The organism is Novosphingobium sp., from assembly GCF_036820275.1.
In the GTDB taxonomy this organism is placed as follows: domain Bacteria; phylum Pseudomonadota; class Alphaproteobacteria; order Sphingomonadales; family Sphingomonadaceae; genus Novosphingobium.
Genome location: NZ_DAISLT010000012.1, coordinates 56,119 through 143,682 on the forward strand (window position 1 = coordinate 56,119; position 87,564 = coordinate 143,682).

Consider the following 87,564-nt stretch of genomic DNA (forward strand, 5'->3'; position numbering starts at 1 on the left):
GCGCTGAAATTATCCCAATTACCGGGAAAGCTGGCTCCAATGGCTGAGCCTAAATATGAAATCACTAATGATTGGCCTATTCCGATTAGCGAACGTGAAAAGCGGCTAGGTCTAGCTCAATCAATTTATGATAACTTTAAGGTTGGCAAGCGGACGGCTGCACGCATGGCAATTAAGCAGCTAGGTAACTGGCGCAATGTTGACGACGACACGACAGCTATTGACTATTTACGCCAACGAATTGTTGACAAAACAATACATTCCACGCCCGATTAATCGGACGTAACACCGCCTCAACAACAGTAGTTGGAGGCAATACCGTGGAAACCCGAGAATACTTGCGCCGCGCCGATGCGGCTCGCTACCTTCAGGAACGCTTTGGCGCGTATAGCGTCCAGACGCTGGCCAAGCTCGCCTGCGTTGGCGGTGGCCCTGTCTACCGCAAGATGGGCGCATATCCCGTCTACCGGCCCGCCGATCTCGACGCATGGGCCGAAGCGCGCATGTCCGCGCCTGTGGCGTCGTCCGCTGAGCTTCCGAGCCGCCGCAAGAACGCTGCCTAGCCGAAGAAAAGCCGGAGCGGCGCGAACGCTACCCCGGCCCTTCCATGGCTTACGATCCGCAGCGATCCAAACCGCGAACGCGACAACAATACTCCACGAACCGGGCATGTACGTCAACCGGAGTATTGAACATCGGGCGCTATGATGAAGAAGACTTGTTATGCCCGGCTATCCAGTAGCTTTGATGCCGTCTGATTGCGGCGACTTAATGGGAAGTCTTTATTATGACTTCTACTCAATGCCCACATTGTCCAACGAAGTTTATGCCGCCGCTGGCGTGGTAGGTATTTTTTCTGGAATTACTGGACGTGCTTTTAACATCAATGGCGCTGGTACTAATCAATATATCTTTGTTGTTGGCGAGACTGGCACCGGCAAGGATACGATGGCCTATGTCACGGCGAAGCTGTTCAACGCCATCGGCAATATGTCCCCGCTCGCTGGCGCGGCATCTATGCCGACTTTCAACGACTTTCGCGGCCCCGGTGAACTCGTCTCGTCGGCTGGCCTAATCAAGTGGCTTGAGAAAAAACCCTGCACCTATTCGATACTTGGCGAAATCGGGCTTCTTATGCAGCAAATGTGCAAGCCCAATGCGCCGCCCAACCTCGCGAGCCTCATGCGGGTCTTGCTTCAGATTTATAGCAAGAGCGGCAACGGCAACACATTCGATCCTAGCGCCTACTCTGACACCGCCAAAAACACGGCTTCCATTCGCAACCTGAGCTATACGCTTTGCGGCGAAACCACGGGCTCCACTTTCTATCCCACATTGACCGAGGGCATGGTTTCGAGCGGCTTTCTACCCCGGTGTTTGCTTTTCGAGAGCACCGCACCCCGGCCACAGGAAAACGATCGCCCGCCGCAGACGCCTAGCGATTTGACCGTGCGGGAGTTGGCTAATCTGGCGGCTCAGGCGCTCAATCTCGGGCATCAAGGAATTGCGCAGAACGTGCGGCTTGAAGGTCCGGCAAAGGATTTGCTGGCTGACTTCGGCAGGCACGCCACCGATTGCATCAACAGCGGCGGTGAGGTTGCCCGCCAGCTATGGAACCGTGCCCGGCTCAAAGCCCTGAAGCTGGCCGCACTTCCGGCAATCTCCCGGAACATGCACGATCCCGGCTTGATCCTGAGTGACGCGGAATGGGCCTGCAATCTGGTCAATCATCAAACTGAGCACTTAATCGGCAAGTTTGATCGTAATGAGACCGGCGCAGTGGATGGCGACGAAGCTAAACAACGATCATCGATTATTCGCATAGTAGCTGAATATATGAGCCGGGATTATACCAGCTTAGCAAAATATGAAGTTGCTGAAGAAATGCATCGGCGCGGCATCATCACCCACAGTTACCTTTCACGACGGCTTTTCACACTACCGGCTTTTAAAGATCGGCTTGGCCCAACGGCGGCTATCAAGCGGGTAATTGGCCGAATGCTTGAAGATGATGAACTTAGAGAAGTTCCTCCCAAGCAAATGCTTGAGCAATTCGGCTCTAAGCCCAAGGCTTACGTCATGTCTGACACCAAGCCGTTTCTGAGCGTCTATAAATCCTGACCGCTTATAGACTCTAAACCATTGGCAAAACACCATATTTTGATTTCAGATTTATAGACGAGATAGGCCAAATAAATGGCCGAATTAAATCATCTGCTCTTATCTGTATATTCTATATCTATATATTTTTTAAAATAACTAAGGAGAACAGCCACTTATGGCGCGAAATTGGGTGTAGAACCAATCTGAATATTTTAAAACCGTATCAGCCCGCATAATGTGGGCATTAAAGGAACTTTTATCGTGGCTAAATTTGCTGAAAGTGCCGAAGGACTTCCTGCGGTAGATCACCCTTACCACCTCAACTATTTAATTGGCATTGACGACCATATCGCAACTACCAACCCGGCTTTGGCGGCGGCCAAAACTTGGGGGCAAGATATGCGGAAGGTTGCCGAAGGCGTGAATGTTCGACGGGCTACCGTTGATGAGGAAATCACGGCGGCGAAGAACTATTCTGACATTGCGAAAATAGCGGATGCGGCCTCCGAGAAGGTAAGCCTTACCTATACCAAACAGGTCGCCGACATTGCTGCGGGCAAGGCTCAAGCTCAAGCGGCTGTTGACGCCAAGGTTGCCCTGACACCTTCGCCTCACGCTGCTGAAATTCGCGGCGTATTCCTGTCTATGTCGCCGGAAGATCGCGCCGCTGCAATGGCTGCTGCTTTCAAGGATAACGACAAGGAAGTGCTGGCGGCGCTGGTCAATGCTCCCTCCCTTACTCACGGTTGCGACCGCGATCAGCTTGCCGCCCACTATGAGGCGTACAAGCGCAACGTGGCGTTTGGCGAGTATCGCGTGCTTGAGGAATATGAAAAGGCAGCGAGCATTCTTGATAAATGCCAGCCTGACTTGCTCCGGTGGAAGTCTGACATTTATCAGGGCACTAAAGAGCACGTCGCCAAGCAGGCTCAAATGGCTGCTATCATGAAGAGCTATGGCTTTGACGTTGAAGAATATTGATTGGTCTCATTGCCGCCAGCTTCAACGGGGGGCTGGCGGCATCCTCTAATGTGGGAATGCTGATATGCCACCAAAGGACTTGCTCAACATCGAGAAGGTTTTGGAGCTTAAGGAAAACCTGATTGACTATTTTGCCAACAATTCTTTTGGCGAAGGAATGTTTGACGATACGGCTCTCAGCCGAGAGGTTTCTGACGCAATTTGCGGTATAGCTGGCAACCAACTTCAAACAGCGGCTAATATTGCGCTAGATGATCTTGGCATTAATCCTGACGATCTTGCCGATCTGTATTGCTTGGCGGAAACAGCTGCCGCCGCTCAGGGTGCTCTATCTATAGCCATCATGAAGGCATCGCCCCTGTTCCCTATCGTTTAGTTATTCTATCGGGAAGAAACTTCGTGTATCGCAGTGTGACAGCGACTGAATGCACTGGATTTCGACGTGACAGCTTGGCCTAGCCTATCTTCAGCAACCCCGAATGGCGCAGCCGATCCCGCCAAGGCCCCGGATAACGCGGGCGCGGCGGCTGCACCCTCTCCCACCCCTGCAAAGCCAATGGCGCGGCTACGGCTGAATACCGTCAGCGATATCGCCAAGGAATATCGTAAGCTTTATCGTGAGGCTCGGGCTGGCACGCTGGCTACGTCTGAAGCTAGCAAGCTTGGCTATTTGCTTTCTGCCTTGGCTGGCGTTCTCGCCACTAGCGACCTTGAGGAACGCCTTGCCGCCCTCGAAGGTGAGAAGCCGAGGCGGTGAGGGGCAGCGCCGCCCTTGCGGCCCGGATCAAGCGGCTAGAGGCTGAGCGCCGCCGCGTAAAACGCCGCCCCCCCCGGCTCACGTTCTTCATTCACCGCGACGACGCCGCAGAGGCGACCGTGGACGGCTTCGCGAACGCTGACGGCCTCATGGTGCCCCGCGAACCCGGCGAAGCGCTCCCTGACGTGCTCAGGCGGGCATGGCGGCACCCTGACGCGGGCACGGCCCTGTTTGCCGTCTACCCGCCTGACGACACCCCGGAGCAAGTGCCAGGACAATCCGTGCCTGAGCCTGAGCCTGAGCCTGACCCCGAACCTGCCCTTTTCACCGGCCATTGGAGCGAATGGCGAGCAAGCCAAGAGGAAACACCAGATGAAAGACCTTAGCCAGCGTCAGCTTGATCGCGTTACCCGCAAAGCCGAGAACGCGCTTGCCGAAGATATACCGTTCGACACGACCCGCACCGGGATTGGAAAAGTCGGCAAGTCTTGCCCCAAGGATGAGCGCGAATCCATCGACGCTGCCACGAACGAAAAGATAGCGCGCACCGCTGCCGCGCTTGGCGTGACCGAAACAAAGCAGCCCGCGCCCCTGCCTACTCATGTGAGCAAGCGAGCTTTCAAAATCCAACTCTGAGCCGACTTCTAGCGTGGCGTTATTGCTGGCTATCAAGCTGGCTCCCTTGTGGTTTGCTGACTGCTCGGGCGCCTCAGTTTTTGATATCCGCCTCTTTCCCGTCAGTTGGCTTCGTCATAGGCTGCTCGGATGGATATCATGACCGAACAATTTGACGACGCCGAAACGACGCGACGTAAGATGGAAGAAGCGCAATCGGCCGCTGCCGATTCGATCAATTCGGTCCTGAACATGACGGCGGCGGCAAACGGCGCAGGTTTAGTCGCCATGGTTGGCTACTTCCCCACACAAGAGCTTAGTTCCAACCTGTTGTCTGTGCTCACCTTCGCTGGACTGATGTTCGCCGTTGGCCTGATCTGCTCCGGCTATGCTAAGCTCAATGCTCACTATCGGCTCACGGTAGTGGAGCTTGCATATCGTCAAAAGTTGCAAGCTCACCAGTTCAAAAAGCATTTCGAACCCCATCTTAGTGATGACGATCGAAAGGTATTTTTCGACAACATTTTAGCCAATGGAAACGCGGCACTCTCGCTGGAAGTCTTCGCCCGCCAAAAGCGAGATCGTTGGGCCAGCTGGTCCCTCTGCCTCTTCCTCTTCGGTTTTGTAGTGCTCACTCTAGCCGTATTGGGACAAAAAAGTGCCAGCTTGCCCACTCCCGTAGCGCAACAGCGCTGTATCGCTTTGGAGACTGATATGCTCCGCGCCAAGCCGACGCGGCAGGATTCTAGGGCGCTGTTCCAAGCGTTAGGCTGCAAGCCACAAACCGATGCGCCTTTACAAATCTCGAAACCCTCTAGGACAAATGTTTCCTAGGCTGATTTGTTGACATTGGATGTGGCTTTCGGGGTGACCGCTGCCGTCAAAGGGCAACGGTTGGCGCAGGTGGCCACCTAATTCATCAATGTCTTTGAGGGACTTATTGCTCGAGGCACTGTTAGGCTTGCTGATGGGTAGCACCGGGGTAGCACTCGCTCAAATGCGCACCATCACCACGGTGCTATCATCTTTCACCCCCGTCTGTAAAAGAAGCTCCCGGAAGCGTTCACCGGCTTCATCCAGTGACATAGATGAACCCAATTCCTCAACTATGCTCGATTTTTTGAGAATATCATACGCACCGTCAGTCAGAAGAATAATGCAATCCCACGGATTTACCTCGAACTTCGTTTCAAAAATGTTGTAAGTTTTTCCCGAACTCAGAAACGAATTTATTACATTGCGTCGAGGATAAACCTTAGCTTGCGACTTAGATAAAACTCCGTCTCGAAGTAGCATAGCAACTTCAGTTTGATCTTCAGTCCGAGATACGATCCCGGCCCCTCTGACATGATAGATACGGGTATCACCGACGTGCGCGACGTAAGCGTTCTTTCCCTCGACACGGACGAGCGACATTGTTGTTGCCATTTGCGCCGAGCCGCTCTCTTCGGCTTCCCGGATAAGCTGAGATGCTCGTTGAAAGATCGCCTCGCTATCCCAAGTGAGATTCTTTGCGCTTTCCCGAGCCGCCTCTATGGCCGCTGCCGCCGCTACTTCGCCTCCCGGCTTACCTCCCACGCCATCAGCCACCGCCGCTACCCAGCCGTTGAAGCATTCAACGGGCTCTAGGTAGCGATCTTGGTTGTTGCGCTTTGGGCCATCAATCGAGAAAGCGTATGAGTTCATTTATTAATTATCGCCCATTCCAGCGATTTCGCTATGCAACGCATCGTCTGCGACCGTGATGGAGCGCTTCAGATGCCGCAGCTTATTTTTGATGTCGAATTTCCGAACGTCAATCTCAGTAGCAATCCGCTGGGCTAGCTCGTCGCTAATAGATGGAGACGCCATCGCAAGGAATTTGCGCTCAACGAACCATCGATTGTGGCTAGTCCCCAGTTCCAGCATAGCCAACGCAATGTTGGCCTGAAGATCAATTTCACCATCGTTATAAAATAACTGAGCAACAGTAGCGATGACATCGCAAAAATCGAAGTCAAAGCTGTGAATTAGAGCGAACTCAGCATACTCCATACCAAGGGCATGAAACAGTTCCGGAGCGGATTGAAGAAGGTTTTCTACATGTGGCCGCCTAATAGCCGACATGATCGCTTTAACAGATTTCCCTTTTTCACTTTCCCGGTCAATGTGGGCAAATAATTGATCCCACTGCTCATCCGTTAGCGACTCATTTTCTTTGAGCAGATTCCCGAAATAGGTATCCTCGTCAGTCTCAAACTTTAGATCATCGGAATGCAAAACGTCGTACAGAGCTTCGCGGAGTTCCTGAACGTTCTTGTACCGCCTTCGCGGGTTCGTCTTGGTGCATTTCGATATGACATCACCGACAGGCCCGTTAGCTCGTAACTCGGCGTGGGGAACGCGTGCGCCTGTGCCAAAGATATCGTGAAGAATCGCGCCAACCGAGTAGATATCGGCCTGCTCGGTCGCCCGCCTAAAGCTAGTCGAACATTCAGGCGCCCGATATGGGACCGTGCCACCAGCCACATTCGTATCGGTCAGCGTAGTTGTCACCCCCGCCTGTGGAGACATCAGGCCAAAATCAGAGATGGCGTAGTAGACTGAACCCTCTTCATCGCGGAAGCGCAGAACGTTTCCCGGACTCAGGTCGCGATGCTTATAACCGAGGCGGTGAATTTCCTCCAGACCGGCCAAAAGATCGAATATCGCTTTGCGCGGCTTTCCACCTAACGTCCGGTCATCGCGTATCTCTTTTTGCAAAGAGCCCTCAGCAAGCGGCATGACAAACCAAGGCGGATCGTCCTTCAGATTTCTGCCGAGAATCGGGACGACGTGGCGATGGGCAATCGCTCGCTGATATTTTACCTCACGTTCGAATCGCGCGCGCAAAGCCGCCTTGTCATCTTCGGTAGCGCCATGCGAGTAAACCAGCGTTTTCGTCGCAAACCTCTCACCATCCTCGTCTTCGACCTCTTCGACAACGCCGAAGCCGCCGCGCCCAATTTCCCTGATTGTGGTGTAGGTAGCCATTTAATCCCCCGCCTTGATTCGATCCCTTGGCGTCCTGCGCCAACGATCTGGCTCGATGCGCAAAACAGCGCATAGCCATCGGTCGCGATAGTATGGGGATTGAGGCTTGTGCTACCCCGGTGCTGCCCCGACCGCGCCGATCTCAAAGGCGAAGTTACCAAGCAATTGAAATAATTGGTGCACCCGACAGGATTCGAACCTGTGGCCTCTGCCTTCGGAGGGCAGCGCTCTATCCAGCTGAGCTACGGGTGCAGTGCTGGGGCGACTAGCAGAGCATGAGCGGCGTTGCCAGCGCCAAATCCATCCATAGCATCATAGGCTTGGGAAAAACTTCGCCGAAGTATCGTCCAGACGGCGAGCCCTGCACCATCGGCGGCTTGAAAGTTCCTGCTATGTTCCTATGATGCCGCCATGGCCGAAGCTGATTCCCCCCTCTCATCGCCGCTCACTTCCTTCGTCGCCGCCGACGTCGCGCGGGGAATCGGGCGGCTCTTTGCCCGCAACGACATCTGGTGCCTGCCGGAAATGCCGCTGCGCTGCGGGCGGCGCGCGGACCTCATGGGCATCGATGCCAAAGGGCACGTCATCATCGTCGAGATCAAGGTTTCACGCGCGGACCTGCTCGGGGACGGCAAGTGGCCGGACTATCTCGACTATTGCGACCGTTTCTACTGGGGCCTGCCGCCCTCGCTGGACCGCGCGCCGCTGGAAACCGAGCCGTTCCTGCCCGAGCAGTGCGGCGTAATCGTCGCAGACGGCTACGACGCGGAAATCCTGCGCCCTGCCCCGCTGCGTCAGCTCGCGGCCGCGCGCCGCAAGGTCGAGACCGAGCGCCTCGCCCGCGCCTCGCTCAGGCGGCTTGTCACTCTGGGCGATCCGCAGACCCAGCAATGGGGTAGCGAAAGCTGAGGGGCGATCCGGAGCCGAAACTCCGGACCGCGTTACAAGTCAAGCAACTTCCTTCTCTATCCATTCCGGATAGAAGCTCGGTTCCCGCTCCGACCAACCCGAGGCCGTGGCTGCCGCTTCGCTGATCGAGTGGAGCAGGATCTTGCGCCGTTCCGGCCGGATCTGAGGCAGCGCCGAGGCTCCGCAGAAAGCGCCGGGCAGCCAGGGCCTAGCCCAGCCCCCCAGCAGGCGTTCGTAGAGGAAGCGGAAGGCCGAGAACGATTCGATGCGGTCCTGCGCCAGATCGAAGGCGGCGACATGGATGAGCTTGCCCATGAACACGGTGATATCGTCGAAGCCGAATTCGTCGGGCCGCATGTCGCGCAGAGCCGCAAGATCGGCATAGGCCTCGTACTGCTTTCGGATCGAGGTGGCCTCGGCGCCGTCACGTGCCCAGAGACCGAGCGCATCCTGTCGGCCCAGCCCCACGTCGAGGCTGCGGCGGATGTAGCGCTGCTCGCAGGGCGTGAAGCTGGCGAACTCCCGCAGTTCGCTGATGGTGATGGTGGCCTTTCCCGTGTGAGTCATGGTCCTGATCCTCGTGACACGGAAGGACTATCCTCCCTGTCACTAAAACCAATTTCTGCCACATGGGTTGCTACAGCCTTAACTGCGCAAAGGTTTGTCCCCCATATTTCCGGCAAGATTCGTGCAGGATTTCAATTCGAGACAGTTTGAAAGATACCGATTCCCGCACTTTTCCAAGGAAATCGGCCCTCTCCCGGCAAGGAGAAGGCCGCCTGCGGAAAAATCGCAGTTTGCAAAAATTCAGATGAGACCGGCAAGCGGGCTGGACGGATCGGCGTAACGGCGCTGCGCCATACGTCCGGCGAGGTAGGCGTCGCGCCCGGCCTCGACCGCCAGCTTCATCGCGCGGGCCATGCGGATCGGGGCGCGCGCTTCGGCGATGGCGGTGTTCATCAGCACGCCGTCGCAGCCCAGTTCCATCGCCACGGCCGCTTCCGAGGCCGTGCCCACGCCCGCATCGACGAGCACCGGGACCTTCGCCCCTTCCACGATCAGGCGAACCGTGACCTTGTTCTGGATGCCCAGGCCCGAGCCGATCGGCGCCCCCAGCGGCATGACCGCCACGGCACCGGCTTCCTCAAGCTGCTTGGCGGCAATCGGATCGTCGACGCAGTAGACCATCGGCAGGAAGCCCTCGTTCGCGAGGATTTCCGTGGCCTTCAGGGTTTCACGCATGTCAGGATAGAGCGTGCGCGCTTCGCCCAGCACTTCCAGCTTCACCAGATCCCAGCCGCCCGCCTCGCGCGCCAGGCGCAGGGTGCGGATGGCGTCGTCGGCCGTGAAGCAACCGGCGGTATTGGGCAGGTAAGTGATCTTCTTCGGATCGATGTAGTCTGTCAGCATCGGCGCCTTGGGGTCCGAGACATTGACCCGGCGCACCGCGACAGTGACGATTTCCGCGCCCGAAGCCGCCACCGCCGCCGCATTCTGCTCGAAATCCTTGTACTTGCCGGTACCCACGATCAGGCGCGAGCGGAAGGTTCGGCCAGCAACGGTCCAGGTATCAGCAGCGGTATCGGTCAAGGTTCGCATCCTTTCGGGGAACGGGTATGTCAGGAAGGTGGGCGCGGGCGAACTCAGCCGCCGCCGACGAAGTGGACGATCTCCAGCACGTCGCCATCGGACAACGGGACATCGGCCAGGGTCGAGCGCGGGGCGATCTCGCCGTTATGCTCGACGGCAACCTTCTTCGGATCGAGGCCGATGCCGGAAACGAGGTCGGCAATCGACGAGCCGGGCGCCACGCGGCGCGGTTCGCCGTTCACGGTGAGGGAGAGTTCAGCAGCCATAGGGCCGCAGATAGCGCCCCGAATCGATTTGGAAAGCGCCAAAACGGCACTTTCAGTGCGCGCGGTGCAAGTTCCGGATGTGGGCGAAAGCCACAAGCGCGACGCCGATAATCGTCAGGATCGATTCCGCAAGGCCATGCCCCACCGCGATCGCCATGGCCATGAGCGCCAGGCCGACAGCCCCGATCACCAGCGGCGCGATGCGGCCATGACGCATGACACCGAAGCCCAGCGAGACCACGCCGACCACCAGAGCCAGCGCCAAGCCGACGCGATGGACTTCCGGCGACAGCAGAACTTCACCGCCAAGGCCCAGGAATCCGACGAAAAACACGCCGAGCACGCAATGGATCGCACAAAGACCGCTGAGGACGATGCCTGCCCGGTCCAGCCGGTTTCGAATCGCGATGATGGCGGTACGCATGAACGCTCATGTATGTGACGTTGTAACATTCATCAAGCCCCGACTGCGTGACGAAACATTCGATCGACGTGCCCCTTGCGCATTTCGTCGCAAGATCGCAGGGATTTGCGCCATGAGAGTTTCTGACGGTCGTCCCATCCTCGGCACAGCCGACGATATCGCCCCCATGGTTCGCTGGCTGCTGTTCGTGGCCGCGCTGGTCGTCCTCATCGTCGCGGTCGGGGGCATCACCCGGCTGACCGAGTCGGGGCTGTCGATCACCCAGTGGAAGCCGCTGACCGGCGCCATCCCGCCGCTGACCGATGCGCAGTGGCAGGCTGAGTTCACTCGCTACAAGCAGATTCCCCAGTACATCGACGTCAACGGCCCGGCGGGCATGACCCTGGCGCAGTACAAGTTCATCTACTTCTGGGAATGGGTCCACCGCCTGCTTGCGCGCGTGATCGGCCTGGCCTTCGCGCTGCCGCTGGCGTGGTTCTGGTACAAGCGCACGATCCCGCTGGGCTACAAGCCGCGCCTGATCGCGCTGCTGGCGCTCGGCGGGCTTCAGGGCGTGGTCGGCTGGTGGATGGTTTCCTCGGGCCTCACCCCCGAGGCCGCTGACCGGGTGAATCACTTCCGCCTCGCCGCGCACCTGCTGGTGGCGCTGACGACGCTGGGCGGACTCGTCTGGACTGCGCTCGATCTTCGCGAACTGCGCCGCGGGCAGGCTCCGGCCCGCCTGAGCCGGTTCAGCGCCGTGGTGCTTGGGATGCTGTTCTTCCAGCTGTTCATGGGCGCGATGGTCGCGGGTCTGCGGGCAGGTTACGTTGCGGGCATGGGCTGGTTCAGCATGGACGCCTGGCCCTTGATGCAAGGCACGTTCTTCCCCGAGGGCGTGGAGTGGGCGGGCGGCGCGCTTCACGCGCTCGTCAACGATCCGTTCCTCACGCACTTCGTCCACCGCTGGTGGGCCTGGGCCGTAGTCGCAGTGCTGGTGGTCATGGGCCGCCGCCTCAAGGCCCGCCACGCCCGCCTCGCCTCGATCGCGGTGCATTCGGCCTTCGGGACCCAGGTGCTGCTCGGAATCTTCACCGTGTGGTCGGGCGTGGCGCTCTGGCTGGCGGTGGCGCACCAGCTCTGCGGCGCGCTGCTCGTCGCCGCAACGGTCTGGGGCGCCCATTGCCTCGGCCGCCGCGATCAGGTCGGACTCGGTATGTGAACGGGCAGGCCGAGACCCCTGCCCTCATCTGGTGCCCCTTCCCGGACGAGGAAAGCGCCCTCTCGGCCGTAAACACCTTGCTGGACGAAGACCTCGCCGCCTGCGGCAACCTGCTGCCCGGCATGACCTCCGTCTTCGTCTGGCAGGGAGAGAAGGACACCGCGCGCGAATTCGGCCTGCTGGTCAAGACCAATGCCGCCCTGCTCGATGCTGCCGTGCGGAGGCTGGCCGAACTCCATCCCTACGAAACGCCCGCCGTGCTCGGCTGGCGCTGCGACGCGGCACCGCCGGAGACCCTGGCCTGGCTGGCCGGAATCGGCACGCCCAAGATTTGACGGTATTATTTTACCTCCCTGGAAACCCGCAGTCTGCTTGACTTGAAGGCCCGTTTCGACGATTTGGCCGCCTTCCCGCGCTGCCGGAGATTCGTGAAAGCGAACGATTCGGCCTCGCGAACTGAACATTAGGGATAGACCAGCCATGAAGGCGCTTACGAAGGTCACCCGGTCGATCAAGCCGGCCGAGGTGGAAAAGAAGTGGCATCTGATCGATGCCGAAGGTCTGGTGGTTGGCCGTCTCGCGGTCGTCATCGCCGACCTCCTGCGCGGCAAGCACAAGCCGAGCTTCACCCCGCACGTCGATTGCGGCGACCACGTCGTCGTGATCAACGCCGAGAAGGTGAAGTTCACCGGCAAGAAGCTTGGCGACAAGACCTACTACAAGCACACCGGCTACGCCGGCGGCATCAAGGAAGTGACTGCGGACAAGGTCCTCGGCGGTCGTTTCCCCGAGCGCGTGCTTGAAAAGGCTGTCGAGCGCATGATCCCCCGTGGTCCGCTCGGCCGTGACCAGATGCGCGCCCTGCACCTCTATGCAGGCACCGAGCACCCGCACGGTGGCACCCAGCCCGAAGCACTCGACGTCGCTTCCATGAACCGCAAGAACAAGGTTGGCGCGTAATGTCCGATACCGAAACCGTACAGAGCCTGTCCGACCTTAAGGACCTGGGCGAAGTCGCCGCCGTTGAAACCGCGGAAGAGACCTTCACGCCCGTCGTTTCGAACGCGCCCCTGCGCGAGCAGCAGCTCGACGCCTATGGCCGCGCCTACGCCACCGGTCGCCGCAAGGACGCCGTGGCCCGCGTGTGGGTGAAGCCCGGCACCGGCAAGGTCATCATCAACGGTCGCGATCAGGAAGTGTACTTTGCACGTCCGACCCTGCGCCTCGTCATCAACCAGACCTTCCAGGTTGCTGGTCGTGACGGCCAGTACGACGTGATCGCCACCGTCAAGGGCGGCGGTCTCTCGGGCCAGGCTGGCGCCGTGAAGCACGGTATCGCCCAGGCGCTCTCGAAGTACGAGCCCGCCCTGCGCGCCGCCGTCAAGGCTGCCGGCTTCCTTACCCGCGACCCGCGCGTCGTCGAGCGTAAGAAGTACGGCCGTGCCAAGGCACGTCGTAGCTTCCAGTTCTCGAAGCGTTAATTCGCTTACCGAGAGCTTCGGCTTTACGAAAAGGGGTCGCGGGAAACCGCGGCCCTTTTTTGTTGCGCCGGATCCGCGTCCCCCTGCTGTTTCGGCCTTCGGCCGCAGAACGGTGCCAGATACCTCTCCATTGCAAGGTATCTTTCCATGCGCTGTACCAATCTTAGCAAGGTATCTTGCATCACACAGTAGCTTGCTATATACACTCCTCATCCGCAGGAGATGATTCGATGTCCGAAATCGAAGTACAGCTGAAGAAGGGGGTGCTCGGTCTTTGCGTGCTCGCCCTGCTGTCGCGGGGGGACAGTTACGCCTACGAGATCGCCAGCCGCATGGCCGCCGCGGTCGATATGGGCGAAGGCACGATCTACCCGCTCATGCGCCGCATGCAGTCCGACGGCCTCGTCGCGACTTACCTAGAGGAATCGCCCTCCGGCCCGCCGCGCAAGTACTACCGCATTACCGAGACCGGCCGCAGCCGCCTGGCCGAACAGGTCGAGGAATGGCGCGGCTTCACCGCCGCCGTCGACGGCCTGCTCGACGGTGCCCACCCCGCCGCCCCGGAAGCATCCGCAGACGCGACCAACGAAGATCGGGAGCCGAGCCATGACGCGTAACGAGTTCATCAGGCGCCTGAAGGCCGGCCTCAAGGGCATGCCGCAGGACGTCGTCGCCGAGATCGTCGCCGACTACGAGGAACACTTCGAAGCCGGTATGGCCGAAGGCCGCAGCGAACAGGAAGTGGCCGCCGCCCTCGGCGATCCCGGTCGCCTCGCCCGCGAACTGCGCTTCGAGGCAGGCTTCCGCAACTGGGAGAGCGGCCGCTCGCCGTCCTCGGCCTGGAGCGCGATCCTCGCCTTCATGGGCCTGGCCACCATAGACATCCTGATCCTGCTGCCGATCGTGCTGCCGGTGCTGGGCGTGCTGTTCGGCCTCTACGTCGCCACGCTGATCGCCTTCCTGGCGGGCGGCTTCATCCTGATCGCCGGACCGTTCAGCGGCTTTCCGGGCGGGGTACTGGTCGCCATCCTGGGCGGTCTGGGGACGATGAGCGCCGCCGTGGCCATCGCCGCGCTGCTGACTCTGGTCAGCATCTGGATCATCAATGCCATCATGTGGTTCGGCCGCCTGCACTATCGCGTGCTCGAACCCGCCATGCATTCGCAAGATTGAAAAGCACGAGAGAAAGGAACCAAGTGATGTTCAGGAAACTGCTCATCGTATTCGCCAGCGGCGTGATCCTGACGATCGTCGCCTTCAGCGCAGCCTGGGTCATCGGCGGGGACAAGTTCCGCCGCGACGTGAACGAAGGCGACATCAACTGGACCATCAGCGGCGACGACGACACCACCGACAGCCCGCAGATCACCCGCAACTTCGCGATCCAGCCCGGCACCCGCCTGGCGATGGATATCCCCGTGCAACTCGTCTTCACCAAGGGCGACAAGGCCGAGATGGTCGTCAGCGGCCCGCAGAAGCTGGTGGACCGCCTGACCTGGGAAGACGGTCGCCTGGCCGTGAAGGGCAGCTGGCACGGCCGCAAGGGCCTGAAGGTCCGGATCACGGCGCCCGAAATCGAAGGTTTCGACTTCGATGCCCCCGGCGATGTCACCCTGACCGGCCTCGATCAGGATAGCCTGACCGTGAACGGCAATGGTGCGCTCAGCCTGGCCGCCACCGGCAAGGTCCGCAAGCTGGCCGTCACCACCGACGGCGCCGGCAGCCTCGACTTCGGCAAGGTCGATGTCCAGGATGCCACTGTCGAAGTGAACGGCGCAGGCGACCTGACGCTCGGCGCGAGCGGCAATGTCCGTGTCCAGATCAACGGCATCGGCAATGTCACGCTCGTCCGCAAGCCGGCGAACCTCAAGACCGAGATCAACGGCATCGGCAACGTCAGCCACGACTACAAGTAAGCCGCAGCAACAAGCGCCTCGCTCGCGATCCCTTCGCGAGCGATTGACATGAAAAGGGCCGCACCGTTCGACGGTGCGGCCCTTTCTGCTTTGGAATGTCGATCAATGCACCGGTGGATCGACCGGCGGCACCGCGCCCACCGGCGCCACCGGCTCGTCCGGTTCGCGCGGGGGCAGGGCATTCTCGGGGACCTGGTCGATCTGCATCGCCGCGGTCGGCACATGTTCGAGATTGCGGGCGACCACCCGGACGGCATCGCCGTCGATGGTGATCTCGTTGAAGCTGGGCGGGGTCGAGCGGATCCGCTTGGACAGCGTGCCCGCGCCGATCATGCGCAGCGGCCCGGTAAGCGTCTGGGCTGTGAGATCGAACGCGTCATGAATATGCCCCGACAGCACGGCCATGACCTTGCGCCCGGCCAACACTTCCATCGTACGCGTACCGTTGATCGTCAGCAGCTTGCCGTCCTTGGCGCGCCGCTCGATCAGCGGATGGTGCGCGGCGACGAGCACCCGGGTGCCGGCGGGCAGGGCATCGATAGCGGCGAGCGTCTCGGCCAGCGCCTTTTCCGTCACCCAGCCGTTCGACCAGGGAAAGCGCTGCCACTGCGCGCGGGTCGTGGTCTTGAGCGGCACTATCGCGACGCCGGGCAGGTGGAGTTCGGCCTCAACCAGATTCTCGATCGCGTGGAATCGCTTGTAGGGCGCGAAAAAGCGCTCGTAGAGATTGAAGTAGGGAATGTCGTGGTTGCCGACTTCAACCGTGACCGGGATGTCCAACCCCTTGATCCAGCTCGCCGCCGCATCGAATTCGGGATGGCGCGCCCGCATCGTCAAATCGCCGGTGATCGCCACCGCGTGGGGCTTCTCCCGCTCGATGCAGGCTTTCGCCCAGTCCAGCGCGCGCTGATCCTCCAGTCCGAAATGGATGTCGCTCAAGTGGAACAGGCGGATCGGCCCGCCCGCAGAAAAGGAATTTTCAGGAACCATCACGCGTCGTTACCAGATCGACTTCGCAAGTCGCGAGGTAAAACACCTCTTCGGCCGCTCCGTCGAACGGTTCGCCGTCTATCAGGAGGCCCATCGGCTCGCCGGAGGGGCAGACCAGCCTGATCTGGCGATGATTTCCAAGCGAATCATGCGGTCCGTCGCGAAAGTCGCGGTTGAGCAGGGCGATCCCCTGGCCTGCATAGTCGGCCAGCGATTCCGCGTAATAGCCGTTCGCCTCCAGTCCGTCCTCGCCCGGCGTCACGGTAATCGCCGCATAGCCTTCCTCCCGGCCGCAATCGGCCTCGGCGCAGACGACCTTGGGGCCGTTCGCCGACCAGGAAATCGCCTGGGCCGCGGTATTGACGAACTCGACGATGTTCAGCGCGCGCATCGCCTCGCGCACTTCGTTCCAGACCGTGCCGGGACCGGCAAGAATGCCGGTCAGGCCCACGCCGTGGCGACTGGAAATCACCGTCGGCCGGATCGTTTCCAGCGGTCCTGCGCCGAGCCGGGCGATGATATCCGCAGCCGGGACATCGCCGTGCAACCGCTTTGGCAGCATGTTCATCGTGCCGCCCGGCAATACCAGCACCGATCCGCTCCAGCCCGCCACCCCGGCAACCACCGAATGCGTGGTGCCGTCGCCGCCGAAGACCGCCAGCATGTCCACTTGCGCGGCATCGAGCACGGCAGGGGTGGGGGCTTCCTCGTCCGGAAAGCGCAGGGTCCGGCCGACCGGAAAGCCGGCTTCGGCCAGAGCCTGCTCGACGGCCGCGACGGAAGCATCGTCGTTGCTGCCGCTGGATGCATTGCACACGAGCCAGACTTGCGGACTCGGCGTGTCGTCCTTGGGGAAGGGGGGCGTTTCCGTTTGCGTCATCCCGCCAGAAACCGGCCCCGCTCCATCCGGTTCCCGGATTACAGCCTTCCGTTGGAAATCAGCCAAGCGGAAAGACCGTTGAGGATCGAGTACAGAACATAGACCCAGGCCCATCCCGCCGATCCGCCGGCAACCGCGATCATCGCCCCCAGCAACATCGCGAATTCCACCACCAGGCTGAAGCGGCCGCCCAGCGGCTTGAAGAACCAGGGGACCTGGGAAAGCATCCGATGGCCGCTTTCCAGCACCGCCTTGTGAGCGGCGAAGTTGAAGATCCCAAGGAAGAAGACGATCGCAAGTCCCATAAGTCCAGACAAATGGTACTGCTAAATCGGAAATTGCGCCAGCGTTCGTAACGGCTGCGAATTGCCCCGTCCTGATTCGTGACGTTTTCTTTGCAAAGCCGGTAACGCCAAGACGTCGTTCGTCGACGCGGAATGTCGTTCGTCTCCGCGCCCCGGCCTTCGTCGAACTTGGACGGGTCATGGTCGACCCTCGCGTGAAGCGGCCGTGATTCGGAGGCAAACAGGATTCACCGAGCCGGACGCGACACACTCTCGACCAACGGCTCACCCCGAGGAGGAAGAGACGATGTTCAAGACCAACCTGTTCGCCGCTGTCGCCGCCGCCGGATTTGCCTTCGGCGCCATTGCCGCCGCAACCGCCCCGGCTCCCGCTTTCGCCAAGGAAGTCGAAGTGCGCTATTCCGACCTGAACCTCTCTACGCCGGAAGGTCAGAAGAAGCTGGACCGCCGCATCGACACCGCCGCCCGCTCGGCCTGCGGCCTGAACTCTTCAACCACCGGATCGCGCCTACGCAGCGCCGATGCCACCGATTGCTACGCCAAGGCCCGCGAAAACGTCCGCAGTCAGGTAGCCGGTGCCGTCGACAAGGCCGACAACGGCCAGCACCTCGCTGTCGGCCAGTAAACCCCCATCAAGGCTGGTGCGGGAAGCTCTCAAGAGGTCCCATAAAAATAACCCGGATACAAGACTGGCGGGCCTTAACGGCCCGCCATTTTCTTTACCATCGGCAGATAGGTCCGGCCGATCCGCAAGGCCTCGCCGCTGCCGGTCTCGACCGACCAGACGCCCAGTCCCTCGTGCCGCAGACCCGTCACATGGTCGCGGCGCAGGATGCAGCTGCGATGGATGCGGATGAAACGCTCGGGATCGAGGCGCTCTTCCAGACTGGTGATGGTCTGGAGCAGCAGGTAACTCTGCCCTCGCACATGAAGCCGCACATAGTCGCGCTCGGCATCGATGCGCTCGACGTCGGCCGCCGGCACCCGCACGAGTTCGGAGCGGTGCGGCACCCAGAATTCCTCCAGCCACTCGCTGGTCGGCGCAGTGCGCTGGTCTCCACGCCGCGACATCACGCGGCCCACGGCGCGTTCCAGCCGGTCGGGCGCGACGGGCTTGAGCACGTAGTCGATGGCGTCGAGATCGAAGGCCTCGACCGCGAATTCATCGTGCGCGGTCACGAAGATCACCGCCGGGGCATCGGGCTTGCCCGAGAGTCGCCGCGCGACGGTGAGACCATCGGTTTCCGGCATCGTCAGGTCGAGCAGGACGAGATCGGGGGTGAGGGCATCGATCAGGCGCAGTGCGGCCTGTCCGTCGCTGGCAGTGCCGATCACCGATACGCCGTCGATCCGCGAGCAGATCACCTGCATGCGCTCTACCGCCAGCGGCTCGTCATCGACGATCAGCGCGCGCAGCGGCGCGGCCCCGCTCGATTCAGGGGTCATTTCAGGCAAGTCCGGACTCCAGGGGCATTCTCAGGACCGTGGCGAAGCCGCCTTCGGGGCGCTTGCCGAATTCGATGGTGGCCGCTGCGCCATAGCGCGCCCGCAACCGGTCCCGCACATTGCTGAGACCAATCCCGAAACCGCCGGAGTTTTCCGGGCATCCCGGTCCATCGTCGGTAACGCTCATTTCCAGCAAGTCGCCGTCACGCCCTTCCACACGTCTTGCATGCACGGCGATCGTCACCGGCTTCTGTGTGGCCGCGACGGCATATTTCACCGAGTTCTCGACGAGCGGTTGCAGGATCATGCCCGGCACCATTGCACCAAGAACGGAATCGTCAACATCAATCGTCGTCAACAAGCGATTCGGAAAGCGCACGGCTTCTATGGCGAAATAGAGTTTCTGAAGTTCGATCTCATCTACCAGCGCAAGATCATTGGTAGGATCTCCGGAAAGTGTTCGGCGATAGAAGGTCGAGAGGTTCTGGATCATCTTCTCCGCATCGTCCTGCCTGCCGATCATCACCAGCGCGGAAAGCGAGTTGAGTGTGTTGAACAGGAAGTGCGGATTGACCTGATAGCGCAGCGAGCGCAGCTCCGCCGCCGCCGCCGCCCGGCGATATTCACCCTCGCGCCATTCCGCCGCGCGGGCTTCCTCGGCCTTGACGAGCGCGAAGTAGAGCGCCGCCCAGGCCAGGACCAGAAAGTAGCGGCCGAAGGCGGTATCGGTCATGCTCGCCCAATCGCCTACACTCTTGCCGAACAGCTTCTCGGTGCTGATCGTGATCGACGAACTGGTCTCTTCGGTCGAGGTTGTCGTGCCGGTTGCCGAATCGGTCGGCTCGTCGGAAGGGACCGCCTCACTGGGATCGGCCCGCCGCGTCGCAGAGGGAGGCAGGTCCAGAAGGATATTACCGGCTTCGTCCCGGCTGATCCGCACGTTCCCGGCTTTTACGGCTGCCGCCTCTTCCTCGGTGCCATAAGCCTTGGTCGTTTCCATATCGGCGAAAATCGCGCCGTTGATCAGCGTCAGCGCAATCGACAGCGGCAGTGCGCCGACCAGCACGACCACGAAGCGCGCACTGGCCGAGCGCCGGTCCAGCAATTGCAGCAGCGGCCAGACCGCGGCCATCAGCAGCATCGAGAGAATGCAGATCGTCAGCCGCCGGGACACGATCGCCCAGCTCATTTCGTAGTCCAGCACGACACCGCGCAAGGTGGCGACGATGAAATAGCAGGTCCAAAGCGCGGCCAGGGACATCAGGACGAGCCGCGCGGGCACGCGTGGCCGATTGGTGTCGATGGTTTCGGAGGTCGTCATCCTCAGGGGATAGCGCGAAAAAACCCCGCAGCGCCAGTTCCCTGATCGGGCCGGGACCGACATTCGTCGAACCGGCCCGCAGGAGAGTGCCGATCCGGCGGAAACACCCGCCGGATCGGCAATATCTTACGCCGGGAGCAGGTGCTCCTTGGCGATCTTTTCCTTCCACACGAGCGGCGCGAGCTGGTGGACGTTCTTGCCTTCGGAATCGACGGCCACGGTCACCGGCATGTCCTTGACGGTGAATTCGTAGATCGCTTCCATGCCCAGGTCCGCAAAGCCGACGACCTTGGCTTCCTTGATCGCGCGGGCGACGAGGTAGGCCGCACCGCCGACAGCCATCAGATAGGCCGACTTGTGCTTGGCAATGGACTCGGTGGCGGCGGGGCCGCGTTCCGACTTGCCGATGCTGGCGAGCAGGCCGAGATCGAGCATCGTGTCCGAGAACTTGTCCATGCGGGTCGCGGTGGTCGGACCGGCAGGGCCGACGACTTCCTCGCGCACCGGATCGACGGGCCCGACGTAGTAGATCACGCGGCCCTTGAAATCGACCGGCAGTTCCTCACCCTTGGCGAGCATGTCGGCAATGCGCTTGTGCGCTGCATCGCGGCCGGTGAGCATCTTGCCGTTGAGCAGCAGGCGGTCACCCTGCTTCCAGCTCTGCACGATCTCGGGAGTGAGGGTGTCGAGGTCGACGCGGATGGCGCCTGCATCGGGAGCCCACTCCACCTGCGGCCACTCGTCGAGGTTCGGGGTTTCGAGGAAGCTCGGACCGGAACCGTCCAGCGTGAAGTGCGCGTGGCGGGTAGCGGCGCAGTTCGGGATCATCGCGACGGGCTTGCCTGCGGCGTGGCACGGCCAGTCCATGATCTTGACGTCGAGGATGGTGGCAAGGCCGCCGAGGCCCTGCGCGCCAATACCGAGCGCGTTCACCTTGTCGAAGATCTCGATGCGCAGCGCCTCGATATCGTTCTGCGGGCCGCGCTGCTTGAGCTGGGCCATGTCGATCGGCTCCATCAGGCTCTGCTTGGCAAGCTTGACGCAGTGCTCGGCGGTGCCGCCGATGCCGATGCCGAGCATACCCGGCGGGCACCAGCCGGCGCCCATCTGCGGCAGCATCTCGATCACCCAGTCGACGATGGAATCGCTGGGATTCATCATCTTGAACTTCGACTTGTTCTCCGAGCCACCGCCCTTGGCCGCGACGTCCACCGAGACCTTCGATCCCGGAACCATGCTGACCGAGAGCACCGAAGGCGTATTGTCCTTGGTGTTGCGGCGGGTGAAGGCCGGGTCCGCCAGCACCGAGGCGCGCAGCTTGTTCTCGGCATTGTTGTAGGCGCGGCGCACGCCTTCATCGACCACTTCCTGCAGCGACTTCTCGGATTCGAGGCGGCAATTCTGGCCCCATTCGATGAAGACGTTGACGATGCCGGTGTCCTGGCAGATCGGGCGATGCCCTTCGGCGCACATGCGGCTGTTGGTCAGGATCTGGGCGATCGCGTCCTTGGCTGCCGGGCCTTGCTCCGCCTCGTAGGCATCGCCGAGAGCACGGATATAGTCCATCGGGTGGAAGTAGCTGATATACTGGAGGGCGTCGGCGACACTCTCGATGAGGTCGTCTTCGCGGATCGTAACCATCTGCGTCATGGAAATGTGCTCCCGTTTTTCGGATCGCGTGATTTTGCGCGCTCCTTAGACCCGGTTTGGATTTTGCGCAAAAGCGCATTTCACGCGGCGATTCTTGTGTTCCACGCGCTGACGGTTGCATGTTCGGGAACAGCATCGTCAAAGCGTCACGATTGATCGACCAAGAACTTTCAAACCGCTTGGCCTGAAACGTCGCTTCGCCTAGAAGGCACCCCATAAAGTCCGTATTTTGCGGGGGTACAGGCGTCCAGCCGTCCTTTCCCGCGCCAGCATGAGGAATAGGCCGCAATGACCCTGACCGAGGATCGGTCCGCCACCGAAGCACGCCCCGAAGCGCGTACCGCCATGATCGTCAGCCAGCTGCGCACCAGCGGCGTCAACGAGCATTGGGTTCTGAATGCCATGGCCGCCGTCGCCCGCGAGGATTTCGTTCCCGCCGCGATGCGCGATGCCGCCTATATCGACCGTGCGATCCCGCTCGAAAACGGCCGCTTCCTGGCTGCGCCGCTCTTCCACGGCAAGCTGCTGGCCGAAGCCGCCCCGACCCAGGACGACAAGGTCCTGCTCGTGGGCGAGGCCAACGGCTACCTGGCCACTCTGCTGCGTCCGCTGGCCGGTTCGCTGACGGTGGTCGATCCCGCAGAGGTTGCCGGTCTGGCAGGTGAGGGCGGCTATTCGCTCGCCGTGATCGACGGCGCCGTCGAGGAACTGCCCGCCGCCGTTTCGGCCCAGCTGGCCGATGGCGGCCGCGTGGTAACCGGTGTCGTCGCGCGCGGCGTTACCCGCCTCGCTTCGGGCCTGAAGGCGTCCGGCACGGTTTCGCTGCTGCCGCTGATCGAAATGGGGATTCCGGCTCTGCCCGAATTCGCCGCTCCCAAAAACTGGAGCTTCTGAGCATGGCCCGGTTCGCATTGCGTGCCGGGCTGCTCGCGGGGGGATGTCTGACACTGGCACTGGCCGGCGCTTCGGCGCGGGCCGATACCCTGCGCGATGCGCTCATAGCCGCCTACCAGACAAACCCCACCCTTGAATCGGCGCGCGCCCAACAGCGCGCGACCGACGAGGGCGTGCCGATCGCTCGGGCAGCGGGCCTGCCCAGCCTCAGCACGACGGAAACCTTCGTCAGGAACGTGAAGCAGAGCGAAAACTCGCTGACTGCACCGTCGAAGACATTCACTGCGGATGGGCAACTGGGCGTGCCGATCTATTCGGGCGGTGCGGTGAAGAACCGCATCAAAGCCGCGAAGATCCGCGTGGAAGCCGGACAGGCGGACTTGCGCGCGACCGAAGCCTCGATCTTTTCGCAAGTCGTCGCCGCCTACATGGACGTGATCCGCACCGAGGCAATCGTCGGCCTCAACCGCAAGAACGTCAGCGTGCTGGAGACCAACCTCCAGGCCACCAGCGATCGTTTCCAGATCGGCGATCTTACCCGCACCGACGTCGCCCAGTCGCAATCGCGCCTGGCCGTCGCCCAGAGCGACTTGCGCACCGCCGAAGCGAACCTCGCCTCCGCGCGGGAGACTTACATCCGCTTCGTCGGCAGGGCGCCCGAAACGCTGGAAGCGCCGCCGCCGCTGCCCAACCTGCCCGCCACGGCCGACGATGCCGCCGCGATCGCACTCGATTCCAATCCCGACCTGATCGGCGCGCGCGAGCGCACCAAGGCGGCGGACAAGGACATCGACGTGGCAGGAGCCGGGCGCCTGCCCACCCTGCGTCTGTTTGGCCAAGGCAGCTACAACAATTACTTCAACACGCTGGCGCGTGGCGTTGTTGCCGCAAACGTTTCACAGAGCGATTCATCCGCGCAGGCGGGCGCGCAGCTGTCGATCCCGATCTTCCAGGGCGGACTTCCCGCCGCCCAGCGCCGTCAGGCCCAGGCCACCGCCTCGGCCACGCTGGAGCAGGAAATCGCCACCGAGCGCGACGTGATCGCGCAAGTGCGTTCGGCCTATACCTCGTGGAACGCCTCGAACGATCTGATCCGCTCCTCGCAAGTGGCGGTCGATGCAGCGGCGCTCAGCCTGGAAGGCGTTCGGGCCGAGAACTCGGTGGGCAATCGCACCATTCTCGACATTCTGAATGCCGAGCAGGAGCTTCTCAACGCCCAGGTCACGCTGGTGACGGCACGGCGCAACGCCTATGTCGCTGGTTTCACGCTGCTGGCGGCGATGGGCAGGGCCGAGGCCCGCGATCTCAATCTGGACGGCGGAATCCTCTACGATCCGCAGCTCAATTACGACCGCGTGAAGGGCAAGTTCATGGACTGGGGCAACGATCCCGCGCCCGTGGCCAAGTCCACCCGTACCGTTGACACGCCGGTGCAGGACGGGAACATTCCGCAGCAGTGATTGACTGCTCCAATTCGGAGCGATTATCTCGTCGTGTCCGGCGCGCTACAGCATCAACGCCGGACAGCGAGCAGGGGCAAAGTGACATGCGTCAGAGCGGTGAACCTTCGGTGGAGGAGATTCTCCAGTCGATCAAGCAGGTGATCGCGCGCGACAGCCGCGTGGATTCCCGCAGCCAGCGCCGTCCGGCCGAAGATGCGCGGACCACGGTTTTCGACGAGGAAGACGACGTGCTCGACCTCGCCGAGACGACCCAGCTCGCGCCCGAGGGCAGTGACGAACCGGCGCTGCTGCATGACGAAGCCCGTAATTCCATGCGGGAATCGCTGGCCGCCCTGGCGATGCTGTCCGAACCCGGCGCCCCGCCGCAGATCGTTCGCTCGGGCGAGACCTCGCTCGAAGGCCTGACCCGCGAACTCCTCCGCCCGGCACTGGCCGAATGGCTGGACAAGAACCTGCCGCCGATGGTCGAACGCCTTGTCGCGGCGGAAATCGCGCGGATCGTCGGCAAGAAGGGCTGAATTTCCACGGGGCTGGACCTGAGCGCTCCGGGTTCCTAACTCAAGGGCATGGCAAGACCCGACCCTGCGCTGCTCGATCCCGCGCGCTATCCGTTTTCCTGTGAGATCGAGCCGCGCTTCAGCGATCTCGATCTCAATCGTCACATCAACAACGTCGCCATGGCCGGCATGCTCGAAGACGGGCGCGTGCGCTTCTATCGCGCCGCTGCCGGGGAGGATGAGTTCCAGGGGCTGGCGACGATGGTGGCGAGCATCTCGATCGAGTACTTCGGCGAAACGCACTATCCCGAAACCCTGACGGTCCACGGCGCCATCGAGCAGCTCGGACGGACCAGCCAGCAAGTCGTGCAGATCGTGACTCAGGGCGGCAAGCCGGTGGTCTTCGCCCGCACCGTCATCGTCATGGTCGGCCCGGAAGGTCCTGCACCTTTGCCAGAGGATTACCGCGCCCGCGCCGACGAATGGTCGCTGCGAGCATGACCACCTCGCACCACGAGATCGCGAAGGCCGAGGAAGCCCTGGCCAAGGCCGGAGGCGACGCGATCCAGCGCCACATCTTCATCTGCGCCGAACCGCAGAAAGGCGAGTGCTGCTCGCCCGAAAAGGGGGCTGCGGCGTGGAAGTACCTGAAGAAGCGCCTCAAGCAGCTCGGCCTCGACGGAAAAGGCGGGGTCGCCCGCACAAAGGCCGATTGCCTGCGCATCTGCTTCGCCGGGCCGGTCGCGGTCGTCTGGCCCGATGGCGTCTGGTATCACTCCTGCACCGAGGACGTGCTGGAACGGATCATCCAGCAGCACCTGATCGGCGGCGAGCCGGTCGAAGAATTCCGCCTGCACCCTGCGGAGAGCTGAAGCGCTTCAGCTCTCCTGATCCTCGTTCAGCGGGTCCGCCACCGACTCGTCGTGCCCGGTACCGCTGGACAGGAACACCAGCCCCATCAGCGCCGAGGCGAGCAGCATCGTGAAGCCGATGCCCAGCGCCGCGGCGATGTAGAAGTGCACCGAGACCATCCCGTTCGAACGATAGAGCAGGATCACCGAAGCGATCACCAGCGCCACCGTCACGGTCATCATATAGCGCATGATCCGGCGATAGCGCGCCCAGGCGTGGGCTGCCTTTTCGGGATCTTCCAAGGGCGAACGGGGTATCATCGCGCCCATTTGCGCCTTCGCGCGTGCGCCCGCAAGGGACTCGTGCAGTCACCCCGCAGCTATGATAGTCTCCCTGAAACGAGTCCCGAAAGAGGGCCGGAAAAAGGATCAGCGAGGAGCGGGTCGCGGACCCGAAAAGGGAGACTGAACATGACGATCGAGCGGATCATCGCCGGCCGAGAGGCCGTTATCACCTGCCAGGCAGACTGCACCGTCAGCGAAGCCGCATCGCTTCTGGCCGAACGCCGGATCGGTGCCCTGCCGATCTTCGAAGGCGACAGGCTGGTCGGGATATTTTCCGAGCGCGACCTGATCTACCGCCTGCGCGAATTCGGCCCGAGCGTGCTGGGCATGCAGGTCAGCGAAGTCATGACCGCACCGCCGCTCACCGTGGAACCATCAGCCACCGCGCTGGCGGCTCTGGCGCTGATGACCCGGCGCCGCGTCCGCCATTTGCCGGTAGTGGTGGACGGCCGCATGGTCGCCTTCGTATCGATCGGCGACATCGTGAAGTACCGGCTGGATAAGGTGGAATCGGAAGCGGCGGCCATGCGCGACTATATCCAGATGGCGTAATCGGGACTTACATTCCGGTTCAATCACATCGCAGCACTCTTCCTTCGTCATTGCGAGCGCAGCGAAGCAATCCAGGGCAGTCCAACGCCGCTCTGGATTGCTTCGTCGGCTTCGCCTCCTCGCAATGACGGAACCTTAGCGCACGAACCGCCTTGCAACCTTGCCGCAGGGGGCGGGGAAGCCTACATCGCGGGTATGGACCAGCAAACCGTCACACTCAGCCCTTCGGCTGCCTCGCGCGTGGCCGCGATCGCCGAAAAGCAAGGAAAGCCGGCGATTCTTCGCCTTTCGGTCGAAGGCGGCGGCTGTTCGGGCTTTCAGTACAAGTTCGGCCTCGCCGAAGCTCCGGAAGCCGACGACACCGTGACGGAAACCGACGGTGTGCGCCTGGTGGTGGATTCGGTCAGCCTCGACCTCGTGAGCGGCTGCGTGGTGGACTACGTGGAATCGCTTGGCGGCGCCGCCTTCCGGGTGGAGAATCCCCAGGCCGCCGCCGGCTGTGGATGCGGATCGAGCTTCTCCATATGAAGAAGATCGCCACGTTCAACATCAACGGCATCAAGGCCCGCCTGCCCCGTCTGCTCGAATGGCTGGAGGAGACCCGCCCGGCGGTCGCCTGCCTTCAGGAAATCAAGACTCAGGACGAGGGCTTCCCGATCGCCGAGTTCGAGAAGATCGGCTACAAGGGCATCTGGCACGGCCAGAAGGGCTTCAACGGCGTGGCCATCCTTGCCGACGGCGAAATGCCGGTAGAGGTCCAGCGCGGACTGGACGGCGAACCCGAGGACGAACACTCGCGCTATCTGGAAGCCGACGTCTTCGGTCTGCGCGTAGTCTGCATCTACCTGCCCAACGGCAATCCGCTGCCCGGCCCCAAATTCGACTACAAGCTGCGCTGGATGGAGCGCCTGCGCCGCCGCATGGACGCGATCAAGGCCGAGGAAGTCCCGGCGATCGTCACCGGCGACTTCAACGTGATCCCGACCGACCAGGACGTCTGGTCGCCGCCCGCCATGGCCGCCGACGCACTGATGCAACCGGAATCGCGCGACGCCTACTTCCGCCTGCTGGGCGATGGCTGGACCGACGCGATCGCCACCCATAACCCGCGCGGCGGCATCTGGACGTTCTGGGACTATCAGGCCGGCGCCTGGCAACGCGACCACGGCTTCCGCATCGACCACGCGCTGCTCTCGCCGGAACTGGCAGACCGCCTCGTTTCCTGCGGCGTCGACAAGAGCTATCGCGGGCGCGAGAAGTCCAGCGATCATACGCCCGTCTGGGTCCAGCTGCGGGACTGATCCCGTACCGATACGAAAAAGGGGCGCGAAACGGTCTGTTTCGCGCCCCTTTTTCGTGCCTGTCGCCGAGACCTTAATCTCAGCGATAGAAGATGTGATTGTCCACGCGGGCAAGGCGGGTCAGGCGCCAGTTCGGCGAAACGCGCGTGGCGTGGAAGAAGAGGGCGCCCTTCACCGGGCTCTTCCAGCTCTTCTCGACAGCGATCTTGGCCACGGCAACGGCCTCGCGCCAGGCGCTCGACTGCTCTTGAGCCTTCGGCATCTTCTTGCCCTGAATGAACGAGAACTGCGAGGGCTGATAGACCACGCCGCAGTAGCTGGCGGGGAAGCGGCCGGATTCGGCGCGATTGATGATCACGCGGCCAACAGCCAGCTGGCCTTCGAGCGTCTCACCGCGGGATTCGAAGTAGATCGCGCTGGCCAGGCAGCGCATTTCGCTGCTGAGACGGCCGGGGATCGACTGCTGCGCAACGAGCTGCGCGAGCGTGTCGGCGTCGACCTGGCTGTCCTCTTCGTCGGCAGCGCCGGTATCGGCACCCGTGTCAGCTGCTGCGTCCGCCGCATCTTCCCCGTCTTCCGAGGGGAGGGACTGGACGACCGGCTGCGATACGAAGATCGGGTCGAGGGTCGATTTAGCCTGCACCAGAACCGGTGCCAAAGCCGCGGCGCCCGAACCCTGTGCGCCGAATAGGGTGGTCAAAACCGTAGCGGCCAGCGCCACCGCGCTAGCCCACTGAAACTTGGTTCGCATCAAATCTTGATCAAAGGCGGTGAACCAGTCCGACGCAGGCGGGAACGGAATGCCTTCCAGAGGCGTTCACACTCCAAACGATCCTGCCGACGATTCCCCGTCTGCGTGCTAGCCGGGTTGGCCGAAGTGCTACCCGAGCCGCATTCGCGTCTGTGCAGTGGCCATTAACTTGCATCGCGTGCAAGTCAACACCGTTATTAACCAAGCCCGATGAAGCGTTCGGGCTTCGCGACGTCCAGTTCGACGATCCACAAGTCGGGATCCTGCCGTCCGCGCCGCTCCAGATATTCCGAAAAAGCGAGTCGCTCTTCCGGATCTCCGCTGGAATCCTGACTTTTCGTGCAAGTCCAGGCGCGGGTGCCGTCGAGTTGCGGCATACGCTCGTAGAGGCGCGGATTACCTCCATTCTCGATCAGGACGAGCATGATCGTCCCGGCGTCGCGTTCACCTTTGCTGAGAACCGCGCCGAAGCCGCCCTCCATCTCCACCGCGCGGAGGAGGCCGGAAACTTCGAGATGGGCAGGAAGGCGCGCGTCCACGATCAGGAACCGGCGTAGCCCGGCAAGCCGGAAAGGGCGATCCGCGAGCGCATGAAGGTGCCGGTGCCGCGGCCGACTTCGTCGCCGTCCTCATCCACCAGCCGGGATTCCGCAACCAGCACGCGGCGGCGGCCGCTGACCCAGCGGCCTTCCGCCACGATCGTGCCGCCCTTGATCGGCTTGCTCAGCAGCAGGTTGAACGAGGTCGTCAGCAGGAAGCGGTCGGTGACGAGGGTGTTCGCGGCATAAAAGGCCGCGTCGTCCAGCATCTTGAAATAGATCGTGCCGTGCGCGGCCCCGGCGGCATGGAAGCAGTCCGGCTCGACATCGAAAGTGATGCGCGACAGGCCCTCGCCGGGAATCTCCAGGCGAGAGCGGAACATCCCGTTGATCGGTGCCGAGGCGTAAAGGCCTTCCAGCGCCCGCCAGTGCAGTCCGGCGCCGGACACGTCCGGAGCACCGGAATCCGATGCTTCAGGCGGCATCGCGATCGATGACGTTGCTGAGCAGGCTGTAGAGCGCTTCCGGACCGGGCGCATCGATCAGCGCCCCGTGCATGCGCTCATCGCGCATCATGCGCGAGATCGCCGCCAGTGCGTGAAGGTGCGTGGCCCCGGCGTTTTCGGGAGACAGCAGGCCGAAGACGAGATCGATCGGCACGCCGTCGGCGGAATCGAAATCGACCGGGGTATCCAGCCGCATGACGACCGCCACGGGCCGTCCCAGGCCTGCCATGCGGGCGTGCGGAATCGCGATACGGCGACCGAAACCGGTGCTGCCCATTTCCTCGCGTTCGACAATGCGCGCCAGAACCTGCTCGCGATCGAGGTGGTACACCTCAGCGAAAAGGTCGGCGAGACGGCCGAGAATCACATGCTTGCTGTCTGCGCTGGTAGTCACGACGGCGTCAGGCAACAGGGTAAAAAGACTGCTCATCTGCGTTTCTGGTTCTGGCCCAAACGGAATGTCTGGGGTTTAAACGTTCATAACCCCCGGAAAACCGGGGGTTATGCTTTCTTCTCCGAAAAGAAGAAGGGGCTTCTCCGAAAAGAAGTTCAGACGCCCGATCGGCGCCTGGGTCTGCGTCAGTGCGGTTCGACCCAGCCAATCGAACCGTCGCCGCGGCGGTAAACCATATTATGGCGTCCCGTTCCAGCGTTTTTGAACAGCAGCGCCGTGGTGTTGCGCAAGTCCAGCATCATCACCGCATCCGAAACCGTGGCCTCGGGAACGTCCACGCGGGTTTCCGCGATCACCACCGGCGCATCGACTTCGAGTTCTTCCTCGTGCTCGGTCTCCGGTTCTTCGAAGATCGTATAGGCGGCTTCTTCCACCGCAACGGCATAGGCGGTCTGTTCGTGCCGATCCTTGATCCGGCGCTTGTAGCGGCGAAGCTGCTTGTCGATCTTCTCGGCAGCCTGGTCGCAGGCGATGTGCGCATCCTGCGCCATGCCGGTGCCCTTGAGCACGAGGTTCTGCATCACGTGCACCACGATATCGCAGCGGAACGCTGCGGCCGGGGCGCGGCCGAAGGTGACTTGGGACGACAGCGCGCGGCTGAAGTACTTGTCTACGATCGCCGTCAACCGCTCGTTGGCGTGGGTCTGGAGGGCTTCACCGGTGTCGACCTGGTGGCCGGAAACGCGGATGTCCATGAGCGATTACTCCTCTGCTGTGATTCAGGCGCCCCAGAGCGGGGCATCGACCGACTTGAGAAACTCCGCATGAATGAGGAGTTCCTCCTCGGTTGCCGCGTGGGGACGCGGCTGACGAAACGGGCGGTCCTTGCGAATGAGGATTCGCGCTCCCGTCGTGACCTCGGCGGTTTCGGCGAGAAGCTCCAGACCGATCTGACGACCGCCCCGAAGCTCCACGTAGACCTGCGCGAGCAGCTCGGCGTCTAGCAAGGCGCCGTGCTTGGTACGATGACTTCGATCAATTCCGTAGCGCGAGCAGAGCGCATCCAGCGTCAGCTTGGCGCCGGGGTGGCGCACTTTCGCCAGTTCCATCGTATCGACCATGCGAACGAGGTCGACATGCGGATGGCCGCAGCGCTCCAGCTCGAAATTGATGAAGTTGAAGTCGAATTTGGCATTGTGGGCGATCATCGGCGCGTCGCCGATGAAGTCCAGGAAGTCCTGCGCGCTCTGGGCGAACAGCGGCTTGTCGGCCAGGAAGGCATCGGACAGGCCGTGCACGGCTTCCGCTTCGGCGGGCATCGTGCGTTCGGGGTTGAAATAGGCGTGGTAGGCCTTGCCGGTCAGCACCCGGTTGACCATCTCGATGCAGCCGATCTCCACCATCCGGTCCCCGTTCCTGGGGTCGAAACCTGTGGTTTCGGTATCGAAGATGATCTCTCTCATCCCTCTCCATATCTGCCTGCCAGACCCACTTCGCAAGGGCCTGACGGCGATTATTCTGACTCGGTCAACGCAGCCACGATACGGCCCACCTGCGCGCGGGTTGCTGCCAGCGACGTACCGGTATCGATGACGAAATCAGCCCGCGCCCGCTTTTCCGCGTCGGGCACCTGGAGGTCCAGAATCTGCTCGAATTTTTCGGGCGTCATGCCCGGCCGGGCCAACACCCGGGCACGCTGGGCCTCGGCCGGAGCGGAAACCACCGCCACCCCGTCCAGCCCCCGATCACCGGTCTTCTCGTAGAGTAGCGGAATGTCGAAAACGACCAGCGGCGCGGATTCGTGCTCACTCAAAAACCGGCGCCGCGACTCCGCAACGGCGGGGTGGACGATTCCCTCCAGCCGCGCGAGCGCCTCCCGGTCGCCGAAAACCGCTGCGCCGAGCTTCGGGCGAATCACGCCCTCCGGTCCGGTGGTGCCGGGGAAAGCCGCCTCGATCGCCGGAACCAGCACGCCGTCCGGTCCTTGAAGTTCATGGACCACGGCGTCGGCATCGAAGACCGGCACGCCGCGTTCGCGGAACATCCCGGCCACCGTCGACTTGCCCATGCCGATGGAGCCGGTGAGGCCGAGAATGCGAGTCATGCGAACAGGCGCTCGCGCAGCTCCGCATCGAATGTACGCGGCGGCTTGACGCCGAAGAAGCGCTCGAAGGCGACGTCGGCCTGTCCGATCAGCATCGACAGCCCGTCCAACGTCTCGAATCCGGCCCGGCGTGCTTCCTGAAGGAAGGGCGTGTCGAGCGGGCTGGTGACGATATCGTAGACCACGCTGCGCGGCGGCGCGTGGGTGAAGTCGAAGGGGAGGGGGGGCTGCCCGGTCATGCCCAGCGGACTCGCATTGACGATCACGTCGAGGCACTGCTCGCGGTCGTCGAAGGCGAAGTCGGTCGGCTCGGCGAAGTGGGCCAGGTCGATCGCGTGATGGTCCTGCTGCGTGGTCAGTTCGTCCAGCATGGTCCGCGCCTTGGCAGGATCGCGCCCGGCGAGGACCACGACGAATCCGCGCTCCGCCAGCGCCGCGACGATCGCGCGCGACGCGCCGCCGGTGCCGAGTACGCGGGCCATGCGGAACAGGTGAGTCTGATCGAGCAGCGGCTGCAACGGCTCCAGGAAGCCCGGCGCATCGGTGTTGTAGCCGGTCAGCGTGCCGTCCGCCTCGCGCACCACCGTGTTGACCGCGCCGATCTTCTCGGCGAGCGGATCGAGGCGATCGAGCAGCGGGACGATCGCCAGCTTGTGCGGCATCGTGACGTTGCAGCCGCGCCAGTCCGGATCGGTGCGGCGCTCGGTCAGATAGGCGGCGAGTCCCTCGACCGAAACCCGGTGGCGGTCGTAGCGACCGGGAAGGCCCAGCTTCTCCAGCCAGAATCCGTGAATCACCGGCGACTTGGACTGTTCGATCGGATCGCCGATGACTTCGGCGTAAGGCTGATTCATCACGCGATCGCTCCCAGACGGCGCAGGGCCGCCTGCACTTTCAGCAGCGGCATGCCGAGAATGGTGAAATAGTCGCCCTCGATCTTCTCGAAAAGCTGCACGCCGCGCGCTTCGATGCGAAACACACCGACGCAGCCCGCCACTTCGGGCCATTCCGCATCCAGATATTCGGCGATGAAGGCTTCCGAAAGCGTGGTGACATGGAGCGCCGCCACCGCATCCTCGGCCCAGCGCACCTCACCGTCGCGCACAAGCGCGGCGGCGCTGTGGAGATGCATCACCTTGCCGGAGAAGAACCGCAGATGCTCGGCGGCGGCCGCTCGGTCCGCAGGCTTGTCGAAACGGCGACCGCCGCATTCGACGAGGGAATCGCTGCCGAGCACCAGTTCGCCCGGCGCCTGCGCGGAAACCGCGAGCGCCTTGGCCCGCGCCAGTTCGAGCGCGATCTCGGCCGGCGGGCTGCCGGAGAGACTCGCTTCGATGGCGCGCTCATCGACGTGGGCGGGCTGGGCGCGAAACGGAATCGCGGCGGCTTCGAGCATGGCGCGCCGCGAGGCGCTCTGTGAGGCGAGAACGATCATGGTGCTTTTCCGAGTGAGTCAGATCGGCTTGGGACCGACCGGACCCTGAGTCCCCTCGGCCTTGCGCTCGTTGTAGAGATTGATGATCGCCGCCGCGGTTTCCTCGATCGAACGACGCGTCACATCAATCACCGGCCAGGAATTGTCCGCGAACATGCGGCGCGCGTATTTCAGCTCGTCCTCGACCCGGTCGCTCTTCACATAATCGGTGTCGGGCGACTGACTCAGCGAGAGCAGGCGGTTGCGGCGGATCTGAATCAGGCGCTCCGGCGCGGTAGTCAGGCCAACGACCAGCGGCCGCTTCAGGCCGAACAGCAGGTTCGGCGGCGGACTCTCCACCACGATCGGGATGTTCGCGACCTTGTAGCCGCGATTGGCGAGATAGATCGAGGTCGGCGTCTTGCTGGTGCGCGAGACTCCCGCAAGCACGATGTCCGCTTCCTCCCAGTCCTCCCAGGCGATGCCGTCATCATGGGCGATGGTGAACTGAATCGCATCGACGCGGGCGAAATAGGCATCGTCCAGGCGGTGCTGGCGGCCGGGACGGCCCTTGGCTTCCTGCCCGAGCAGGGCTTCCAGGGCATCGGTGACTCCGTCGAGCACCGCGATCGCCGGCAGGCCGAGCTGCTGGCAGCGCTCTTCCAGGCGCCCGCGCGTCTCTTCGTTCACCAGCGTGAAAAAGACGAGTCCGGGATTGGCGGCGATTTCCCCCATGATCCTGTCGAGGTGCTGCTGCGAGCGCACCATCGGCCAGAAATGCCGCAGAACGTCGGAATCGTCGAACTGGGCGAGGGCGGCCTTGGCGATCATTTCCAGCGTTTCGCCGGTGGAATCCGAGAGCAGGTGAAGGTGAAAACGCGCCATTCGAGGCTTTTCCGGAGTCTTTCGCGTGAAGAACCCCCGAGACAACCCGGCGGCCTGTGGATATGTGGCGGCATAAACCACGGGATAGTGCTGGTGACAACTCGCTTCCCGGTTTTGCTCCACATTGAACCGATTTCGTCGCGAGAGTCGTAAACATGATTCAAATCCGCCGCACACCCTGTGGGTAACAGGGATAAAGAGTCTTTGACTCAGACTCTCCGGAGAGTCGTTGCGCGAATTTGAACCTGTTCGTGGTGGAATGAATCGGGCAAGATTCAAAAGTCCCCGATATCCACAGGACCAACAGACTCCATCATCCTTCTAAGAATCTTTAATTTTTTTGATCGGACCTGAATCTCGATGCCTGGCCTTCTTCTCGAAAACCTGCTCGGAACGAACACGAGCAAGCGTCCAGTCTGGCTGATGCGCCAAGCCGGAAGATACCTTCCCGAATATCGCGCCCTGCGCGCCGAAAAGGGCGGATTCCTCGCGCTCGTCTATGACACCGACGCGGCTGCGGAGATCACCTTGCAGCCGATCCGCCGGTTCGGATTCGACGGCGCCATCCTGTTTTCCGACATTCTGATCGTGCCCTATGCGATGGGACAGAATCTCGAATTCCTCGCCGGTGAAGGGCCGAAACTGACTCCGCGCCTGGTCGAGTCCGCGCTGGAGAATCTCAGCGCGGTGCCGGAGCGTCTCACCCCGATCTACGAAACCGTTCGCAAGGTTCGCGCCGGACTCGATTCCGACAAGACGATGCTGGGTTTCGCAGGGAGTCCCTGGACGGTCGCCACCTACATGTGTGCAGGAGAGGGCAGCCGGGATCAGCATGAGACTCGGGCAATGGCCTATCGCGACCCTTCGGCTTTCGCGGAAATCATCCAGGCTATCGTGGGGGTGACTGTCGAATATCTCAGTGGCCAGATCCAAGCCGGAGCTGAGGCTGTACAGTTGTTTGATTCATGGGCGGGGTCGCTCTCTCCGGCCCAGTTCGAGCGCTGGGTCATCGCACCCAATGCCGCCATCGTAGCCGAAGTGAAGGCGCGCCATCCCGAGACTCCGATCATCGGATTCCCCAAGGGGGCCGGCGAAAAACTTCCCGCCTATGCCCGAGAAACCGGCGTGGACGCGGTCGGCATCGATGAGACGATCGATCCCATCTGGGCCGCGCGCGAACTCCCGTCAGGTCTTCCCGTGCAAGGGAATCTCGATCCGCTGCTGCTGCTTTCGGGCGGCGATGACCTGGAGAGTCAGACCCACCGCGTGCTCGATGCCTTTGCCGACCGTCCGCATGTCTTCAATCTCGGCCACGGAATCGGTCAGTTCACGCCGATCGAGAACGTGGAGCGCCTGCTCGGAATCGTCCGCAACTGGTCGCGCTGATCCTTCTGCAGGGTGGTGGAGGGGCACAGGCAAATGACCGGCGCCGAATCCCTCCAACACCACCACCCCACTGATTCAGACCCGGAATCGTCTTGCCCCGTGCCGACCAAGGGTGCAGGAGGGCGGCCTTGGACCTATTCGACCAACTACCGACAGCCCAACCATCGAGACTCGTGGGACCCATGCAGGAAGTGCTTTCCATGCTCTATCTCTGGCTCAAGGCCGGACATATCATCTTCGTGATCTTCTGGATGGCCGGGCTGTTCATGCTCCCGCGCTATTTCGTCTATCACCAGGAAGCGGAAGCCGGCTCGGCAGAGGAAGCGCGCTGGATCGACCGTGAGGCGAAGCTGCGCAAGATCATCCTGACGCCCTCGCTGATCCTTACCTGGGTCCTCGGCATCGCCACCGCGACTGCGATGGGTGCGTGGAGCGAAGGCTGGCTCCATACCAAGCTGCTCTTCGTGCTGGCGCTCTCCGGTTACCACGGCTGGCTGGTCGGCTACGGCAAGAAGCTGGCGCGCGGCGAACGCCCGCTGACCGGCAAGAAACTGCGTCTGCTGAACGAGATTCCGGGCCTTGCCGCCGTGGTGATCGTGATCCTGGTGGTCGTGAAGCCGTTCTGAATCCCGCCCGATTCATCGCTTCGGTTCGATCCGGAGCGATGAATCCCGTTTCCGTTCAACCCGCAAGTCTGCCGCCTCGCGGATTGACTCGTTGACCGAAACCCGCGGAACGCTTATCTGAGCCTTGTTCCGGCACAGGGCGGCGAGCCCATTCTCCTGCCCGGATCCGCTTTCCCCAAGCCCTTAGATCCCGCCGGTCGACACTCAATTTCCATCCGGAATCCAGACAGATGCATCTCAAAGAACTCAAGAAGAAAACGTCGGCCGAACTGGTCGAAATGGCAGAGGAACTGGGCGTAGAAGGCGCATCGACGCTCCGCCGACAGGACCTGATGTTCGCCATCCTCAAGGAAGTGGCCGAAGACGGCGAGGAAATCATAGGGCAGGGCACCATCGAAGTGCTCACCGACGGTTTCGGCTTCCTGCGCAGCCCCGAGGCGAACTACCTCGCCGGTCCCGACGACATCTACGTCTCGCCGAACCAGGTCCGCAAATGGGGCCTGCGCACCGGCGATACCGTCGAAGGCGAGATCCGCGCCCCGCGCGACGGCGAGCGCTACTTCGCCATCACCAAGCTCATCAGCGTCAACTTCGACGATCCCGACGTGGTCCGCCACCGCGTCAACTTCGACAACCTGACGCCGCTCTATCCCGATCAGCGCCTGAAGCTCGATTGCCTCGACCCCACGGTCAAGGACAAGTCGGCCCGCGTGATCGATCTCATCTCGCCGCAGGGCAAGGGCCAGCGCGCCCTGATCGTGGCGCCGCCGCGCACCGGTAAGACCGTGCTGCTGCAGAACATGGCCAAGGCCATCACCGACAACCATCCGGAAGTCTTCCTTCTCGTGCTGCTCGTCGACGAGCGTCCGGAAGAAGTCACCGACATGCAGCGCTCGGTGAAGGGCGAGGTTATCTCCTCCACCTTCGACGAACCCGCCCAGCGCCACGTCCAGGTCGCCGAAATGGTGATCGAGAAGGCCAAGCGCCTGGTCGAGCACAAGCGCGACGTCGTGATCCTGCTGGACTCGATCACCCGCCTCGGCCGCGCTTACAACACCGTCGTTCCCTCGTCGGGCAAGGTGCTGACCGGCGGTGTCGACGCCAACGCCCTGCAGCGCCCCAAGCGCTTCTTCGGCGCCGCGCGCAACATCGAGGAGGGCGGCTCGCTTTCGATCATCGCCACGGCCCTGATCGACACCGGCAGCCGCATGGACGAAGTCATCTTCGAAGAGTTCAAGGGCACCGGTAACTCGGAAATCGTCCTCGACCGCAAGGTGGCGGACAAGCGCATCTTCCCGGCCCTGGACGTCGGCAAGTCGGGCACCCGCAAGGAAGAGCTGCTGGTTCCCAAGGACCAGCTCACCAAGATGTGGGTCCTGCGCCGTATCCTCATGCAGATGGGCACCGTCGATGCGATGGAGTTCCTGCTCGACAAGATGAAGGACTCGAAGACCAACGAGGACTTCTTCTCGACCATGAATCAGTAAGCGGAGATCGGGGGCTTGAGCATTCTTCAGACTCTGGTGGCCACATCCTCCTTGGGTGGCCCCGCCGAGATCTGGCAGCACATCGTCACCGATTTTTCGAACCTTGGGACGCCGGCAGCAATGTCGGCGTTCTTGCAGGTGCTGATGATCGACGTGGTGCTGGCAGGCGACAACGCCATCGTCGTCGGTGCTCTCGCCGCCGGACTCCCGGCCGACCAGCGCAAGAAGGTCATCGCCATCGGCGTGATCGCGGCGCTGGTCCTTCGCATCGGCTTCGCGCTGATGGTGACATGGCTGCTGGGAATCGTCGGCCTGATCTTCGCGGGCGGCCTGCTGCTGCTGTGGGTGGCATGGAAGATGTACCGTGAGCTTCATGCGGGCGTCCACTCTCCGGGCTCGCCCGAGATCGAAGGCGACGAGCACTCCGGCGTGAAGCCCGCCAAGAGCTTCCTCGGGGCGGCGATCTCGGTGGCGGTGGCGGATATCTCGATGTCGATCGACAACGTGCTCGGCGTGGCCGGTGCGGCGCGCGAGCATCCGGGAATCCTGATCGTCGGGCTGGTCTTTGCCGTGGCCCTCATGGGCGTGGCCGCGAATTTCATCGCCAAGTACATCGAGCGCTATCGCTGGATCGCCTGGGTCGGTCTCGCGGTGATCCTCTACGTGGCGGCGAAGATGATCTACGAAGGGTGGGTCGATCCGCAGCTAGGGATCGTCACTCTGATCTGATGGAAGAGGGCTCGGGTTTCCGGGCCCTTTTTCTTTTCAGCTAAGAAGTCCTGGGGCCCTTCGACAAGCTCAGGAGATCCCCCAGACCCTCGGAATGTCGTCGTTGCGCCCGACCTATCCGTATCGCGCTCCCTGCGGCGCAGCCAATCGACTCCCGACGCAGCCATGGGCGCTGAACGGATAGGTGGCGCGCCACGCAGACGGTAACGGGGTGCAGGGGTAATAACCCCTGCTCTTCCCCCTTAATCTCTTCAGGGAATCAATACCGTAGACCCGGTGGTAGCCCGAGACTCCAGCGCCCGGTGCGCCTCTGCGGCCTGTTCCAGCCTGAAGGTCTGCCCGATGTGCGGCTTGAGAATCCCCGCGGCGATCCGCTCGAACAGCTTCTTCGCGTTGGTCGCGAGTTGGTCCGGCGTCGCGATGTAGTCCGCAAGAGTCGGACGGGTAAGATAGATCGACCCTGCCTTCATCAGGTCGAGCGGCGGCAGCGGCGGTACGGGGCCGGAGGCATTGCCGTAAGTCACCATCAATCCGCGCCTGCGCAGCGAGGCAAGCGAGACGGACCACGAGGCTGCGCCGACGCCGTCGTAGACGACATGGCACATTTCGCCGCCGGTGATTTCTCGCACGGCTTCGGGAAGGTCGTTGAAGTCGCAGTGGAGCGAATGCTCGCCGGGGACCTGCGCGGCTTTCTCCGCGCTGCCGGAATGGGCGATGACGGTCACGCCGCGGTCGAGCAGCCAGGGGACCAGCAGCGAGCCGACGCCGCCCGCTGCCGAGTGTACCAGCGCGACGTGGCCCTTCTCGGCAGGGAAGGTGTCTTCGGCGAGGTAGCAGGCGGTCAGGCCCTTGAGCATCACGGCAGCGGCGATCTCCGGCGCGATGGCTTCGGGAATCCGCATGGCCTTGGTGGCTGCGATCAGGCGGTGGGTGGCGTAGGCGCCTCCGGCATGGGTGGTCCCCACAAGCTCGCCGATCGAGAATCCGCTCACGCCTTCACCCAGAGCGACGATCCGGCCGACGCTTTCAGATCCGAGGCTGATCGGCAGGGGATCGGCGTAGAGTCCCTTGCGGTAGTAGGTATCGATGAAGTTGAGTCCGACCGCTTCGGTTTCGATCAGCACTTCGCCGGGACCGGGGGAGGGGACCTCGAAGTCCTCGCGTTCGATCACCTCGGGCCCGCCGTGGGTCCGGGCGATCATTCGGTATCCGGTGGTCATTGTCTGAACGTCCTTGAATGTGCGGTCGTACGAATGGCCCGGCCGCGTCCGGAAGGCGCCGGCCGGGCTGCCTTGAATCAGCCGATGTGTTCCGCGAAGAATTGGGCGGTGCGCTGGTCGGCCAGTTCGGCACCGGCTTCGTCGCGGCGGGCGCCGATCTCGGCGGCGAAGCCGTGGTCGAGGCCTTCGTAGTCCCAGAGCGTGACGCGGGGATGGTCGTCGAGGCCATCGTGAATCGCCTTCTGTGCGGCGGCATCCACGAAGTGGTCGGCGGTGGGGATGTGCAGCATCAGGGGGCGGGCGATCGCGTGCTTTTCGCCCAGCATCTGATCGATCATCACGCCGTAGTAGCCGACCGAAGCGTCGATATCGGTGCGTGCGGCGACCATGTAGGCGATCTTGCCGCCCATGCAGAATCCGACGAGGCCGACCTTCGGCACGCCTTCCTCGCGGCGAATCCAGTGAATCACGGCTTCGAGATCGCGCATGCCGAGATCGAAGTCATGGGCCATCATGTGATCGAGGGCCTGCTGCATTTCCGCTTCGACATAGGGGCTGAGTTCGATGCCGGGCTTCTGGCGCCAGAACGAGTCGGGCGCAACCGCAAGGTAACCCTTGGCCGCCCAGCTGTCCGCCTTGCGGCGGATACCGGGATCGACGCCGAAGATTTCCTGCTGGACGATGATCGCGCCGCGCGGGGTGCCTTCGGGACGGGCGACATAGGCAGGGATCAGGCCGTCGCCGTCAAGCGTCGGGATTTCGGTATTGGTCATGGAAGTCTCCTGCGGGAATAGACCTGGAGCCTTCCGGCCCTGTCAGGCGTTGATTCAAGGTTAGGCACGGGCGATGGACTTTGCCACCGCCATGTGTAAGGCAGGACACAGAATTCCAGATGGGAGACCGGTGATGAAGGTCAATGTCGAGGTCGAATGCTCGCCTGAAGAAGCACGGCGGTTCCTCGGTCTGCCTGACGTCACCAAGGCGAACGACGTCTACGTCGATGCGCTGGCCAAGGCGATGCAGGGCGTGGGCAATTTCGACCAGCTTCAGGAACTCAGCAAGCAGGTCGCGCCGATGGGCCAGTTCGGGCTAAAGCTGTTCCAGCAGTTCCTCGAAAGCGGCGCCGCGATGGCGATGAGCGGGGCGATGAGTCCCAAGAAGGACTCCTGAATCCGGGCCGATAGGGGTTCACCTTAGGGCGGCTCTGGAGTAGCGCCCGGTCATGTCCGACACGATCTTCGCGCTTTCCAGCGGTTCTCCTCCTGCGGCCATCGGCGTCGTCCGCGTTAGCGGGCCTGCTGCCGGTGCCGCGCTCACAGCGCTTTCGGGAACGCTGCCGCAGCCGCGTCGGGCAAGCTATCGCGCGTTGCGGGCTACAGACGGTGCGGTGCTCGACCAGGCGCTCGTGCTCTGGTTCCCTGGACCAAATACCGCGACCGGAGAAGATCTTGCCGAGCTTCACCTCCATGGGGGCAGGGCAGTAGTTGCTGCTGTCGAGGCCGCGCTGCTCGATCTCGACGGCTTGCGCCGAGCGGAACCGGGCGAGTTCACCCGGCGGGCCTTCGCTCATGGCCGGATCGATCTCGCCGAGGCAGAGGGCCTGGCCGACTTGCTTTCCGCCGAAACCGAGCTTCAGCGTCGCAGCGCGCTTGCCATGGCGGGCGGCGCTTTCTCTCGGCAGGTCGAGCAGTGGCGGGACCGGGTACTTGTCGCTTCGGCGGCGGTCGAGGCCGTGCTCGATTTCGGTGACGAGGATGACGTTTCCGACTTGCCCTCGGATTTCCTGTCGCGGCTGACAGATCTTCGCGGCGAGCTTCAGGCATGGCTGTCTCGCCCTCGTGCCGAAGCGCTTCGCGAAGGTTTCCGCGTGGTGCTCGCCGGGCCGCCGAATGCGGGGAAGAGCACCTTGTTCAATGCCCTGGTCGAGGACGAGGCGGCGATCACCTCTCCTCTCGCAGGGACAACTCGCGACGTTCTCACGCGGGCGGTGTCGATCGGCGGAGTGCCTTTCCTGTTCGGCGATACGGCGGGACTGCGGGACGAGACGGGCGACGAGATCGAGGCCATCGGCATCTCCCGCGCCTTGGCGGAATTGAGCAAGGCCGATTTGGTGCTCTGGCTGGGACCGGAGGGTGAGGGGCCGGACGATGCCTGGGAAGTCGCGCCGCAGGCCGACGTGTTTCACGTGGAACACAAGGCGTCGCCCCGCCACCGGATATCGGCGGTTACCGGCGAAGGTCTCGACGCCTTGCGGAAGGACCTTATCGAGACGGCCTCTGTCGCCATGCCGAAGCCCGGGGAGGCCGCTCTCAACCGCAGGCAATATGCACTGATGGCAGAGGCAGAGCGGGCACTCGGCCATGCGACGCTGGAGCGCGACCCGCTTCTGGTTGCTGAAGCGCTGCGTCTGGCAAGGGTCGCTTTCGACGCCCTGATCGGAAGGGCCACGACGGAGGACATGCTCGACGCTCTGTTCGGCCGGTTTTGTATCGGCAAATAAGCACTGTTCCACGTGAAACATTTCGGACGACTTTGACGTGACTCGCTGCTTCGGGTAAGCGCGTCGTCCATGCATTCCTTTGACGTGATCGTGATCGGCGGCGGCCATGCCGGCTGCGAGGCGGCGGCGGTTGCCGCGCGCATGGGCGCGCGTGTCGGCCTCGTGAGTTTCGACCTCGACGCCGTTGGCGCCATGAGCTGTAATCCGGCCATCGGTGGTCTCGGCAAGGGCCATCTCGTGCGCGAGGTCGACGCTTTCGACGGTCTCATTGCCCGCGCGGCAGATGCTGCGGCGATTCATTATCGCATGCTCAATCGCTCGAAAGGCAGCGCCGTGCAGGGGCCGCGCGTCCAGGCGGACCGCAAGCTGTTCAAGGCGGCGATTCATCGTCTGCTCCAGCAGCAGGGCGATCTGACTCTGATCGCGGGCGAAGCGGCGGCTCTGGTGATCGAGCAGGGCAGGGTGGTCGGCATCGATCTGGCTGACGGAACCCGCCTCGATGCCCGCGCCGTGGTTCTCTGTACCGGTACCTTCCTGGGGGGGACTCTGTTTCGCGGCGAGGAGCGCCTGACCGGTGGCCGGATCGGCGAATCTTCCGCGCAGAAGCTGGCGAGTCAGATGCGCGAGGCGGCTCTGCCGATGGCCCGCCTCAAGACGGGTACACCGCCGCGCCTCGACGGCCGCACCATCGATTGGGGGCGGCTCGACGAGCAACCTTCCGACGGTGAGGACTGGACGATGTCGGCGATGGCGGAAGGTCGCGATGGCCGCCGCCGCGCGGTGCCGCAGGTGTTCTGCGCGATCACTCGCACCAATCCGCACACCCATGAGGTGATCCGCGAGAACCTCCATCGCTCGCCCCTGTTCACGGGCGCGATCGGAGCGTCGGGTCCGCGCTACTGTCCTTCGATCGAGGACAAGATTCACCGCTTCGCCGATCGCGACGGGCACCAGATCTTTCTCGAACCCGAAGGTCTCGACAACCCTCTGGTCTATCCGAACGGCGTGAGCACCTCGCTGCCCGCCGATGTGCAGCTTGCGATGCTGCGCACGATGGACGGGCTGGAGCGGGTGGAGATGGTCGTTCCCGGCTATGCCGTCGAATACGACCATATCGATCCCCGCGCGCTGCGCACCAGCCTGGAACTGCGCGACATGCCCGGCCTCTATTGCGCGGGGCAGATCAACGGCACGACCGGATACGAGGAAGCGGCGGCCCAGGGACTCGTCGCCGGCATGCATGCGGCGGCGGAGGTTCTCGGCCGTGCGGCACCGGGGCTGGATCGGGCCAACAGCTACATGGCGGTGATGATCGACGATCTCACCCTGCACGGCGTGAGTGAGCCCTATCGCATGCTGACGGCCCGCGCGGAATATCGCCTGCGCCTTCGTGCCAACAACGCCTCGACGCGTCTCACTCCGCTTGCCATCGAGATCGGCGCGGCGGGGGTAGAGCGCCGTGCCTGGTTCGAACGGCGACTTGGCGAACGGGCGGCGATCGATGCCGCTTTCGATACCTCGCTTTCGGGGCACGAACTGGCCCAGGCCGGTTTGCCGGTCCGCGCTGATGTCGGGCGTCTGCCTGTTCGCGAGTGGCTGCGTTTCGGCGGAGTCGACCTCGCCGGGCTATCCCCCTGGATCGACGCCGCCTTGCTCGACGATGCCGCGCTGGTCGAGGAGATGGTCGAGGACGCCGCCTATGCGCCCTATCTGGAGCGGCAGGAGCGCGAGTTGCGCGACTTGCGGGCCAGCAAGGGGCTGCCGCTGCCTGATGACTTTCCTTATGCCGAAATTCCCGGCCTCTCGCGCGAGATGGTCGAGCGGCTGAGCAAGGCCCGCCCCGCGAATCTCGCGGCGGCGGGACGGATTCCCGGAATTACTCCGGCAGCGCTGGCGGCGCTGCTGGTCCATGCCCGCAGGGAGGCGGCGTGATCACCACCGAAGACGAAACACGCGAATGGTTGCGGGCACTGCCCGAATGCGATGAAGCCGCCTGGGTTCGGCTAGAGACGCTGATCGCGATGCTGGTCGAGGAAAACCGGCAGCAGAACCTGGTCTCGGCGGCAAGCCTGGAACAGGTCTGGCTGCGGCACATCGTCGATAGCGCGCAGCTCCTGCCCTATGTTCCACGTGAAACATCGAGTCCTTGGCTGGACCTCGGGACGGGTGCCGGGTTCCCCGGACTCGTCATCGCGGCGCTGCGGCCCGAGTGCGAAGTGGTCATGGTGGAATCGCGTAACCGGCGGATCGAATGGCTCGATCGCGCCCGCATCGCCATGGGCCTCGACAATGCGCGCGTTGCCGGCCAGCGTCTCGAACTGGTCGAGAGCTTCCCGGTCAGCGTGATTTCCGCGCGCGCTTTTGCGCCGCTGGAAAAACTTCTGACAATTTCCGCACGTTTTTCCACAAGCGACACGGTTTGGCTGTTGCCCAAAGGGCGTTCGGCAAAGCAAGAACTGGAAGACCTTCGCAAGTGGCGGCACATGTTCCACGTGGAACAGTCCCTGACGGACCCGCAGGCAGGCATCATTGTCGGCAAGCTGGCCGACAGGAAGGGTATGACCAAGTGATCCGTATCGCTATCGCCAACCAGAAGGGCGGAGTAGGGAAGACCACGAGCGCGATCAACATCGCGACGGCGCTTGCTGCCACGGGCTGGAAAACCCTGCTGATCGACATCGACCCGCAGGGCAATGCCTCGACGGGCATCGGCATCTCGGCTTCCGAACGCGATAACACGTCCTATGACGTGCTCGTGGACCGGGCGCGTGTCGCGGACTGCGTGATGCCGACCCGCATTCCCAACCTCGACCTGCTGGCCGCGACCGTCGATCTCTCCGGCGCGGAAGTGGAACTGGTCAATGCCGACGATCGCGCCAACCGCCTGCGCACCGCGCTGCGGAGCGATCTCGGCTACGACGTCTGCCTGATCGATTGCCCTCCCTCGCTTGGCCTCCTGACTCTCAATGCGCTGGCTGCGGCGGATACCCTGCTGGTGCCGCTCCAGTGCGAGTTCTTTGCGCTGGAAGGCCTTAGCCAGCTGCTCCAGACGGTGGAGCGGGTGCAGCAGCGGTTCAATCCCGACCTCGGGATCATCGGCATTGCTCTCACCATGTTCGACCGCCGCAACCGCCTGACCGACCAGGTCTCCGAGGATGTGCGGTCGGTTCTTGGACAGCTGGTCTTCGAAACCACCATTCCGCGCAACGTGCGCCTTTCCGAGGCGCCCAGCCATGGCGTGCCCGCCCTGATCTACGATCATGCCTGCGCGGGCAGCCGGGCTTATATGGCCTTGGCGCGCGAACTTATCACCCGATTGCCCGAAAAGAGGAAAGCGGCATGAACGACGAATCGATCGTCCGCATCAGCGTACCCCCCGCACTCGCTGCCGCCGCGGCTACCGGAACAGACAAAGCCACGCCTGCGTCTAAGCTCAAGTCGAAAGGCCTCGGTCGTGGGCTGGGCGCCTTGCTGGGCGAGACCCGCCGCGAAGAGCCGCTGGGTGCTCCCGGAAGTTCCGAGGGCCGGGGTCCGGCCTCGCGGGCCGGGGGACTTGCCGTTCTCGCCATTGCCGACATCACGCCGCACCCGGATCAGCCGCGCCGCATCTTCGACGAGGAAGCGCTGGAGGAACTGGCGGCCTCGATTGCCCATCGCGGCGTGATTCAGCCGATCATCGTGCGGCCGATGGACAACGGCCGCTATCAGCTCGTCGCCGGTGAACGCCGCTGGCGCGCCGCGCAGAAGGCGCAGCTCCACGAGATTCCGGCGCTCGTCCGTGAACTCACCGAGCGTGAGGTCATGGCACTGGCCCTGATCGAGAACCTCCAGCGCGAGGATCTCAATCCGATCGAGGAAGCACGAGCCTACAACCGCCTCGCGGAGTTCGAGGGCATGACCCAGGCTGAGATCGCCCGCATGGTCGACAAGAGCCGCAGCCATGTCGCCAACTTCCAGCGCTTGCTTGCGCTTCCGGACGGCGTGATCTCGATGGTGGAGAAGGGCAGCCTGTCCATGGGCCATGCCCGTGCGCTGATCGGCTGCGACGATGCCGAGGAGATCGCCGACGCTGCGATCAACAAGCAGATGTCGGTTCGCGAGGTCGAGAAGCTGGTGCGCAAGAAGGCACGCGGCGATGTCGCGCCGCGCCGCGCCCGCACGGCCCGCAGTGCCCATGAGGATGCCGATATCGTCGCCGTGCAGAGTCATCTCGAGGAGTTCCTCGGACTGCCGGTGAAGATCAACGCCGATGCCGATCCCAAGTCCGGCACGGTAACGATCCGCTACGGCACGCTCGATCAGCTCGACCTGATCTGCCAGCGCCTGACCGGTGGGGCGATCTAAATCGTTTCGAATTTCAGGAATTCATGCGGCGCTCGAATCTCGGTTCGGGCGCCGTTTTTCGTTGCTGCTACTGCGCGCTCTCGGAATCGACCGAGATATCCGCAGGTGCCGTCTGGCGGCGGGGGATCGAGCGGCGGGCAGGGCGAACGCCTGAGTCTTCGGCATAGGCGATAGGCTCGCCAGCGCTGTCGATGGCCTGGATGACGGGAATCGAGACCATGCGCTGGGTCGCTGCGTTATGATATTGCGCCGGATAGACGTAGGCATAACCTGGTGCGGCATAGCCTTGTACCGGCACCGCGACTTGGCCTTGCCGATAGCGGGTGAGGTAATCGTCCAGATAGGTTTCGCACTCGCCGTGGTTGCCTTGGCCTTCACGAACGGTTCCTGATCGCGGCCGGCTCGCAGCGACCGTCCGGTGACAGTCCGCCAGCCAGGCATCGCGTTGGGCGGGGTCGAATTCGTAGCGGATAGAGGGGGCGGCGGGGGGCGCTGAATATCCCTGCACATAATCCGCTCCCGCATCGTCAGCTGCGGCAGAAGCGGTCGATGCGCTTGCGCAGAAAGCCAGGGCGAGACTCGCGGTGCAGAGGTTGAAACGCATTCGCAGGGCCTTTTCACGGATTATGGGCATTAGCCGCGTCTGTTAACAAGACGTTTAGCACCATAACCCGCGAAAGGCCAAGGTTCCGGGACCGATCGGCGGTCCCGGAGAGAGACGGTCAGATCGATGCCGCGAGGATGGCGGCAAGAGCCTCGATACCGGCGGCATCCTCGGCATCGAAACGGTCGGCGACCGGGCTGTCGAGATCGATGACCGCCACGACCTTGCCGTCACGCAGCACTGGCACCACCAGCTCCGAACGGCTGTCGGCATCGCAGGCGATGTGGCCCGGGAAGGCGTGGACGTCCGGCACGACCTGAGTCTCGCCGCTCGCTGCCGCCGTGCCGCAGACGCCGCGGCCCATCGGAATGCGGATGCAGGCGGGCTTGCCGACGAAGGGACCGAGCACCAGCTCGTCCGCGACGTTGCGGTAGAATCCCGCCCAGTTGAGATTCGGCAGGAACTGCCAGATCAGCGCGGCCACGTTGGCCATGTTGGCCACGCCGTCGGGTTCTCCCTCGACGAGCGCCTTGGCGGCTGTGACGAGGTCTGCGTAGAGTTCGGGCTTGGGCTGGTCGCCCCGGGGAGCAAAGTCGTACATAGATGCTCCGATACTCCAAGTCCTTGTTGCCGCCTAGGCGGTAGCGTCTTATCTCAGGCGCATGCGCTCCATTCTCATCAAATCTGCCCTGGCTCTCGGTGCCGTCGTTCTCGTCGGTGCCGGTACGATCGCCTGGTCCCAGTATTCCAACACCTCCGATCTGCCGTTCGACGATACGGTGGGCAAGGATCCCAAGCTGGTCGAGCCGGACCCGCAGTGGCTCCCCAGCGTCAAGCTGGTCGAGACCGTGGGCTGGGCTGCCAACGAGGCGCCGAAGGCAGGGGAGGGGCTGGCTGTCGCCCGCTTCGCCGAAGGCCTCGATCATCCCCGCACGATGCTCACCCTGCCCAATGGCGACGTGCTGGTGGCGGAAACCAATGCCCCGGCCGGCAACAAGCCCAAGGGCCTGACCGGCATGGTGATGGGCTGGATGTTCAATAAAGTCGGTGCCGGAGAACCTTCGCCCGACAAGATCGTGCTGCTGCGCGACGCCGACGGAGACGGCAAGGCGGAGCAGCGCTTCGATTTCCGCACCGCCGACATGCATTCGCCCTCCGGCATGGCCTACCGCGACGGTAAGCTCTACATCGCCAACCACGACAAGGTTCTCGAATTCGCCTTCCAGCCCGGTGCGACCAAGCTGGACGGCAAGCCGCTGCGTACGATGATGGATCTGCCGCCCGCCGGTAATCACTGGATGCGTAACCTCCTGCTGAGCGAGGACGGCAAGCAGCTCTATGTGGCGGTCGGATCGGCCACCAATATCGCCGACGACGGCATGGAAGCCGAGACCGGCCGCGCCGCGATCTGGGAAATCGATGTCGACACCGCGCGCCGCCGCCAGTTCGCTGCGGGCATGCGCAATCCCAATGGCCTTGGCTGGAATCCTTCGACCGGCGAAATGTGGGCGACGGTGCAGGAGCGCGACATGCTCGGCCCCGATCTCGTGCCGGACTACCTGACCAACGTTCCGGTCGGCGCGCAGTACGGTTGGCCCTGGATCTACTGGAAGACGACGTTCGACGAGCGCGTCCAGTGGCCGATGCAGACCTACATGCTCGAATATACCCGTAAGCCCGAATACGCGATGGGCGCCCACGCCAGCACGCTGGGCATGGTCTTCGCGAACGGCGGCAACCGTATGGGCGCCAAGTTCGCGAACGGTGCTTTCGTGGCCCGCCACGGTTCCTGGAATCGTCGCCCGGCAGTTGGCTACGACGTGGTTTTCGTACCCTTCGACAAGAACGGTAATCCGCAGAACGGCAAGCCGATTCCGGTGCTCTCGGGCTTCCTGAAGGACGGCTCGCATACCCATGGCCGCCCGACCTGGCTCGCCTGGGACAAGAGCGGAAGCCTGCTCGTAAGCGACGATACCGCAGGCGTGGTCTGGCGCGTGCAGGCGCCGGGCGCTGTGCCCTCCGTCGCGATCAAGCCGGTGGTGACGGAGCACATGAAGCCGCTGGAGGAGATCAAGGATCCGACGATTCCGGGAGCCACCGGCAATCTGGAGGCCGGGTTCACCAAGGGGCCGGACAAGCTGCTGCCTACCGGGCACTGAGCGGAAGAGGGGACCTTCGGGTCCCCTTTTTTGTAGAACAAGGGAATGATTCTGGGGCCATCGCCCCAGACCCCGTTATTGTCGATGTTGCGCGCGCAGAGGCGTTGTGCGCTTCTTGCGGCGCAGCCACCATGTCTCCCGACGCAGCCATGGGCGCGGGGCGGCATTGGTCCGCGTGACCTAGACGGTAATGGGGGTGCAGGGGGGCTTTGCTCCCCTGCATGTTCTTTCCTTAGATTATCTTCCCCGCACGCCCCGCAACTTCGGTGACGTATTGCCACGCCACGCGGCCCGAGCGTGCCCCACGGCGGCGAGACCATTCCAGTGCGTCGTGCTCGTCGAAGGTCAGGCCGAACTGCTGCGTATAGCCCTCAATGATCGCGAGGTAGGAGGGCTGGTCGCAGTTGTGGAAGCCGATCGAGAGGCCGAAGCGGTCGGCCAGCGCGAGTCGGTCGTCCACCACGTCGCGGGCGTTGATGGGATCGTCCTGTTCCGACATCGAGCGCGAGACGATCGCCCGGCGGTTGGCGGTGACGGCGAGGCGGACGTTGTTCGGGCGGGCTTCGACGCCGCCTTCCAGCCAGGAGCGCAGCAGGCGCGGACCGGCGCCATCGTTTTCCTCGAAGCCCAGGTCGTCGATGAAGACCAGGAACTGGCGATCCACCTTGCCGAGCAGGGCGAAGAGGGCGGTGACGCCGTGCAGGGCTTCCTGTGCCACCTGCACGAGGGCGATGCGGCCGGGGTGAGCGGCCTGGGCGGCACGGATGGATGCGCGCATCACCGCGGACTTGCCCATGCCGCGCGACCCCCAGAGCAGCATGTCGTGCGCGGCATAGCCGGCGGCGAGGCGCTCGACATTGGCGACCACGCGCTCCTTCTGGGATTCGATGCCGCGTAGCAGGTCGAGCGGCGGGGCGAGCAGTTCGGGCACGCCGCGCGCCTCGCTGCCGGTCCAGACGTAGGCGGGGTGAGCCAGCCAATCGACTTGCGGCGCGGGGGCAGGCGCAAGGCGTTCGAGGGCTTCGGCAATGCGGCTGAGGACTTCGGTCTGGTCGGTCATGCTCTGGGTTCTTCGCTCGTTTGTGGAAGAAGGCTCGCACCTTTCCGGGGCCCTTGGGCGGGTAGCCCAAGGCTTCGCGCACCAGATGCTCGATAAACCGCCGCGCGGCCATCTTTTTTCGCCTGTGGCTGGGTATTGTTCCACGTGGAACGTTGGGGGCTGGGGGAGACCCGCATCCGGAAGCCCGGTGCGCGGTTTTTCTTGGCTTTCGGGTCTCTGGGCTATAGCGGCGAACTATGGAGCGCAACCTTGGACCCGAACTGCTGGCACCCGATCAGGACGGCGTGGCACGCGCTGCTGCGCTGCTGGGCCAGGGCAGGCTGGTCGCGGTGCCAACGGAAACCGTCTATGGCCTGATGGCACGTGCCGACCGCGATGAATCGGTCGCGGCGATCTATCGTGCCAAGGGGCGGCCCAGCTTCAATCCACTGATCGTCCATGTTGCCGATCTGGCGGCCGCACAGGAACTGGCGGTGCTGGACGAGCGCGCATTGTGTCTGGCGACAGCATTCTGGCCCGGCGCCCTGACCATGGTGCTGCCTTTGCGCGAAGGCGCTGCGGTGGCTCCGGCGGTGACGGCAGGGCTACCTACCGTGGCATTACGCTGCCCCGCTCATCCGCTGATGCGGGCCGTGATCGCAGACTCCGGACTGGCCCTAGCAGGGCCCTCCGCCAACCGCAGCGGGGGCGTGAGTCCGACGCAGGCCGAGCACGTCGTCGCTTCACTCGGGGCGAATGTCGATGCAGTCGTGGACGGTGGTGCTTGCGAAGCCGGTCTCGAGTCCACCATCGTCGCCTTGCGTGAGGACGGGCGCTGGCAGATTCTGCGACCCGGACCGATTTCGCGTGAGGCGATCCGGCAGGTACTCGGCACGGAGAACGACGCTGTAACGTCGCAGGCTATCGAGGCGCCGGGGCAGCTCGCCAGCCACTATGCACCGGGCAAGCCGGTCAGGCTGAACGCGGCGAGCGCGGATGCGGACGAATTCCACATCGGCTTCGGTGCAATTGCCGGGGATGCGAATCTGTCCGCTTCAGGCGATCTCGTCGAAGCGGCTTCGCGGCTCTACGCGTTGCTGCACGAAGGCGCGGCGGCGAGTCAGCTGCGCATTGCGGTTGCGCCGATTCCGATCGAGGGCGTCGGTGCGGCAATCAATGACAGGTTGAACCGGGCAGCAGCCTGAGTTCGAGCCTGCTGTTCAACGCCGCTGCGGAGCCGCTCCCGGCATCAGGTACTGCATCTGGGCGTAATCGTCGCGGGCCTTGTTGCAGGCCTCACGGTCGCCCCGGTCGCACTGGCGCAAGTGCTTCTGGTACTGGCGCTGCATCTTGCCCAGCTTCTCTTCCTGCTTGCGCATTTGACGACCGCGCTTTTCGTCGGCTTCGGACTGGCTGGTGGTCACAGCATCCACGGCCGACCCGGCAACGCGCACCGGGGCGGTCACGATCTTGCCGGCAGTGCTGAGGCAGCCGGAGAGCAGCAGAGCCGCTGCGGGGGCGAGGAGGGGCAGGGTGCGCTGAATCATCGTGCGCGACCCTCTCACGAAGCGACTGTCACCACAATGAATATCCCGCAAAACGAAAGGGGCCGCTTCCGGTGTGGAAGCGGCCCCCTTGCGTGCGAGGTGACGCTGCGTCTGATCAGACTGCTTCAGCGCTCTCGTAGTACTTCGGCGCGTACTCGTTGAGGATCGAGAGGATCTTCTTCAGAGCTGCCGGTTCATCGGTCTTTTCCATGGCCGCGAGTTCGCGGGCCAGACGTGAGGAAGCCGCTTCGAAGATCTGGCGCTCGGAGTAGCTCTGCTCCGGCTGATCGTCAGCGCGGAACAGGTCGCGGGTCACTTCGGCGATCGACACGAGGTCGCCCGAATTGATCTTCGCTTCGTATTCCTGGGCGCGGCGCGACCACATGGTGCGCTTCACCTTCGGCTTGCCCTTGAGCGTGTCGAGTGCTTCGCGCAGGGTCTTGTCCGACGACAGCTTGCGCATGCCGATCGATTCGACCTTGTTTACGGGAACGCGAAGAGTCATGCGCTCTTTCTCGAAGCGCAGCACGTAGAGGTCGAGCTGCATCCCGGCAATTTCCTGCTTCTGGAGCTCGATCACACGGCCTACGCCGTGCTTGGGATAAACGACGTAATCTCCAACATCGAAGGCATCGGCCCTGGTTGCCATGTATCGTCCTTTCACCTGCAGGATTCGCTGCCATACTTACGGTGAGAGACAACCGGGTGGATGCGACTTGAAAACGCAAAAGCGCTTTCGCCGCCCGGTCAGATACCTCTCCCAGCCGTTTGCTTTCGAACCCTGCCTCGCAATGCAAATGCTGCCAGACGGGCAGAAGGCCCGGGCAGTTGCTGGATTATATAGCATCGATGTGACAAAATTACCAGAGGCGAGCGGACGGTTAACCGTCGCTCGCCTCAAGGTCTGTCGGGGCGGGGCGAAAAGGCCCGCCAAGTCCCTCATTCACTGGGGAAAGCAGGTTCCCCAGGCGAGGTTGCAGTGCAGCAATCAGTCGCCTTCGCCGGGCTCGGGCGAGAAATATTTTTCGAGCTTGCCTTCTTCGCCGCGCATCGCGTCGGCGTCTTCCGGCGCATCCTTCTTGGTCGTGAGGTTGGGCCATTCCGCCGAATACTTGGCGTTCAGCTCCAGCCACTGCTCCAGGCCGCTCTCGGTGTCGGGCAGGATCGCCTCGGCCGGGCATTCCGGTTCGCAGACGCCGCAATCGATGCACTCGCTGGGGTTGATGACGAGCATGTTCTCGCCCTCGTAGAAGCAGTCCACCGGACAGACTTCGACGCAATCCATGTACTTGCACCGGATGCAATTGTCGGTGACGACATAGGTCATGGCTGCGTATTCCTCTTAGAAGGCCTCGTTTCGGTTGGCCGCTGCTATGGGAACATCTGCCCCCGCGTCAAGCACTCTATAGCAGGCTTGGGCTTCGGGAGCCGGTCCGCGGCGGTCTGGAAGGGATAGGATTTCTATCACCCGGACGCCTCCAGCTGTCGGCACGGTCAGAATATCTCCGACGGCGACCTTCTGATGGGCGCGTTCCACCCGGCGACCGTTGAGCCGAATGTGGCCTTCTTCCGCCATGGTCTGGGCGAGGGGCCGCGTTTTGACGAGACGCAGGAACCAGAGAAGCTTGTCGATCCTCATGCCTGTCCCGCTCCTCCCTTTCTATCTGCCGAGCAACTCGCCGAGCGCCGCAAAGGCGCTGTCGCTGCGCTTCGGGGCTGGGGTGGTGACTTCGGCCTCGCGTTCGCGCTGCGGCGGGCGCCAGCGCCACCGCACCGGGGCGGGGGCACCATGCGCGCCTTCGGGAAGCGGACGCGGCATCATCGCCTGGAAGCCGCCGAAGCGCAGCAGGCGGGCGTAGCTGGCGGTGGTCAGGCCCATCGACACGGCGCGGGCCGGATCCAGCGAGAACGAGCGCGAGGGTCCCTTGTGGCCGCTGGCGGCGGAGCGCGCCTCATGCGCCTCGCGCAGCAGCTTCTCGGCGATGTCGAGACGGACGAGCTGCTTGCCGAGGTTGCGATAGCCGGGCGCCTTGTGGCGTTTGGTGGCGTCCATCGTCGGCGGCATGGCGGCATCGGGTTCGCCGCCGCTGCCCTTGGATATGTCCTTGTCCGCTATCTTGGCGAGCTGGCGCCAGAGCGCGATCGGGGCGGGGCGCAGCATGGCGGGCAGGAACAGGTCGAGCGCGCCCACGCGCACGCCGAGCTTCGCGAGCATCGTGCGGCGGGCCTTGTCGAGCCGGTCCACGCCGGAGCCGTCACGGGCGATCATGCCGCCGCGGTCGACGAGGGTAATGAGCAGCGCGCGGAGGTCCGGTCCGGCCTCTTCGGTGCGGCTCGCCTCGTCCAGCTTCGCCAGCGGGGCGAGGGGTTCCAGCGCGGTTTCCAGCCAGGCCTCGAGTGCGGCGACCAGCGTCTTGCGGGCCGGGGCGGGAATCGCGTCTAGCACGCGATCGGGCACCAGAACCGGGGCCAGCAGCGAGCGGCCGGCGGAAAGCGCGGCGATCTTCTCGCCGTCCCAGCTCAGCTTGCCGTTTTCCAGCGCCAGCGGTGCCACGCCTTCGTGGACGGCGGCGGTCAGTGCTTCGGCGCGCGACTGGAGCAGGGCGGGCAAGTGGCGCTCGGCAGCGGCCAGCAGCAGCTTGCGGTCGGAATGGCGGGCAGCGGGATCGACCTGGAAGGCGAAGCCGTGCAGCGAGCCGATGTGTTCGCCTTCCACCAGCACTTCCGCGTCTTCGAGGCGGACCGAGAGCAGTCCGGCATCGGGGCCGAGTTTTTTCATGAGCACGGCGGTCCTGCGATTGATGAATCGTTCGGTGAGTTTGCCATGGAGGGCATCGGAAAGGCGAGCCTCAACGGCACGGGCACGCGCCGCCATTTCCTCGCGGGCCAGCACCCAGTCCGGGCGCTGGGCAATATAGGCCCAGGAGCGGATTGCGGCGATGCGGCCCTGCAAGGTGTCGATATCGCCGCCGGTCAGGTCGAGCCGGGCGATCTGCTGCGCCATGTAGTCGGCGCCGAGTTCGCCGTTCCTGAGGTCTTGCCAGAGGCGGGAGACGAAGCGCGAATGAGTCTCCACGCCCTGCTGGCGGAAATCGGGGAGGCGGCAGACTTCCCAGAAACGGCGCACCATGGCGTGGCCGCGCAGGCTGTCCATCACCGTGCCGTCCTCGGAGAGGCGCTTGAGCACCGCGAGGTCGATCGCTTCGGGGGCGAGGACGAGTCCTTCGCGGTCCGGCGGCGTTTCGAGATCGGAGATCAGCGTGGCCACGCTGTCGAAGCGCGGTTCCGGATCGCGCCAGAACAGTCTGGTCAGCGGCGGGAAGCGGTGTTCCTCGATCGCGTAGACCTCGTCCGGTTCGAATTCGGAATCGTGCCCGCCGGAGCCGGTGAGGGTGCCGAAGGTGCCGTCCTTCTGGTGGCGTCCCGCACGACCGGCGATCTGGGCCATTTCGGATGTGGTGAGTCGGCGGTGGCGCTGCCCGTCGAACTTGGAGAGTCCGGCGAAGGCGACATGCTCGACATCGAGATTGAGGCCCATGCCGATCGCGTCGGTGGCGACGAGGTAGTCGACCTCGCCCGACTGGTAGAGCGCGACCTGGGCATTGCGCGTCTGCGGGCTGAGCGCACCCATGACCACGGCCGCACCACCCCGGAAACGGCGCAGCATTTCGGCGATGGCGTAGACCTGCTCGGCCGAGAAGGCGACGATCGCGCTGCGGGGCGGTATGCGCGAGAGCTTCTTCGCCCCGGCATGGCTGAGGGTGGAGAAGCGCGGCCTAGTGACCACTTCGACATCGGGAACCAGGGACTTCACCATCGGTTCCAGCGTCGCCGAGCCGAGGATCATCGTTTCCTCGCGCCCGCGGGCATGGAGCAGGCGGTCGGTGAAGACATGGCCGCGTTCGCGGTCGGCGCCGAGCTGTGCTTCGTCGATGGCGACGAAGGCGAGGCTGCGCTCCGTCACCGGCATCGCCTCTACGGTGCAGAGCAGATAGCGCGCGTCCTTAGGCTCGATGCGCTCCTCACCGGTGATCAGGGCGACGCTCTTCTCGCCCTTTATCTTGCAGACGCGGTCGTAGACCTCGCGCGCAAGGAGACGAAGCGGGAAGCCGATGGCCCCGCTGGAATGGGCGCAAAGACGCTCGATGGCGAGGTGAGTCTTGCCGGTATTCGTAGGACCGAGCACCGCCTTCACCCCGCTGGGGGCGTCCTTTCGCGACGAGGCATGCCGGTCGTGAACCATTACCGCTGAATGTGGCACTGCCTCCAGCCCCCCGCAAGTCTCGGCTCGTCGAAAGGAGGGTGAAAATCCACGGAATTAGCGGGAGGTTAACCTTGAGGGCGCAGAAGCAGCCCCTCGGACTGGGGCTTTTCACGGGATCGGAACAGCCCGGCGCATGATTTCAGCACTCCCGAAGAGATGGGCAGGGGCACGTGTTCAAGGCACTGGATCAGGGTGGGGAAGAGACCGCGCGCGTCGCGGCGCTTTCGCATGACCAGGTGCTGAAAGATGCCGAGAGGTCCGCTGCCGCAAAACCTTCGAGACTGGCGCGCTGGAAGCGCGGTATCGAGCGCTGGTGCCACGACGTGGAGATCGCGCCGGACCTCGCCTGCGATATCGGCAGCCGCCGCTGGTTCCGGGGCCTCGCGACGATGCTGGGGCTGGGCGCCGCGGCTTTCGCGATGGGACCGGATTTCTCGGCGGTTGAGGCCGCCACGCCGCTGGCGAATCGCAGCCGCGACGAGTTTCGCAGCCAGACCATTTCTCCGCTCGCGTTCGGTGCCGACAGCGGCCGCCACATGGGCGCGAGTCCGCTGGTGCGGCCGCTTGCCAATGTGCCCGATCGGCCTTCGGTCCAGCTCGTCTCGACGCTGGGGCAGGGCGACAGTTTCGGCCGCATGCTGGAGCGCGTCGGCGTGGGCGGGGCGGATCTGGCGCAGATCACCGAACTGGTGAGTCAGGCCGTGCCGGTGGACGATCTCGCCTCGGGCACGCGCTTCGATATCACCATGGGCCGCCGCTCGACTCCGGGAGCGCCGCGCGCGCTCGATTCGATGGATTTCCGCGCGCGTTTCGATCTCGACCTTTCGGTGGAGCGCCGTCCCGGCGGACTCGCGCTGGTGCGCCATCCAATCCGGGTGGACGAGACGCCGCTGCGCATTCGCGGCACGGTCGGCTCCAGCCTCTATCGTTCGGCGCGCAATGCCGGGGCGCCGGTCGGGGCGATTCAGTCCTATCTGCGCGCGATCGACAAGTATCTCAGCCTGGAAAGCGACATCGCTGCGCAGGACCAGTTCGATATCGTCGTCGCCTACAAGCGCTCGGCCAAGGGCGAGCGCGAGGTGGGCGACTTGCTCTATGCCGGGCTCGACCACGGCGGCAAGCCGCGCGTCCAATTGCTGCGCTGGGGCAAGCAGGGCGAGATGATCGCCTCCTCCGCACTGACCCAGGCGCAGGGCGCGCCGGGCGGCATGCCGGTGGCGGGGCACATGACCTCGCCCTACGGAAAGCGCCGCCATCCGATTCTCGGCTTCGTGCGCATGCATGCGGGTATCGATTACGGCGCGCGCTATGGCTCGCCGATCTATGCGGTGGCGGACGGCGTGGTGAACTTCGCGGGACGCCACGGCGGGCACGGCAACTATGTGCGGCTGAGTCACGGCGGCGGGCTCGATACCGGTTACGGCCATATGAGTCGCATCGCCGTTTCACGTGGAACACGGGTCAGGGCAGGGCAGGTGATCGGCTATGTCGGCTCGACCGGGCTTTCCACCGGACCGCACCTCCACTTCGAGGCCTATCGCGGCGGCCAGACGATCAATCCGGCGGGGCTGCGCTTCATTGCGCGTCCGCAAATCGACGGCAAGGAGAAGGACGCCTTCCGCGCCAGATTGAATGCCATGCTCGGCGTGCAGCCGGGCGAAGCGCTCGGCATGATCGCGGCGCCTGCCGAAGCCCCGGCGGATGCCCAGCGCGAGATCGACCGACTGGCGCCGGGGGTTACGGAGTAGGCGAGCGCCCTTCCGATTTAAAGCGCCGCTCATCCTGAGCTTGTCGAAGGATGGGAGACATGGCGCCTCGTCGCAAGGGGCTTCGACAGGCTCAGCCTGAGCGGGCCTTAAAGAGTATCCCTCTAGGACAGTCCGTCACATTGAACCCACCGGACTTTTCCGGCAATCACACCGGCCATGACCGGAGCATATCCCCACACCCGCCTGCGCCGCGCGCGCGCCACGGCCTGGAGCCGCGCCATGCACCGCGAAACGGTGCTCACCCCCGCCGACCTCATCTGGCCGGTCTTCGTGACCGAGGGCGAGGGCGTCGAGCAACCGATTTCCTCGCTGCCCGGAGTCTCGCGCTGGTCGGTCGATCTTCTCGTCGAGCGGGCGAGGGAAGCCGCGGATCTCGGCATTCCCTGCCTCGCCCTGTTCCCCGATACCCAGCCCGAACGCCGCAGCGACGATGGCGTCGAAGCGCTCAATCCCGACAACCTGATGTGCCGTGCGCTGCGTGCCATTCGTGCGGAACTCGGCGACCGCATCGGCCTGCTGACCGACGTGGCGCTCGATCCTTATACCAACCACGGCCAGGACGGGCTGCTGGGCGAGGACGGCTATGTCCTCAATGACGAGACGATCGAGGTGCTGGTCGGCCAATCGCTGAATCAGGCGCGGGCAGGGGCGGACATCATCGCCCCGTCGGACATGATGGACGGCCGCATCGGCGCCATCCGCGATGCGCTGGAGGACGAGGGTTTCGTCAACGTCCAGATCATGAGCTATGCGGCGAAGTACGCCTCTGCGTTCTACGGCCCGTTCCGCGATGCGGTGAACACGCGCGGCCTGCTGAAGGGCGACAAGAAGACCTACCAGATGGACCCGGCCAACACCGAGGAAGCGCTGCGCGAGGTCGAGCTGGATCTGGCCGAGGGCGCCGACAGCGTCATGGTCAAGCCCGGCCTGCCCTATCTCGACATCGTGCGCCGGGTGAAGGAGACGTTCGAGGTTCCCGTCTTCGCCTATCAGGTCTCCGGCGAATACGCGATGATCGAGGCGGCAGTGGCGGCCGGGGCGGCGGACCGTGACGCCATGGTGCTGGAAACTCTGCTGGCCTTCAAGCGCGCGGGCTGCTCGGGCGTGTTGACCTACCACGCGGTTCACGCCGCGCGCTTGCTCCGAAAGGCATGACATGACGGACTTCCGCTTGGAGACCGATCGCCTCGTGCTGCGCAACTGGCGGCCGGGCGATATCGCGCGCTTCGCGGAAGTCACCAATACGCCTGAAGTCATGCGCTGGCTGGGCGGCGTGATGGACGTGGAGCGGCTCGCGACTTTTGAAGGCCGCATAATGGGCTTTCATGAAAGCTACGGCCACACCTTCTGGATCGTCGAGCGCAAGGCCGACGGCGGCGATCTCTCCGGCGAGATGCTGGGATTCTGCGGCCTCAAGAAGATCGACGCGCCGGGGGCTTCGTTCCTCGGCGCGTTCGAGATCGGCTGGCGCCTGCGCAGCGATTCGCACGGCAAGGGCTACGCGCGGGAAGCCGCCACGGCTTCGCTCGATGCCGGTTTCGACCGGTTCGACGCGGAGGAAGTGTTCGCCATCACCGTGATCGAGAACGCGCCGAGTTGGGGCCTGATGTGCAGGCTCGGTATGCGGCGGCGCGAGGAACTCGACTACGACGACGTGCGTTTCGAGCCGCCGCTGCGCCGCACTATCGTCTATTCGATTACGCGCGAGGAATGGGCCGCGCAGCCGCGCTGACGGGCGCGGCGGGGAGAGCTACAATGAGTCAGGACCGAACCGATATCACCGTGGCAGCCTTCCACGGCAAGGCGCCGCGCATTCACTCCAGCGCCTTCATCGCGCCGGGTTGCCGTATCATCGGCGATGTCGAGATCGGGCCGGACGTCAGCATCTGGTACAACTGCGTGATCCGCGCGGACGTGAACCGCGTGGTCATCGGCGCGCGGAGCAATGTGCAGGACGGCTCGGTGATTCACTGCGACAGTCCCAAGCCGTCGCGGCCTGACGGCTATCCGACCCTGATCGGCGAGGACGTGCTGATCGGGCACATGGCCATGGTGCATGGCTGCACGCTGGAAGACCGGGCTTTCGTCGGTCTCGGGGCGATCGTCATGGACGGCAGTCATATCGAGTGCGACGGCATGTTGGCCGCCGGGGCGCAGCTTACCGGCAAGCGTATCGGTGCGCGCCAGCTCTGGATGGGGCGCCCGGCAAAGTATTTGCGGGATCTCGACGAAGCGGCGATGGCGGGGAACCGGGCGGGCGTTGCAGGCTACGTCGTGAATGGCCGCCGTCATGCCGAGGCCTTGGGCCTGACCGGCTGATGGCCAAGGCGAAGATTGCGCTACCGCCGATCGAAGCGATGCGCGGCTTGGTCGATGGGGAAGGGCGCTTGGCGGTTCGCGTCACGCCCGGCGCGAAAGTCGAGGCGGTGGAGATCGTCGGCGACCGCCTCCAAGTGAAAGTCCGCGCCAAACCGGAAGACGGCAAGGCCAACGACGCGGTCCGCAGTCTGCTGGCGGCGGCGCTGGATGTCGCCGCTTCCCGCGTCGAATTGCTGCGCGGAGCCACATCTCGCGAAAAACAGTTCCACGTGGAACTTCCTCCCCGGAGCGGAGAGGGGAAGGATTAGCGCGCCATGCTTCGGGCCATGCGAGTCAGGACGTCTGTCATGGCCTGAGCCACGTTGGCGGGTTCCGGCGCGACGTCTGCGATCGCCCGCGCCATGGCATCCGCCCACTGTTCGGCGGTGGCCCGACTAATCGCAAAATCCCGGTGCAGGCTCATCATGCACTTGCCGGGATTGGCTTCGAACCAGTCGCGCGGGCCGCCGGCCCAACCGGCGAGGAAGCGGGGCAACGAACGGCGCATGGGTTCCAGATCCTCGGCATGCATCGCGCGCAGTTCCGCATAGGCAGGATCCTGCTCCATCAGGTCGTAGAAGCGATGGGCGATGGCTTCGAACACGGGCGCACCGCCGAGCAGGTCGTGCGGGGTGGCGGGAGCTTCGGTCTGTGTGGTCACGATTGGGATTCTCTCAGGCGCAGGAAAGTCTTCCTAGCCTATCTGTTCCACGTGGAACTTGATCGCGGTCAATCCCGGACCATGGCCTTGAGGGTTTCGATCCGGTCGGCTTCGTGCGCGGGCTTGTCCATGCGGATACGGTGGATTCGCGGAAACCGCATGGCAAGGCCGGACTTGTGCCGCTTGCTGAGGTGAACGGAATCGAAGGCGACTTCCAGCACCAGCGACTTGTCCGTCTCGCGCACTGGTCCGAAACGGTTGACTGTGTGATTGCGGACGTAACGATCGAGCCATTTCAGTTCCTCATCGGTAAAGCCGAAGTAGGACTTGCCGACCGGCAGCAGCTCGGCACCGGAGTCTGGATCACCGTCCCAGCAGCCGAACGTGTAGTCGGAATAGAACGAGGACCTTTTGCCGCTGCCACGCTGGGCATACATCAGCACGCAGTCGATCAGCAGTGGATCGCGCTTCCACTTGTACCAGAGCCCGGTCTTGCGCCCTGCGACATAGGGACTGTCCCGGCGCTTGAGCATCACGCCCTCGATGGCGTTGTCCCGTGCGCCTTCGCGGATCGTGGCAAGCTGTGCGAAGTCCGCTGCCGGGATCACGGTGCTCAGGTCGAAGTGCTCGGGATCGAGGCGCGCGGCGAGCGTTTCCAGCCTTGCCCGGCGCGCATGCCAGGGGAGGGGGCGCAAGTCCTCGCCTTCGACGATCAGCGCGTCATAGAGGCGCACGAAGGCCGGATAGTCCGCCAGCATCTTCTTCGATACCAGCTTGCGGCCGAGTCTCTGCTGAAGCGCATTGAAGCTGGCCGCGCCGCCTTCCTCGCCGCCCTGATGGACGCCCCGGACCAGCAGTTCGCCATCGAGCACCGCGTCTATCTGAAGTGCGGCGGCGATCTCGGGGAAGGTGCCGGAAATATCGTCGCCCGAGCGGGAGTAGACACGCGTGTCCCCGGCAACCCGGACCACCTGCACGCGGATGCCGTCCCACTTCCACTCGGCGGCATAGTCGGCAAGGTCTAGTTGCGTGTCCTCCAGCGGATGGGCGAGCATGAAGGGACGGAACAGCGGCAGGTCCTCGGACGAAGGTGCCGCCGCGCCGTGCGCCGCCCAGTCGAACAGGGCGAGATAGGGTGGTTGCTGGCCGTGCCAATGCTCCTCCACGTCCTCCACCGACACGTCGAAGGCCTGCGCGAAGGCGGTCTTGGCAAGGCGGGCGGAGATGCCGATCCGCATTGCGCCCGTCGCCAGCTTGAGCAGGGCATAGCGTCCTTCTGCATCGAGGCGGTCGAGCAGGTGGGGTAGGTCCGTCATGACATTGGCGCGGGTCATGCGGGCGAGGGCGTCTACCGCTTCGCCCACGGTGGGGGGCGATTCCGCGATCTCTTCGGGATTGGGCCAGAGCAGGCTGGCGGTCTCTGCCGAATCGCCCACATAGTCGCGGCTCAGCGTCCAGAGCATCGGGTCGATCCGTTCGCTCATCAGGTTGCGGATCGTCGAACTCTTTACGGCGGGAAAGTCCAGGCCGTCGGTCAGTGCGGCCAGGGCCCATCCGCGATCGGGGTCGGGAGTCTCGCGCAGATAGTCGGCCAGGAGTTTCAGTTTGGCGTTGCGGCTGCGGGTGTAGACCAGCGCGTCCAGGAGGGCGGCGAAGCGTTCCATTAGAACAAAAAGGAAGTCCTGGGGGATGATCCCCCAGACCCTCGGAATGGCGGCCCGGCGCGCGCAGAGGCGTTAATCATCTTCATCCTCGTATCCTACCAGGGCGAGGGCGCGTGCCCGGCGTTGATTTAGCTGGCACCACCGCAGCATGGCCTCTTCGCGGCCGTGGGTGATCCAGGTCTCGGAGGGATTCACATCGATCACGGTTTGCGTCAGTTCGTCCCAGTCCGCATGATCGGAGATCACCAGTGGCAGTTCGACCATGCGCTGCCGGGCGCGCTGGCGCACCCGCATCCAGCCCGAGGCCATGGCGGTGACCGGATCGGGCAGGCGCCGGCTCCAGCGGTCGTTGAGGGTCGAGGGCGGTGCGATCACCACGCTTCCGACGAGGTCGGTTTTCTCGGTCTCGCTTACCAGGCGCAGTTCGCCGAGATCGACGCCGAGATCCTCATAGAGACGGCACATGCGCTCCATCGCGCCGTGGAGGTAGATCGGTTGCAGGTGACCGGCGCGGCGCAGTTCGGCGATCACGCGCTGGGCCTTGCCGAGCGCATAGGCACCCACCAGCACGCAGCGTTCGGGATTGGCGGCGAGGGCCGATAGCAGCTTGGCGATCTCGTGCTCGACCGGGGGATGGCGGAAGACCGGCAGGCCGAAGGTCGCCTCGGTGATGAGAACATCGCAGGGAGTCACTTCGAAAGGCGGGCAGGTCGGATCGGCGCGGCGCTTGAAGTCGCCGGTGACGACGATGCGCTCGCCGGCATGTTCGAGGAGAATCTGCGCCGAGCCGAGGACATGCCCGGCGGGGATGAACGTGGCGGAAACGCCGCCCCGGAGGTTCAGCGTTTCGTTATAGGCGACCGGCACCGCGCCTTCGGATGTAGCATAGCGCAGCTTCATGATCGCCAACGTTTCCGGCGTGGCCACCGTCTCGCCATGACCGCCGCGGGCGTGGTCGGCGTGGCCGTGAGTCACCAGGGCGCGATCGACCGGGCGGGAGGGGTCGATCCAGCAATCGGCGGGGACGACGTAAATCCCCCAGGGTTCGGGTCTGATCCAGGAGAAATCGCGGGCCATGCATGAAAAATGGGGCGGGAACCGCGTGGTTCCCACCCCATCATCGTTTCGATCGGACATTTCGGCCCGGTGTTTCGAATCCCGGGGAGATCAGTCGTCCGCGTTGGCTTCCGGCTGCGGGCCGGGCTTCTTGGAGGACTTCTTCACCGGAGCCTTCTTCTTGCCGACCACCTTGGGCGCGGCCGGAGTCAGTTCGAAGTTCAGCCCGTCGTCCTTGACGGAAACATGCACTTCGCCGCCATGGTTCAGCTTGCCGAACAGCAGTTCCTCGGCCAGCGGCTGCTTGACCTTCTCCTGGATCACGCGGCCCATCGGGCGCGCACCGTAGAGCTTGTCGTAGCCGCGATCGCCCAGCCAGGTCCGTGCATCGGAGTCGAACTGGATGTGGACGTTCTGGTCGGCCAGCTGGAGTTCCAGCTGGAGGATGAACTTGTCGACCACCCGGCTGATCGTGTCCTTGGCGAGGTAGGCGAAGGGCACGATGGCATCGAGACGGTTGCGGAATTCCGGCGTGAACATCTGCTTCACCGCCTCGTCCCCGGCATCCGCCTTGGACGTGTCGCCGAAACCGATGCCCTGGCGGGCCATGTCGGACGCGCCCGCATTGGTGGTCATGATCAGGACCACGTTGCGGAAGTCCACGGTCTTGCCGTGGTGGTCGGTCAGGCGGCCGTTGTCCATCACCTGCAGCAGGATGTTGAACAGGTCGGGGTGGGCCTTCTCGATTTCGTCCAGCAGCAGCACGCAGTGCGGATTCTGGTCGATCGCGTCGGTAAGCAGGCCGCCCTGGTCGAAGCCGACATAGCCCGGAGGTGCGCCGATCAGGCGGCTGACCGAGTGACGCTCCATATATTCCGACATGTCGAAGCGCTTCAGCTCGATGCCCATGATCGAGGCGAGCTGGCGGGCGACTTCGGTCTTGCCGACGCCGGTGGGGCCGGAGAACAGGAACGAGCCGATCGGCTTGTCCGGATCGCGCAGGCCCGCGCGGCTGAGCTTCATCGCGGTGGAGAGGACGCCGATGGCCTTGTCCTGCCCGAACACGACGCGCTTGAGGTCGCGTTCGAGATTCTCCAGCGCCTTCTTGTCGTCGGAACTGACCGACTTGGGCGGGATGCGCGCCATCGTGGCGATCACGGCCTCGATCTCACGGGCGGTGATCGTCTTCTTGCGGCGGCTGGGGGGCACCAGCATCTGCATTGCGCCCACTTCGTCGATCACGTCGATCGCCTTGTCGGGCAGCTTGCGGTCGTTGATGTAGCGCGCCGAAAGCTCGACCGCGGTCTTGATCGCGTCCGGCGTGTACTTGACCTTGTGGTGTTCCTCGAAGGCCGAGCGCAGGCCGCGCAGGATCTTGATCGTGTCTTCCACGGTGGGTTCGTTCACGTCGATCTTCTGGAACCGGCGCAGCAGGGCGCGGTCCTTCTCGAAGTGGTTGCGGAACTCCTTGTAGGTGGTCGAACCGATGCAGCGGATCGTGCCGCCCGACAGCGCGGGCTTCAGCAGGTTCGAGGCATCCATCGCACCGCCGCTGGTGGCGCCGGCGCCGATCACCGTGTGAATCTCGTCGATGAACAGGATCGCGTGCGGCATCTTCTCCAGTTCGGAGACGACCTGCTTCAGGCGTTCCTCGAAGTCACCGCGATAGCGGGTGCCGGCCAGCAGGCTGCCCATGTCGAGCGAGTAGATCACCGCTTCGGCCAGGACTTCGGGCACTTCGCCCTCGACGATCTTGCGCGCGAGACCTTCGGCGATGGCGGTCTTGCCGACGCCGGGATCGCCCACGTAGAGCGGGTTGTTCTTCGAGCGGCGGCAGAGAATCTGGATCGTGCGGTCCACTTCGGGGCCGCGGCCGATCAGCGGGTCGACCTTGCCGTTCAGCGCCTTCTCGTTGAGATTGACGGTGAACTGGTCGAGCGCCGAATCCTTCTTGCTGGCGTTCTTGGCCTCGGCCTTTTCCTCGGGCGTTGGGGCGTGTTCCTCGGCACCCTTGGCGTTCTTGTCTTCCACGCGCTTGCCGCCCTTGCCGATGCCGTGGCTGATGTAGCTGACGGCGTCGAGGCGGCTCATGTCCTGCTGCTGCAGGAAGTAGACGGCGTAGGAATCCCGCTCGGAGAACAGCGCGACCAGCACGTTGGCGCCGGTTACGGTGTCCTTGCCCGAGGACTGGACGTGCAGGATGGCGCGCTGGATCACGCGCTGGAAGCCGGCGGTGGGGGCGGGATCGCCCTTTTCCTCGGTCTTGAGCGACTGGTATTCCTGGTCGAGATACTGACGGACCACGTCACCGAGGTCGCCAAGCTCCACGCCGCATGCCTGCATGACCTGTGCCGCATCCGGATCGTCGATCAGGGCGAGCAGCAGGTGCTCCAGCGTGGCATACTCGTGGCTGCGCTCGGAAGCGTGCGACAGGGCCGAGTGCAGTGTCTTTTCCAGGCTTTGCGCGAAACTTGGCATCTAGAAAACTTTCATCTGGAAGGGGGACTCTCCTTGCCCGAAACCGGGCGGATGAGTTTTGGGAGGGCTGGGGTTCATTTCATATATAGGGACGCTCCGGAGGGTTGCGAGGGTGGTGTGAAAGGGTTGGGTTCAGAATGACGCCGGTCATGCTTGATCCGGCCTGAATGGGGGCTTGAACAGCGCCTCAGCCGCCAGCATGTGCGCCGAGGCCTTCTGGCGATGCGCCTTGATCCGTTCGATTTCCGATTCGAGAAGCGCGACGCGTGCATCGAGTTCGTCCAGCGAAAAGCGATCCAGGCTTTCGCTGGCGAGAAGGCTGGCAGCTCCGAAGTTTCCTTCGGTTGACCGCCGCCGCGGTCGATCGTCCTCGTCCATTGCACCGCAGCATCGGACTGTACTTTGGCCCTGTCAATGGCGAGAAAATATGTTCCACTTCAAAGTGGGACTGTGGCAACAGGGCAGGCATGTCAGCTAACGCACCGAAAACCATGACCGCGATCGGCTTCGATGCCCCCGGCGGTCCCGAGGTTCTCCAGCCCATGACCGTCGCGGTTCCCGTGCCGGGACCGGGCGAGGTGCTGATCAAGGTTGCCTTCGCCGGCGTCAACCGGCCCGACGTGGTGCAGCGGCAGGGCAAGTATCCGCCGCCGCCCGGCGCCTCGCCGCTACCGGGACTGGAAGTTTCCGGACAGGTTGTGGCTCTGGGCGAAGGGGTGACGGAGCTGGAGCCGGGCCAGAAGGTCTGCGCGCTGGTGGCCGGTGGCGGTTATGCGCAATATTGCCTCGCGAAAGTCGACGCCTGCCTGCCGGTGCCCGATTCGCTGTCTCTGGACGAAGCGGCGGCGCTGCCGGAGACTCTGTTCACCGTCTGGCACAACGTTTTCGAGCGGGGTTGGGCGCGGGACGGGGAGACCATCCTGATTCACGGCGGCACCAGCGGCATCGGCACGATGGCGACGATGCTCTGCCGCCAGTTCGGCCTTACCGTGATCGTCACTTGCGGTTCGCCGGACAAGTGCGCCCGCGCGCTGGAGATCGGCGCGGATCACGCGATCGACTACAAGGCGAGCGACTTCGTGGAGGAAGTGGCGCGGATCACCGGGGGCAGGGGCGTCGATCTGGTGCTGGACATGATCGCGGGCGACTATGTGGCGCGCAATCTCAAGTGCCTGGCGCCCGACGGCCGCCATGTCACCATTGCGGTGCAGGGCGGCGTGAAGGCGGAGGTCAACATGGCCGTGGTGATGACCCGGCGCTACACCCTGACCGGATCGACCCTGCGGCCGCGCACGGATTCGTTCAAGGCGCTGCTGGCGCAGGAGATCCGCGCAAATGCCTGGCCGCTGTTCGAGGACGGGGTTCTGCGCCCGGTCATGGACACGCGATTCCCGCTGATCGAAGCCGCCGCGGCCCATGCCCGGATGGAAGCTGGCGACCATGTCGGCAAGATCGTTCTGGAAATCTGATCGCATTCGGTCGAATCGTGGCGGCGCTGCGCAGAACAGAGTTGCCGAAAGCAAGGCTTTTGCTTGCCGAATGGACAAAGTTTCCCTAAATCGGCTCTGTACGGCCGCTCCGCGAAGGGGCGGCCCTTATTGTTTCCGCCGGAGATAGAGACATGAGCCAGCCCACTCCGCTGATGCCGCACGCGACCGCCTCGTGGCTGGTCGACAGCACCGCGTTGACCTTCGAGCAGATCGCAGAGTTCTGCGGCCTGCACATGCTCGAAGTGCAGGCGATGGCCGACGATCTGGCATCCAGCAAGTATACCGGACGCGATCCCGTGCGTTCGGGCGAACTGACCATGGAAGAGATCGAGAAGGGCCAGGCAAACCCGGAGTACAAGCTCCGCATGCACAAGGTTCCGGTCACCTCCAACCGCACCAAGGGCCCGCGCTACACGCCGGTCTCGAAGCGCCAGGACAAGCCGGACGGCATCGCCTGGATCCTGCGCAACCACCCCGAGGTTTCGGACGCGCAGATCGGCAAGCTGATCGGTACGACCCGTAACACGATCGCCGCGATCCGCGACCGTTCACACTGGAACATCGCGAACATCACGCCGAAGGACCCGGTCACGCTGGGCCTGTGCTCGCAGCGCGAACTGGACTTCATCGTCTTCAAGGCTGCCAAGAAGGCCGGTATCCAGGACGAAGGCCAGAACGACGAACGTCTGACCGACGATCGCGACGCCCTGATCGAGGAACTGCGTGCCGAGCGTGAGGCCGCTTCGCGCGCCGCCAGCGAAGCCGCGCAGGAAGCCGAAGTCGCCGCATGGCTCGAAGCCAAGCGCGCCGCAGAGGCTGCCGAAGCCGCCGGGGAAAAGGGCGAGTAATCGCCTCCCGGCAGCCCCTCCGGCAGTTTTTCCGAACACAAAAAGGCCCGCGACAGTCACCTGTCGCGGGCCTTTTTGCTGATTGGCGGAGCCGATTTACTCGGCGGCGATGACGACTTCCGCCTCGCTGCTCGAACCCGCGTGGGGCAGGCGGGCGAGGGCCGGGGGCATCTGGCCGCCGTTGGGGCTGAGGCGGCCTTCGAGGCGCGCGCCCTGCTCGATGGTGAGCGCGTCGTAGGCGACGTCGCCGATGATCTGCGCGCTCTTGAGGATCACCACTTCGCGGGCGGCGATCGTGCCGCGCACGATTCCGGCGATACGGACCGATTCGGCGGAGATTCCACCGGCGATCTCGCTGTCCTCGCCCTGGACCAGGGCTTTGCAGGTGATGTCGCCGATGACGCGGCCGTCGATGTGGAGATCGGCCGAGGCTTCGACATTGCCGGTGAGCGTGATGTCGTTGCCGAGCATCGAGAAGCCCGAGGTCGGGCCGGTGCGGTGGCTGGAGAAGTTCTTGACCATGGTGTTATCGGGCTTCTTGCTGAACATTGCGGGCGGCCTCCAGGAAGGGGCGCGGATTCATCGGGCGATTGTTGACGCGCACTTCGAAGTGGAGGTGCGAGCCAGTGGAGCGGCCGGTGCTGCCCATCGCGGCGATGCGGGTGCCCCCGTCCACGTCCTGGCCGACGCGAACGCCGAATCCGGAAAGGTGGCCGTAGCGGGTCATCAGGCCATTGCCATGGCTGATCTCGATGCAGTTGCCATAGCCCTGGCGCTGGCCCACGAACGTGACCTTGCCCTTGGCGGCTGCGTAGATCGGTGAGCCCATCGGGCCGGGGAAGTCGAGACCGGCATGGAACGCGGCGCCCCCGGTGAAGGGATCGGAGCGATAGCCGTAGCTCGAAGAAACATAGGCGACGTGGGCAGGCTGGACCTGCGGAATCGAGGCGAGGCCGTTTTCCAGCGCGTCCATGCGGGCGAGGCTGAGGCCGAGGCGCTTGAAGCTGGGGTCCAGCGAACCGTCGGCAGCAGTGGCGAGACTTTCGAGCGGACCACCTTCGGCAACCTTGGAGCGGGCACGGGCCAGCATCGGGCCGGGGTTCAGGCCGAGCTTGCGAATGGCGTCGGAGGCGAGGGCGGCGCGGCGATCGGCGTAGCGGGTCAGGCGTTCGACGAAGGCGCTCTGGTCGGCTTCGATCCGCGCGAGCTTGTCCGCTTCGGGCAGGGCGGCGCTGATCTTCTTGGATTCGGGTGCGGCGGTCTGGGCGTCTGCTGCGTTGGGGGCGCCGTTCTGGGCCTCGTCGGGCAGTTCGCCGATATGGGCATCCACCATCTTTTCGATGAACTGCTGGCGGCGGGCGAGACTGGCGACGGTATCGTCCAGGTTTTCGCGGTAGCGGCGGACCTGCCCGGCGGCGTCGGCCACTTGGGCCTCGCGGCTGGCGAGCGCGGCCTGTTCGCTGGTTGCGGAGAACTGGGAGACGGCCATCGCGCCCATCGACACGCACCAGGCGCCGAGCAGCGACACCGCGACGCCGGCAGCGGCCTTCTGCATGCGCGACGAAATGCGGATAAAGCGGACCTGCCCGTGAGATCGCATGATGAACTCGCGATCCGGGAACGCCGCCTTGAGACGCTTGCTGAGCGTCCCGGCAGATGTGAGTTTCAAAACGACCCCGCGTAAATTTCTTTCGGCCCGCGACGAACGCGACTGGCCTGACCCGGACTGGCGAGCTAGCAGGAGGCTTGCGCCAAGGCGAATCGGCTGGCCGTGACTCCCTGCGGAATCCGGCTGAATCGAACCATGCTTGCGATGAGCTGAGGAACTTGTGCCAATTGTCGGCTGAGCCGTTCATCTCCCGTTTCGGGTGATTCGCCGAAAAAGCACGGTTTTAAAATGGCTTGGCAACTGCGTTCAAAACCGTGCAGTACGCTCGGCGGTGATCGGTGACAGTGCTGTACAAGGGTGCTAGGCCGAATCCATGACCGTGCAGACCACTCTTGCCGCAGAGGCCCTCGAGGGTACTCTCAACGAGACTCCCGAAGCGCTCGTTGCCCGCCTGGCCGTCAATGGCCGCGCTGCCCAGCGCGTGCTGGCCCGCCTGAGCGATGCGCAGAAGGCGGAGGCGCTTCGTGCCGCCGCCGCCGCGCTGCGGACGGCGGAACCGGCGATCCTCGCCGCCAATGCGCAGGATGTTGCGGCGGGTGAGGCGAAGGGGCTGACCGGGGCCATGCTCGACCGTCTGCGGCTCGATTCCGCGCGTCTGGCCGGGATCGCCGATGCCGTGGAGCAAGTCGCGGGTCTGCCGGATCCGGTCGGGGAAGTGATTTCCGAAAGCGAGCGGCCCAACGGCCTGAAGCTGTCGCGCGTGCGCATTCCGATCGGGCTGATCGGCATCATCTACGAGAGTCGCCCCAATGTCACCGCCGATGCCGCGGCGCTCTGCCTGCGCTCGGGCAACGCGGTGCTGCTGCGCGGCGGCAGCGAGGCGCTTCATTCCAACCGGGCGATCCTGGCGGCGATGGTGTCTGGCCTCGAACAGGCAGGGGTGCCCGGCGCGGCGGTCCAGCTCGTGCCGACGCAGGACCGCGCGGTGGTGGGCGCGATGCTGACGGCGGCCGGACTGATCGACATGATCGTGCCGCGCGGCGGCAAGAGCCTCGTCGCCCGCGTCCAGGCCGATGCCCGGGTGCCGGTGCTCGCCCATCTCGACGGCATCTGCCATACTTACGTCCATGCCTCGGCGGACCCCGAGATGGCGCGGGGAATCGCGGTCAACGCCAAGCTGCGCCGCACCGGAATCTGCGGGTCGATGGAGACCCTGCTGCTCGACACCCAGTTCCCGGCCTCGGCCGAAGTGGTGAAGGCGCTGGCCGATGCCGGTTGCGAACTGCGCGGCGATGCCCGTGCACAGGCGCTCGACCCGCGCGTCCTGCCTGCCGGCGATGAGGACTGGGATACCGAATATCTCGATGCCGTGCTGTCGGTGGCGGTCGTCGACGGGCTGGATGCGGCGATGGACCATGTCGCGGCGCACTCCTCGCACCACACCGATGCCATCATCGCAGCCGACCCGGCAGCGGCGGAGCGGTTCCTCGCCGAAGTCGACAGTGCGATCGTCATGGTCAATGCCTCCAGTCAGTTCGCCGACGGCGGCGAATTCGGGCTGGGTGCAGAGATCGGCATCGCCACCGGCCGCCTCCATGCGCGCGGCCCGGTCGCGCTCGAAGGGCTGACGACCTATAAGTGGCTGGTGCGCGGCACCGGGCAGGAACGCCCCTGAGCGCGAATCTTTCGGGCATGAACGGCGCGAATCGCAGTGGGCCGATCGTCGGCCTGCTCGGCGGCAGTTTCAATCCGGCCCATGGCGGGCACCGGCGCATCAGCCTTTTCGCAGCCGAGGCGCTGGGGCTCGACGAAGTCTGGTGGATGGTTTCGCCGGGCAATCCGCTGAAGGCGAAAGCCGGGATGGCCCCGCTTGCCGCGCGGGTGCTTTCGGCGCAGCGGCAGGCCCGCCGCGCGCCGATCCGCGTCACCGCGATCGAGCGCGAACTGGGTACGCGCTATACCGTCGACACGCTGAAAAAGCTGGTCCGGCGCTATCCGAAACGGCGCTTCGTATGGCTCATGGGAGCCGACAATCTGGCCCAGTTCCACCAGTGGAAAGACTGGCGAACCATCGCTCGACTCATGCCGATTGCGGTAATCGCCCGTCCGGGGTATGATGGCGCTGCCCTCGCGAGCCCCGCGATGGTCTGGTTGGGGAGGTTCCGGAGGCCCCGTCCCAGTCTTCGTGGTCCGGAAAGGTGGAGCGCACCCGCGCTGGTGACATTGCGATTCGACCCCGATACGCGGTCGGCCACGGCGATACGCCAGGCCGATCCGGAGTGGGCCCGGAAGCTGATGAACAGGCTTTCGCAGGCTGACTCGGAACGTGTCGAATACCGGGATTCCGGATCGCTGAGAGATAACGTCACCCACCGCCCGATACCCGGAGATTGTGCGTGAGCAGGCTGCCAGCCTCTCGTTCGCATGCCCGGAAATCCAACGATCAGATCGCGCGCGGCAAGGCTTTTAAAGCCTGGCCGGGTCGGTCGCTGAAAGGAGCAGACCCTACTTAAGATGCCACAGGCACAGATACAGCCGGCCGAAACCGGCGCAACGCCCCTCGCCACGGTGGAGTCAGACGACCCGCAATTGGCGCTCGTCCTGCAGTCCCTGGATGATGACCAGGCGCAGGACATCGTGACCATCGATCTTGCCGGCAAGTCGACGATCGCCGAATTCATGGTGATCGCTTCCGGTCGCTCGACCCGCCAGGTGGCGGCGATGGCCCAGAAACTTGGCGAACGCCTCAAGCACGGCGGCTTCGGCCATTCCCGTATCGAGGGCCTTCCGGCAGCCGACTGGGTGCTGGTCGACGCAGGCGGCGTGATCGTCCACCTCTTCCGTCCGGAAGTGCGCAGCTTCTACAACCTCGAGAGGATGTGGGGCTTCGACGGACCGTCCGGCGCGGCCTGAGCTGCGTCCGGAAGGCGGAAGTACGGACCAACCCGGCCGCGTGCGTGGCCGGGCTCCGACCGGATATCGCGGCGCGCCGCCACAGCTGCGCCCCGTGATGGCCGGGTTTTTCGCGCCGTGAACCTGCACTTTTCACATGCTTCTTCACATCATTGCCCGCGGCAAGATCGCGCGCTCGCCGGAAGGGGAGCTGCTCGATCGCTATGCCAAGCGCCTGACCTGGCCGTTCCGGCATAGCGAACTGCCGGACGTGGGCGGCAAAGTGCCGCCGCCGGTGCAAACCCCGTTCCGCGAAGTGCTGCTCGACGAGCGCGGCAAGGCGATGAGTTCCGAGGAATTCGCCGCCCTGCTCGGGCGCTGGCGCGATGAGGGCGTGCGCGAATGCCGCTTCCTGATCGGCGCCGCCGATGGTCACGGCGACGATGCCCGTGCGCGGGCTGACCACCTGCTCTGTTTCGGCAAGATGACCTGGCCGCATCTCATGGCCCGTGCCATGCTGGCCGAGCAACTCTGGCGTGCGACGGCGATTCTGGCGGGGCATCCCTACCACCGCTCCGGGTGATTCCTCTGGGATGGACTTGGCTGCAAGCTTTCCTCTTTTCGCCGGACTCGCGCTGCCCTAATCACCCCGCGTGAAGCCTGCATCCCGCAACCTTCTGATTATGGCCTCTGCCGCATTTGCGGTCGGCCTTGCCGCGCTCGCGGGGGAGGGGCTGACGCAGCCTAGTACAATGGCGGGCGCACTGGCGGTGCTGGATCCGGCGGTCGATGCCACCCAGGCGCAGCGCGACATGATCGCGTCCCGGCGCGAGAGCGATGCCGCGCGCCGCCGCGCCGAGAAGCTGGAAGTCAGGGCGCGCGAAGTTACCGAGCAGGCCGAAAAGACCGCGCGGGAGACCGCCGCCATCGCCGCGCGCATCCAGGAGACCGAAGCCGCGATCGCCGCGCAGCGGGCCAAAGTGCATCTGATCGCCATCGAGCGGGTCGATTTGCGCGAACGTCTTGCTGAAAAGCAGGCGCCGCTGGCGCGCCTTACCGGCTCGCTTCAAAGATTGTCGCGGCGCCCGCCGCTGCTGGCGGTGCTGCGTCCGGGGTCGGTGCGCGATGCGGTCTATCTGCGGGCCTTGCTCGATACGATGATGCCGCAGGTCGAACGCCGTACCCGCGGCCTGCGCGCCGAGATCGAGCGCGGCCGCATGCTGGAGCAGCAGGCCGTGGCCGCCGGACACCAGCTTGCCCAGATGGAAGGCGAGATGCGGGAGCGGCGCCAGGCGCTGGCGATCCTCGAATCGCGCCAGCGCCTGGCCGGGCGCGAGGCCAGCGGCATCGCCGCGCGCGAGGGTGAGCGCGCGCTGGCATTGGCCGAAAAGGCCCGCGACCTCGGCGATCTCGTCGACCGGATGGGCGAGCAGGGCGCCTTGCGCGAACAGCTTGCGGCGCTGCCGGGGCCGACGATGCGCCCGCCGCGCCCGGAAGAGACGCGGGTGATCGATGCCTCGCAATTCGTGCCGGTCCCCGAGGGGCTGGCCAGTTACATGCTGCCCGTCACCGGCCGTCTGGTGACCGGCTTCGGCGAAGTCCTGCCGGGACAGGCGCCGTCGCGCGGGCTTTCGCTGGCGACGCGGGCGAGCGCCCAGGTGGTCGCCCCGGCGGCGGGCCGGATCGCCTTTGCCGGTCCTTACCGGGGCTATGGGCAGATCGTCATCGTCGAGCACAAGGGCGGCTGGACCTCGCTGGTGACTGGGCTGACCCGGCTCGATGTCGAAGTAGGCAGGCAGGTCGTGGCCGGAGCGCCGATCGGCACGACGGGACCCAGCGATCCGCGCGTCATGGTGGAGCTGCGGCGGCAGGGCGAGGCGGTGAATCCTCTACAATATATCCGTTCGCTGTAAGGATCACCGCCGCTTCATTCCCGCCCCGTTCATCCCCGATCCACTATTCGCGGACAGAATCCCGTGTTCTTGGCAATTGTGCAGGCGGTCCTGTAGGATTACAGTCAGGAATTCCCCCGGTCCCCGGCCGGTGCGACCTACGAAAAGGCCTTTAAGCCCGATGAAATTCGCTCCCCTGATGCGCGCTGCCCTGCTGGTGTCGGCCGTTGCCGTCCTTCCCGCGGCGACGTCCGGTCTTGCCGCGGTGGACAGCCGCGTGAATCCCGAATTCAGCAAGCTTTTCACGATCTACGAACTGGTCAAGGCCAACTACGTCGACCAGGTCGACGACGACAAGCTGATCAAGGGCGCGATCGACGGCATGCTCGCCAGTCTCGATCCCCACTCCAACTACCTGGACGGCCCTTCGCTCCAGCGGCTGGAGACGATGATCGACGGCAACTACACCGGCCTCGGCCTCTCGGTGGTCGAGGATGACGGCGCGGTGAAGATCGTCTCGCCGTTCAAGGGCAGCCCGGCGGAAAAGGCCGGACTCAAGGCGGGCGACTACATCACCCACCTCGACGGCGTGCTCTATTACGAACGCGACCTCGACGAGGCGGTGTCGAAGATGCGCGGGCAGGCGGGCACCTCGATCCGCCTGACGATCTATCGCCCCGGCCGCGACAAGCCCTTCGACGTCACCGTGACGCGCGGCGTGATCGAACTGGAGCCGGTCACCTGGGAACTGAAGGACGACGTCGGCGTGATCTCGGTGAACGAGTTCTCGCGCGATGTCGGCAACTTCGTGAACAAGGGCATTGCCGACCTCAAGAAGCAGGCCGCGACCAAGGGCACCAAGCTCGACGGTCTGGTGCTCGACTTGCGCTCGAACCCCGGCGGCTCGCTGGACGAGGCGGTGGCGCTTTCGGACCTGTTCCTCGACAAGGGCGTGATCGTGTCGCAGCGCGGCCGGATCGCCAGCGAGAACCAGTATTACCGCGCCGAATCCGTATTCAAGGGCGATGTCGTGAAGGACATGCCGATCGTCGTGCTGGTCGATGCAGGTTCGGCCTCGGCCTCCGAGATCGTCGCGGGCGCGCTTCAGGACCAGCACCGCGCGGTCGTGATGGGCGAGCGGACGTTCGGCAAGGGTTCGGTGCAGTCGTTCATCCAGCTCGACAAGAACAGCGCCGTGAAGCTGACCACGGCGCGTTACTTCACGCCCTCCGGCCATTCGGTGCAGGAAGGCGGCATCCTGCCCGACATCAAGGTTCCGCAGCTGTCCGACCCGGATGCCCGCCTGCGCGCCGAGCGTGCCGTGCGTGAGTCCGATCTTCGCGGCCACCTCATCAACGAAGCCTCGCTGGACGACAAGGAACTGGAGACCGACAAGGCGGCGGATCCGCGCTTCAAGGCTTCGGCCGAGGACCTGAAGAAGCAGGGCATCACCGACTTCCAGCTGACTTACGCGGTCGACACGCTGCGCCGCACCGTCGGCAAGCCCGCGCTGGCCCGCTACACGGCCCCGGCGGCAACCGTACCGGCCGCTCCCAAGACCGCGCAGAAGGACTGAGGCTGCCCGTAATGACAGTTGCCGTTGCCGCTCCCCTGCGCGCCGCTCGCGCACTTGCGCTCGCCGTCCCCGTGGTCCTGCTCGGCGGGGCCTATGTCAGCCAGTACGTCTTCGGGCTTCACCCTTGCGAGATGTGCTGGTGGCAGCGCTATCCGCACATGTTCGCGATCGTCTTCGCGGCGCTGGCCTTCTTCTGGCGGCCGGTGCGTCCGCTGGTGGCGGTGGCGGCGCTCGCCGTCCTGACTTCGGGCCTGATCGGTGGCTATCATGCCGGTGTCGAATACGGCTGGTGGCAGGGCATGACCGCCTGCACGTCCACACCCTTCGCGGCGGGCGTCGATCCGATGGAGGCGATCCTCAACGCCCCGGTGATCCGCTGCGACGTTGCCCCCTGGACGCTCGGCGGCATTTCGCTGGCGGGCTTCAACTTCCTGATTTCCACCCTGGGTGCGCTGGCCGTGTTCGGCCTCGTCGCCCGCAGCCGCAAGGTTCCGTCATGACATCATCGAAGGCCGCGCGGATGATCCGGGTCGACCAGGCCGGTGAATTCGGTGCCACGCGAATCTATGCGGGCCAGCTCGCGGTAATGGGCGCGCGGGCACCGCACTCGACCGAGATCGCCGGGATGGCCGAGCAGGAGGCCGAGCACCAGGCCCGGTTCGACGCCATGCTGGCGGAGCGTGGTGTGCGGCCGACGCTGCTCCAGCCCGTCTGGTCGGTGGCCGGCTATGCGCTGGGCGCGGCGACGGCGCTGATCGGCCCGGAAGCGGCCATGGCCTGCACCGCCGCGATCGAGACCGAGATCGACCGCCACTATACCGAGCAGATCGAGGACCTTGGCGACGAGGACCCGGAACTGGGCGGGGTGATCAGCAAGTTCCGCGACGAGGAGCGGGAGCACCGCGATGCGGCTCTGGCGGCAGGGGCAGAAAAGGCACCGGGCTATCCGATCCTGTTCAATGCGATCCGGCTGGGTTGCCGCGTGGCGATCAAGCTCTCGGAAAGAATCTGAAATCCGGACGTTATATTGTCGCCCAAGAAGGGCGGCATGATACCTTGAGATACTGTTCGAGGCGGCGAGACCCTATATCGGTCCTGCCAAGACCTCGACCAAGCTGGAGCAATCCCATGACGCGCCTCCTGACCACTGCCGCAGCCATCGCCACGTTCGGCCTGGGGCTGACTCTCGGCGCGCTGCCCGCCGCTGCCCAGACGTCCTCTTCGGCTGCCGAAGATTCGGGCTCGGGCGACGATAAGGTGAACCAGCTCATCATCTACGGTGACGACCCTTGCCCGGCGTCGAGCGGCGGCGAGATCACCGTCTGCGCGCGCAAGGCCGAGTCTGAACGCTTCCGCATTCCCGAGCCGCTGCGCGGCATCGACCGCCCGCAGTCGGAAGCCTGGACCAACAAGGTGCAGGCCTACGAGACGGTCGGCGCCTTCGGTAACATGAGCTGCTCGCCGGTCGGTGCAGGCGGCGCTTCGGGCTGCACCCAGAAGCTGATCAACCAGGCCGCTGCCGAGCGCAAGAACGGTTCCGAGGTCCGGTTCAGCGAACTGATCCAGGCCGAGCGCGAGAAGCGCCTCTCCACCATCGACGCCGATGCCGCCGCGCAGCAGAAGCGTGTCGAGGAAGCCGAGAACGCCTATTTCGAGCAGCGCAAGCGCCAGGAGGCCGAAGCGGACGCCAAGGCCGATGCCACCGCCGCGCCGCTGCCCCAGCCGAAGCGGTAAGGCGGTTAGGGCGGCCTCAGTCTGAACTGGGCTTCGCGGATCATCTGTCGTCATTGCGAGCGTAGCGAAGCAATCCAGAGTCGTGCAGGACCGCCCTGGATTGCTTCGCTACGCTCGCAATGACGAGCAAGGAGGCCGGGCGTTTCTCAGACCGGTTCGAATGCGGTGGAGAGCGACAGCGCTTCCCATTCATCCATCTGCTTGCCGACGAAGCCGATCTGGTCGCGGGCATAGTGCAGCGCGTCCTCGCCGAGGAACAGGTGCAGCGGCGGTTCGGCCGCATCCAGCGCGGTGAGGATCGCTTGCGCGCCGCGGGCCGGATCGCCCTTTTCGGCACCAGCGCCCTCGGTCAGGCTGCGGCGGGCGAAATGGGCACCGTCCTCGTAGTCGGCGATGTCCCTTGCGGCGACCCTGAGGCCCGAGGCGGCGAAGCCGGTACGAAAGCCGCCGGGGGCCACGTTGGTCACGCGGATGCCCATGGGCGCCACTTCCTGCGCTAAAGTCTGCCCCATGCATTCGAGCGCATACTTGGTCGCCCCATAGATGCCCGTGCCCGACCACGGTGCATGACCGGAAACCGAGGTTACGTTGACGATGTGCCCGCTGCGCCGTGCGCGCATGGCGGGGAGCACGGCCTGAATCATGCGGACCGCGCCGAACAGATTGATATCGAACAGGGCCTTCGCCTCGTCGATGGAGACTTCTTCGACGGCGCCGACCAGTCCGTAGCCGGCATTGTTGAGCAGGCGGTCGATCCCGCCGGTCAGTTCTTCGGCTTTGGCGACGGCGGCCTGAACCGATGCCTCGTCGGTGAGGTCGACGGTCAGGACATGGGCGCGGCCCGGTGCGAGGCCTGCGAAGGCGGCATCTCCGGCGCTGCGGGTAGTGCCTACCACCGTATCTCCGCGCGCCAGTGCCGCCTGTGCCACGGCGCGGCCGAGGCCGCCGCCGATGCCGGTGATGAGCCAATTCGTCATGCTTCGTATCCCTTCGGATTGGGCGTATGGTTTCCGGGGCCGGTGCGGTTCCGGTCAAGCATCAGATTAGGGGGAGGGCCGAGCGGCGCTCTTTGCGCTGGCAACCGCAATTGTTGCGGCAGCGCGCACGCAGGCGGGTCGTGCTTGACCTCTTCGGGAGCGCCATGCAGCCCCTGAGAAACGGAAGGGCGCAAAACCGGTTGGCGCCAGATTAGGGTGACGGCTTTGGCAGTTCACATCTTCGGTTCGATCAATCTCGATATCATCACTTCGCTGGAGCATCTCCCCCGGCCGGGCGAAACGGTACTGGCTTCGGCCACTGCTCGGCTGCCCGGCGGCAAGGGCGCGAATCAGGCGGTCGCGGCGGCGCGCATGGGGGCGAAGACCTACATGGTCGGCGCGGTGGGAGAAGGCGATGCCGGAAGCTGGATGCTCTCGCGTCTGAAGGCGGACGGGATCGATGTCGGCGGCGTCGCCACGCTGCCCGGCGTCGATACCGGCACCGCCTATATCGCGGTGGATTCGCAAGGCGAGAACCAGATCATCGTGGTGCCCGGCGCGAATGCCCGCCTGCGCGATGCCCGGCCGGTCAGCGAAGGGGTGCTGCTGGCCCAACTCGAAGTGCCGGTTGCGGCCCTGCTGCCGGTCTTCGCGAAGTCGAAGGCGATCCGCATCCTCAACGGCGCTCCGGCGGTGGTCGAGGGCAGGGCGCTGTTCGAGCATGTCGATCTGCTGATCGTGAACCAGCACGAGACGGCGGCCTTCCTCGGCTTGGATGCGGTGCAGGGGAATGACGACATGGCCGCCATTGCGGGGGCCGCGCGCGGGTTGCTGTGCCGCGAAGGGCAGGCGGCCATCGTCACGCTCGGCGCGGCGGGCGCTCTGGCGGTATGGGCAGATCGGCACCTCCACGTACCCTCGCTGCCGGTGATCCCGGTCGACACCATCGGCGCGGGAGACTGCTTCTGCGGCGCCCTGGCGGCCCTGCTCGACGAAGGGCGCTGCCTGGAGGAAGCCTTGCCCTATGCCACCGCCGCCGCCGCGCTCTGCACGCTGGGGCAGGGGGCCGCGCCCGCCATGCCCACGCGCGAGGCGGTGGAGGACCTCGTCGGACGTCCTGCACCGGAAAGGCTTTCGCCGGAAAGGTCCGCAACAGAACATGCGCTGCCGATCAAGAAGCCTTCGGCCGCTTCCCTAAGCTGATTTGCAGGCAATATCGCAGCGCCTGACCGTGGCCCACAAGAGGATATGATGAACCAGTTTCCCATGACGCCCTTCGGACTGCCTTCGGACAATGGCGGCAAGGACCTCGGATTGTTCCTGCCGGTGGCCAACGGCGGCTGGATCCTGTCTCGGAACAAGCCCGAATTGGACGGGTCCTATGCCTACAACCGTCAGTGCGCGGTGCTGGCGGAAGCGGCGGGGCTGGACTTCATCATGTCGATGTCGAAGTTCCGCGGCTATGGCGGCGAGACGAAGCACTGGGATTCCTCGCTCGATCCGATCGTGCTGATGGCGGCGCTCAGCGAAGTGACGCACAAGACCCGGATCGTCACCACGCTGCACACCCTGCTCCAAAACCCGGCGGTGGCGGCCAAGATGATGGCGACGCTTCAGCAGGTGAGCGGCGGCCGGGCCGGTCTCAATGTGGTGACCGGCTCCTACAAGGGCGAATTCGCGCAGATGGGCGCCTGGCCCGAGGACGTGAATCACGACCAGCGCTACGATCTCGCCTATGAATGGGTCCGCGCGGTGAAGGCGCTGTGGAGCGAGGATTCGGTCACCCTGAAGGGCGATTATTTCACCCTCGAAGACTGCGAATCCTGGCCCAAGCCGGAACAGCGCCCGTTCCTCGTCTGCGCGGGGTCGTCCGAGATTGGCATGCGGCTCACCTCGGAGGAAATGGACGCGATCTTCCTGTCCGGCGGCACGGGTGCGGAACTCGCGAAGAACAGCGACCGCGCCAAGGCGATCGCCTCCGAATATGGCCGTAACATCCGTACTTATTCGATGATGACGCTGGTGATCGACGAAAGTGATGCGGCCGCGAAAAGCCGCGCGGAGCTTTACGCGGCAGGTCTCGACGAAGGGGCGCTGGCGGGCATGATGCGCGCCTACGGATTCCTCGATGCGGAGATCGGCAAGGAGAACGACTTCACCCGCAAGGCGCGCAGCTCGTTCATGTCGGCGCAGATCGTCGGCAGCGCGAAGAGCGTGACCGAGCAGCTCGGCGAGTTGCTGGAGGTTTCCGGCACCGACGGGCTGATGCTGATCTTCGACGATTACCTGAAGGCGCTTCCGGTGTTCGGCGCGGAAATCCTGCCGGTCCTGCGCGAGCGCTTCCCCGGCAGGGTCGCAATGCCGGTGGCAAACTGATGCCGCTGCGGACCGAGGACCTTCCCCACGTCGATCCGGCGGGGCTGCCACCGATGATCGATCCGGCGACGACGGCGCTGGTCGTCGTCGACATCCAGGTCGATTTCGCCGCCCCGCATGGCCTCTTGGGTCGTTACGGCGTCGATCTCGCGCCCGCCGAGGCGGCGATCGACAACTGCGAGAAATTGGTGGCGGCGGCGCGCGGTGCCGGGGCCACCGTTGCGCTGATGCGCGTCGTCACCAGCCCCGAAACGGATTCGCGCGCGCTCAGGACGCTGATGGCGCGGCGCGGCCAGCCGGGAGGCGAGGCGATCTGCCGCGCCGCGGACGGCGGCGCGGACTACTACCGCATCTTCCCCGAGCCGGGCGATATCGAGATCGCCAAGCTACTCTACGACAGCTTCCACGGCACCGATCTCGACGCCCGGCTGCGGGCGAGGGGAATCGAGACGCTGGTGATCTGCGGCCTCACCACCGATTGCTGCGTGGACCAGACCGCGCGCTCGGCCTTCCACCACGACTACGACGTGTTCCTCGTTTCCGATGCCAGCGCCGCCTACGAGGCGGGGCTTCACGAAAGCTCGCTCTCGGCGATGGAAAAGAACTGCGTGCTGCTGACCACCACCGAGGCCGTCGAAGCCGCCTGGGGCAAGGGTGCAGACGGCTGAACCGAACGATCTGAAGCCAGCCCCGAATCCAGCGCCGAACCCACCAAGGAGTTGCCGTCCGATGTCCGTGAACCTGTCTCCGCGCGGATCGAAGGGCGGCGTGCTGTTCGCCTGCACGCTCGGCAATGCGGTGAGCGTGACGCCCGCCGTCCATGCCGTCTTCGGCCTGTTCCTGGTGCCGCTGACCGAGGCGTTCGGCTGGAGCCGGGCGAGCGTGTCGGGCGTGCTGGGCATCCTCGCGCTGGTCGGCGCGGTGACTTATCCGCTGATCGGACGCCATATCGACAGGGCGGGCGCGCGCACGACGCTGCTGGTCGGCACCTTGGGCCTGGCGCTCTCGATCGCCGCACTGGCGCTGACGAGCGGCAGCCTTGTCCAGTTCTATGCGACCTTCACCGTGCTCGCGGCGTTCGGGGCGATGGCGGGGACGCCGATCTTCCAGAAAGTGATCGCCGACTGGTTCGATGAGAATCGCGGCACCGCGCTCGGCATCAGCGCGGGCGGCGGCTGCGGAATCGGCTCGGTGGTGCTGCCGGTGCTCGCCGCCGTGCTGGTGCAGACCTGGGGCTGGCGCGCGGGCTATCTCGGGATTGCCGGTTTCATGCTGGTGGTCGCGCTGCCGCTGCTCTTCGTACTGCTGCGCGACCGTGTCGCCGTGGCCGGCGCCGGGACGGCGGCCGAACGGGACGGCATGACTCTGGGCGAGGCGGCGCAGACGCCGATGTTCTGGCTGATCCTGATCGCGCTGGCGGCAGGAGCTGGCGGCACCACGGCGGTGTTCAGCCATGTCGTGCCGATCCTGTCCGACCGGGGCTTCTCGGTGGCGACGGGCACGGCGGTCGTCAGCGTCTTCGCGCTCGTCACGTCCGGCTGGCAGATCGCCACCGGGCGGATCATGGACAAGATCCCGACCCCGCGCGTGGCTGTGCCGATGTACCTGATGGCGGTGCTGGGGCTGATCCTGCTCGAAACGGCGCAAGGGATGCCGCTGCTGATCCTCGGCGGCGCCTTGCTGGGCGTGGGGCTGGGCGGCCAGTTCGGGGCGCTGCCCTATTTCATCGCCCGCTATTTCGGCACGAAGCATTTCGGCTCGGTGATCGGTGCGATGTATTCCGCCGTGATCGCCGCGCAGGGGACGACGCCGATCCTGCTCGACCTCGTGTTCGATGCGCGCCATTCCTATCGCCCGGCACTGGTCGGCGTCGGCGCGGCGCTGGTGGCAGGTGCACTGCTGCTCACGCTGCTGCCGCGTTACGGCCGCGAGACCGAGAGCGAAGCGCGCTTCGCGGTAGGCCACTGACTTTCACGGAGCCCAAGACTTTGGCCGACATGCCCGATCCTGTCCCTGCTTTCGCCGATCCTGCGAAGGCGCCCTATGCGGTAAGCGAGGAAGAGCGCGCCGCCATCGCCGCGGCCATCGACACCGACGAACTGGTCGAACTGGCGCTGACTCTGGGCAACATCCCCAGCCGCTCTCGCGAGGAACTGGCGGCGGCGGAGTTCGTCCACGACTGGATGGCGAAGGAGGGCTTCAACCCCCGCAAGGTCGGCGCCACGCCCGAACGGCCCAATGTGATCGGCGAATATGGCGGAAGTGGGCGCGGTGCGAACCTGCTGTTCACCGCGCATCTCGACACCGAATCCCCGAGCGGCATGCGCGAGCACGACAAGTTCCGCTACCGCGAGTCCACTTTGGCCGACCCGGAATGGACCCGGTGCTGGCTCGACGAGGAAGGCCGCCTGCGCGGCTATCCGATCAGCAACGATCGCGGGCCGATGTCCTGCTTCCTGATCGCCGCCAAGGCGCTGCGCAAAGCGGGCATCGGCCTTGCCGGCAAGACCTGGCTCACCGCCTGCCCCGGTGAGATCGGGCCGGAGCCGATCGAGGAATTCTCCGGCATCGGCTGGAACGGCAAGGACATCGGCGCGCATTACCTGTTCCACCACGGCGGCGTCGCGCCGGACTATGCGATCGCCGCCGAAGGCACTGACTTCGGCCTCACCTGGCAGGGCTGCGGCTATGCGCTCTACCGGGTGCGGATCTTCGGGCAGGGCGTATTCTCGCCGATCCTCGATGCCCCCGCCGATCCGCGCCGTCACCCGAATCCGATCTACCGGCTCGGTCCGGTGATCGATGCGCTCCACGCCTGGGGCCTGAAGTTCGAACGCGAATCCACGATGGAGACTGCCAGCGGCGCGATCCATCCCAAGGTCCAGATCGCCTCGGTGCGTGGCGGCATGCCGATCGACTTCGGCGCGGGCACCGAAGTCTGCGCGCTCTACATCGACGTCTCGCTGAACCCGCGCCAGAAGGCCGCCGACGCCTATCACGGCATCATGGAGGCCATGCGCGGCGTGGACGTGGAGGCTTTCGACGTGGAGCCGATGGTCGTGCGGCACGGCTTCGAGGCGCGGCCTTCCGAAGTCGCCCCGCTGGTCGGTGCCGTCGATGCCGCCACCCGGCTGGCGCGCGGCACGGCAGTGGAGCCGGCGCACCCGGTCTATTCCAGCATGTGGCGCGATCATAACGTGTTCAACATGCACCGCGTGCCCGCCGTGACCACCGGCATGCCGCGCTGGCGCCCGACCCCGGAGGACATGGCCTCCAGCACGCTGGTCTATGCGCTCACCATGTTGGCCGTGTGCGGCCGGGGAGCCGCGCCCAAGGCGCAGACCGGAACCAGTGTGTACGGTAACGAGACGCCTTTCGAATAGGCCTTTTGCGCACCCTTGCCCGGCACCGGTCCGGCCGATAGACCTTTGTCATAAAGGTCGACAAGGTCAGCACAATTGGTCGCCCGCCGGGGAAGGGTGCCACCCGTTTCAAGGTGGTTCTCGCTTGCGTATCACGACGAACGTCTATCCCAAGGAACAGCGGCGCGACGCCTGGCGTTTCGCGCTCAAGCGGCTGTCGCTGACGCTCGACGAGGCGGACGATGCCGCGCTCTACGGCGAACTCATCCAGTTCCGTGCCAGCACCGGGATCGACTTCATCCGCGTCACCGGCACGCCCCAGTCCTGGACCATCGACTTTCGCGACCAGCCCGCCACTTACTGGCTCGCCATGGTGCTGGACGGCAGCGCCACCGTGCGCGATGCCGGACAGGAGCTGCGCCTTGCCGATGGCGAGATGATCTGCGGGCGCGGGGACAGCCCGGTCCACCTTGCCTTCACCGGCGACAACCGCAGCCTGATCGTCCAGGTGCCGCACAGCGAACTCAGCGCCCGGCTCAAGACCCCGATCAGCGGGCCGCCGCGCAAGATCGCGACGGACAGCGGCGCGGCGCGGGTGTTCTCGGGCATGTTGCGCTCGCTGGCGGACACGATCTCGGACATCACCACCGACCAGGCACGGCCGGTGGAACTGGCCTTTCCCGAATTCCTCGTCACCAGCCTGCTCGACAATGCCCCGGCCAAGGCCATGGGCGGCGCGGCAGGCATGCGCGCGGCGCTGCTGGAGCGCATCTTCCAGACCATCGAGATCCGCCTTTCCGACCCGGACCTCAGCTACCAGCAAGTCGCCGCCGAGCACGGCATCTCGCCGCGCTATCTCCAGAAGCTGTTCGAATCGATCAACGACAGCTTCGGCCACTATGTGAAAGTGCGCAGGCTCGAACGTTGCCGACTGGACTTGCGCAGTCCGCTCCACGTCCAGAAGTCGATTTCCGATATCCTGTTCGAATGGGGCTTCAACGACAGCGCCTCGTTCAGCCGCGCCTTCCGCGAGCAATACGGCATATCCCCCCGCGAGTACCGCAAGGCGCCGCCGCAGGAGCAGGAAGCGGTCGAACTGCTGCGCCGGGGCCGTCCTGCGCGCAAGGACCGCGCGAAGCCCGAGATCGTCGAGGCGGAGAGCGAGCCGGAATTGACGGCCGATGCCGAGGAGGCGGAACGGTCCGACCGGCCGATGGGACCGGCCGTGCTCGGCGATACCGGCATCTCGCGCCATCACCATCTTCCCGCCACGCCCGAGACGATTCACTGGGGCTACCTCAGCAAGGACCTGAAGCCCGCGCTCCATGTCCGTTCGGGCGACTTCGTGACGATCGAGGCGCTGACTCACCATGCCAACGACGACCACGAGCGCATGGTCGAGGGCGATCCCGGCATCGAGAGCGTCTATCGCTGGGACGAGACCGGCAAGGCGGTGGACCGGCGCGGGGCGGGGCCGATGGATGCCAGCGCGCTGGGGCGGGGGCCGGGCGAGGGCTTCGGCGTCCACATCTGCACCGGCCCGATTCACATCGAGGGCGCGATGCCGGGCGACCTCGTTGAAGTGCGCATCCTCGATCTCAAGCCTCGGCCCAGCGGCAATCCGCGCTTTGCGGGCAAGTGCTTCGGCTCGAACGCGGCGACTTACTGGGGCTTCCATTACAACGACCTGCTGACCGAGCCGAAACAGCGCGAGGTGGTGACGATCTACGAAGTCGAGGCTGCGGGCGGACGCCTGCCCACGGCCCATGCGGTCTACTCCTATCGCTGGACGCCGCAGGTCGATCCCTCGGGGGTGATTCACGCGCGCTACGATTATCCCGGCGTGCCGGTCGATCCCGAGACCATCGAGCGCAATTACGACGTGCTGCGCAATGTCGAGATTCCGATCCGTCCGCACTTCGGCGTGATCGCGGTCGCCCCGGCCCACAACGGGCTGGTCGATTCGGTGCCTCCGGCGAGCTACGGCGGCAATCTCGACAACTGGCGCACCGGGCCGGGCGCGCGGGTGTTCCTGCCGGTGCAGGTGCCGGGCGCGCTGCTCTCGCTGGGCGATCCCCATGCCTCGCAAGGCGACAGCGAGCTTTGTGGCACGGCCATCGAATGCTCGATGACCGGGCTGGTCCAGGTGGTCCACCACAAGGCGGCGGGGCTGATGGAGCAGCTCAAGGACGTCGACTATCCGCTGATCGAGACCGAGACCGAATGGGTCGTCATGGGCTTCAGCCATCCCGACTATCTCAAGGAACTGGGCGAGGATGCGCAGAGCGAGGTCTACAAGCAATCCTCGATCGACGCCGCCATGCGCGATGCCTTCCGCAAGGCGCGCCGGTTCCTGATGACCGCCAAGCAGTTGACCGAGGACGAGGCGATCTCGCTGCTCTCGGTGGGCGTCGATTTCGGCGTCTCGCAGATCGTCAACGGCAACTACGGCGTCCATGCCGTCATCCGGAAAGCCCTGTTCACCAGTTGAGTTTGAAAATCCGCCATGGGCGGATTTTAGCGGCACCAGCCCACGCCCCCACCCGACCTCCCACAACAGTGTATCCTGGATGG

General features: G+C 64.3%; 100 protein-coding genes and 1 tRNA gene (1 of these 101 only partly in view). 58 read left to right on the plus strand and 43 right to left on the minus strand.

What is annotated here, in order from left to right:
• The 6 genes from V7066_RS11655 to V7066_RS11680 all read left to right on the plus strand — a co-directional run.
• Positions 1-47 carry the 3' portion of a tyrosine-type recombinase/integrase gene (locus tag V7066_RS11655; RefSeq protein ID WP_334183204.1) on the plus strand. The gene continues 1,297 nt to the left of window position 1, outside the view, so the window shows 47 of its 1,344 coding nt (coding positions 1,298-1,344); the start codon falls outside the window, past its left edge; it ends in the stop codon at positions 45-47.
• A complete protein-coding gene (locus V7066_RS11660; protein WP_334183205.1) occupies positions 40-276 on the plus strand; it encodes a hypothetical protein in 237 nt (78 codons plus the stop codon). Before V7066_RS11655 ends, V7066_RS11660 begins: the two co-directional genes overlap by 8 nt.
• A 44-nt stretch (positions 277-320) precedes the next feature.
• Entirely contained in the window at positions 321-563 is a 243-nt protein-coding gene (locus V7066_RS11665; protein ID WP_334183206.1) for a hypothetical protein, read from the plus strand.
• A gap of 160 nt (positions 564-723) precedes the next feature.
• Positions 724-2,121 carry a hypothetical protein gene (locus V7066_RS11670; RefSeq protein WP_334183207.1) on the plus strand — a complete coding sequence of 466 codons (1,398 nt, stop codon included), beginning with the start codon at positions 724-726 and terminating at the stop codon, positions 2,119-2,121.
• 243 nt (positions 2,122-2,364) lie between these two features.
• Positions 2,365-3,084 (plus strand): hypothetical protein, encoded by a 720-nt coding sequence (locus V7066_RS11675; protein WP_334183208.1) that lies wholly within the window; start codon positions 2,365-2,367, stop codon positions 3,082-3,084.
• A 79-nt stretch (positions 3,085-3,163) separates the two neighbouring features.
• Complete coding sequence (locus V7066_RS11680) at positions 3,164-3,460, plus strand: hypothetical protein (protein WP_334183209.1); 297 nt, start codon at positions 3,164-3,166, stop codon at positions 3,458-3,460.
• A gap of 705 nt (positions 3,461-4,165) precedes the next feature.
• On the opposite strand, the gene V7066_RS11685 is transcribed toward V7066_RS11680, so the two are convergent.
• On the minus strand, positions 4,166-4,513 hold the full coding sequence (locus V7066_RS11685) for a hypothetical protein (RefSeq protein WP_334183210.1): 348 nt from the start codon (positions 4,511-4,513) through the stop codon (positions 4,166-4,168).
• 93 nt (positions 4,514-4,606) lie between these two features.
• Between V7066_RS11685 and V7066_RS11690 the strand changes: the two genes are divergently transcribed.
• Positions 4,607-5,290: a hypothetical protein gene (locus tag V7066_RS11690; RefSeq protein ID WP_334183211.1), complete on the plus strand. Its 684-nt coding sequence runs from the start codon at positions 4,607-4,609 to the stop codon at positions 5,288-5,290.
• Between the two features lie 159 nt (positions 5,291-5,449).
• Here the strand turns inward: V7066_RS11690 and V7066_RS11695 are convergent, their stop codons facing one another.
• The 3 genes from V7066_RS11695 to V7066_RS11705 all read right to left on the minus strand — a co-directional run bounded on the left by V7066_RS11695 (position 5,450) and on the right by V7066_RS11705 (position 7,720).
• Entirely contained in the window at positions 5,450-6,142 is a 693-nt protein-coding gene (locus V7066_RS11695) for a PP2C family protein-serine/threonine phosphatase (RefSeq protein ID WP_334183212.1), read from the minus strand.
• Between the two features lie 3 nt (positions 6,143-6,145).
• Positions 6,146-7,468 carry a serine/threonine protein kinase gene (locus tag V7066_RS11700; protein ID WP_334183213.1) on the minus strand — a complete coding sequence of 441 codons (1,323 nt, stop codon included), beginning with the start codon at positions 7,466-7,468 and terminating at the stop codon, positions 6,146-6,148.
• Positions 7,469-7,643: 175 nt separating this feature from the next.
• Positions 7,644-7,720, minus strand: a tRNA-Arg gene (locus tag V7066_RS11705).
• 159 nt (positions 7,721-7,879) lie between these two features.
• Here V7066_RS11705 and V7066_RS11710 point away from each other — a divergent pair.
• The gene (locus tag V7066_RS11710; protein WP_334183214.1) at positions 7,880-8,377 is read left to right on the plus strand and encodes an MmcB family DNA repair protein; all 498 of its coding nucleotides are present in this window, start codon (positions 7,880-7,882) and stop codon (positions 8,375-8,377) included.
• Between the two features lie 39 nt (positions 8,378-8,416).
• Here V7066_RS11710 and V7066_RS11715 read toward each other — a convergent pair whose 3' ends face one another.
• The 4 genes from V7066_RS11715 to V7066_RS11730 all read right to left on the minus strand — a co-directional run bounded on the left by V7066_RS11715 (position 8,417) and on the right by V7066_RS11730 (position 10,657).
• A complete protein-coding gene (locus V7066_RS11715) occupies positions 8,417-8,944 on the minus strand; it encodes a hypothetical protein (protein WP_334183215.1) in 528 nt (175 codons plus the stop codon).
• A 240-nt stretch (positions 8,945-9,184) separates the two neighbouring features.
• Entirely contained in the window at positions 9,185-9,967 is a 783-nt protein-coding gene (locus V7066_RS11720) for a thiazole synthase (RefSeq protein WP_334183216.1), read from the minus strand.
• Positions 9,968-10,020: 53 nt separating this feature from the next.
• Positions 10,021-10,233 (minus strand): sulfur carrier protein ThiS, encoded by a 213-nt coding sequence (gene thiS / locus V7066_RS11725; protein ID WP_334183217.1) that lies wholly within the window; start codon positions 10,231-10,233, stop codon positions 10,021-10,023.
• Positions 10,234-10,285: 52 nt separating this feature from the next.
• The gene (locus V7066_RS11730) at positions 10,286-10,657 is read right to left on the minus strand and encodes a MerC domain-containing protein (RefSeq protein ID WP_334183218.1); all 372 of its coding nucleotides are present in this window, start codon (positions 10,655-10,657) and stop codon (positions 10,286-10,288) included.
• A 112-nt stretch (positions 10,658-10,769) separates the two neighbouring features.
• Here V7066_RS11730 and V7066_RS11735 point away from each other — a divergent pair, with 112 nt between their 5' ends.
• From V7066_RS11735 to V7066_RS11765, 7 genes are all read left to right on the plus strand, one after another.
• Complete coding sequence (locus tag V7066_RS11735; RefSeq protein WP_334183219.1) at positions 10,770-11,858, plus strand: COX15/CtaA family protein; 1,089 nt, start codon at positions 10,770-10,772, stop codon at positions 11,856-11,858.
• Positions 11,855-12,193, plus strand: coding sequence for a divalent-cation tolerance protein CutA (gene cutA, locus V7066_RS11740; RefSeq protein WP_334183220.1), 339 nt, complete (start codon positions 11,855-11,857; stop codon positions 12,191-12,193). The genes V7066_RS11735 and cutA overlap by 4 nt, the downstream gene beginning before the upstream one ends.
• 145 nt (positions 12,194-12,338) lie before the next feature.
• Positions 12,339-12,818 carry a 50S ribosomal protein L13 gene (rplM, locus tag V7066_RS11745; protein ID WP_021234910.1) on the plus strand — a complete coding sequence of 160 codons (480 nt, stop codon included), beginning with the start codon at positions 12,339-12,341 and terminating at the stop codon, positions 12,816-12,818.
• Entirely contained in the window at positions 12,818-13,339 is a 522-nt protein-coding gene (gene rpsI, locus V7066_RS11750) for a 30S ribosomal protein S9 (protein WP_334183221.1), read from the plus strand. The genes rplM and rpsI overlap by 1 nt, the downstream gene beginning before the upstream one ends.
• Before the next feature lie 230 nt (positions 13,340-13,569).
• Positions 13,570-13,956: a PadR family transcriptional regulator gene (locus tag V7066_RS11755; RefSeq protein WP_334183222.1), complete on the plus strand. Its 387-nt coding sequence runs from the start codon at positions 13,570-13,572 to the stop codon at positions 13,954-13,956.
• Complete coding sequence (locus V7066_RS11760) at positions 13,946-14,512, plus strand: DUF1700 domain-containing protein (protein WP_334183223.1); 567 nt, start codon at positions 13,946-13,948, stop codon at positions 14,510-14,512. Before V7066_RS11755 ends, V7066_RS11760 begins: the two co-directional genes overlap by 11 nt.
• Before the next feature lie 26 nt (positions 14,513-14,538).
• Complete coding sequence (locus V7066_RS11765; protein WP_334183224.1) at positions 14,539-15,255, plus strand: GIN domain-containing protein; 717 nt, start codon at positions 14,539-14,541, stop codon at positions 15,253-15,255.
• Positions 15,256-15,357: 102 nt separating this feature from the next.
• On the opposite strand, the gene V7066_RS11770 is transcribed toward V7066_RS11765, so the two are convergent.
• Genes V7066_RS11770 through V7066_RS11780 form a run of 3 tightly spaced genes read right to left on the minus strand, consistent with a single transcriptional unit; the run spans position 15,358 to position 17,442 of the window.
• Positions 15,358-16,245 (minus strand): metallophosphoesterase family protein, encoded by an 888-nt coding sequence (locus V7066_RS11770; protein WP_334183297.1) that lies wholly within the window; start codon positions 16,243-16,245, stop codon positions 15,358-15,360.
• Entirely contained in the window at positions 16,235-17,125 is an 891-nt protein-coding gene (locus V7066_RS11775) for a diacylglycerol kinase family protein (protein WP_334183225.1), read from the minus strand. The genes V7066_RS11770 and V7066_RS11775 overlap by 11 nt, the downstream gene beginning before the upstream one ends.
• Positions 17,126-17,163: 38 nt before the next feature.
• Positions 17,164-17,442 carry a hypothetical protein gene (locus V7066_RS11780; protein ID WP_334183226.1) on the minus strand — a complete coding sequence of 93 codons (279 nt, stop codon included), beginning with the start codon at positions 17,440-17,442 and terminating at the stop codon, positions 17,164-17,166.
• Between the two features lie 274 nt (positions 17,443-17,716).
• On the opposite strand from V7066_RS11780, the gene V7066_RS11785 reads away from it, so the two are divergent.
• Complete coding sequence (locus V7066_RS11785; RefSeq protein ID WP_334183227.1) at positions 17,717-18,055, plus strand: UrcA family protein; 339 nt, start codon at positions 17,717-17,719, stop codon at positions 18,053-18,055.
• Positions 18,056-18,129: 74 nt separating this feature from the next.
• On the opposite strand, the gene V7066_RS11790 is transcribed toward V7066_RS11785, so the two are convergent.
• From V7066_RS11790 to V7066_RS11800, 3 genes are all read right to left on the minus strand, one after another.
• On the minus strand, positions 18,130-18,876 hold the full coding sequence (locus V7066_RS11790; protein WP_334183228.1) for a LytR/AlgR family response regulator transcription factor: 747 nt from the start codon (positions 18,874-18,876) through the stop codon (positions 18,130-18,132).
• A gap of 1 nt (position 18,877) precedes the next feature.
• Positions 18,878-20,197 carry a sensor histidine kinase gene (locus V7066_RS11795; protein ID WP_334183229.1) on the minus strand — a complete coding sequence of 440 codons (1,320 nt, stop codon included), beginning with the start codon at positions 20,195-20,197 and terminating at the stop codon, positions 18,878-18,880.
• A gap of 126 nt (positions 20,198-20,323) precedes the next feature.
• On the minus strand, positions 20,324-21,847 hold the full coding sequence (locus V7066_RS11800) for a fumarate hydratase (protein WP_086490875.1): 1,524 nt from the start codon (positions 21,845-21,847) through the stop codon (positions 20,324-20,326).
• A gap of 288 nt (positions 21,848-22,135) precedes the next feature.
• Between V7066_RS11800 and V7066_RS11805 the strand changes: the two genes are divergently transcribed.
• The 5 genes from V7066_RS11805 to V7066_RS11825 all read left to right on the plus strand — a co-directional run bounded on the left by V7066_RS11805 (position 22,136) and on the right by V7066_RS11825 (position 25,573).
• Complete coding sequence (locus V7066_RS11805; RefSeq protein WP_334183230.1) at positions 22,136-22,741, plus strand: protein-L-isoaspartate O-methyltransferase family protein; 606 nt, start codon at positions 22,136-22,138, stop codon at positions 22,739-22,741.
• 2 nt (positions 22,742-22,743) lie between these two features.
• Positions 22,744-24,201 (plus strand): TolC family outer membrane protein, encoded by a 1,458-nt coding sequence (locus tag V7066_RS11810; RefSeq protein ID WP_334183231.1) that lies wholly within the window; start codon positions 22,744-22,746, stop codon positions 24,199-24,201.
• A gap of 86 nt (positions 24,202-24,287) precedes the next feature.
• Positions 24,288-24,722 carry a DUF2497 domain-containing protein gene (locus tag V7066_RS11815; protein WP_334183232.1) on the plus strand — a complete coding sequence of 145 codons (435 nt, stop codon included), beginning with the start codon at positions 24,288-24,290 and terminating at the stop codon, positions 24,720-24,722.
• A 48-nt stretch (positions 24,723-24,770) separates the two neighbouring features.
• Entirely contained in the window at positions 24,771-25,202 is a 432-nt protein-coding gene (locus V7066_RS11820) for an acyl-CoA thioesterase (protein WP_334183233.1), read from the plus strand.
• The gene (locus V7066_RS11825; protein WP_334183234.1) at positions 25,199-25,573 is read left to right on the plus strand and encodes a (2Fe-2S) ferredoxin domain-containing protein; all 375 of its coding nucleotides are present in this window, start codon (positions 25,199-25,201) and stop codon (positions 25,571-25,573) included. Before V7066_RS11820 ends, V7066_RS11825 begins: the two co-directional genes overlap by 4 nt.
• Positions 25,574-25,579: 6 nt before the next feature.
• On the opposite strand, the gene V7066_RS11830 is transcribed toward V7066_RS11825, so the two are convergent.
• Positions 25,580-25,873, minus strand: a complete 294-nt coding sequence (locus V7066_RS11830; protein ID WP_334183235.1) for a hypothetical protein — start codon at positions 25,871-25,873, stop codon at positions 25,580-25,582.
• 150 nt (positions 25,874-26,023) lie between these two features.
• Between V7066_RS11830 and V7066_RS11835 the strand changes: the two genes are divergently transcribed.
• The 3 genes from V7066_RS11835 (at position 26,024) to xth (ending at position 27,750) form a co-directional block, all read left to right on the plus strand.
• Complete coding sequence (locus V7066_RS11835) at positions 26,024-26,449, plus strand: CBS domain-containing protein (RefSeq protein WP_334183236.1); 426 nt, start codon at positions 26,024-26,026, stop codon at positions 26,447-26,449.
• Between the two features lie 195 nt (positions 26,450-26,644).
• Positions 26,645-26,977, plus strand: a complete 333-nt coding sequence (gene erpA / locus V7066_RS11840; protein ID WP_147216089.1) for an iron-sulfur cluster insertion protein ErpA — start codon at positions 26,645-26,647, stop codon at positions 26,975-26,977.
• The gene (gene xth, locus V7066_RS11845) at positions 26,974-27,750 is read left to right on the plus strand and encodes an exodeoxyribonuclease III (protein ID WP_334183237.1); all 777 of its coding nucleotides are present in this window, start codon (positions 26,974-26,976) and stop codon (positions 27,748-27,750) included. The genes erpA and xth overlap by 4 nt, the downstream gene beginning before the upstream one ends.
• 79 nt (positions 27,751-27,829) lie before the next feature.
• Here xth and V7066_RS11850 read toward each other — a convergent pair whose 3' ends face one another.
• The 10 genes from V7066_RS11850 to V7066_RS11895 form a co-directional block, all read right to left on the minus strand.
• Complete coding sequence (locus V7066_RS11850; RefSeq protein WP_334183238.1) at positions 27,830-28,501, minus strand: cell wall hydrolase; 672 nt, start codon at positions 28,499-28,501, stop codon at positions 27,830-27,832.
• Positions 28,502-28,698: 197 nt separating this feature from the next.
• On the minus strand, positions 28,699-29,040 hold the full coding sequence (locus tag V7066_RS11855; RefSeq protein ID WP_334183239.1) for a DUF1491 family protein: 342 nt from the start codon (positions 29,038-29,040) through the stop codon (positions 28,699-28,701).
• A 2-nt stretch (positions 29,041-29,042) separates the two neighbouring features.
• Complete coding sequence (locus tag V7066_RS11860) at positions 29,043-29,525, minus strand: PaaI family thioesterase (protein ID WP_334183240.1); 483 nt, start codon at positions 29,523-29,525, stop codon at positions 29,043-29,045.
• Positions 29,515-29,976: a PTS sugar transporter subunit IIA gene (locus V7066_RS11865; protein ID WP_334183241.1), complete on the minus strand. Its 462-nt coding sequence runs from the start codon at positions 29,974-29,976 to the stop codon at positions 29,515-29,517. The genes V7066_RS11860 and V7066_RS11865 overlap by 11 nt, the downstream gene beginning before the upstream one ends.
• A gap of 149 nt (positions 29,977-30,125) precedes the next feature.
• Positions 30,126-30,695, minus strand: a complete 570-nt coding sequence (gene hpf / locus V7066_RS11870; protein WP_334183242.1) for a ribosome hibernation-promoting factor, HPF/YfiA family — start codon at positions 30,693-30,695, stop codon at positions 30,126-30,128.
• A gap of 24 nt (positions 30,696-30,719) precedes the next feature.
• Positions 30,720-31,403, minus strand: a complete 684-nt coding sequence (gene dnaQ, locus V7066_RS11875; RefSeq protein WP_334183243.1) for a DNA polymerase III subunit epsilon — start codon at positions 31,401-31,403, stop codon at positions 30,720-30,722.
• Positions 31,404-31,453: 50 nt separating this feature from the next.
• Positions 31,454-32,044: a dephospho-CoA kinase gene (gene coaE / locus V7066_RS11880; protein WP_334183244.1), complete on the minus strand. Its 591-nt coding sequence runs from the start codon at positions 32,042-32,044 to the stop codon at positions 31,454-31,456.
• Positions 32,041-32,898, minus strand: a complete 858-nt coding sequence (locus V7066_RS11885) for a shikimate dehydrogenase family protein (RefSeq protein WP_334183298.1) — start codon at positions 32,896-32,898, stop codon at positions 32,041-32,043. Before V7066_RS11885 ends, coaE begins: the two co-directional genes overlap by 4 nt.
• The gene (locus V7066_RS11890; protein ID WP_334183245.1) at positions 32,898-33,479 is read right to left on the minus strand and encodes a Maf family protein; all 582 of its coding nucleotides are present in this window, start codon (positions 33,477-33,479) and stop codon (positions 32,898-32,900) included. The genes V7066_RS11885 and V7066_RS11890 overlap by 1 nt, the downstream gene beginning before the upstream one ends.
• Before the next feature lie 18 nt (positions 33,480-33,497).
• Positions 33,498-34,343, minus strand: coding sequence for a pyruvate, water dikinase regulatory protein (locus tag V7066_RS11895; protein ID WP_334183246.1), 846 nt, complete (start codon positions 34,341-34,343; stop codon positions 33,498-33,500).
• A gap of 360 nt (positions 34,344-34,703) precedes the next feature.
• On the opposite strand from V7066_RS11895, the gene hemE reads away from it, so the two are divergent.
• The 4 genes from hemE (at position 34,704) to V7066_RS11915 (ending at position 38,571) form a co-directional block, all read left to right on the plus strand.
• Entirely contained in the window at positions 34,704-35,729 is a 1,026-nt protein-coding gene (hemE, locus tag V7066_RS11900) for a uroporphyrinogen decarboxylase (RefSeq protein WP_334183247.1), read from the plus strand.
• A 200-nt stretch (positions 35,730-35,929) separates the two neighbouring features.
• The gene (locus V7066_RS11905) at positions 35,930-36,355 is read left to right on the plus strand and encodes a CopD family protein (RefSeq protein ID WP_442947324.1); all 426 of its coding nucleotides are present in this window, start codon (positions 35,930-35,932) and stop codon (positions 36,353-36,355) included.
• Positions 36,356-36,585: 230 nt separating this feature from the next.
• Entirely contained in the window at positions 36,586-37,842 is a 1,257-nt protein-coding gene (gene rho / locus V7066_RS11910) for a transcription termination factor Rho (RefSeq protein ID WP_147216117.1), read from the plus strand.
• Positions 37,843-37,857: 15 nt separating this feature from the next.
• Positions 37,858-38,571, plus strand: a complete 714-nt coding sequence (locus tag V7066_RS11915) for a TerC family protein (RefSeq protein WP_334183248.1) — start codon at positions 37,858-37,860, stop codon at positions 38,569-38,571.
• Between the two features lie 251 nt (positions 38,572-38,822).
• Here V7066_RS11915 and V7066_RS11920 read toward each other — a convergent pair whose 3' ends face one another.
• Together V7066_RS11920 and V7066_RS11925 are read right to left on the minus strand one after the other, a co-directional pair.
• Positions 38,823-39,791 (minus strand): quinone oxidoreductase family protein, encoded by a 969-nt coding sequence (locus tag V7066_RS11920; protein ID WP_334183249.1) that lies wholly within the window; start codon positions 39,789-39,791, stop codon positions 38,823-38,825.
• Between the two features lie 77 nt (positions 39,792-39,868).
• Entirely contained in the window at positions 39,869-40,564 is a 696-nt protein-coding gene (locus V7066_RS11925) for a dienelactone hydrolase family protein (protein ID WP_334183250.1), read from the minus strand.
• Positions 40,565-40,697: 133 nt separating this feature from the next.
• On the opposite strand from V7066_RS11925, the gene V7066_RS11930 reads away from it, so the two are divergent.
• From V7066_RS11930 to V7066_RS11955, 6 genes are all read left to right on the plus strand, one after another.
• Positions 40,698-40,961 carry a DUF6489 family protein gene (locus tag V7066_RS11930; protein WP_334183251.1) on the plus strand — a complete coding sequence of 88 codons (264 nt, stop codon included), beginning with the start codon at positions 40,698-40,700 and terminating at the stop codon, positions 40,959-40,961.
• A 52-nt stretch (positions 40,962-41,013) separates the two neighbouring features.
• Positions 41,014-42,291, plus strand: a complete 1,278-nt coding sequence (mnmE, locus tag V7066_RS11935; RefSeq protein WP_334183252.1) for a tRNA uridine-5-carboxymethylaminomethyl(34) synthesis GTPase MnmE — start codon at positions 41,014-41,016, stop codon at positions 42,289-42,291.
• A gap of 69 nt (positions 42,292-42,360) precedes the next feature.
• The gene (mnmG, locus tag V7066_RS11940) at positions 42,361-44,223 is read left to right on the plus strand and encodes a tRNA uridine-5-carboxymethylaminomethyl(34) synthesis enzyme MnmG (protein WP_334183253.1); all 1,863 of its coding nucleotides are present in this window, start codon (positions 42,361-42,363) and stop codon (positions 44,221-44,223) included.
• The gene (gene rsmG, locus V7066_RS11945; RefSeq protein ID WP_334183254.1) at positions 44,220-44,861 is read left to right on the plus strand and encodes a 16S rRNA (guanine(527)-N(7))-methyltransferase RsmG; all 642 of its coding nucleotides are present in this window, start codon (positions 44,220-44,222) and stop codon (positions 44,859-44,861) included. Before mnmG ends, rsmG begins: the two co-directional genes overlap by 4 nt.
• Positions 44,858-45,634, plus strand: coding sequence for a ParA family protein (locus V7066_RS11950; RefSeq protein WP_334183255.1), 777 nt, complete (start codon positions 44,858-44,860; stop codon positions 45,632-45,634). The genes rsmG and V7066_RS11950 overlap by 4 nt, the downstream gene beginning before the upstream one ends.
• Positions 45,631-46,635 (plus strand): ParB/RepB/Spo0J family partition protein, encoded by a 1,005-nt coding sequence (locus tag V7066_RS11955; RefSeq protein WP_334183256.1) that lies wholly within the window; start codon positions 45,631-45,633, stop codon positions 46,633-46,635. Before V7066_RS11950 ends, V7066_RS11955 begins: the two co-directional genes overlap by 4 nt.
• A gap of 67 nt (positions 46,636-46,702) precedes the next feature.
• On the opposite strand, the gene V7066_RS11960 is transcribed toward V7066_RS11955, so the two are convergent.
• The gene (locus tag V7066_RS11960; RefSeq protein WP_334183257.1) at positions 46,703-47,239 is read right to left on the minus strand and encodes a hypothetical protein; all 537 of its coding nucleotides are present in this window, start codon (positions 47,237-47,239) and stop codon (positions 46,703-46,705) included.
• A 118-nt stretch (positions 47,240-47,357) separates the two neighbouring features.
• On the minus strand, positions 47,358-47,840 hold the full coding sequence (locus V7066_RS11965) for a GAF domain-containing protein (protein ID WP_334183258.1): 483 nt from the start codon (positions 47,838-47,840) through the stop codon (positions 47,358-47,360).
• Between the two features lie 61 nt (positions 47,841-47,901).
• On the opposite strand from V7066_RS11965, the gene V7066_RS11970 reads away from it, so the two are divergent.
• Positions 47,902-49,398 carry a PQQ-dependent sugar dehydrogenase gene (locus V7066_RS11970; RefSeq protein WP_334183259.1) on the plus strand — a complete coding sequence of 499 codons (1,497 nt, stop codon included), beginning with the start codon at positions 47,902-47,904 and terminating at the stop codon, positions 49,396-49,398.
• Positions 49,399-49,630: 232 nt separating this feature from the next.
• Here V7066_RS11970 and V7066_RS11975 read toward each other — a convergent pair whose 3' ends face one another.
• Positions 49,631-50,458, minus strand: coding sequence for a DUF815 domain-containing protein (locus tag V7066_RS11975; RefSeq protein ID WP_334183260.1), 828 nt, complete (start codon positions 50,456-50,458; stop codon positions 49,631-49,633).
• A gap of 236 nt (positions 50,459-50,694) precedes the next feature.
• On the opposite strand from V7066_RS11975, the gene V7066_RS11980 reads away from it, so the two are divergent.
• Complete coding sequence (locus V7066_RS11980) at positions 50,695-51,642, plus strand: L-threonylcarbamoyladenylate synthase (protein ID WP_334183261.1); 948 nt, start codon at positions 50,695-50,697, stop codon at positions 51,640-51,642.
• A 15-nt stretch (positions 51,643-51,657) separates the two neighbouring features.
• On the opposite strand, the gene V7066_RS11985 is transcribed toward V7066_RS11980, so the two are convergent.
• From V7066_RS11985 to V7066_RS12005, 5 genes are all read right to left on the minus strand, one after another.
• Positions 51,658-51,984, minus strand: coding sequence for a DUF6726 family protein (locus V7066_RS11985; protein ID WP_334183262.1), 327 nt, complete (start codon positions 51,982-51,984; stop codon positions 51,658-51,660).
• Positions 51,985-52,099: 115 nt separating this feature from the next.
• Positions 52,100-52,633: a CarD family transcriptional regulator gene (locus V7066_RS11990; protein WP_021234861.1), complete on the minus strand. Its 534-nt coding sequence runs from the start codon at positions 52,631-52,633 to the stop codon at positions 52,100-52,102.
• A gap of 339 nt (positions 52,634-52,972) precedes the next feature.
• Positions 52,973-53,311 (minus strand): ferredoxin FdxA, encoded by a 339-nt coding sequence (gene fdxA / locus V7066_RS11995; protein ID WP_021234860.1) that lies wholly within the window; start codon positions 53,309-53,311, stop codon positions 52,973-52,975.
• A gap of 15 nt (positions 53,312-53,326) precedes the next feature.
• A complete protein-coding gene (locus V7066_RS12000) occupies positions 53,327-53,623 on the minus strand; it encodes an RNA-binding S4 domain-containing protein (RefSeq protein WP_334183263.1) in 297 nt (98 codons plus the stop codon).
• Positions 53,624-53,644: 21 nt separating this feature from the next.
• On the minus strand, positions 53,645-56,227 hold the full coding sequence (locus V7066_RS12005) for a helicase-related protein (protein WP_334183264.1): 2,583 nt from the start codon (positions 56,225-56,227) through the stop codon (positions 53,645-53,647).
• 191 nt (positions 56,228-56,418) lie between these two features.
• Here V7066_RS12005 and V7066_RS12010 point away from each other — a divergent pair, with 191 nt between their 5' ends.
• The 5 genes from V7066_RS12010 (at position 56,419) to V7066_RS12030 (ending at position 60,644) form a co-directional block, all read left to right on the plus strand.
• Complete coding sequence (locus V7066_RS12010) at positions 56,419-57,996, plus strand: M23 family metallopeptidase (protein ID WP_334183265.1); 1,578 nt, start codon at positions 56,419-56,421, stop codon at positions 57,994-57,996.
• A gap of 177 nt (positions 57,997-58,173) precedes the next feature.
• On the plus strand, positions 58,174-59,172 hold the full coding sequence (gene hemB, locus V7066_RS12015; protein ID WP_334183266.1) for a porphobilinogen synthase: 999 nt from the start codon (positions 58,174-58,176) through the stop codon (positions 59,170-59,172).
• 1 nt (position 59,173) lies between these two features.
• Positions 59,174-59,749 carry a GNAT family N-acetyltransferase gene (locus V7066_RS12020; RefSeq protein WP_334183267.1) on the plus strand — a complete coding sequence of 192 codons (576 nt, stop codon included), beginning with the start codon at positions 59,174-59,176 and terminating at the stop codon, positions 59,747-59,749.
• Between the two features lie 23 nt (positions 59,750-59,772).
• Positions 59,773-60,336: a gamma carbonic anhydrase family protein gene (locus V7066_RS12025; protein ID WP_334183268.1), complete on the plus strand. Its 564-nt coding sequence runs from the start codon at positions 59,773-59,775 to the stop codon at positions 60,334-60,336.
• Positions 60,336-60,644, plus strand: coding sequence for a DUF167 domain-containing protein (locus tag V7066_RS12030; protein WP_334183269.1), 309 nt, complete (start codon positions 60,336-60,338; stop codon positions 60,642-60,644). The genes V7066_RS12025 and V7066_RS12030 overlap by 1 nt, the downstream gene beginning before the upstream one ends.
• Here V7066_RS12030 and V7066_RS12035 read toward each other — a convergent pair.
• The 5 genes from V7066_RS12035 to V7066_RS12055 all read right to left on the minus strand — a co-directional run bounded on the left by V7066_RS12035 (position 60,641) and on the right by V7066_RS12055 (position 66,612).
• Positions 60,641-61,036 carry a group II truncated hemoglobin gene (locus V7066_RS12035; protein ID WP_334183270.1) on the minus strand — a complete coding sequence of 132 codons (396 nt, stop codon included), beginning with the start codon at positions 61,034-61,036 and terminating at the stop codon, positions 60,641-60,643. The genes V7066_RS12030 and V7066_RS12035 overlap by 4 nt on opposite strands.
• Before the next feature lie 68 nt (positions 61,037-61,104).
• Entirely contained in the window at positions 61,105-62,700 is a 1,596-nt protein-coding gene (locus tag V7066_RS12040; RefSeq protein ID WP_334183271.1) for a cisplatin damage response ATP-dependent DNA ligase, read from the minus strand.
• A 72-nt stretch (positions 62,701-62,772) separates the two neighbouring features.
• Positions 62,773-63,777: a ligase-associated DNA damage response exonuclease gene (locus V7066_RS12045; RefSeq protein WP_334183272.1), complete on the minus strand. Its 1,005-nt coding sequence runs from the start codon at positions 63,775-63,777 to the stop codon at positions 62,773-62,775.
• 90 nt (positions 63,778-63,867) lie between these two features.
• Positions 63,868-66,234 (minus strand): ATP-dependent Clp protease ATP-binding subunit ClpA, encoded by a 2,367-nt coding sequence (gene clpA / locus V7066_RS12050; protein WP_334183273.1) that lies wholly within the window; start codon positions 66,232-66,234, stop codon positions 63,868-63,870.
• 147 nt (positions 66,235-66,381) lie between these two features.
• Complete coding sequence (locus tag V7066_RS12055; protein WP_334183274.1) at positions 66,382-66,612, minus strand: DUF1192 domain-containing protein; 231 nt, start codon at positions 66,610-66,612, stop codon at positions 66,382-66,384.
• Positions 66,613-66,701: 89 nt separating this feature from the next.
• Here V7066_RS12055 and V7066_RS12060 point away from each other — a divergent pair, with 89 nt between their 5' ends.
• Positions 66,702-67,703: an NAD(P)H-quinone oxidoreductase gene (locus V7066_RS12060; protein WP_334183275.1), complete on the plus strand. Its 1,002-nt coding sequence runs from the start codon at positions 66,702-66,704 to the stop codon at positions 67,701-67,703.
• A 152-nt stretch (positions 67,704-67,855) separates the two neighbouring features.
• On the plus strand, positions 67,856-68,572 hold the full coding sequence (locus V7066_RS12065; protein WP_334183276.1) for a DUF1013 domain-containing protein: 717 nt from the start codon (positions 67,856-67,858) through the stop codon (positions 68,570-68,572).
• Positions 68,573-68,668: 96 nt separating this feature from the next.
• On the opposite strand, the gene V7066_RS12070 is transcribed toward V7066_RS12065, so the two are convergent.
• Together V7066_RS12070 and V7066_RS12075 are read right to left on the minus strand one after the other, a co-directional pair.
• Positions 68,669-69,094 (minus strand): bactofilin family protein, encoded by a 426-nt coding sequence (locus tag V7066_RS12070; RefSeq protein WP_334183300.1) that lies wholly within the window; start codon positions 69,092-69,094, stop codon positions 68,669-68,671.
• A 4-nt stretch (positions 69,095-69,098) separates the two neighbouring features.
• Positions 69,099-70,241 (minus strand): M23 family metallopeptidase, encoded by a 1,143-nt coding sequence (locus V7066_RS12075; RefSeq protein ID WP_334183277.1) that lies wholly within the window; start codon positions 70,239-70,241, stop codon positions 69,099-69,101.
• A gap of 313 nt (positions 70,242-70,554) precedes the next feature.
• On the opposite strand from V7066_RS12075, the gene V7066_RS12080 reads away from it, so the two are divergent.
• The 9 genes from V7066_RS12080 to V7066_RS12120 all read left to right on the plus strand — a co-directional run bounded on the left by V7066_RS12080 (position 70,555) and on the right by V7066_RS12120 (position 78,275).
• A complete protein-coding gene (locus V7066_RS12080) occupies positions 70,555-71,856 on the plus strand; it encodes a glutamate-5-semialdehyde dehydrogenase (protein ID WP_334183278.1) in 1,302 nt (433 codons plus the stop codon).
• Between the two features lie 17 nt (positions 71,857-71,873).
• Positions 71,874-72,581 carry a nicotinate-nucleotide adenylyltransferase gene (locus V7066_RS12085; RefSeq protein WP_334183279.1) on the plus strand — a complete coding sequence of 236 codons (708 nt, stop codon included), beginning with the start codon at positions 71,874-71,876 and terminating at the stop codon, positions 72,579-72,581.
• Between the two features lie 114 nt (positions 72,582-72,695).
• A complete protein-coding gene (rsfS, locus tag V7066_RS12090) occupies positions 72,696-73,094 on the plus strand; it encodes a ribosome silencing factor (RefSeq protein ID WP_147216180.1) in 399 nt (132 codons plus the stop codon).
• A gap of 136 nt (positions 73,095-73,230) precedes the next feature.
• Positions 73,231-73,656, plus strand: coding sequence for a 23S rRNA (pseudouridine(1915)-N(3))-methyltransferase RlmH (locus tag V7066_RS12095; RefSeq protein ID WP_334183280.1), 426 nt, complete (start codon positions 73,231-73,233; stop codon positions 73,654-73,656).
• Positions 73,657-73,756: 100 nt separating this feature from the next.
• Positions 73,757-74,986 carry a murein hydrolase activator EnvC family protein gene (locus V7066_RS12100; protein WP_334183281.1) on the plus strand — a complete coding sequence of 410 codons (1,230 nt, stop codon included), beginning with the start codon at positions 73,757-73,759 and terminating at the stop codon, positions 74,984-74,986.
• 160 nt (positions 74,987-75,146) lie between these two features.
• Positions 75,147-76,541, plus strand: a complete 1,395-nt coding sequence (locus V7066_RS12105; protein WP_334183282.1) for a S41 family peptidase — start codon at positions 75,147-75,149, stop codon at positions 76,539-76,541.
• Positions 76,542-76,552: 11 nt separating this feature from the next.
• Positions 76,553-77,041, plus strand: a complete 489-nt coding sequence (locus tag V7066_RS12110) for a disulfide bond formation protein B (protein ID WP_334183283.1) — start codon at positions 76,553-76,555, stop codon at positions 77,039-77,041.
• The gene (locus tag V7066_RS12115; RefSeq protein WP_334183284.1) at positions 77,038-77,553 is read left to right on the plus strand and encodes a demethoxyubiquinone hydroxylase family protein; all 516 of its coding nucleotides are present in this window, start codon (positions 77,038-77,040) and stop codon (positions 77,551-77,553) included. Before V7066_RS12110 ends, V7066_RS12115 begins: the two co-directional genes overlap by 4 nt.
• A gap of 116 nt (positions 77,554-77,669) precedes the next feature.
• Positions 77,670-78,275: a hypothetical protein gene (locus V7066_RS12120; RefSeq protein ID WP_334183285.1), complete on the plus strand. Its 606-nt coding sequence runs from the start codon at positions 77,670-77,672 to the stop codon at positions 78,273-78,275.
• Between the two features lie 146 nt (positions 78,276-78,421).
• Here the strand turns inward: V7066_RS12120 and V7066_RS12125 are convergent, their stop codons facing one another.
• Positions 78,422-79,252, minus strand: coding sequence for an oxidoreductase (locus tag V7066_RS12125; protein ID WP_334183286.1), 831 nt, complete (start codon positions 79,250-79,252; stop codon positions 78,422-78,424).
• Positions 79,253-79,468: 216 nt separating this feature from the next.
• Between V7066_RS12125 and V7066_RS12130 the strand changes: the two genes are divergently transcribed.
• The 6 genes from V7066_RS12130 (at position 79,469) to V7066_RS12155 (ending at position 87,481) form a co-directional block, all read left to right on the plus strand.
• Complete coding sequence (locus tag V7066_RS12130; protein ID WP_334183287.1) at positions 79,469-80,455, plus strand: ribokinase; 987 nt, start codon at positions 79,469-79,471, stop codon at positions 80,453-80,455.
• A gap of 48 nt (positions 80,456-80,503) precedes the next feature.
• Complete coding sequence (locus tag V7066_RS12135) at positions 80,504-81,628, plus strand: LLM class flavin-dependent oxidoreductase (RefSeq protein ID WP_334183288.1); 1,125 nt, start codon at positions 80,504-80,506, stop codon at positions 81,626-81,628.
• Positions 81,628-82,296 (plus strand): cysteine hydrolase family protein, encoded by a 669-nt coding sequence (locus V7066_RS12140; RefSeq protein ID WP_334183289.1) that lies wholly within the window; start codon positions 81,628-81,630, stop codon positions 82,294-82,296. The genes V7066_RS12135 and V7066_RS12140 overlap by 1 nt, the downstream gene beginning before the upstream one ends.
• Positions 82,297-82,357: 61 nt before the next feature.
• Positions 82,358-83,596, plus strand: a complete 1,239-nt coding sequence (locus V7066_RS12145) for an MFS transporter (protein ID WP_334183290.1) — start codon at positions 82,358-82,360, stop codon at positions 83,594-83,596.
• 29 nt (positions 83,597-83,625) lie between these two features.
• A complete protein-coding gene (locus V7066_RS12150; protein ID WP_334183291.1) occupies positions 83,626-85,011 on the plus strand; it encodes a peptidase M20 in 1,386 nt (461 codons plus the stop codon).
• Between the two features lie 124 nt (positions 85,012-85,135).
• Positions 85,136-87,481, plus strand: coding sequence for an acetamidase/formamidase family protein (locus tag V7066_RS12155; protein WP_334183292.1), 2,346 nt, complete (start codon positions 85,136-85,138; stop codon positions 87,479-87,481).
• The last annotated feature ends 83 nt before the right edge of the window (positions 87,482-87,564 follow it).

Coding starts and splice junctions, on each gene's coding strand:
- V7066_RS11660 (WP_334183205.1), top strand. CDS start 40: ATGGCTGAGCCTAAATATGAAATCACTAATGATTGGCCTATTCCGATT.
- V7066_RS11670 (WP_334183207.1), top strand. CDS start 724: ATGCCCGGCTATCCAGTAGCTTTGATGCCGTCTGATTGCGGCGACTTA.
- V7066_RS11690 (WP_334183211.1), top strand. CDS start 4,607: ATGGATATCATGACCGAACAATTTGACGACGCCGAAACGACGCGACGT.
- V7066_RS11695 (WP_334183212.1), bottom strand. CDS start 6,142: ATGAACTCATACGCTTTCTCGATTGATGGCCCAAAGCGCAACAACCAA.
- V7066_RS11700 (WP_334183213.1), bottom strand. CDS start 7,468: ATGGCTACCTACACCACAATCAGGGAAATTGGGCGCGGCGGCTTCGGC.
- V7066_RS11710 (WP_334183214.1), top strand. CDS start 7,880: ATGGCCGAAGCTGATTCCCCCCTCTCATCGCCGCTCACTTCCTTCGTC.
- V7066_RS11715 (WP_334183215.1), bottom strand. CDS start 8,944: ATGACTCACACGGGAAAGGCCACCATCACCATCAGCGAACTGCGGGAG.
- thiS (WP_334183217.1), bottom strand. CDS start 10,233: ATGGCTGCTGAACTCTCCCTCACCGTGAACGGCGAACCGCGCCGCGTG.
- V7066_RS11730 (WP_334183218.1), bottom strand. CDS start 10,657: ATGCGTACCGCCATCATCGCGATTCGAAACCGGCTGGACCGGGCAGGC.
- V7066_RS11735 (WP_334183219.1), top strand. CDS start 10,770: ATGAGAGTTTCTGACGGTCGTCCCATCCTCGGCACAGCCGACGATATC.
- rplM (WP_021234910.1), top strand. CDS start 12,339: ATGAAGGCGCTTACGAAGGTCACCCGGTCGATCAAGCCGGCCGAGGTG.
- rpsI (WP_334183221.1), top strand. CDS start 12,818: ATGTCCGATACCGAAACCGTACAGAGCCTGTCCGACCTTAAGGACCTG.
- V7066_RS11755 (WP_334183222.1), top strand. CDS start 13,570: ATGTCCGAAATCGAAGTACAGCTGAAGAAGGGGGTGCTCGGTCTTTGC.
- V7066_RS11760 (WP_334183223.1), top strand. CDS start 13,946: ATGACGCGTAACGAGTTCATCAGGCGCCTGAAGGCCGGCCTCAAGGGC.
- V7066_RS11765 (WP_334183224.1), top strand. CDS start 14,539: ATGTTCAGGAAACTGCTCATCGTATTCGCCAGCGGCGTGATCCTGACG.
- V7066_RS11770 (WP_334183297.1), bottom strand. CDS start 16,245: ATGGTTCCTGAAAATTCCTTTTCTGCGGGCGGGCCGATCCGCCTGTTC.
- V7066_RS11775 (WP_334183225.1), bottom strand. CDS start 17,125: ATGACGCAAACGGAAACGCCCCCCTTCCCCAAGGACGACACGCCGAGT.
- V7066_RS11785 (WP_334183227.1), top strand. CDS start 17,717: ATGTTCAAGACCAACCTGTTCGCCGCTGTCGCCGCCGCCGGATTTGCC.
- V7066_RS11790 (WP_334183228.1), bottom strand. CDS start 18,876: ATGACCCCTGAATCGAGCGGGGCCGCGCCGCTGCGCGCGCTGATCGTC.
- V7066_RS11795 (WP_334183229.1), bottom strand. CDS start 20,197: ATGACGACCTCCGAAACCATCGACACCAATCGGCCACGCGTGCCCGCG.
- V7066_RS11800 (WP_086490875.1), bottom strand. CDS start 21,847: ATGACGCAGATGGTTACGATCCGCGAAGACGACCTCATCGAGAGTGTC.
- V7066_RS11805 (WP_334183230.1), top strand. CDS start 22,136: ATGACCCTGACCGAGGATCGGTCCGCCACCGAAGCACGCCCCGAAGCG.
- V7066_RS11810 (WP_334183231.1), top strand. CDS start 22,744: ATGGCCCGGTTCGCATTGCGTGCCGGGCTGCTCGCGGGGGGATGTCTG.
- V7066_RS11815 (WP_334183232.1), top strand. CDS start 24,288: ATGCGTCAGAGCGGTGAACCTTCGGTGGAGGAGATTCTCCAGTCGATC.
- V7066_RS11820 (WP_334183233.1), top strand. CDS start 24,771: ATGGCAAGACCCGACCCTGCGCTGCTCGATCCCGCGCGCTATCCGTTT.
- V7066_RS11825 (WP_334183234.1), top strand. CDS start 25,199: ATGACCACCTCGCACCACGAGATCGCGAAGGCCGAGGAAGCCCTGGCC.
- V7066_RS11830 (WP_334183235.1), bottom strand. CDS start 25,873: ATGATACCCCGTTCGCCCTTGGAAGATCCCGAAAAGGCAGCCCACGCC.
- V7066_RS11835 (WP_334183236.1), top strand. CDS start 26,024: ATGACGATCGAGCGGATCATCGCCGGCCGAGAGGCCGTTATCACCTGC.
- erpA (WP_147216089.1), top strand. CDS start 26,645: ATGGACCAGCAAACCGTCACACTCAGCCCTTCGGCTGCCTCGCGCGTG.
- xth (WP_334183237.1), top strand. CDS start 26,974: ATGAAGAAGATCGCCACGTTCAACATCAACGGCATCAAGGCCCGCCTG.
- V7066_RS11850 (WP_334183238.1), bottom strand. CDS start 28,501: ATGCGAACCAAGTTTCAGTGGGCTAGCGCGGTGGCGCTGGCCGCTACG.
- V7066_RS11860 (WP_334183240.1), bottom strand. CDS start 29,525: ATGCCGCCTGAAGCATCGGATTCCGGTGCTCCGGACGTGTCCGGCGCC.
- V7066_RS11865 (WP_334183241.1), bottom strand. CDS start 29,976: ATGAGCAGTCTTTTTACCCTGTTGCCTGACGCCGTCGTGACTACCAGC.
- hpf (WP_334183242.1), bottom strand. CDS start 30,695: ATGGACATCCGCGTTTCCGGCCACCAGGTCGACACCGGTGAAGCCCTC.
- dnaQ (WP_334183243.1), bottom strand. CDS start 31,403: ATGAGAGAGATCATCTTCGATACCGAAACCACAGGTTTCGACCCCAGG.
- coaE (WP_334183244.1), bottom strand. CDS start 32,044: ATGACTCGCATTCTCGGCCTCACCGGCTCCATCGGCATGGGCAAGTCG.
- V7066_RS11885 (WP_334183298.1), bottom strand. CDS start 32,898: ATGAATCAGCCTTACGCCGAAGTCATCGGCGATCCGATCGAACAGTCC.
- V7066_RS11890 (WP_334183245.1), bottom strand. CDS start 33,479: ATGATCGTTCTCGCCTCACAGAGCGCCTCGCGGCGCGCCATGCTCGAA.
- V7066_RS11895 (WP_334183246.1), bottom strand. CDS start 34,343: ATGGCGCGTTTTCACCTTCACCTGCTCTCGGATTCCACCGGCGAAACG.
- hemE (WP_334183247.1), top strand. CDS start 34,704: ATGCCTGGCCTTCTTCTCGAAAACCTGCTCGGAACGAACACGAGCAAG.
- V7066_RS11905 (WP_442947324.1), top strand. CDS start 35,930: ATGCTCTATCTCTGGCTCAAGGCCGGACATATCATCTTCGTGATCTTC.
- rho (WP_147216117.1), top strand. CDS start 36,586: ATGCATCTCAAAGAACTCAAGAAGAAAACGTCGGCCGAACTGGTCGAA.
- V7066_RS11920 (WP_334183249.1), bottom strand. CDS start 39,791: ATGACCACCGGATACCGAATGATCGCCCGGACCCACGGCGGGCCCGAG.
- V7066_RS11925 (WP_334183250.1), bottom strand. CDS start 40,564: ATGACCAATACCGAAATCCCGACGCTTGACGGCGACGGCCTGATCCCT.
- V7066_RS11930 (WP_334183251.1), top strand. CDS start 40,698: ATGAAGGTCAATGTCGAGGTCGAATGCTCGCCTGAAGAAGCACGGCGG.
- mnmE (WP_334183252.1), top strand. CDS start 41,014: ATGTCCGACACGATCTTCGCGCTTTCCAGCGGTTCTCCTCCTGCGGCC.
- mnmG (WP_334183253.1), top strand. CDS start 42,361: ATGCATTCCTTTGACGTGATCGTGATCGGCGGCGGCCATGCCGGCTGC.
- V7066_RS11955 (WP_334183256.1), top strand. CDS start 45,631: ATGAACGACGAATCGATCGTCCGCATCAGCGTACCCCCCGCACTCGCT.
- V7066_RS11960 (WP_334183257.1), bottom strand. CDS start 47,239: ATGCGTTTCAACCTCTGCACCGCGAGTCTCGCCCTGGCTTTCTGCGCA.
- V7066_RS11965 (WP_334183258.1), bottom strand. CDS start 47,840: ATGTACGACTTTGCTCCCCGGGGCGACCAGCCCAAGCCCGAACTCTAC.
- V7066_RS11970 (WP_334183259.1), top strand. CDS start 47,902: ATGCGCTCCATTCTCATCAAATCTGCCCTGGCTCTCGGTGCCGTCGTT.
- V7066_RS11975 (WP_334183260.1), bottom strand. CDS start 50,458: ATGACCGACCAGACCGAAGTCCTCAGCCGCATTGCCGAAGCCCTCGAA.
- V7066_RS11980 (WP_334183261.1), top strand. CDS start 50,695: ATGGAGCGCAACCTTGGACCCGAACTGCTGGCACCCGATCAGGACGGC.
- V7066_RS11985 (WP_334183262.1), bottom strand. CDS start 51,984: ATGATTCAGCGCACCCTGCCCCTCCTCGCCCCCGCAGCGGCTCTGCTG.
- V7066_RS11990 (WP_021234861.1), bottom strand. CDS start 52,633: ATGGCAACCAGGGCCGATGCCTTCGATGTTGGAGATTACGTCGTTTAT.
- fdxA (WP_021234860.1), bottom strand. CDS start 53,311: ATGACCTATGTCGTCACCGACAATTGCATCCGGTGCAAGTACATGGAT.
- V7066_RS12000 (WP_334183263.1), bottom strand. CDS start 53,623: ATGAGGATCGACAAGCTTCTCTGGTTCCTGCGTCTCGTCAAAACGCGG.
- V7066_RS12005 (WP_334183264.1), bottom strand. CDS start 56,227: ATGGTTCACGACCGGCATGCCTCGTCGCGAAAGGACGCCCCCAGCGGG.
- hemB (WP_334183266.1), top strand. CDS start 58,174: ATGACCGGAGCATATCCCCACACCCGCCTGCGCCGCGCGCGCGCCACG.
- V7066_RS12020 (WP_334183267.1), top strand. CDS start 59,174: ATGACGGACTTCCGCTTGGAGACCGATCGCCTCGTGCTGCGCAACTGG.
- V7066_RS12025 (WP_334183268.1), top strand. CDS start 59,773: ATGAGTCAGGACCGAACCGATATCACCGTGGCAGCCTTCCACGGCAAG.
- V7066_RS12030 (WP_334183269.1), top strand. CDS start 60,336: ATGGCCAAGGCGAAGATTGCGCTACCGCCGATCGAAGCGATGCGCGGC.
- V7066_RS12040 (WP_334183271.1), bottom strand. CDS start 62,700: ATGGAACGCTTCGCCGCCCTCCTGGACGCGCTGGTCTACACCCGCAGC.
- V7066_RS12045 (WP_334183272.1), bottom strand. CDS start 63,777: ATGGCCCGCGATTTCTCCTGGATCAGACCCGAACCCTGGGGGATTTAC.
- clpA (WP_334183273.1), bottom strand. CDS start 66,234: ATGCCAAGTTTCGCGCAAAGCCTGGAAAAGACACTGCACTCGGCCCTG.
- V7066_RS12055 (WP_334183274.1), bottom strand. CDS start 66,612: ATGGACGAGGACGATCGACCGCGGCGGCGGTCAACCGAAGGAAACTTC.
- V7066_RS12060 (WP_334183275.1), top strand. CDS start 66,702: ATGTCAGCTAACGCACCGAAAACCATGACCGCGATCGGCTTCGATGCC.
- V7066_RS12065 (WP_334183276.1), top strand. CDS start 67,856: ATGAGCCAGCCCACTCCGCTGATGCCGCACGCGACCGCCTCGTGGCTG.
- V7066_RS12070 (WP_334183300.1), bottom strand. CDS start 69,094: ATGGTCAAGAACTTCTCCAGCCACCGCACCGGCCCGACCTCGGGCTTC.
- V7066_RS12080 (WP_334183278.1), top strand. CDS start 70,555: ATGACCGTGCAGACCACTCTTGCCGCAGAGGCCCTCGAGGGTACTCTC.
- V7066_RS12085 (WP_334183279.1), top strand. CDS start 71,874: ATGAACGGCGCGAATCGCAGTGGGCCGATCGTCGGCCTGCTCGGCGGC.
- rsfS (WP_147216180.1), top strand. CDS start 72,696: ATGCCACAGGCACAGATACAGCCGGCCGAAACCGGCGCAACGCCCCTC.
- V7066_RS12095 (WP_334183280.1), top strand. CDS start 73,231: ATGCTTCTTCACATCATTGCCCGCGGCAAGATCGCGCGCTCGCCGGAA.
- V7066_RS12100 (WP_334183281.1), top strand. CDS start 73,757: ATGGCCTCTGCCGCATTTGCGGTCGGCCTTGCCGCGCTCGCGGGGGAG.
- V7066_RS12105 (WP_334183282.1), top strand. CDS start 75,147: ATGAAATTCGCTCCCCTGATGCGCGCTGCCCTGCTGGTGTCGGCCGTT.
- V7066_RS12110 (WP_334183283.1), top strand. CDS start 76,553: ATGACAGTTGCCGTTGCCGCTCCCCTGCGCGCCGCTCGCGCACTTGCG.
- V7066_RS12115 (WP_334183284.1), top strand. CDS start 77,038: ATGACATCATCGAAGGCCGCGCGGATGATCCGGGTCGACCAGGCCGGT.
- V7066_RS12120 (WP_334183285.1), top strand. CDS start 77,670: ATGACGCGCCTCCTGACCACTGCCGCAGCCATCGCCACGTTCGGCCTG.
- V7066_RS12125 (WP_334183286.1), bottom strand. CDS start 79,252: ATGACGAATTGGCTCATCACCGGCATCGGCGGCGGCCTCGGCCGCGCC.
- V7066_RS12135 (WP_334183288.1), top strand. CDS start 80,504: ATGAACCAGTTTCCCATGACGCCCTTCGGACTGCCTTCGGACAATGGC.
- V7066_RS12140 (WP_334183289.1), top strand. CDS start 81,628: ATGCCGCTGCGGACCGAGGACCTTCCCCACGTCGATCCGGCGGGGCTG.
- V7066_RS12145 (WP_334183290.1), top strand. CDS start 82,358: ATGTCCGTGAACCTGTCTCCGCGCGGATCGAAGGGCGGCGTGCTGTTC.
- V7066_RS12150 (WP_334183291.1), top strand. CDS start 83,626: ATGCCCGATCCTGTCCCTGCTTTCGCCGATCCTGCGAAGGCGCCCTAT.